Consider the following 115,343-nt stretch of genomic DNA (forward strand, 5'->3'; position numbering starts at 1 on the left):
GCTAAGAAATCGTCTTGGTCACTTCACCAGACATTGAAAATCAAAAATTGTTTTGATGTTCGATGCTGTGAGTGCCCACACAGATTGCTTGATTCAAATTGTTAAAGAGCGTCACGCTTGTCGCGTTGAGGAGGCGCATATTACACTTCTCACTTCGAAAGTCAAGCGATTTTTTTCGCTTTTTTTCGGCGCCCACTTCGCTAGGAAGCTGGCTCATCAGTTCGGCGTGTTCCGCCGTGCTGGTAGGTGCGCATTATAGGGAGCCACGCCGCGATGACAAGGGCTTTTTCAGCAAAAAAGTTCGTTCGCTCAGATATCAAGCAACCACCTATTTTTTTGCTCGAAATGGCATCAATTCTGACTATTGCCGGATTTAAATTGAACATTTGAAAAGCCAATTTTATAATTGCCATCTAAAATGTTTAATTGGAATGCCCTCATGCATCAAATCCTCGATAGCCATAAGGAAGAGCAAATCGTCCCGCTGTTCCGCCTGGGGTTCCGACCCTTCTTCTTATTCGGGGCTCTGTTTGCTGCCATCGCCATGTTGCTCTGGCTGGGGCAGCTCAACGGTTGGCTAACCTTGCCAGGGATTGCCAACCCGATCTGGTGGCATGGTCATGAGATGCTGTTTGGTTTCGGGGCTGCCATCGTTGCGGGTTTTCTGCTCACCGCGGTGCAGAACTGGACGGCCCATCCCGGTGTTCGGAGCTGGCCATTGGCAATGGTGGTGGGGTTGTGGATGTTGCCAAGGACCTTGTTACCCTGGCTGGGTGAAGAGAATACGCTTCTGATGTTGGCAGACCTGCTCTGGTTGCCGCTTTGCGCCTGGTTCCTTGCCAAGCCTATCTTGATAACCCGGCAATGGCGCAACCTCTTCTTCGTGCCCCTGTTGTTGATACTGACCCTGCTCAATGGCGCCAGCTGGTTATGGCAGGCCGATTGGACCACCGTTGAGCATCTGCTGATCACAACGGTGCTGTTGTTTACCACCCTCATAGCCGTGATGGGTGGAAGGGTGATTCCGTTCTTCACCGCCCGAGCAACCGGTCAGGAGAAAGCTGCACCTCGACTCTGGCTGGAACGGACTGCGCTCGCGACACAGTGGCTTATCTTGCTCTGCTGGCTGCTGCTCCCCACCCAATGGGTCACCAGCATATATATAGTGCCTCTCTATATAGTGGCGGCGAGTTTGCATCTGTGGCGGCAATTGCGTTGGCATCTGCCATCGACCCTTGCGCATCCCCTGCTGTGGTCACTCCATCTCGCCTATCTGTTTATCCCTCTTGGCCTACTCGCACTTGCGGCACATAGCGCGGGTCAGCCCATCACGTTGTCGATGGCCAGTCACCTGCTTAGCGCAGGCTGCATGGGGACCATGATTCTGGGTATGATTGCACGAGTCTCCCTCGGCCATAGCGGTCGAGCCTTGCAGGTAGGACGCAGGATCACTGGCGCATTCGCCCTGGTTATCGCTGCCGCCACAATGCGGGTGGCGATTCCCCTGTTCTGGCCTGCTTATACCCTGCATGGCTGGAACCTCAGCGCGCTTGCCTGGATCGCTGCCTATGGTCTGTTTGTCTGGGTCTATACCCCGATACTGATCCGCCCCAGAGCAGATGGTCGACCGGGTTGATGACTGCGGAACATGTTCAGGGTGTTGCCACCGGATAGTGGATCAAGTTGTGGAAGATCGCCGGGGCTATGCCCAGATTGCGATAACCATGGGGGCGATCGGCAGCAAAACGCACCGCCTCCCCTTGCACCAGTGAGCGCCACTCCCCTTCCACCAGCACCTCCATCATGCCGCTGATGACGATGACATGCTCGGTCACTCCCGGCTCATGGGGCTCGGACTCACGCTGGTAACCCGGCAACAGGGTCAGCTCAAGCAACTCGAAACCAAACCGGTTTTCATAAGGGAAGAGCGGTGCCACTTGCATGCCCTCTCCCGCTGGCTGCTGGCGAATGGCATCGGCGGTGCGATAGAGCACCTCTGCCTGCGCAGCGGGTGTGGGCTCAATAAAACTGGAAAATGAGACTCGAAAACCGGTGGCTATCTTCCACAGCGTCGCCACTGTCGGGCTGGACTCTCCCCGCTCAATCTGCCCCAGCATCGCCTTGCTGACGCCCGTTTCGCGCGCGGCGGCATCCAGGCTCCAGCCGCGCTCGCTGCGCAGCCCCTTCAGTCGAGCAGCCAGGTGCTGACTCATCTCTTGCATAACTGCCTCTTTATTACTCTTGCACGATGCACCTTGTGCGCTATAGCGCACAGCGATATAGTCAAAGCTGTATTGTACGTAATAACGCACAGCGCGTCACAACGCCAAGAGGAAGAGTCATGCCCTTCGCACTCCCCCATCTGGTCGCAGGCTTGATCGCCGTGATGGTCGGCTACACCAGTTCCGTCATCCTGATCATCCAGGCCGCCACGGCAGCAGGTGCTGATACTGCTCAAGTCGCCTCTTGGCTCTGGACGCTGGGGATCGGCATGGGGGTGAGCTGCATCGGCCTCTCTCTCTATTACCGCATACCCATACTAACCGCCTGGTCCACACCGGGCGCGGCACTGCTGATCACCACGCTGGGCAACTTCACTCTGGCGGAATCGATCGGCGCCTTTGTGATCTCCTCCCTGCTGATCACGCTGTGTGGCATCAGCGGCTGGTTCGACCGTTTGATGAAACATATCCCGACTCCACTGGCCGCCGCCATGCTCGCTGGCGTGCTGCTCAGATTCGGATTGGATCTGTTCAAGGTCGCCCCGCAAGATCCCTTGCTGCTTGGCACCCTGCTGCTGGCCTTCCTGCTGGGTCGTCATCTCTGGCCCCGCTATACCATGGTGCTGGTACTGGGAGTGGGAATGCTGATCTGCAGCGTGCGGGGGGATTTGCAAATGGGCACCCTTCACTGGCAACTCGCCAGCCCGGTCTGGACATGGCCAGCCTTCTCCCTTGATGCTCTGTTTGGTATCGCGCTGCCGCTGTTCATTGTCACCATGACATCGCAAAACATGCCGGGAATTGCCATCTTGCGGACCCACGGCTATCAGCCTTCCACCTCCTCGCTGATCAGCTGGACCGGCCTGACTGGCCTGCTGCTCGCCCCTTTTGGCGGCTATGCCTTCAATCTGGCCGCCATCACTGCCGCCATCTGCATGGGCAAAGAGGTCGACCCGGATACCAAGCGCCGCTGGCCTGCTGCGGTTTGGGCGGGTTGCTTTTATCTTGTGACCGGCTGCTTCGGTGCAACCGTCGCGGCCCTGTTTAGCGCCTTTCCGGCAGCTCTTGTCACCTGCGTCGCTGGTTTGGCCCTGCTAAGCACCATCGGCAGCAGCCTGCACTCAGCCTTGCAACAGGATGAAGCGCGAGAAGCTGCACTGCTCACCTTTATCATTACCGCGTCCGGGATCAGCCTGCTCGGCATCGCGGCAGCCTGCTGGGGTCTGCTGATTGGTCTGGCTATCTATCAGTTCCAATCATATCGACAAAGGAATCAATTGAACCTCAAACCGTGAACCTCTGCACACTATCCAGATAAAATGATTCACAAGTGAAACTAATTTCCTTCTAGTGGTGCCAGGGCACCAATCTTCCCGGACATGGTGCCCTGTCAGGTTCCATGCAACGGAGTATAAAAATGAAAAATCAGGCTGTCTTGTTACTACTGGCCATACTGGGTGCTGCGAGCGTCCAGGCTGCCGATACGGATCGAGAGCTGGCTCGCCAGCTCGCACTTCAGCAGAAAAACCTGCTGCCCCTGCTGAGCAACCAGCAATACCAGAGCCCGCTTCCCAACCTGCTGCAGAAGGCCAGCCCACGGCTTAAACGGCAGGCGAGCGATGCCAACCAGGCGGCCATCAGCCGGCAAGGACTGGATGGCGAGGTCAAGCAACTGATGCAATTGCGACTGGCCAACACCGATCAGGCCGCCGCACTGCAACAGGGGGTCGAACCGCTGGTCGCCTATGTTCCTAGTGGGGATGAGAAGAGCTGGAGCGCCATTGAAGCGTTCGACAGCGCTGGCAATCCCGTCTATCTGGATGTGGACAAGGCACCGGCCCGGCCGGTTCTGGTAGTCGAAGCCGATCCCGTCAAAGCCAAAAACGCAGGCTTGAAGGTAATGCGCAAAGCGCTGGCCGATGCTGATCTGCAAAGCGCTCCGCGAGTGGCGGCCAGCACGGCGCCGCTCAAGACCAGTATCCTGAAAAAGATCAGACTGAAGGATGATCAGGAGCCCTGGCTGCTCGGCGCGGCCGAAGTGTATGCGGTGGTCGCAGGGGTTAATCCCAGTCGGGATGAGCCAGTAGTCGATATTGTCGACATGCCCTACCTCGACTATGACAACACAGACTACACCCCCAACCAGATCCTGGTTTACTGGGATCGCTATCGCTGGGGTGCCGTCGATGTGGTGATGATGGAGCAGGATGACAACGTCAACTACAAGGAGCTGAGCGCCCTGCTGATTGAAGCCCTCAAACTCGGCTTTACCGCGGGTGGCGTGCCGGAAGCACTGCCCTTCCTCGATCTCGGCGGTCGCATCGTCAAGGCGCTGCCCGACTCCTGGATGACCAACAACGACGACTATCTGGATACCTTCTACACACTGGAGCAGGATCAGGTCTATCGCCAGTATCCGGGAGCTGCCGGTAATGCGGTTATCGATCTTGAGCCAAAAGAGATCGCCCCGACCAGACCTTGATAATCGGCCATAACGAAAAAGCCAATGAGCAACTCATTGGCTTTTTGCTTTTATCGCGGTGACCACCGGTCAACCCTTGGGACGAACCCCCAGAGTATGGCAGATGGCATAAGTCAGCTCGGAGCGGTTCAGGGTATAGAAGTGGAAATCCTTCACCCCTTCCTGACTCAGCACGCGCACCTGATCGATGGCGATGCTCGCCCCCACCAGATTGCGGGTCATCTGATCGTTATCCAGTCCCTCGAAACGCTGATGCATCCAGCGCGGGATCTTCACGTTGGTAAAACCGGCAAACTTGGCCAGGGTCTGATAGTTGGAAACCGGCAGGATCCCCGGCACGATTTCGGCATCAATACCAATGGCGGCGCAGCGATCCCGAAAGCGCAAGTAAGTTTCCACATCGAAGAAGAATTGGGTGATAGCACGGTTGGCACCAGCATCGATCTTGCGCTTAAGGTTGAGCAGGTCGGATTGCGCACTCTTGGCCTCCGGGTGACCTTCCGGATAGGCGGCAACCGAGATATCGAAGTCCGCCTCTGACTTGAGCAGAGCAACCAGATCGGTGGCATACATATCCGGCTTCTCCAACCCCTGCGGCAAATCACCGCGCAGAGCCACGATATGACGAATACCGCTATTCCAGTAGTCGCGGGCGATGGTGCGCAGCTCGTCGCGACTGGCATCGATACAGGTCAGGTGAGGCGCCGCAATCAGACCGGTCCGCTCCTTGATGTCCTTGATCACCTTGTGGGTGCGATCACGGGTGCCGGAGTTGGCGCCATAGGTGACGGAGACGAACTTGGGTTCCAGCACTTTCAGCCGTTCAATGGACTGCCAGAGGGTATTTTCCATCCCTTCACTATTGGGCGGAAAAAACTCGAAACTGACCGATATATCGCCATTCAAATCTGCCAAGCTCTGGTTGAGCGCCTCAACATGACGTGCACTGTGAAATCCCATCTGCTCTTCTCCCTGTCCTGCAATCCATCTGCCTACGTCAAAACGGATGTTTGGACGTCTAAACGTCTTTATATTTATGAGCAAAACGACACAAAGTCAACAGGGATTTACCTCACATCCGATCTGACGAACTTCATATTTACAAAATTAACGGTACGTAACCGAAAAGTGCCCATCCCAAAATTGCCCCAGTCGAGTTATGATGGGGCAGATCGTCCTGGACGTTCTGAATCTGCGTGTGATTGTTTGGCCGGAGGTTTCTCCGGCCCCTTTTCATCTATTTCCCACTCCTGCCGATAACAGAATGAGTCTTTGCAGGAGCACCATCATGGATACCCATCCCGGCTTTGCCACCGACTTGCTGTTCGATCGCTATCAGGGCGAGGTTGTTCAGCACGATCAGTTCTGGGCGGTTCGCACGCCGGATGCTCCCGATTACTACTTCGGCAACTACCTGCTGCTCCCCACCCCGCCGAGCGACCGTGACAAAGGCTGGCTGGAAGCCGCATTCGATCAGTTGATCGGTCAAGATCCTCGAGTGCGCCACCGCACCTTCCAATGGCCACTGGCAGCCGGGCAAAACAGCCGGATCGCCGGTTTTGTCGCAACGGGTTACCAATATATGGAGTGCGTGGTGCTGGCGCTGGATGAACAGAGTTGCCCACCCCCGCACGGCGACATGAACAAGGTTGAGGCACGTACCTTCACCATTGCTGATTGGCCTGAGTGGCTCGACTTCGAACTCCATGAGCGGGATGAGGGACACTCTGAACAGAGCTATCTCCCCTATCTGCGATCCCGCCAGGCGCTCTATCAGGCCATGATTGCCGATGGTCTCGGGGACTGGTGGGGGATCTGGCAAGAGGGGCAACTGGTCGCCAGCTGTGGTCTCTTCTTTTGCGGCACACTTGGGCGCTTCCAATTGGTACGCACGCACCATGCGTGGCGCAACCAGGGGTTATGCCGCCAGCTGCTGAGTCAAGTGGCTCGCGCAGGATTGTCTCGCGCCAAACAGCTGATCATAGTGGCTGACGAGCATTACCATGCCCAGCGCATTTACCGCTCTCTGGGGTTTGCCCCGGTTGCCCGCATCGGCAGCCTCTGCCGCTGGCCCCACGAAGCACAATAAAGCGATACCTGCTGGCCGCGAGCCATAAAAAACGGGAGGCTGATGCCTCCCGTTTTTATTGATGCCGATGACCTATTGCTGTGGCTGCTGTGGCGCCTCCAGCTCGTTGGAGAGCGCCTGCTCCACCTCATCCGACGGCGCCGGTAATGGGGCCGCTGATACGGGTTCTGCGGGAGTCACAGCAGGTGACACCACGGCCGATGTTTCACTGGTCGCGGGGGCTGCGGACACCTCAGTCGTCGGAGCAGAAACCGGAGCAGGGGCAACCGCATCACACTGACAATCCGTGCTCTTGGCCTTGTTGCCCTGATGAGGGGCATACCAGCCCCTCAAGCCACCTTCCAGTCGATCTGCGGCAGCCTTGGGCTCCATCTTGCCAAGCAACACAGCCTGACTCACCTCGGCCAGTTCATCCCCCAACTTGGGCGTACCACGGGAGAGGATCTGGGTCGCCACCCGAATGGTCGAGTCACACTGATCACGCCACTCCATCATCTCTTTGGCCGCCGGATTGGTGACATCGAAGAAGTGGTTGGAGAGGGAGAAGAATCCCGGCAACGAGTTGGTATAGAGCTCGGCAAATTGCGGCGTCGTCAGCCACTGCAGGAAAGCCATCGCCCCCTCTTTGTTCTTGCTGGCAGGGTTCATCCCCATACCGATATCGGTGTGATCGGTAAAGAAACAGCCATCACCCTGTTTGGCCACCGGCGGGCGCATGACGCCAAAATCGACCTTGCCGGTGAAGGGGGCAATCTCCCAGGAGCCCGCCACGTAGAAGGCGGCCTTGCCCGAGGTGAACAGCTCGTTGCTGGTCGCATAATCGCGGCTCTCGCCACCTTCACCGAGGTAGGAACGCCAGCGGGCCAGCTCGTCGAACACCTTCACATATTGCGGGTTGTCCAACCGCTCCTGCCCACCAATCAGTGCCAGACGGCCGTCCTCCCCCTTCCAGTAGTTGGGGCCAATGTTCTGGAACCCCAGTTCGGAGGCAACCCAGCTCTCGGAACCGCTCATGGCCAGCGGCACATAGCGACCGTCGGCCTTGATCTTGTCCAGCACAGCGAAGAACTGATCGCGGGTTTGCGGCAAGGTGAGCCCCAACTCACTGAAGATCTTCTTGTTATAGAAGAAGCCATGGATCACCGAGGCCATCGGCACGCAGAAAGTCTGGGCACCGGAATCGGTCTGCCACGGTGACTGGGCAAAACTCGGAAAGTTCTCCATCCCTGCCATTTCGGTCAGTTCTGCCAGATGGCCCGCCTTGAACAGGGCGAGCGAGTCATCAAATGGACGACAGGTAATGAGATCCCCCGCCTTGCCCCCTTTCAGGCTCTCCCACAGGGTGGGCATGTAGTTGACGTTTTGCACCGGATGAAAACTCACCTTGATGCCGGGATGCGCCGCTTCAAACGCCGGGATAATCTTCTGCTCCCACAACGCCTTGTCATCGGTTCGCCAGCTTTCAATCACCAGCTCGCTGGCCATCAGCTGGCCACACAACAGGAGACTCAGGGCTCCAATCCACTTTTTAGACATAAGCCCTCCTAGACCTTGAAATGTGCGATCAATTGCTGCTGTTTGGCGACCAGGTCGGCCAGCACTTCGCTGCTGCTGGCGGATTCGCGCGCCTCCCGCTCAGTCTCGTATGCCACATCGGCAATACCGGCGATATGACGAGCGACCCCCTGACTGACGGAGATCTGCTCCTGAGCGGCATGGGCCACCTGATCCGCCATCGACTTGATGGCCCCCATCCGATCGGCAATGGATTGCAGCGCCAAATCCATCTCGCGGGTCTGCTCGACACAGCTTTGGGTCTGCTCCTGGCTACGCCCCATCACTTCAACCACATGCTTGCTGGAGCTTTGCAGGTTCTCAATCATCCCCTGGATCTCTTCGGTCGAAGTCTGGGTGCGATTGGCCAGCGCCCGTACCTCATCGGCCACCACCGCAAAACCGCGACCAGCATCACCAGCACGGGCCGCTTCGATGGCGGCGTTCAATGCCAGCAGGTTGGTCTGCTCGGCAATACTGCGGATCACATCGAGAATGCTGCCGATGTTGTTACTGAATTCCCCAAGTTTGTAGGTGATCCCGACCGCCTCTTCCATGGCGCCAGCGAGCTGCTCGGTGATCCGGCGAGTGGTGGCCACTTTCTGGCGACCATTGCGCGCCTCTTCATCGGCCAGATCCACTTCGCGCTTGGTGCCATCGGTAGAGCGGGCCACCTCGGTGGCGCTCACTTCCAGCTCGGTAATGGCGGCGGCCACCTGATCGGTCTGGCTCTTCTGCTCCTGTACCCGGGACATGGCCCGTTCGCTGATCTCGGCGGCGCGGCTCGCCTCATCCACCAGATGGCGAGAGCCCGCATTGATTTGAGAGAGGAGTTCACCGGTCTTGCCCGCCAGCGTATCGATGGAGCGAGAGAGGCTGCCAAATTCGCAACTGCTACGGTAGTTGATGCGGCGGGTCATGTCACCGGCCGCCATGTAATCGAGCTCCTTGTTGATCATCTGCAACGGGCGCTGAATGCTGCGCGCAGTGGTATAGCCGATCACCAGCGCGGCTGCGGCCGACATCGCGGCAACCACCAGGATCCAGAAGCTGGCGCTACTGACCGCTGCATCGGCATTGATCCGGCTATCGCTGGCGATGGCTCCGGCAGACTTGCCCATCTCATCGAGCAAATTGAGGCTATTGACCAGACTGGCATCCAGCTGCTGATTTTGTGTGGCCAGCGACAGCGCCAGTTGCTGAGCCTGACGCATGGTTGCCAGCAAGCCCTGAGCGCCAAGTGCCAGCTCCTGCATCCGATCCAGATTAGAGACAAAGCGCGCTTTCACATCATCAGGCACCAGCACCCGCTCCAACCGCTTGCGGGCCATCTCGATGTCCTTGCTGAGTACCTTTTCCAGCTCGTTCAGGTCGGTTCTGGCATCGGCACGGCGGATATTCTTCAGATCGCGAGCGATACCCGAGGTAATGAGCTCCGCCTTGTTGCGCATGGAGCGCTTGCTAGCGGTCTGTTGCAGCAGCAGATCCGCCGCCCACTGGTAGGTATCCTCAAGACGGATAAATTCCATCTCCAGCTTGTGGCGCTGCTCCAGTGCACTGACCCACTGCCGATGCTGGGCTAACACCTGATCCGCCAAGCCATAAAATTGGGTGGTAGCACTCTCGACCTGCTGGAAGCGGGCACGAGCATCCGCTACGTCGGTAAATTTACCCATCTCCTGACTCAGCTGGGCGAAGCGGTTCTGTTGCTCCTTGAACTGATTGGCCAACTGCGGCAACTGGGCAGCATCTTCACTGGTGCGGTAGACCAGCACCCAGCGGTTACTATCCTGCAATGCCCCCTTGAGACCTGCGACAGCCACCACCAGCGGGGTTGCCCGGTCAGATACGGCAGAGAGGCCGTCATTTATACCCTTGATTTTAAAGGTACTGATCACACCAAGCAGGATCAGCAACAGCAGCATCAACACGAATCCGGCGATGATCCGCTGCACGATAGATAAACCCATGGAGACATCCTCACTCATTGGGGGAAGGTAAAGTGAACATAGTCACTATCGGCAGGGGTGGCGAATAACTGAAATAAAGCGGCAGGTATTTAATTGATTTGTATCGGGTTGGATCACAGTACAGACAAAATCAGCCAACCAAAAAAAGCCCGGCACAAGCCGGGCTGAAAGAGACGTACTTTGCTATCTTCCGCGGTCCGTTCAGAACCGCAGTCAGAATCATTAGAAGCGGTAGCCAACACCCACCATAAAGGCCATCGGGTCGATATGTGTTTTAAAAGTGCCAACGCCATCGACTTTGACATCAGTGTCAATGTCCATAATCCAGGCAGAACCGTTCACAAACCAGCGATCTGTAACCGCCATATCAATACCGACCTGACCTGCCAAACCCCAAGAGTCGTCAAGGCTGATATTCGCACCATCAAGTGCTCCCACCCCCTTCTCATCAAAGAAGGTGGTGTAGTTCACGCCCACACCAACATACGGGCGAACCTTGCTCTGGGCATCGCCAAAATAGTATTGGGCCATTAGTGTTGGAGGCAGATGCTTAACCTTGGCAATTTCACCAAGATCGCGAGTACTCACTCGATGGGAGAAAGGAGTTGCAGCCAGCAACTCAACCCCCCAGTTGTCGGTGATCATATAACCGAGGGTCAGGCCAAGCTGTTGGTTGCTGTTAATCTCGAACTCTCCGTGACCCGCCACGTCATCACTGCTCTCCTGAGGAGAAACGATGGCCAAACCACCACGAACCAGAATATCACCAGCCTGATGGGCCATGGCGAAAGGAGAGGTCACTGCAGCGGCAATCATCAGAGGAAGTAATTTTTTCATCACGTAATCCCTTTTTTTGTTTTCATTTGATGCTGTAAGCCCGCTGACTATATGCCCTTGTAAATGCAAAGTTATTGACTTGGAGCAAAGGTTGCACAGAAATAAATCGATTGGTGTGACATCTTTGCGCACCATCTCACTCTCGTTGAGCCCCCAGACAACAAGCTGAAATACCTGTTTCGACAGGTTGTAACTACCCGCATCCAGCGCCAAAAGGAGCAAACAAACCACATCTTATTGCGCGACAGAGTGGCTATTAATTGTTGTTAATATGGGCAAATCAGCGTATTTTTTGCGCCATACAAGTTACTGGGAAGTAATGGTTTATTTATGAAAAATGAGTCGAAATGGCAAAAGGTGGGGGCCTTTCTCGCGGCCGTGTGGGGAATCGGATCCTTTCTCTTTATCCTGCTCGGTTTTATTGTCGCCCTGGCCTATCTGGTATTGGTACGGCAGGGTTAATCCGGATTGACAGAGTGCAGCAGGGTGATATTCCCCCCTTCAGCAAGCTGTTCCGGAGTCTGGCCAATTCCCTCCGCAGAGAGGGTACCAGCATAGCCACACCACCGATTTCGCCCGCCGACTTTGGCCTGATACAGCGCCATGTCCGCCAGTTTGAAGCTATGACTCCAGAATGAATCCGGGTATTCCGGATGCAACGGATAGCGGCAGAACCCCAGCGACACCGTCAACCAGAGTGGCGCATCCTCTCTGCCAAAGCGGTGCTGAGCGACACGCTGGCGCAGATATTCGACCCGCAGCGCCAACTCTTGCTCGTCATCCACTTGTAGCAGCAACAAGAACTCCTCCCCGCCCAGCCGGATGATCGGCTCGCGCTCTCCTGTCACCACCTTGCGCAGCAGCTCCGCCAGCTGTTTCAGCACCAGATCCCCGATGTCATGGCCAAGGCGGTCATTGATCCGCTTGAAATGATCCAGATCCAGCAGCAATAACAGACAAGGTTTGGCCCAGTTGGCCTGCAACCAACCATCGAGATAGCGACGATTGAAACAACGGGTCAAGGGGTCGGTGAATGCAGCCATCTCCATCTGGCTGGATTTTTCCAACAAATCATCGTGTTGCTGACTGACCTTGCTGGCCATCTCCTTGAACTTGCCGCTCAGGGTCGCCATCTCGGCGCTGCTGTCGATATAGGGGATCAAGGTGGCATCTGGCCGATCGCCAAAGCGTTGCAGCGCCGACACCAGCTGCTGCAACGGGGTGAGCACAATGCTGTTGAGCCGGTACATGGCGATCATGACGCAGATAAAACTGATAAACAGCATGCCGATAAAGGTCCAGAGCGCTCCCTCCATGACGCCACTCAAGATCTTTCTCTCCTCCTCAATCACCAGAGTCAGTACCGGCTGGTTATCGCTGTTGAGCAGTCGCACCTCTCCCCTGAGCCGGGTGAGCCCAAGGTCGATCAGGCGATACGTTATTTGCGGTTTCAGTGGTTTGAAGGTAGCGGTGACATCCAGATTGGCGTGGGAGATCGCCAGTGGCAGCGCGGTACGCTCCGATACCTGCTCGAGATAGGCCTTGTCGAGCCAACGTACAACCAGCAAGAAACCATTGAACGGAGCCGACTCGTCACTGTTTCTGATCGGCTGCCACGAGTACATCAGCGGCCCCCACTGGGAAGCGCGGATCCCGTGCAGATTGATGCCCCCTTGCGCCACCGAGCGTTCTCTCAACTGCTTTTTCAGTTCATCAAGGAAGTAGGGAAACTGATCCGGATTGATCCCCGGCGCATCGGGTAGCAGGGTGCGCGTCCAGATTTCGTAGCCGGTGAGATCCATGAAGCTCATCAGGTTGAGACTAAAATCCCGCATCGGCATATCACTGAACAGATTGGATTCGATGTACCCCCTGCTTTTGTTGTCCATAAAACGGTGACTGTCATCCCAGATGCCCCAATCCCGACTGAATGCATCCAGAGCGGCCACATCCGCCTGAACCGCCTTGGTCACGCGCAGCAGATGCTCCTTCATTCGCTGCTCTTCAATCCGGCTGGCGGCCGGGATCTGGGCCCACGCCAGCAGGACCAGCAATAGCAGGATCGCCCCCAGCCAGATGGGGAACATGGAGTAAGCCAACTGATGATCAATCGTGCGCGGAGCCTGAGCCATAACCCGATATATCCATTACCATGATGCTGAGATGCCAAGCCTGCCCACACTTGACGAGCTTCCCCCTATGCTCCCGATTTTTATAACAAAAAGGGGCCAAAGGCCCCTCGATTATAACGGCTTATCGCGCCAATAGCGGTCGTAAAAAACGAGCTGTATGAGACTCTTTATTGGTGCAAATCTCTTCCGGCGTCCCCGTCACCAGAATACGGCCACCACCTGCCCCTCCCTCCGGACCCAAATCGACGATCCAGTCGGCAGTTTTTACCACATCCAGATTGTGCTCGATGATGACGATGGTATTGCCGCGATCCCGCAGCTGGTGCAGCACCTTGAGCAGTTGCTGGATATCGTGGAAGTGCAGCCCTGTGGTCGGCTCATCCAGAATGTATAGAGTCTGGCCGGTGTCCCGCTTGGAGAGCTCGCGCGCCAGCTTGACCCGCTGCGCCTCGCCGCCCGACAGCGTGGTGGCCGACTGGCCGAGACGGATATAGGAGAGGCCCACGTCCATCAAGGTCTGCAGCTTGCGCGCCACTGCCGGCACAGGATCGAAGAACTCGCGGGCATCTTCCACCGTCATCTCGAGGATCTCGTGGATGTTCTTGCCCTTGTACTTCACCTCCAGGGTCTCGCGGTTGTAGCGCTTGCCCTTGCAGACGTCGCACGGCACGTAGACATCGGGCAGGAAGTGCATCTCCACCTTGATGACCCCATCCCCCTGACACGCTTCGCAGCGGCCCCCCTTCACGTTGAAGGAGAAGCGGCCCGGCTGGTAGCCGCGCGAACGCGCCTCCTGGGTGCCGGAGAGCAGCTCGCGGATCGGAGTGAACAAACCGGTATAGGTGGCCGGGTTGGAGCGCGGGGTACGGCCGATGGGGCTCTGGTCGATATCCACCACCTTGTCCAGATGCTCCAGCCCTTCCACGCTGCGATAAGGCGCAGGCGTAGACTCGGTCGCCTTGTTCAGCTCACGGTGGGCGATGCGGAACAGGGTGTCGTTGATCAGGGTCGACTTGCCGGAGCCGGAGACGCCGGTGACGCAGGTCATCACGCCGATGGGCAGATCCAGGTTGACGTTGCGCAGGTTGTTGCCGCTCGCCCCCTTGAGTTTCAGCCACTTGCCGGTAAGCGGGGTGCGCTCGGCCGGAATGGCGATCTGCTTGCGGCCGGAGAGGTAGTCACCGGTCAGCGACTCCGGATTGTCGATGATCTGCTGGGGGGTGCCCTGCGCAACAATTTCGCCACCGTGCACACCCGCCCCCGGGCCGATATCGAGCACGTGGTCGGCGAGTCGAATGGCATCCTCGTCGTGCTCCACCACGATCACCGTGTTGCCGAGATCGCGCAGATGGGTGAGGGTCTTGAGCAGCCGCTCATTGTCACGCTGGTGCAGGCCGATGGAGGGCTCGTCGAGTACATACATCACCCCCACCAGACCGGCACCAATCTGGCTGGCCAGTCGAATGCGCTGCGCTTCACCACCGGATAGGGTCTCGGCGCTGCGCGACAGGCTCAGGTAGTTGAGACCGACGTTCACCAGGAAGCCGAGCCGCTCGACGATCTCTTTCAATATCTTCTCGGCAATCTGGGCACGCTGGCCGGTCAGGTTCAACCCTTCGAAGAAGGCCAGTGCATCACCGATGGACTGCTCGGCGATGGCCGGCAGGTTGCGGTTGTCGACGAAGACGTGGCGTGCCTCCTCCCGCAGTCGGCTGCCACCGCAGCTGGTACAGGATTTGTTGGCGATGTATTTGGAGAGCTCTTCACGCACCGAGTTGGACTCGGTTTCCCGGTAGCGTCGCTCCATGTTGTGCAGGATCCCCTCGAACGGGTGCTTGCGCACCACCACGTCGCCGCGGTCGTTCATGTAGCGGAACTCGATCTCGGTGCGACCGGAGCCGCGCAGGATCACCTCCTGGGTCTTGACCGGCAGATCTTCCCACGGCGTTTCCAGATCGAACTTGTAGTGCTCGGAGAGGGATTTGAGCATCTGGAAGTAGTAGAAGCTGCGCTTGTCCCAGCCACGGATGGCGCCGTTGGCCAGGCTGATGGCCGGATCGCCGATCACCTTGGCCGGATCGAAATATTGCTGCACCCCGAGGCCGTCGCAGGTCGGACAGGCACCGGCCGGATTGTTGAAGGAGAAGATGCGCGGCTCCAGCTCCGACATGGAGTAGCCGCACTCCGGGCAGGCAAAGTTGGCGGAGAAGGTCATGGGGGCAACTCCCTCATCCCCATCCATCGGCACCACCAGCACGATGCCGCCGGAGAGGGTCAGCGCCGTCTCAAACGACTCGGCCAAACGCAGCGCCAGATCCTCGCGCACCTTGAAGCGATCCACTACCACCTCGATAGTGTGCTTCTTGTGCAGCTCCAGCGTAGGAGGATCGGAGAGATCGCACACCTCGCCGTCGATACGGGCACGGATGTAGCCCTGGGCCGCCAGATTCTCCAGCAGCTTGGTGTGTTCCCCCTTGCGATCACGCACCACCGGGGCCAGCAGCATCAGCTTGCTCCCCTCCGGTTGGGCCAGCACCTGATCCACCATCTGGCTGATGGTCTGGGCGGCGAGCGGAATGGCGTGGGTCGGGCAGCGCGGCTCACCGACCCGGGCGAACAGCAGACGCAGGTAGTCGTAGATCTCGGTGATGGTGCCGACGGTCGAGCGCGGGTTGTGGGAGGTGGACTTCTGCTCGATGGAGATGGCGGGCGAGAGCCCCTCGATATGGTCGACGTCAGGCTTCTCCATCAGGGAGAGGAACTGGCGGGCATAGGCGGAGAGGGACTCCACATAGCGGCGCTGCCCCTCGGCATAGAGGGTATCGAACGCCAGAGAGGATTTGCCCGAACCGGAGAGGCCGGTGACCACGATCAGCTTGTCGCGGGGCAGGGTCAGATTGATGTTCTTGAGGTTGTGGGTGCGAGCACCCCGGACCACGATCTTTTCCATCTTGTTGCACGCTCGATACAGAAACCTGAGCGAGTCAGTATGGCATAGAGACTACTGGATGAATAGACAGTTGCGGGATGAAATGCGCCTTATCCCGGACAGGCCATCTGCTCCCTTATCTCCTGCAGCAGCCGCTCACTTTGCCAGATCTGGGCGGTCACCTCGACCCGATAGGGGCAGCGCAGACCCAAGCCGATATTACCCGCCTCCCTGAGTTCCCCCGCCCGCAGCGACAGAGTACGACTCTGCTGTTGCGTGCTGCGCCCGACCGCCCCTTCGCTGCGTACCAGCAACCTGACACTCACCGTCGCGTCGCGCTTGCTGAGCAGCGTTGGTGCAAGTGACAGCCCCTGCTCGTTCTGCGCCATATTGAGGGACAAGCAGATCGACGGATCGGGCTCCCTCTCGTTTTCCCTGGCGCTTGTTGGGGACGCGACGCGATGAACCAGCATCAACCCACAGAGCAGCACCAATAAAAGAGGGGCCCGCAGGCCCCTGAATCCGGAGATGACCATCAGTTGCTACCAGCCCCTTGATAGACATAGGCATGGTTATCGCTGCCCAATACGGTCACATTGGCAGTATTTAAGCTATCGTTTTGCACCACATCAACGGTGTTGCGCCCCCCACCAACCCCAGCATTGACGTAGACATTAGCCTCGTGCTCAGCGCCGTTCTGGGTCACGGTGAGTTTGTTCTTGCTACCCAAGTAGGACTCAACCTTGGCATTGTTCAGCTCACCATCCTGGCTCACTTTGACCACAGACTCAGAGTGAGACGCATCGGCATAGGCCCAGTTGTCAGTGCCTTTCTGAGCAACGACCAGCTCGTTGTCCGAGCCCCAGGTCCAGGCTCCTTTACCCTCCACGCCACGCGCGGCGGCAACCTGGTTGCCAGTGCCGTTCTGGTCAATATCGACCTTGTTGCGACTACCCTCCTCTTGCACTGCATTGGCATAGTTGTCATTGCCTACCTGATCAATGGTGACCACACCATCGGTACTGCTGGCTAACTGGTTGACCACAGCCTTGTTGTCATCACCGGTCTGGTTGATCAAGGCATCATTGCCAGTACCTTGCTGGTCGGTCTCAATCCGGTTGCGATTACCATCCTGTGTCAGGTCAGCAAGCTCCCCGGTTCCAGACTGTTTGGCCAGCAGGTGGTTGCCCTCCCCGGCATCAGATCCTTTTTGCAGGGTCACCACCTTACCGCCGGTTCCACTTTGCTCAACAGTCGCTACGTTGGCACTATCGTATTGAGTGACATCTGCATTGTTCAAAGAACCACTCTGAGTCACCACTGCAGATGTTCCTTCCGCCGGTGCATAGTCATAGTTACCGGTTGCCTGCAGCACCTTGGTGATATTGCTCTCTCCACGTTGTACCACTTCGGCGTTGGCTCCATCAGCCGCTGTCTGGGTCACGTCAGCCTGGTGAGCCCCACCTTCTAGCTGCTGTACACTCGCCCGAGCGAAATCGGATATCTGGTTGTCAATGACAGCCCGATTATCATCCGAGATTTGAGTGATCCTGGAGTCAGCTAAGTCACCATTATCTTGCTTGATCTTGGCGTCGTTGCGATCCCCATCCTGCACAACCCCGGCAACCGCACCGCCATTCTCAAATTGCTGAATCACATCAGCAAAGTTGTCGTTCCCCTTTGTATCGATGGAGGCTTTGGAGAGGTTAGTGTCACCTTGTTGCAAGATGTAACCCTCGTTACTGTCACCTACCTGCCGAGTATCGGCATCTGACTGGCCGGTATTCTTTTGCGTGGTAACAGCTGTGTTGTTGTTACCAGCTTGATCGATGCTCGCCTTGTTATCGACGCTTCCCACTACCTGGTTAATGGTGGCGTTATTGCCGCTCAGGGCCTGGTTCACCGTAGCCTGGTTACCAGTAGATGCCGCCCAAGCGGTGCTGGTCGCCAGAAGAACTGCCGAGGCAATGATGGTACGTTTAAACATGATTTCCCTCTCGTGCTAATGGTTGAGCCTAGGCTCAGTTGGTTTGAACGACATTTACTTGCTGATTGGCTCCCGTCTGAATAACGGTTGCCGCCAATCCATACCCGTTTTGCTCAATGCTGGCCTGATTGCCATCACCCAGCTGGATCGCCCGGGCCTGATTGTCTGCCCCTTGCTGACTGATCCAGGCTTCATTGCCGCTGCCTTGTTGCAGCAGCCAAATCCGGTTATTGATGCCCGCCTGATAGAGCTCGGCGCTATTGCCCTCGCCCAGTTGCGCACCATTGACCCAGTTCTCATCTCCCACCTGGGAGAGTGCCAACTCATTGGCCCAACCCTGTTGCAGCAGACGCGCCTGATTCAACTCCCCTTGCTGGGTGAGGTGCAGTTGCTGCTCGCTACCGAGTTGCCACAACAGCGCCTGATTCCCATCGTTCTGCAGACCGGAATCCAGCTCGCTTGCCATCGCCAGCTCGTCGAAGGCGGCAGGCTCTGCGGCGAGTTGCGGGGCGCCCGATATCAGCAGAAAAAAGAGAGCACTCAACAGGTGTTTCATCGCGCCATCGCCTTGTTGGAAAACGCCCACAGTATCCCTGTCAGACCAGAGGCGGCCTATCAGGCACTCCGCTGATTCGAGGATGAAAAGCGCCGCCCTGTCGCTGAGCAGAAAGTCTTAATTCGTATTCGATGGAGGCCAAAAAAATGCCCTCCACCAGGGAGGGCATTGCGCGAGCGGGAAAACTCAAAGCAGCGGGGCATTGTCTTGCAGGTACTCCTGCAGGATCGGATTGTCGATATCCCGCTGGTCAGCCAGTTGCCACAGATTGTCTCGCACGCCATTGGCTATTAGCCGGATCACCCCGGACTCGATAGCCGACATGACACACATCTGTACCGGTTCATTGGTACTGAAACCGGCCTCGGCCTCCAGCAGGCGCTTGTACTCGACGAAACGGAATACCCCGGCCTGCACCTGTTGCGACAATACGGTCTTGGAGGTGGTGACACTGTTCAGGATCCGGCCTGTACGGATATCGACGGCGCGCAGATTGACCGTCACCTGATCGACCCGGTACTCCCCGCTGGCACCGATGCCGAAATACTTGGCCCCCGCCCCGCCGGTTCGCACATTGCTGTCATAGGCGACGATCCCCCCCTCGATCAGGATGTTGGCGGCGACCAGCGAGGGCAATTGATTGGCATTGTTGCCGGGAACATTGGGCTTGTTCTGGGCCGCCCGTACAATCTTGCGTTCGGTCAGCAGGTTCTGCAGCCCCTCTCGCTCCAGTGGCACAAACCATTGGGAATCCCACAAGGCCGTGCTCAGCATGGCCACCCCACCCTGGGTGACCGCCGTGGAGAAGTTGGACGCCGGTGCAGGCAGGTACTGACCGGTCTGATCGCGAAAATCGTAGACGGCCGCGACAATTTTCCCTTTTGGCTTGGGCAGACTGATCAGCTCCTTGTAAGAGACGGATCGCGGCATCAGGGTTGCCTTCTCATCGGCAACGGGTGAGCCGATATGGGTCGCACAGCCAGCCAGCGCAAGCAGGGGCACTATCAATAACAGTTGTCGTTTCATCGCGCCCTCAGTCAGCAATCAGACCATTCACTTCGATCATGGTGGTCTGGTTGGTCACCCGGTCGGTGATTGAAACCACCAGAGTGCCATCTTCATCCACCACATTGATGGCAAAATCATCGGTCACCAGACTGCCGCTCTGGCTGCCATCCTTGCCGATATCGGCCAGCAGCTGGCTGATCAGGCGGGATTGCAGGTTGGAGGTCAAGCGATCCAGCGCCGAGGTGCCGCTGCTACCGCTGCCACTGGCGGGATCCTTGTAATCATTCTGCGCATTGGCGGTGCCAAGCAGATGACTGCTGTTGAGAGGGTTACCCCCAAAGCTGGGGTTGACGGGGCGATAGACAAGCTCCGACGCATGGAGCGTTGGCGCTATCAGGGCTGCAACTAGCCATAACCGGGCACGCATGAGAAATATCCTTATAGTTCATCATGTTCCAAATCGAAGGTATCCATGAACAGGGTCGCGATCTTCTGCTGTTCGAGGGTCTGCCTGACCTGTGACCAAGCCAGTTTGGCGCTCTGCTCCTGCTGATTGCGGCCGGGAGAGAGCGCGGTTTTAAAAATCACCTTCCGGTTATGGGTGATCCAGATCAGGCTGCCCCAGCGGGCTGTCGGGCGCTCATGAATCGTCAGATTTTCTCTGGCATCCGGGTCTTCATCACTGCGCAACCGGGTAAATTCGTTATAAAAGCCCTGACCGAAACGGGTAAAAGTGCGGTCCAGCACCAGACCATCCACATCCAGCCGATCACTCTCCTGCTCCGGCTGTACCGACTCCAGCGGTGCATCAGCCTCGCCCGCCACAACGCTCGTGCAGCCCCAGAGCAGCGCAAGGCAACACGCCACAGAGAGCGCTTTCATCAGTGAGAGTCCGGAGCATCGAGATACTCTTTGGCCCAGCTCACCGCCTGGATCCGGTTCTTCACATTCAGCTTTTTAAAGACGTTATAGAGGTGGGATTTGACGGTGTGTTCGCTGACAAACAGGCTGTCGGCGATCTCGACATTGGAGGCGCCCGTCATCAGATAACGGATGATCTCCTGCTCTCTGGCGGTCAGCAGAGTGTCGTTACGCAGCAGATAACTGTTGCCCTGGCGATAGTATTCGACCAGCTCGCACAGCAGGTGACGCGGCATCCAGTACTCGCCCAACAGGATTTTCTGCAACCCGGCAAGCAGTCTGTCGAGCGGATCCTGACGGAAAAACAGACCGCAGATCTGCGGCCACATCAGCAGCAGGTCGCGATCCGTCGCAGTGGGAGCATTGAGCAGCACAGTGGTCGCCATGCCAAAGCGTTCGGAGATCGCCCGGTTCCAGCCCAGTGACTGGCCAGAGCGGATATAGTCGAGATCGATGAGAAACAGCGTGCCGTCACACTGGTTATCTAGCTGATTAATCTCGTGGATTAGCTGGACGGGGCGGCTCAAATGAGAGATGAGGTATGCAGCAAATGTGCTGGCCTGCACATTATTTTCAGTGACCAGTGCGATCGGGCATGCGGCTTTCATAGTGTGCTCTTCCTTGAACCTGTAAACCACCTAATCTGGCCGACTGAGTCTACCAAGGAGGTATGGGAGCACAATATTAAAAAAGTATGAGAATGGATCTCATAAATATCGTAACCATATGTTTTTAGTCGATTTAAAAACCTATTCCAATTCGCCAATCGGCCAGCATAACAGGAATATATGGCAGAAATGTGATGCCGGACGCGCCGGAAACAGCTGCAACCCGACCATCACTACAGCAGGAGCCAACAGTTGCCTTTGGCACATCAAGCCGGTTAAGGATGCTGCCAATCCGCTTCGCAACTGTTACTATGACCGTCACATGCGTCTGCGGGGCATTGCGCCCCGCACACAGCAACTCATCAGGTATCTAGTCGTGTTGGACCAGGTTTCGACCTGGCCGGTAAATAAGGTGGAAGATAGATTATGGCCAGTCGAGGCATCAATAAAGTCATTCTGATCGGTAACCTCGGGCAAGACCCGGAAGTACGCTACATGCCGAGTGGCGGTGCTGTGACCAACATTACTCTGGCTACCTCCGAAACCTGGCGCGACAAGCAGACCGGTGAGCAGAAAGAGCGTACCGAATGGCACCGCGTCGTCTTCATGGGCAAGCTGGCCGAAGTGGCTGGCGAGTACCTGAAGAAGGGCTCCCAAGTCTATGTCGAAGGTAAACTGCAAACCCGCAAATGGCAGGATCAGAGCGGCCAGGAGCGCTACACCACTGAAGTGCTGGTCGACAGCTTCACTGGCGTGATGCAGATGCTGGGTGGCCGTCCGCAAGGCGGTCAGGGTATGGGCCAGAACATGGGTGGCCAATCCCAGGGTAACTGGGGTCAGCCGCAGCAGAGCATGCCTGCCCAGCAGCCGATGAATCAGCCGCGCCCGGCACCGGCACCACAGCAGAACATGCAGCCGCAAGGCGGTTATGGCCGTCCTGCCCAGCAGCCGCAATCTGCGCCACCGGTATATAACGAGCCGCCGATGGATTTCGACGACGATATCCCGTTCTAGATCTTGTAAAAGATGAAAGTGTAAGAATAAATCACTTTCACCATCTTGAGTGCAAAGCAACCCAGCAGAAATGCTGGGTTTTTTTTATTTTTGCATTTCACTTGCCATCGCGATTTTCAGCACTATAACTTTATGTATGAGGAAAATGTAAGATTAGGATGCACAGTGTATAAGCTAGATAGATTGATTTTTGCAAATGGTGAACGTTACCCTGTCTTAATGGGCAATGATGGTATGCCTCATTTTCTTGCCACCCTCTGGGTGACAACAAAACTTCGTAGCAGCTTGTCGGTGAATACCATTTCAAATCGCCTAGGTGCATTAAAGTGGTTTCTTCAATGGGAAGAAAATAAACACAGAGACCTGTTCTCCGAGTTTCAGAAAGGTAAGTTTCTTAGCGACACTGACATTGACAACATCAAAGAACATCTCAGTCATGATATTTCTCATGTCAAAGGCTTAGCTAAAAGTAAAAAAACCAGAGATAAGGTCATTGATTTATTTAATACCCCAAGACTAATCAGTGTCACCCCCACTGTGGGACGTAACAACATTTACAATCGAGTGACAGCTATTGCAGGTTATTTAGATTTCATTGCTAGAGTAGCTGTACAGAACTGTAATAGCACTAAACTACTCACAGAAATTAACAGTATGAATAAGCGCATACTGGATGTTCGCCCTAAAGGCAAAGGTAAGAATGTTGTAGACAAACTGGATGGTAAAGATTTGCCTGATGGATTAATTGAGGAATTTATGGCTGTGGCACAATTCGACCATCCAAAGAATCCATTCAAACATGCTTCGACAAAAAAACGAAATCATCTTATGTTTTTACTTTTAAAAGAACTAGGCATACGGAGAGGTGAGTTACTCTCACTATCTATTGAATCGAATTTTTTAATGCTTCACGGGCCAAATAAATTCATATGGGTAAAACGTCACCATGATGACATATATGATCCTCGCAAAAATCAGCCTGTAGCAAAAACGAAAGAAAGAATGTTGCGAATTAGAGATGAAACTGCGGCCCTCATTGATGACTACATCATAAATATACGAGCAAAGACTCCTAACGCGAACAAGCATCCATATTTGTTTGTTACACATAGGAAGGGAAAAACGCAAGGACTGCCAATCTCGACCAGTACATTTGATAGTATCATCGTGCCAACAATGAAATCTGTAGATGAGCGGTTCAAATCAATACACCCACATTATTTTAGGCATAACTGGAACCAGTGGTTCTCAGAAATAATTGACAAGAACAATGTTCTATCTAAAGACCCGAACAACAACCGTACGTTTATTTCACCTAGTGAAGAAGCAAAAAGCCGAATGCATCAAATGGGGCACACATCAGAAAGTTCTGCCAAACCATATGTTGAACGTCATATTCGCAAAAAAACAAACAAGCTCGTACTCGAAGAGCAAGAAGAACTACAGAGACAACTTATTGAATCTCAAAGAATAGAGGGTACAAATGAATAAATATGATTACATTGAGGAAGAAAATGACGATTTCCCATCAAGGTTTAGCTCAAAAAAATTAGTATCAAAAGATGGTTACAGCTTTGATTTTCACTCAGAGCGCTGGATGTTGAATAAAGATGTCAGCATTGCATTCATGCCGGATGTTTTATCTATGGAACCAAAACTGCTAGATGGATTTAAAAAAACACTAGCAACCTATGCTGAAGAACAATCAGCACACCATACATCCAATATGTATCTACGCTTCCAACGACTATTGCGAGACACTAGATTCAAAAAACTAGATGAGGATGTATTACTCAATTGGCGAGCAATGCTTGATAAAAGTCATGAATGGTACTTAGGTTCACTCCGTGGCTTTCTTGTTAGCTGGAATGAATATGGCTATTATGGTGTAACAACAGAGATGGTGAAAACACTAGAAATACTAACTCTATCAGGAAACAAGAAAGGAGTATCTGTTGCTAATCGTTGCCCTGAAACAGGTGCCTTTACTAACAATGAGGTACTTGCATTAAATCATGAACTTATTCGCTTATTCAGGGATAACTATATCTCATTTCAATGCTATGCATATGTGAGCTTATTGCAAGCTACAGCTAGACGCCCCACACAGTTACGACAAATAAAGGCTGCCGATTTATTTAAAGAACATGATCACAGTAAGAATGTGACAAATTTTTACCTCAATATACCGAGAGCAAAGCAGCGCGGTGGTGGGTTCCGTTTCTCTTTTAAAAAATTTCCAATTACGGAAGAGCTCTATCTAACGTTGCGTAATTTAATTAGAGATGAAACAAAGAAGTTTGAATCAAAATTCTCAATAAAATTGACTGCTTCTCAAGCAACAAAAATCCCATTATTTATTGATTGGGAAATGGTTTTTGAGTTAGCGGCGCAAAGAACATCATTGACTGATGAGTTATTAGAAACTGACATTTTCAATATGTCATCAATAGATCTAAGAAATCACCTGCTAAAAAATTTCCAAAGAAAACAAAAAGCTATTTCTGAAAGAACAGGAGACTATATTCATATAACGGCTCGGCGGTTTCGTCATACAAGAGGAACAAACCTTGGTCGAAAAGGTTTGGGGCCGTTGATCATAGCGGAGGCATTGGATCACAACGATACACAAAATGTTAAGGTCTATACAGAAAATACCGCAGATACCGTGACCTATATTGACAAGGCTATTGGTAAACAACTGGCTCCCTTTGCTAATGCATTCCTAGGTCGCATTATCGTTGACTTAGAGCAGGGTGAGCGAGGACATGACCTTGCTGCTCGCATACCAAACAAGGATAACGATATCGTAGGAGCATGCGGCACCAATGACTTTTGCATTAAGGGGTATGAAAGTTGTTACACTTGTGAAAAATTCAGACCATTATTAGATGCTCCTCACGAGAAATTCTTATCCCATCTATATGCGGAGAAAGAGGTAAGGTTGAAAACGACAAAAAGTGAAGAGTACGCGGCAACAAAAGATAGGCTAATTTTAGCAGTTGAATGGGTTGTGCAGAAATGCTTTGAACTGAAACAACAACGAGCATGAGGATAATCAGTGGACAGTAACATTTTTCATTTTAAGCCTGCGATAGAACTGAATTCAGAAGCGAACCTAGAAAAGTTCATTCAAAGTAGCAAAAACAAATTAACTGTTTTCGGTGAAGATTGCTGGGATCATAATTTATGGCACACTTTTCACAATACTCGCCGTGTTGTTGCCCGTTTCTCCACAAATTTAGAGCCATCAACTTCCTATAGTTTCTCTCCCCTAGGTGCACCATTTATTGATTTTGCAAAAGCATACATTCGCTACATTTACGCATTAAAACCCATAACAAATCTTCACAGACATTTCGAAGCTATTCGAATACTTGAAGAAGCATTGATTCAATCAAAACATAAAGCAGATATTCTGATGCTCGATGGCCTAGTTTTAGAAAGGCTAGGCGATATCTTTAATAGACGCATATCAAATCTGGCAGGTCGAAATAAAGCGGGCTATCAAATGGAGCTTCTTCTTAATTTCTGCCGTGACAATTTTATAACACCGAGTCTTCCTGGGTGGTCAAATCCATATCAAAAAGTAAAAGATTTAATTATTCAACTTGATGAGAATGGAAAAGAACATCGTAAAAATAAATTGCCCTCAGAAGAGGATATGATGTTATTTGCTAAGTTATTTCATGACGCGCCTTCATTAGGTATTGAAGCAGAATATTTTACTTCTGTAATAGCATTGCTCATGCAAGCGCCATCCCGATGCTCTGAGTTATTCTCATTGCCTATAGATTGTACTGTATGGGAGGAGAATCGCAGTGGAGAACTTAAACTTGGAATACGTTGGGTGCCTGCCAAAAATGGCAACGAAGGGATTAAATGGGTTCCTACTGTCATGCAAGATGTAGCTTTGGAAGCTATCGAACGATTGAAAAAAATTAGCATGCCTGCACGGGAGGCAGCGATGTATGCAGAAACGCATCCAGATAACAATGGGAGTATGGCGTATATCAGTAAATTGGTTAACTGGCCTTTTGTTGATAACGCAAAAAAAGTTAAGGCCTCAGAGGCTTTGTTACTATATAGAGACCGTGAGTTACATGCGGAACATGATGTTATTCAACACTCGTTTGTTTTACCTACGGTGAACATAATTAATGCAAGGATTTCTAGGTCTGAGGCCAGAAAAGGAGGCCTCCTTTGGAAGAAACATAACATATTACGAGAGGATGGCTCACAACCCGATATAACATCCCATCAAGCTAGGCATTGGCTAAGTACCAAAGCTGAACGGGGTGGGATGGATGAATTGACGCTTGCAAACTGGGCAGGGAGAGCAAGAGTTGCTGATAATGCCAGCTATGATCATCGCACAGAAGAAGAAAAGTCCAATGCAATTGCAGTTATTACTATCCCTGAAAATGCAAACACGTTGGACAAAATAAAATGTAACCTTCCAATTAGTTTCGAGGAAATCGGAAAGAACCTTACTGGTGCAGCGATAGTAACAGAGCTAGGCGTGTGTGAGCATGATTTTGCCATGATTCCATGTCAGCGAAACGGTGACTGTGAAACCTGCAAAGAATTGGTCTGTATCAAAGGCTTCCGTAGCTCATTGGAGCTGTTGAAAGTACGAGAAGTTCAAGTGGCAGCTCAACTCGAAAAAGCACAGCAAAGCCATAAAATGGGGGCCTTTGGTGCTGACCGCTGGGTTAGCTCACACGGTTGGCGACTTGCTCATATTAGAACAAAGATCCGGCTATTAGAGGATGAAAATGTTCTTGATGGCACCCCCATTCGTATTCCTGATGTATATGATCCATCGCCAGCCAAGGTTGTTCTTTTAGAGAAGGGACTTAATATTGAAGTTCAATCGCCTGACTCTATCGATTCTAAAGCTTTTAATATTATGGGTGATTTGTTATGCCTAAAATAGTTATCACAGAAAAAAATCTGCCTAATATACTAGGTCTAATTAATACTTGGGAAGGAAAGTTAACTTGGGACTTGCTCTGTAAAAAAGTTGCCATAATGATTGATGTTAAAGGTGGCGTCCAACGTCAATCATTATCCTCTTACAAAGATATTCAAGATGCATACTCGCGAAGAAAGACATTTTTAAAAGAACTTTTTTCTCAACCTGAGCCTACCAAAGAGCGTGATGTAACGCTTGAGTATCTTATAAAAAAGGTTGCTCTTTTAGAGAATGAATTGGCCAGATTAAATAGTTTGAATGATGCATACAAACAGCGTTTCATAGTATGGCAATATAATGCTTACATGCATGGTGTCAGAATGACATCAATTGATAACTTCCCAACAGATAGTGCCGATCTAAAAAAATTACAGGATATGCTTGGAAAGCCGCTTATAGAAGTTAAACGCCGAACAGGAGGTCAATGATGGGGAGCTGTGCGGAGAAAGCCAAGGAGTTCGTCAGGACGTTTGAGCTATGGACGGCAACACAAACTGACGAGAGCTACCGGCAGATAATTCACAGAGGCAATCTCAGCCGAGGTGAAATCGCCAAGGCCATTGGCTGTGGCCGCTCTGCCTTGGCCCAGAATCCTGAGCTGCGCAGACAATTACAACAATTAGAGGACGGTTTAAGAACACAAGGGGTGCTGCCACCGTTAACCGCTCAGGCCAAAGCCAGTTCCGATAACCCTAAGACTTATGACCCTACGGCTCATCGACGCCAACTCGATGCGAAACGTGTATCGACATTGGAGCAGGAAAACATTGAGCTGAAAGCGCAACTCAAAGAACTAAAAACCAAACTTGAGCGCTTTGGTGAGCTATCTGAGACATTGGCTGAAATGGGGATCTTGCCACGATGATCCAATCCCTGCATTCCGAGCAAATTCGTGTCACCAGTATCCCATATAGCTCATCCGGCTACGTGATCTTCTCTGGTATCCCACTCCATGGCGACACCAGCCAGATTAGGGACGGCAAATACTATGTGACCATTAAGGCGCGGCCTGACACCCTTCCGGCACAACCGTCACAGGGCCAGCAATGGACAGTCCATGGAAAGCCCCTCATTGAGAGGGTTGAGGTTGGTGACGTTGTTATGCGGCAACACACCTATGAATCACCTGAGCACGTAATATGCACCCTGCCAGAGACAGGTGAGCAGCTGATCCAGTTCATTGCCAAGGAGCCTGATTTCAAGGGAATTGGCCTCGGTAAAGCCAGGGCGTTATGGCAACTACTCGGTGAGCAATTTCACACCACCCTGCGCACCGACACACCAGAGTCCAGAGAGCGCCTCAAGGGTATTCTGAGTGATGTATCTATTAATGCCCTGTTCAACGGCTATGCAAAATACAAAAATCTGAGCCACTGCAATTGGATGGCAGAGTGTCGGATCCCCTCGTCCATTCAGCAGCGCCTATTGAAGTTCCATGGCGAAGGATCCGTTGAAGCAATCAAAGATAATCCCTACTTGTTGGTCGGCTTCGGAATGGAGTTTGAAGAAGTGGATACCCTTTCTCAAACGAAGTTTGAGGTAGAACTAAAAGATCCGAAGAGACTGAGTGCCGCCCTAGAGTTCGCCATCCACGCGGAAGTGGAAAAAGGCCACACCTACACCACGCAGGCCAGGCTTCGCCCCCTGCTGACCAAATTGCTTGGTGACGGCGAGTTGGCAGCACAAGCATTCAAGGCTGGTTACCACCAAGCCCAGTATGTGCTGAACCATGAAGCAGGCACCTATCACCCTACCGCACAATTGCTGATGGAGACTGTTGTTGCCAAGCGGCTGTTGAAACTTGCTAAACAGCAAAATCGTTACGATGAGTCCACCAATGCTGCGTTTCTCGCAGCGGTTAATGAGCTGCCCTATGAATTGACCGCGATGCAAAATGAAGCGGTGCTCACCGCGCTAAACAATGCGGTGAGTTGCATCACGGGGGGCGCAGGAACTGGCAAAACCACAGTGCTCAGAACGGCACTGCGGGCCTATGGCAAAATGGGCTTTGAGGTGCATGCTGTCGCCCTTTCTGGACGCGCAGCAATGCGCCTATACGAGTCGATAGGCTTTAGGACGATGACCATTTCCGCCTTGTTGCGGCAAGAGCCCATAGAACCATCTGATGGGTTTCCCAGCCATCTGCTGGTAATCGATGAAGCATCCATGATCGACCTGCCCACCATGTATCGGCTCACCAACCATCTGCACCCCACCGTGCGGATCATATTCACGGGTGACCCAAACCAGCTACCTCCGATAGGATGTGGCAAGGTGCTAGCCGATATCGTTGCATCACAGGCCATTGCGAACGTGACCCTGGACATCGTTAAACGCCAGAAGGGAGCCACAGGCATTCCTGAATACTCTATGCAGGTCAATCAAGGTCTCATACCGGAGCACTTGAGCATGGGTAACGTCTATTTCCACGAAACATCCAAAGAGAGGATCGCCCAAGTCTGTGCCGAGTTATATCAGCAATCCCCCGAGAACAGCCGAGTGGTAGGTGCGACCACCGCTATGGTGGCGGAGATCAATAATCTTATTCAGGAGGCCGTCAACCCTGATGGTGCTCGGATGATATTTGAGATGTATGGCGAAACCTACCGCCGCAACGATTTGCGCCAAGGAGATGTGATCCTCTTCACTCAGAACAATTACGAGAAAGGCATTCAAAATGGCTCGCTCGGAACGCTAACTCGCGCTGTCGGGGCTGGAGATGACTACGGAGTGGTTGAACTGGACACAGGCGAGAGCGTGTATGTCACCCAATCCCTGCTGGACTGTATGAGGCTGGGCTACTGCATCACACTCCATAAAGCTCAGGGTTCGCAGTTCCCACGCATCATCATCGCGCTGCAAAAGGGGAGGATCGTTGACAGGGCCTGGCTCTATACCGCAATAACCAGGGCCGAGCATGAGGTCCATATCGTGGGCAGCACAGCTGAGTTTGCAGCCATCACCAAAGCGCCCAGCAATGCCCATAACCGGAACAGCTATCTGCGTGATCTGTTGAAGAAATGAGAGGAGATTGATTCCCTTGGGGAGCGACTACGGGTACAAGCGGAGATAAGCGGTGCGTCAACGCGCAGCGTTGTCCACGGCTTATTCCGTGCTCTTGCGTAGCAAGATGTGCCCGTAGCTGAGCGATCGGAAGGGCTAGAACCTTAAAAATCAATACCTTACAAGGCCTTGACATAGTACCACCAGAGTCTCTTTTGTACCAAGAACGAACTCCAACGTGAGTCATCAATTGACCTTCGCTGATTACGAGTTCAACAGCAAACGCCGCCAGACCCGTAAAGAAGTTTTCCTCTCTTGAATAGAGTAACTGCTTCCCTGGCCCTGGATGCTGGTCATCATTACGCCCATCTATCCCAAGGTCGGCAATGGCCGTCACCCCTAACCACTGATGCAAATCCAGCCATAAGAACCTTCTCTAAAAAGGCTGGGTGCAAAGTAAGTGGTCAAGTCAGTGTAATTACCCACGAAAGGCCTCTCGCAATTATGATAGGCATGGCCCCGTGGGCGCGGGCATCGGACAGACTCAGGAGCAGTAACATGAAGCATCAAACCCTCACCGTGGAAAATAGCCGCATTCGCGTCACCGTCAGCCGCGAGATAGCCGATAAATTCCTGCCAACCGGAGTTATCGGTCGCGATGAGTCCCCCGGTCAGGCGCAACGTGGTCGTCTGCTTTCTGCCGCGATGGGCAAATTAGCCAGCGCAACCGAATTACGCCTTCGGCTCACTAACGATATCGAGCGGGCTGATGTCATCGCGCTGGCCCATAAGCTCCTTGTCCGTGACTATCTGGAGGAACACAGTCACTACAACGTCAACGAGGTGATCATGCGCCTCGAAGAGGGTCACCTCATGCACAAATACATGGCCCAGGAGGTCACTCTCGCCAATGAGTACGCTCGCGGTGTCTTGAAGACTATTTCGCAAGACGACGCCCGCCTTTACGTAGCGCCAAAGGTAATGGCCGGGGTACTCTCCCCCCATGAACGCAGGCAACTGGAGACCCGCGTTGAACTCCTGCTAAACCGCATTGGCATCAATGCAACTGAGGCACTAGATAAAGCCCGTCACGCCTTGCAAGCGCAGGCCAACATCGCGCACCATTATCACATGTGTCGGGCCAATATGACGGGTTGGAAGATTGAGGTCATCGGGGAACTACCGGCTCAAGTGGGCCTATCTCGGTTGCTGCCAAAGGATGATTAATGGATCGCAATCCCAGACCCACCTACCAGCTCACCTCTATCCACCGAGTAGGGCGCCAGAATTTACGGTGCTGTACAGCATTGTTGCTCAAATTCTCTGCTGTACATCGCTCTTATTTATCGGGTGGATTACCCTACCTGGATGGAAAAACCTCAGTATAATCAATGCAACTACATATAATCCGCAGCCAATTATCCATACCCATCCATTCCACGTTTCGCGGGTTGCACTATACAAAAATGCAAAAACAAGTGGACCGATTACACCTGTCAGGTGGGTCAAACTGGTCAGCACCCCTTGTAATTGTCCCTGTGCTACCTGACCGACACGAACAGATATAATTCCCTGCAAGGCGGGAAGTGTGATGCCACCACAAGCTAGTAACAGCAAAACCGGCCAAACCATCCAGCTTTGTGTAATGACCGCCAATAAAAATAGGCCACAACCGTCAGCCAAAATGCCAACCGCTATAGCTTTCCGTTCTCCCAAATGTTTAGCGATAAAACCAGCAGCAAGTCCTTGAAACAGTGCGTGTGTCAGCCCGAACACAGCCAATGAAACACCGACCATTACGCCATCCCATGCGAAGCGCTCTTCTCCGAATAAAACCCATAATGTTGCGGGGATTTGGCCAATCAATTGAATGATGAAAAAGACAACTAACAATCCCGATAATGGGGAGATCATCTCGCGTATGGAGGATGTGGTTTCATTGATTGTTTCATTCTTTAACTCGTCACTAACCTGATTAGCATTATGGGTCTCATGTAAAATGAATAGGGAGACCAGAAATGCCAGCCCGTTAATAGCAGCAGCGAACATAAACGGTGCCTGTACCGAAAGTTGACCGGCAAAACCACCAATGACTGGTCCAGCAATCATACCGCCACCAAAACAGGCACCCATCATACCAAACCAATGTGTCCTGGATTCCTCAGGTGTGACATCGGCAATTGTTGAGGCTGCAACAGCTCCAGTCGCACCGGTAATACCAGCAATTAAGCGTCCCAAATACAACACCCACACTACGCTGGCTGTTGCCATTAATGCGTAGTCCAGTGTTGCACCTAAAAGTGAAAGTAACAATACAGGGCGACGACCTATGCGATCTGACCAGCGGCCGAGAAGAGGGGCAAAAATCACTTGCATCATTGCATACAGCGCCAATAAAACACCGTAGTTCTCTGCAACATTAGCCTTTCCAACAAACTCCCGTAATAACGCCGGCAAGACAGGCATAATTATGCCAATCCCCATAGCATCTAAAAAAATGATGACCAGTGCCATCATCACAGTGCGGTTCATAGTTAACGTTCTCTATCGATGATAGGGTTTGAAAAATAACTCTATCAGTGATAGATTGTCAACAGCAAAAGGAGATAGTGATGGCACGACTAAGCTTGGACGACGTAATTTCAATGGCGCTCACCCTGCTGGACAGCGAAGGGCTAGAGGGCTTGACTACGCGTAAGCTGGCGCAGTCCCTAAAAATTGAGCAACCGACTCTGTATTGGCACGTGCGCAACAAGCAGACTCTTATGAACATGCTTTCAGAGGCAATACTGGCGAAGCATCACACCCGTTCAGCACCGTTACCGACTGAGAGTTGGCAGCAGTTTCTCCAGGAAAATGCTCTGAGTTTCCGTAAAGCATTACTGGTCCATCGTGATGGAGCCCGATTGCATATAGGGACCTCTCCTACGCCCCCCCAGTTTGAACAAGCAGAGGCGCAACTACGCTGTCTATGCGATGCAGGGTTTTCGGTCGAGGAGGCTCTTTTCATTCTGCAATCTATCAGCCATTTTACGTTGGGTGCAGTATTAGAGGAGCAAGCAACAAACCAGATAGAAAATAATCATGTGATAGACGCTGCACCACCATTATTACAAGAGGCATTTAATATTCAGGCGAGAACCTCTGCTGAAATGGCCTTCCATTTCGGGCTGAAATCATTAATATTTGGATTTTCTGCACAGTTAGATGAAAAAAAGCATACACCCATTGAGGATGGTAATAAATGATGCTATCTATGTGTCAACTCTAATTTATAGTTATGGATAGTGTTTTCAAATATATACATGTATCGTCAGTATTTTATCTATTAAATATTAAACCACTTCTGGTTAATATCATGGGTGTCACCGTCCCTCGATAAAATGGCATTGAGTCTCCCACAACTAAGCCACCCATTCGGTTTAAGGTCTTAACGATGATATCTCTTGCATCCATATGGATTTCATCTACAGATTGTGCGAAAAGTTCGTGCAGTGAAAACCGAGCCAAGCTAGAACCTATTTGATACCCTCTGAAATTTTGCATTGTTGCAAATCGCCCCCAATGAGTTTCATCGCATTATTTCCAGGCTGCAACGGCACCAACAATTGTGGAGTTCATAATTGCACACCACCATTGTGGCGATTTTTCAGCTGGAATAGGGATCAATTCGTCAGGGATCCCCTGCTCTCCCTTGAACACGGGAATTTGCAAACGCAGTATGTCGTCCATATCTTCATGCGTTGCTTTCCTCAATACAAGATTCTGCATCGGGTCATCCTTATCGTTGAGCCGTAACAGCAGGTATTTTCATTAGTAGCTCAGCACAAAATGCACATAATTTGTTCAAATCAATAAGCCGCCTAGGAACACAGTATCTATTGGCCACCGCCTTCCGTTGGCGGCATCGCTTCTTGCGCTATGGCCGACTCAGGTATGCTTCTTTTCGATAAAACGCCTCTTTCATTTATACCTTTTAATTACATCATCACCAATTGACTTACCGCTCTAATTTTCCCATTCAACCGGTAGATTTTTTCTGATGCATTTTTATGCAAACAAGTAATTTTTTGCTTCTCTTGAGGTAGTTTTTCAAGTATCTCGCGGTAGGCTTGTAACTCATAACGAGTCAACAGAAGCTCTTCTTCCAGAGACCTCAACTCACTTGCTAGATCATAATTATCGCCTTTGATTGATGCTTGTAAACTGCCCAGAAGATCATCTGAAAAAATATAATGCCGATTATTTTTTGGCCCATTAGCTTTCACTGCATCCTGTTTTTTCAAGCTATATACATGGCGGTCAACCAAGCCTGATGCCTGATACACAGCCAAGTCATTGACCTCCATAGCCAATCGTATCAGCTCTTTCCTGCTTATTTTTAGACCAGTCATTTTGAGTAAAACTTGATAAAACTTGTTACTGATTTTGTAAACATTTTTATTCTGCATAAAATTTCCACAACCACAACACTTAGGATTGCTAAGTATACAGAGACAGGTGAAACTTAGACAATCTATACATATGAGAACTTTGTGATGAACAAACATTGTACAAAAACCCATTCCCAGAGAGACTCAAGCAGGCGCGTAAAAAAGCAGGTATATCCCAAAAGGAGCTTGGGGTAAGGGCCGGTATGGATGATAGTTCTGCTAGTGGTCGCATGAATCACTATGAGAGAGGTCGCCACGTTCCAGACATTGATACAATGCGAAAACTTGCCAATGTACTGGGAAAGCCGCTGAGTTATTTTTTTTGCGAAGATGATCTTAGTGCGGAATTGGTTTGTCTATTTGAGCAACTTGATGAGGATGAAAAGTTAGATCTTCTCTTTAAGCTACGTGAAAATAAACGGTGATACCGCTAAGTAAGATACCTGCTCATGTTGCGGATTGACCACCAGAAGTTTGCAACGCATTGATAGTGGTTTGTAGCTAGGAGAGGAGGTTAACTTTCATGGTTGTGCTCATGCCTTCACCACCGGGATCCCTTTGATACTGGTGGTATAGCGGGGGCTGAGTTGTTCGCGTTTCATCATCCATTCGCTGGTATCTCGGCCTCGGGATGCAAAGTAGACCTTTCCCAACCGCCCCTGGTTAATCCTATCGATCACCTGCATGAGTGCATCGCTACGGGGATCCTGCTGTTCGCTGCCGAATAGACCCCCTTGCTGCATGCCTTTCGGGGAGAAGTCCGCCAGCATGACGCCGCCCTTCATATAGCGAACATCATCCAACCAGATCCTGCTCAGCAGCGGCTCGATCTGGGCTAGCAACTCACGGGTGTCGGCTGTGGGTATCGGCAACAGCATGGAGATCTGGTTGGCATAATGTGTTTCCCGCTCCGCAAACGGGCTCGAACGAATGAATACTGTGACATGGCGGCAGCACATGCCCTCTGTCCTGAGTTTCTCAGCTGCCCGCTCCATGTAGCCAGCGAGAGCCTCCCGCATGGGGCCGAAGGCGGTGATGCGCTCCCCAAAGGATCGGCTGCAAATTATCTGTTGCTTGGCCTGTGCCAGTTGCTCCAGCTCGGCGCAGGGGATCCCGCACAGCTCCTGCACCGTGCGCTCGACAACGACCCCGTAACGGTGCCGAAGACTCTTAGCATCAGCCGCTACCAGATCAGCCACGGTGTTGATGCCCTGAGCTGACAGCTTGGTGGTGAGTTTGCGACCAATTCCCCAGACCTCGTCTACCGGGGTGATCGCCATCAGTTTGGCGCGGCGTGTTTCATCGCGCAGATCGACCACCCCTCCGGTGGCGGGCCATTTTTTTGCGGCATAGTTGGCGAGTTTGGCTAGGGTTTTAGTGGGGCCGATACCAACACCGACCGTCAGCCCTGTCCACTGCTGTACCCGCTCCCGGATCTGGCGTCCATATGCCACTAGGTCACCCGCCCAACTCTCACTCAGCTCAGCAAAAGCTTCGTCTGTTTACCGGGACGGGTGCGAACAGCTTTGCGAGAAGGTCACTCAGCAACTCGGTGCGTGGTTCTCTCTTTTGAGCTGGTAAGGCTCATGTGGTGAGGGTTCTGGTGAGGACAACCAAAAAGTGTAAGAATAAACAGGTATGAACACGCATTTTCATACCTTTTCTTACATATCTTTAAAAAGTGTCATTTTAAGGTGAGCAACCAGAAGTGTAAGAAAAGGTGTTATGCATTGAAATATATAGTAAAAAATTCATTGCCACTCACTCAGTCACTCACTCAGCAGCGATTTTTTACATGTATTACCATCCTAAGAACAGAATATTGAAAAGGCCCTGATAACTCAGGGTCTTTTTTTATGCACTCAGCCCCGAAAGGGATAAGACGTTTTATGGCTGCCTCCCCTACAGTGATGGATATTCTCCACAGGAACGCTTTGTGAAAAGTGCAATGAAACTGCTCACCCCTTTATTGCTAATGCTGACCAGCATGCTCTCCGGCCAATTGCAGGCAAAGCCACTCAAGGTCGGGGTCAGCTTTGCCATTCCCCCTTATGTCATCGAAGGCGAGAATCGCGGCATTGAGCTGGATCTGCTGAAAGAGGCGTTCGCTGGCAGCGGCTATGAGCCCAGCTTTGAATTTCTGCCGCTGGAGCGTACCTTCCGCCTGTTCGAGTCAGGAAAGCTGGATGCCATCATCAACGTCAGACCCGGTATGGTTGATCCTCACGTTCTGACCCAGCCCGTTATCACCTTCCATAACCGGATCTTCACCCTGCGCAGCACCCACATCAGTACTCTGGACGACCTGCATTCAAAACGGGTCACAGCCTTTCAACGGGCAAGGATCATTCTGGGGGGCGCATTCGCCACCATGGTCAACCAGAATCCCCACTATGAGGAGGTAGCCAAGCAGCAGGTGCAGGTACATCAGCTGATGCGCGGCAGGGTCGATGCAGTGGTACTGGAAGAGCGGGTGTTCTACTACTACCTCGACCAGCTGATTGCCACCGCCCAGGCAGGCGAGCACTACGAGCGCAATCAGGTCAGGCAAGCAGACCTCTTCCCGCCCACTGTCTATCACTTTGCCTTCCGAACGGCCGATGCCCGCAATCTGTTTGATAAGCGCCTTGAGGCGATGCGTCAGGATGGTCGTTATCACCAGATTTTCGCGGCTTACGGCGCCACGCCGTGAGCCACAAACATAAAAGCCAGCCGGTAAGGGCTGGCTTTGTACTGGCTCCGAAGGAACAGCAGTAGGGGAGCGTTACTTCATTGCGCTGCCGTTTTTCAGTTCTGCTTTCTGACGTTTGGCTTCGCGTTTCTCTTTCAGTGACATCTGCGGTTTTTTCTTGGCATCTTTGCCGTTGTGATGTTCTTTGTTACTCATCATCAAACTCCAAAAATGTTACCCAGACAGTTGGTTCCTCATGGGAGCCAGCATGCCATCCGAATCATCAACTTCAGTACGCTTGGTGGGATGGTGCAAGACCATCACCAGACCCAGCATACCCTCCAGCGGCATCCGGATCCAGCCTCATTCTCGTCCAAAAAATGTCGCGCACAGCCCCTTGAGCGGGGAGGCCAAACAACCTCGACAGGAAAGACCAAAAAAGAGTAATTCGCATTATTAAATGCTGTCACGCTTATATTAACCCATCGTAGGCTAGATATTTTCACGGATAAATATAAATCCCTCTCATTATTTATTGCCGTTCAAGAGGCCACCATTTTAATAAGCATTCGCAATATCACCGGAAACATCAGGTTACAACACCGAATAGGTTATTTCCGGTCAGCCGGATATAATGCGCGCCGCACCGAAATATCCGTTTTATTCAGGAAGCTGTGACATGAACAGAAAAACCAGAGCCGCCATGGTGTCGGTCTGCTCCAATATCAGTCTGATCATCATGAAAATGGTGGCCGGTTTCGCCAGCGGCTCGGTCAGTATCATCTCGGAGGCGATCCACTCCGCCATGGATCTGGTGGCGGCCCTGATCGCCCTGTTCGCGGTGAAAAAGTCCGATCTCCCGCCCGATGAACGCCACCCCTATGGTCACGACAAGATTGAAAATGTCTCCGGCGTCATCGAAGCACTGCTTATCTTGCTGGCCGCGGGCTGGATCATCTTCGAAGCCGTCGACAAGCTGCTCACCCCCAGCCCGATTGAAAGCATTGGCTGGGGCGTGCTGGTGATGGTGATCTCGGCGCTGGTCAACAGCGGCGTCTCAGCCTACCTCTACAAGGTGGCCCGAGAGGAGGAGTCGGTCGCCCTGGCGGCCGATGCGCTCCATCTCAAGGCGGATGTGCTCACTTCAGCCGGGGTCGCAGTCGGTCTTGGCGGGATCTGGCTGGCCGGTCTGTTCGGCCATTCTCTCGCCATCCTCGACCCGCTGGTCGCCATTGCGGTCGCCATCTTTATTGTCAGAGAGGCGATCAGCATGCTCAACGAGGCCTTCCAGCCGCTGATCGACCAGAGCATGAGCCCGGAAGAGCTGGCGATGACCAGCCGCATCATCACCGAATGCTGCCCTGCCGCCAGCGGTTTTCACGATCTGCGCAGCCGTCGTGCCGGTCGTCGTCGCCATATCGACTTCCACCTCACCCTGCCCCCTGAGATGAGCATCGGCGAAGCCCACGATATCTGTGATCGCATCGAACACGCCATCATCGCGCAGTTGCCCCACGCCATCGTGCTGATCCACGTCGAGCCGGAGGAGCAAGAGCTGCCCTCACCGCTCGCTATAAATTGAAATGTGGCAAACAGGCGGGAAAGTGGCAGCGAAATAACGGAAAGTTGGCACAAACCCGCATTTTTACTGCCGGAAAGCCGATTGCATAAGAAGTGATCGGCACAACTGTGTTAGGGTGTCTAACCACCCTGCCGCAGGAGCGCGCCGTGAAAAAGCTGGAAATGAAAGATCTGACCGAGGCCGAAAAAGCCGAGATAGCCTTGTTATTGCAAAAGGCACAAGCCAATGCAGACCACCAGCTGACCAACGGAGAGCGGAACAAGATCCGCGAAGAGGGTCGCCTGAAAATTGTGGCCGACCGCGCCGAAGCGGCCAAGGCAGCCTCCAAGCTGGCTCGCGAGAAAGCCAAAGAGCGCGCCAAGAATCAGGTACTGCCGGAAACCTTCAGCTGGATTGATTCGGTCAGCAACAAGTTTCGCAGCAAGCGCTGATCCCTTCTTGCAAAACGCCCGCTGGCACTTGGTGCCAGCGGGCGTTTGCATGTCTGGGCGATGCTCGATGCGCCAGATTTGGCGCTGCCATTGATTTGCCGCTCAGAAGCTAATCGCAGCAGCAAAGAAGTGATTTACATTGTGAGTTAGAGAGAACGCCAACTGACAATCCCCATCTATCGCCAGCTTTTCATTTTTTCTCATATTTTTTGCCAGAACTGGCTACATAGTCAGGACAAAAAAGCCGAATCTGACTTGATACAGGGTGATATGAGTCTGCACGGATTTTTCTATGCCGTTGAAATGCATCATGTTTACTATAAAAAATGATATTTTTGGCTGTTACAAAACATTAATATCGAGATAAAGTTTGCTTTAAAAATGAGAGCGTGTTTTAATCTTTCTCGATGGTTCGGCAGTTCAGACCTGATTATGTTAGGCAGTCATTTTAGTAAAGCAGTGATTAGCATAAGCGTTATCCTCGGATAATTCTTATCAAATAATTCTCCTTCTTTAGTGCTCCCCATACGTATTGCTGACGAAAAATCAAAAATTGCCATTTAGGTGGCATTCAACACTATTTAAGGAAATTATTATGTCTAACAAAATGACTGGTACCGTTAAGTTCTTCAACGCTGAGAAAGGTTTTGGTTTCATCTCCCCGGCTGACGGCAGCAAAGACGTGTTCGTACACTTCTCCGCTATCCAGTCCACCAGCTTCAAAACCCTGGACGAAGGTCAGCGCGTTGAGTTCACCATCGAGCAAGGCCAGAAAGGCCCGGCTGCTGCCAACGTAGTTGGTCTGTAATTCAAGCCGGAGCATGCTGCTGATGGCTCATGCCAACTGCTGACCGCTCTGCAAGAATTAAAAAAACCCGCTTAGGCGGGTTTTTTGTTTTTCCCCGCTTTTCCTCACAGACCTACCCTTCCCAACCGCTTGATCCCTCCCTTACACGCTCTCACCGCTTGAGTCTTAGAATGAGCTCCGAATGGACTCAAAATGTAAAATAGTGACGAAAAAGTCCGGTTATCCGCTGTATTTGCCGCGAATTCTTGCTATTTTGCGCGCCACCAACGCAAACGATTTCCTTCACACTTTCAGGATTAGTTATGGCAAAGCAAGATATGGCCGCCCAAACAGGGACTGGCGGCTTTCTGGACTCTTATTTTTCCATTTCTGCGCGCGGCAGCAGCGTGCGTCAGGAGCTGGTCGCGGGGCTGACCACCTTCCTGGCGATGGTTTACAGCATCATAGTGGTGCCGAACATGCTGGGTGCCGCCGGCTTTGAGCAGGGCCCGGTGTTTGTTGCCACCTGTTTGATCGCCGCCTTCGGCTCCCTGCTGATGGGCCTGTGGGCAAAGCTGCCGATGGCTATCGGTTGCGCCATCTCCCTCACCGCCTTTACCGCCTTCAGTCTGGTGCTGGGTCAGGGACTGAGCATTCCGGTCGCGCTGGGCGCCATCTTCCTGATGGGTGTGCTGTTTACCCTGATCAGCGTCACTGGCGTGCGCCAGTGGATCCTGGATAACCTCCCCTCCGGCATTGCTCACGGCACCGGCATCGGTATCGGTCTGTTCCTGCTGCTGATCGCCACCAACGGCGTCGGCATGGTGATCAAGAACGAAGGGGCCGGTCTGCCGGTTCAGCTGGGTGAAGTGACCGCCTTCCCGGTCATCATGACGGTGCTGGGTCTGGCCGCCATCTTCGGTCTGGAGCGTCGCAAGGTGCCGGGCGGCATCCTGATGGTGATTATCGCCATCTCCATCCTCGGCCTTATCTTCGACCCGAAAGTGACCTGGCAGGGCTTCTTCGCCATGCCGAGCCTGACTGGCGAGAAGGGCTCGCTGGTAGGCAGCATGGATCTGCTGGGCGCCCTCAATCCGGTGGTCATTCCGACCGTACTGGCACTGGTGATGACCGCCGTGTTTGACGCCACCGGCACCATCCGTGCCGTGGCCGGTCAGGCTGGCCTCATCAACGAGCGTGGCCACATCATCAGCGGTGGCAAGGCCCTGACTGCCGACTCCGTCAGCAGCATGGTGGCAGGCGCCGTTGGTGGTGCTCCGGCTGCCGTCTACATCGAATCCGCAGCAGGTACCGCGGCCGGTGGCAAGACCGGCCTGACCGCCGCGCTGGTCGGCGTGCTGTTCCTGCTGATGATCTTCCTCTCCCCGCTCAGCTATCTGGTACCGGCTTACGCCACCGCACCGGCCCTGATGTACGTCGGTCTGCTGATGCTGGGCAACGTCACCAAGCTGGACTTCAGCGACTCGGTCGATGCCCTCTCCGGCATGCTGTGTGCCGTCTTTATCGTGCTGACCTGCAACATCGTGACCGGCATCATGCTGGGCTTCGTGGCGCTGGTCGTTGGCCGCATCTTCGCTGCCGAGTGGAAGAAGCTGAACGTCGGCACCGTCATCATCGCCCTGGCGCTGGTGGTCTTCTACGCCGGTGGCTGGGCCATCTAACCCGTCCGCATATTCCGGTTATAGCGAAGGGCCCTGCGGGGCCCTTTTTCATGGCTGTGAGTCAGCTAACAGTTTCCCGCCCGCTTGCCCTGCCCTGTTTCAGATTGAAACGCCGAACCCCCTTATGCTGTTTCAAATCCGAACCAAACAGGCCGTCATTTTTATCCCTCTTTCTGTCGTTAGACTGGCTCCATCAACCATTTGCCCACCCGTGCGGTGGCAAGCCAAGGAGTGAGCCATGAAGAAACTGATCAATGCCGTCGATGCCGTGGTCCGTGAACAACTGATGGGGATGGCAGCCGCCCACCCCGAGCTCAAGGTACGTATCGAGCCCCACTACATCACCCGCGCCGACTCCCCCGTGATGGGCAAGGTGGCGCTGGTCTCCGGCGGTGGCAGCGGCCACGAGCCGATGCACGGCGGTCTGGTGGGCAAAGGGATGCTGGATGGCGCCTGCCCCGGCGAGATTTTTACCTCTCCAACCCCGGATCAGATGTACGAGTGCGGTCAGGCCGTTGATGGTGGCGCGGGCGTGCTGTTTCTGGTGAAGAACTACACCGGTGACGTGCTCAACTTCGAGACCGCGGTCGAGCTGCTGCACGGCGACGGCGTAAAAGTGGGCTTCGCCCTGATCGATGACGACGTGGCGGTCAAAGACAGCCTCTACACCGCCGGTCGCCGTGGCGTCGCCACGACAGTGCTGTGCGAGAAGCTGGTCGGTGCCGCCGCCGAAGCGGGCTACGATCTGGCGCGCTGCGAGGCGCTGGCCCGTCGCATCAACAACCAGAGCCGCACCATAGGCGTGGCCATGCATGCCTGCACCGTGCCGGCCGCTGGCAAGCCCTCCTTCACTCTGGCGGACAACGAGCTGGAGTTCGGCGTCGGTATCCACGGCGAACCGGGCATCGAGCGTCGCCCCTTCACCGACCTCAATACCCTGGTGGACGACATGTTCAGCGAGCTGGCTGACAACACCCCCTATGGCCGCACCCTGCGCCACTGGGATCGCACCAGTGGCAGTTGGCAGGAGGAGCACACCTTTATCGAACCGCTCAACAAAGGCGATCGAGTCATCGCACTGGTCAACAGCCTGGGCGGTACCCCCATCTCCGAGCTCTATGGCGTCTATGGTCGCCTTGCCACCCTGTGCGAAGAGGCGGGCATCCATCTGGTGCGCAACCTGATCGGCCCCTACTGCACCTCCCTCGACATGACCGGCATCTCCATCACATTGCTCAAGGTGGATGACGAGCTGATGACCCTGTGGGATGCCCCCGTTCACACCCCCGCCCTGCGTCGCGGCTGCTAAGGAGTGCCGATAGCCATGCTAAGCAAACATCACATCGTCAACTGGCTGCTCGACTGCGAACACATCTTTACCGAGCAGCGTGACTACCTCACCGCGCTGGATACCGATATCGGCGACGGTGACCACGGCCTCAACATGCAACGCGGCTTCGCCAAGGTGGCCGAGAAGCTGCCCGCGGTAGCGGACAAGGATATCGGGCAGGTACTGAAAACCACCGGCATGACATTGCTCTCCTCGGTCGGCGGCGCCAGCGGCCCGCTCTACGGCACCTTCTTTATCCGGGCCGCGGCCAGCAGCGACGCCTGCCAGAGCCTCAGCCTCAGCCAACTGTGCAAAATGCTCAGTGACGGGGTCGAGGGGATCGTCTCGCGCGGCCGTGCCGAGCCGGGTGACAAGACCATGTGCGATGCCTGGTGGCCGGCACTGGCCGCCCTGCAACAGGCGCAGCAGCAAGATCTGCCCCTCAACGAAGCGCTGGACAAGGCGGTGGCAGCCGCCGCGGCAGGTACCGAGGCGACCATCCAGATGCAGGCCCGCAAGGGGCGCGCCAGCTACCTTGGCGAGCGCAGCATCGGCCATCAGGATGCAGGGGCCACCTCGACCCTGCTGCTGCTGACCGCCCTGCGTGACAGAGCGAGGTTGTAACATGATCGGAATCGTAGTTGTCTCTCACAGCGCCATGCTGGCGGCCGGCTTGAAAGCGCTGGCCGACCAGCTCGGCAGCCCGGCCCGCCTGCTGCTGGCAGCCGGGGTCGATGACCCCGACCACCCCATCGGCACCGATGCCATCGCGGTGATGAGTGCGATTGAAGAGGCGGATGACGGCAGCGGCGTGCTGGTGCTGATGGACTTGGGTAGCGCTCTGCTGAGCGCCGAGACCGCCCTCGAACTGCTGCCCCCGCAGCTGAGTGCACGGGTACGGCTCTGCCCCGCACCGCTGGTCGAAGGTACTCTGGCCGCCGTGGTGGCGGCCGGTTCCGGCCTGACGCTGGACGAGGTCGCCGCCGAGGCGCTCGGTGCCCTTGGCCCGAAACAAGCGATGCTGCCTGCCAGCGCGGCGCAGGCCGCCACAGAGACGGCCCCCGTTGCCGACGACGGATGGCTGCGCTGTGAGGTGGTGGTGGATAACCCCCACGGCCTGCATGTGCGCCCCGCCGCCCGGCTGGTGGCTGCCCTCAAGCCCTTTGCCGCCGAACTCAAGCTGCAAAAGGGGGATAAAGAGGCCAATCCCCGCAGCCTGACCCGGCTCGCCATGCTCAACGTGCGTCAGGGCGACATGCTCACCCTGCTGGCGCGCGGGGAGGATGCCACCGCCGCCTTGGCCTGTTTCCAGCAGCTGGCAGACGAGCGCTTCGGCGACTGACCGGCCAGCTTCAAAGCGCGGAAGCGGCCCCATCGGCCAGCAGCCGCGCCACTGTTGTGCAAGTAAAAGACGAAGGACTCCCCGGCACTGCCGCCCCTTCGCCCCGATTCTTAATTAGTAAAGAGAGAGGGATAGAATATGGACCGCATTATCATCAGCCCCAGCAAATACGTGCAAGGCAACGGGGCCCTCGCCAATATCGGCAACTACGTCAAGGCGCTCGGCGCCAAGCCGCTGATCCTGGCCGACGCCTTCGTCACCAAGCTGGTCGGCGATACAGTGGCCACCAGCTTCCACGGTGCCGGCATCCAGCCGGAGTTCGACTGCTTCAACGGCGAATGCTCCCGCCCCGAGATCGACCGCCTGCTGGCCCGCTGCCAGCAGACCCCGTTTGACGTCATCATCGGCATCGGCGGCGGCAAAACGCTGGATACCGCCAAGTCGGTCGCCTTCTACCAGAAAGTGCCGGTGGTCATAGTGCCGACCATCGCCTCCACTGATGCCCCCACCAGCGCGCTGGCGGTCATCTACACCCCGGAAGGGCAGTTCAGCGAATACCTGATGATCCCGACCAACCCCAATATGGTCATTATGGATACCGGTGTGGTCTCCCGTGCGCCGGTGCGGCTGTTGGTCTCCGGCATGGGGGATGCGCTCTCCACCTACTTCGAGGCGCGCGCCAACAAGGTTTCCGGTTGCCAGACCATGGCCGGTGGTGCCTCCACGCTGGCGGCGCAGGCCATCGCCGAGCTCTGCTACAAGACCCTGCTGGCCGACGGCTACAAGGCCAAGCTGGCGGTAGAGCAGGGGCTCTGCACCAAGGCGGTGGAGAACATCATCGAGGCCAACACCTATCTGAGCGGTATCGGCTTCGAGAGCAGCGGTCTGGCCGCCGCCCACGCCATCCATAACGGCCTGACCCAGCTCGCCGAGTGTCACCACCTCTACCACGGTGAGAAGGTGGCGTTCGGTACCCTGGTGCAACTGGTGCTGGAGAACGCGCCGATGGCGGAGATCGAAACCGTGCTGGGCTTCTGCCGCTCGGTGGGCCTGCCGACCAACCTGCATATGATGGGGGTCAAGGAGCTGGATATGGCGCGCCTGATGGAGGTGGCCAAAGCTTCCACCGCCGAGGGCGAGACCATCCACAATATGCCGTTCAAGGTCACTGCCGAGGATGTGCTGGCGGCTATCGTCACCGCCCACCAGCTGGGGCTGTAACCGCGCCACGACTGACCCTGCTATATAACACGACCCCGCAACTGCGGGGCCTTTTCGTTTTCTACGGGCCGGTTTGCAACGGCCTCAATAGCCATCAGCCGTGATAGTCGGCGGGATCAATTTCGAGCAGTTTGAGCCGCCGCCAGAGGGTGGTGCGACTGATGCCAAGATGCTGGGCCATCTGGCTCACCTGCCCCTTGCAGGCGTGAGCGCAGCGCGAAATGGCTTGCCGCTCCAACTCCGCCAGCGTGAGCAGCGGTTGCCCCACCACCTCGTCAGCCACCTGCTGATAACCGTGACGAATGGCAGCGGGCAGCGCCTCGGGCGGGATCGACCCCTGACCGGAATGAAGCAGCGCATGCTCGACCGCGCTGCGCAGCTCCCCCAGATTGCCAGGCCAGGGATAGGCGAGCAGGCAATCGAGGGCCGCCGGACTGAACTGGCGTACCGGCTCGCGCCCCTGCGCCCCTAGCTGCTGGCTGATAAGGCCCGGCAGATCCGCCGCGCGCTCCCGCAGCCCCGGCAGCCACAGCTCGCACGCCTGCAAGGCATAGAGCAGCTGGCGGCCAAACAGCCCCTCCTGTACCAGCTGCTCCAGCGGAGCGCTGCTGGTGGCGATGATCCGCACCTTGAGCGGCAGGATGCGGGCCGAATCGAAGCGCTGGATGCGGCCGGTCTTGAGCAGTTGCAGCAGCGCTGCCTGCATGGGGGCAGAGAGGGACTCCACCTGCTCCAGCACGAGCGTGCCGCCGTGGGCCAGCTCGAACTTGCCCGCCCGCTCCTGCCCCGCCTCGTCGGAGCCCATCAGCTCCAGCGCCATCCGCTCGCTCGGCAGCGCCTTGCAGTTGAGGGTAATGAGCGGCCCGGCGGCCCGCTCGCTGCCAAAGTGGATCGCCTCCGCCAGCTGGGCCTTGCCCACCTCCTCCTCGCCGCGCAGCAGGATCGGCCCCTGACTTTGGGCCGCCTGCCGGGCGTAGCGCAGCAGCTTGCGCATGGCGCTCGATTCGCCCACCAGCGCCGACAGCTCGGGTACCGTCTGGCGCAGCTGGTGAATGGCCCGCAGCCGATCGACCGGGTGCAGCAGGGCGATAAAGCTGACCCCCTCCGGCCCCGGCAGCGGCTTGAGGCTCACCAGCGCATTGATAAACTCCCCCTCCTGCGCGCCGAGCCGCTCCAGCGTCACCTCCACATGGCTGAGCGGCGTCTGCCCCCTGATGGCCAGTTGCAACCGCTGGGGCAACAGCAGGTGCTGCTCCAGCGGCTGGCCGAGACAGAGCGCGGGATCGAGCCGCAGCCGATGGGCTGCCAGCGCATTGAGGTAGCGCAGCCGGCCCTGCGGATCCCAGGCCAGCACGCCGTCATCCATGCCGTCGAGCAGGGCGTAGAGCTCGCTCAGGTGGTGCTGGGACTCTTGCATCAGGGTCTCCATCTGCAACAGATGGGCCAGCTCGCGTCCGGCGCTGACGGTGAGCGCCAGATCGCCAGCGCTCGCCTCCTCCACCTTGCAGATCAAAGCGATGATGGCGACCTGACGGCCATTGCTGTTGTAGACCGGGCTGGCGCAGCTGTGCCACGGGTGCAGGGTCTGGTTGAAGTGCTGGGGGCCGCTGACGCAGAGCGGTACCCCCTCCAGCGCCGCCAGATTGATGGCATTGGTGCCGATGCGCCCCTCGCTGAAAAAGGCGCCGGGGCCAAAGCCGAGCCCTGCCAGCTCGCGCAGGGTGTCGGGGTGGCCGGTCTGGGCCAGCAGGCAGCCGCTCTCGTCGGTAAGCAGCAGGGCGCAGGGGCGTCCCTCCATAAATTCGTAGAGATCTTCGAGGGCCATCTCGCCGGTGGTGAGCAGGTCGCGCTTGCGCTGGCGCAGGCTCTGCAAGGTCTGCCCCTTGGCGCTGTGGGGCGGATGCCAGAGGGTGGCACTGGTCTGGTGGGCGCAGCGCAGCCAGGATGCCTGCAGATAGTCAGGCCAAGCGAACAGCGGCTGAAGGTCAGATGGCATGGTCACAGCAATATCCGGCAAGATGTAAGCCGACCATTTAACCACGCCAGCGCCCCCGATTCAGTGACCTGCCTCAGAGGGTGGCCACCCCGCTTTGCTCTTGGTCGGGTTCGCCCCGAGTTTGGCGACAAGGCCGCCGATAGCTACTGCCACGATCTGCTGGCCAAGATCTACCCCGGTCGCCAAATCGTGCAGATCAATATTGATCCGGTCGCCGCCGGTGGCGGTGGCATTCACTGCATCACCCTCCACCAGCCCGCCTGACCCTCCCCTACCGACAGATAACCCGGGGCGTTGCCACGCCCCAGGTTATTTATCCACGTCAATTTTTGTTAACTACAAGCCCCTGACCTGCCGAAGCCTTTTATCTTGGCAAACTGAGCTAAATATTTTTCACCGAACTCATACTCCTGACTTGTTCAAGAAAATGAAGCTGAGCTAGTGAGCTCAGATCCAGATGCAGGTACCCCCCTGACTTTAAAAGTTTTTTGTGACAACCACCCTAGTAATTCAAATTTGTACGGAAGGCTCTATTAACAGATAGTATCGCCTTCCATATAATCACTGCTATCTTACTAACGAACATCTATTCTGCACTCGAGTAGTGAATGAAAGAAATAAAATTTGACGCTCTACGTATGCAGGCCTCATTTTGTGATGGGGTATATTCACTGAACATTTCAATAACAAGTGGTTTCGCTGACTTCGTGGTTACAATCCCCTTGAGCCGCCCTGACTTCGAGGTTATAGAAAAAGACATAGAGCGTGCGGCTTTCCTTCAAGCTGCACTGCATGAGCCTTTTCAGCTTAGAGCAACGGCGCTTGATGAGGTGGAACTCCGGCGATACTTAGATGTGATTCTCCACGGTTCAAAACTCTACGTAGAAGACTTTTTGACCCAAAAGGATCATGATGTCGCTAATGGTGCAATTTCGAATATGGTTCGCATAACATGTGGGAGAGAACAGTCGCTAATGCGCCAAGGAAAATGGTTCAGCGAATGATTCCGTATCGGTGAGATAATATAATACGCCAAATACATTAACTGCATTGCTCTTGCGGCTTCGTTTTAACGAAAATACTGTGTACTACGGGTGTTAGGCCCGTAGGTTAGATTAGCCGTCAGGGGTAATCGGACGTTCGCGTAAATTAATTCCCCCGCGATAACGGCCATCCATATTTCTCCTCTGCCAGATGCCGCTGATTCACGGAAACACCTGGACAGCGGTATCTCGATCGTCCGATTACGCTTCGCTAATCGAACCTACATGAGACGGTCATATGTGGGATATGGAGGTTGGCGAGGATCAACCAATCTGACTCGATCGCCATAAGCCACGATCACCACAAACAAAAGAGCCGCCCAGTTCACACCGGGCGGCTCTTGGTATCAGCGATGGATGGCTGAATCGTCTTGTTACCGAATCATCACTCGGCCTTGGGCGCTTCAACCGCAGCAGTCGCCGGTTGGTCATCTTCCTTGATCCAGGCATCCAGCAGGGTGTAGCCCACCGCCAACACTACCGGGCCGATAAAGAGACCGATGATCCCCATGGTCAGCAAGCCACCGATTACCCCCACCAGAATGAGGATGAGCGGCAGGTCGGCACCACGCTTGATCAGGAAGGGGCGCAGGAAGTTGTCCATGGTGCCCGCAATCAGTGACCACACCAGCAGGAAGGTGCCCCAGGTGGTGTCACCGCTCCAGTAGAGGTAGCCGATACAGGCCAGCAGCACCGGGAAGGGGCCGATCTGGGCGACGATCAACAGGAACATCACCACCACCAGCACCATGGCGTAAGGGATACCGGCAATCAGCAGGCCGACACCGGCCACCGAGGATTGCACCAGTGCGGTCACCACCACCCCCATGGCTACGGCACGGATCGCCTGTGAAGCCAGCACAGTGGCGTTGTCACCACGCTGACCCGCCAGCCGGTGGGCGAAGCGGCGAATGCCGGTCGCCACCACTTCCCCCGAGTGATAGAGCACCCCGCAGATACCGACCGTCAGCAGGAAGTGCACGAACAGCAAGCCAAGATTACCGGCCTGAGAGGCCAGCCAGCGGGCGGTCTGACCGAAATAGGGGGCCAGCTTGGCAAACAACACCTGACCACCACTCGCCAGAATTTGCTGCCAGAAGTCATAGAGCTTGTCGCCCACCAGCGGGATCTGTTGCAGCCAGAGCAGCTCCGGCGGCGGTGACTGGCTGATATGGGTACCCAGCTCGATCAGCATGGGCGCCTTCTCCGCCACATTGGCCAGCGTCATAAAGAGCGGGATGACAAACATCAACAGCAGCACCAGCGTCATAAAGAGGGCCGCCAGGGTACGCTTGCCCCACAACAGGCGCTGCACCATCAGCATCAGCGGCCAGGTGGCGATGGTGATCATGGTGGCCCACACCAGCGCAGGCAGGAAGGGCTGCAACACCAGGAAACAGGAGATAATCAGGATGCTGAGAAACAGCACCCCCAGGGTTATCTTGGCCAAATCCACTTTTTTCACATTCATAGAGTTCCCTTGTCAGAGCCGTTGCCCTTGGGTCGTGTGTCGCATTTCAAGAAAGAGAGTATCCACCAGAGGCCAGCGCTCAACCAGAGCCCCAGCCCGAAAAAGAGCACAAACTGACCAAGCAGGATCGCCAGCGAACTGCTGGTCAGCAGCGGCAGCGCCCAGAGCCCCGCTCCTATCACCGCGCCCCCCCCCATTGTGACCGCGCCGGTCACAATGGGGGGATAACCGCCGCGGGTCAGGGTAAGCAAACCGCCAACCCAGAGCCCGAGAGCCGCCAGCCCGATCCCGGCCAGATGGGCCGATTGGGTCAGGCCCCCGAGCGCCAGCGCAGATGCAATCAGCAGCAGCCAAGCCGCCGACTGCCTGTCGGCACGCCAGCAGGGACGAACCGCCAGCAGCAAGGCGCCGATCAGCAGCCCCGCCGCCACATCGGAGATAAAGTGCACCCCGAGCCAGACCCGCGCCAGACCTGTGGTGAGCGCCAGCAGCAAGGCCAGCGAATAGGCCAGCCCCCGCCGGGCAGGCCAGAGCCAGCCAAGCAGCGCCCCCCAGAACAGCAGGGCCGAGGCGGTATGGCCGCTCGGCATGCCAAAGCCTTGCGCGCTCTGGGTTGCCAGCAGAGGTTGCAGATGGAAGGGACGCGGCCAGCCGATCCCCTCCTTGCTTGCCTGCACCAGCAAGCCGAGCCAGAGCATGGCGAACAGCAACTGGCGCAGCCGCGGCCATCCCAGCAGCGGGAGCAGCAAAGGTATCAGGGCAAGCTGAAAGCCGCCTGAACCAAACAGATTGCTGACCGACAGCCACCAGACATCGGGCCCCAGCCACTGTTGCAGCCGCAGCATCAGCGGGATCTCGACCTGATGCAGCGCATTGCCCTGCGCCACGAAATCGGCCTGCCAGTGCACCTCGCTCTCGGGCACCTTATCCAGTCGGGATTGCAGCCAGTCGAGCTGATCCGGAAAGCGACGCTGCTCGCGGGGAAGCTGGTCGATGGCGATCAGCCGGGCGTTAAGGATCTCTCCCCCCAGATTGGGGGCCTTCAGCAGCGAGACAAAATCGGAATCTTGCTGGGCGACGATAGGCTCCAGCGTGCGACAGGCAAAGATAACCGCCCGCTGCCAGCGGCCCAACTCCTGCACCACCTCCCCCTGCAAGCCGGTCTCCTCAAAGAGTTCGCGCAGCGCCGCCTGCCCGGGGCGCTCGCCGCCATCTATATAGCCACCGCTCAGGCTGTAGCGGGAGGAGATGCGATCCTGCACCAGCAGCAGTTGATCCTGATGGCGAATGGCACAGGCCGCTGCCGTGGGAGCCGCCGGTTCGGCGCTCAGGGCTGGCAGAGCGGCAAACAGCGCCAGCAAGAGTAAAAAGAGGGTTCTCGACATCAATTTGCTTTCCCTATGCACAATGGCGACAAGCCTCCCAGAAATCAGATAGTTGGGCAACGGTAGCGGCCGGATCGCTGCCGTTCCCGCCGCGCAGGCGGTACACGGAAGATTGCGATGAAGCAGGGCACTCCCTACTATTGGCGGCTATCTTCAATTTCATGCAGCAAACGCTGGAGCCCTCCATGAGACAGTTCGGCTTTTTCCTCGGCATCGCCATCGGTGTCATTTTGATCCTGTTCGGCAGCATCGTCATCTTCCAGGCGCTTCCTGCCGCACTGGATGTGCTGGAGATGCCAAGCCGCATCCCGTTCGTGCGCGAGGTCTACACCTGGCTGATGACCAGCGCCAACGGCCTGACCGCCCAGCTGGAGCAGAACTTCCTGGAAGCCTTCCAGACCGTGCTCAAGCTGATCCTGCTCATCACCTTCATGTGGGTCTGCGTCAAACTGGTCAACATGGGGGTGCTGATTATCCGCGCCGGGGTTGATCTCATCCGCACCGCCATCGCCCACAGCGAAGGCCCCCACGACCAGAAGAAGCCGGATCAGCACGATCACTTCTGACTCTGACATGGTCGATGGATGTGAACGCTGCCGCCCCCAACCGGGGCGGCAGTGTTATATGCGCGGTATGGAGGCCCTTCCCAGCCCCCATGGATACCCGATAAAGCAGCGCTTTCCCTTGTGAATCAGCAAACTGCCCATATGTTGCATCACCTTGACATGGTTTGCGCCCCGCGCGGCGGCTGCCCGGTTTCTATCCCGACCCCGTGCTCTGGTATAATCGACCATCTCTTTTCCCCGTTATGGAGCCTGTTCATGCCCAATCATGCAGAAAGTGCCCTCGAGGTTCGTCTCGACAAGTGGTTGTGGGCGGCCCGTTTCTACAAGACCCGCTCCATTGCGCGGGATCAGATAGACGGGGGCAAGGTGCACTACAATGGTCAGCGCAGCAAACCGGGCAAACAGGTGGAAGTGGGTGCACTGATCCGCTTCTGGCAGGGGCAGGACGAACGCGAAGTGCGGGTGCTGGCCTTGAGCGAGCAGCGCAAATCGGCTCCGCTGGCCCAGCAGCTCTATGAAGAGACCGCCGAGAGCCTGAAAAAACGGGCCGAGAACAGCGAGGCGCGCCGTTTCAACAGCCAGTTTGCCCCCAGCCCCGAGCGCCGCCCCGACAAGCAGGAGCGACGCCAGTTGCTCAAGGTCAAACAGTACTGACCGACCCCGATTTGATACCGGGCTGGCTTCAAACCCAGCCCGCCCGATTTACCTCACCGAAAAGCCAGGAATACATGATGAGCAACCAAGATCTGCTGTATCGCTATCTGTTTGAAGAGTACGAAGTGCGTGGCGAGCTGGTCCAGCTGGATCACACCTACCGCCATGTGGTGGAAGCCCAGAACTACCCGGTGCAGGTGCAAAAACTGCTGGGCGAGCTGCTGGTCGCCACCAGCCTGCTGACCGCCACCCTCAAGTTTGAAGGCTCCATCACAGTGCAACTGCAGGGCGATGGCCCGGTGCGTCTGGCCGTGATCAACGGCGACAACAACCAGCAGCTGCGCGGCGTGGCCCGCTATGAAGGCGAGCTGCCGAGCGATGGCAAGCTGCAGAGCCTGATTGGCAACGGCCAGCTGATCATCACCATCACCCCGGAGCAGGGCGAGCGCTATCAGGGCATCATAGCGCTGGACGCCGATACTCTGGCGGGCTGCCTGGAGCACTACTTCGCCCGCTCCGAACAGCTGGCCACCAAGCTGTGGATCCGCACCGGTTACCACGAAGGTGCGCCGCGCGCTGCCGGCATCATGCTGCAGGAGCTGCCCGCCCAGAGCGAGGATCACAGCAACGATTTCGATCACCTGACACAGCTCACCAGCACCATCAAGGATGAAGAGCTGTTCGGCCTGCAGGCAGAAGAGATCCTCTACCGTCTCTACCATCAGGACAAGGTGCGGGTGTTCGATCCGCAGGCGGTCGAGTTCCGTTGCACCTGCTCCCGCGAGCGCTGCGAAGGAGCCCTGTTGCAGATAGAAAAGGAAGAGGTGATGGAGATGGTGCAGGAGCTCGGCAAGATCGACATGCACTGTGATTATTGCGGCGCCCAGTACCAATTTAATGGGATCGATGTCGAAACCCTGTTCAGCAGGGCTCCCGGCAATGATGCAAACCAGTTACACTAATTAAAGGCGGGCAAAACCCGCCTTTAACTTTAATAACAAAAAAATACCCTATTTTATAAAGTTTGATGGCGATCGCTAAACTCTACCACCTAAGTGATAGGATGACCGTCAGATAGAACCCTACCAACCTCTGAACCCAGGAGAATACAATGACAATCGTGGCAGAACCCACCCTGGCCCAACAATTAGGACTGGACCAGTACGGCATCAAAAACAGCCAAGAAATCGTTCGCAACCCCTCTTACGAGCAGCTTTTCGCGGAAGAGACACGCCCCGACCTGGAAGGGTTCGAGCGCGGTGTGGTGACCGAGCTGGGCGCCGTCAACGTAAACACCGGTGTCTTCACCGGTCGCTCCCCGAAAGATAAATATATCGTCAAAGATGCCACTACCCAGGATACTGTGTGGTGGTCTGACCAGGGTAAAAACGATAACAAAGCGATTACCCCGGAAGTGTGGTCACATCTGAAAGGGCTGGTCACCAAACAACTCTCCGGCAAGCGCCTGTTTGTAGTCGACGGTTTCTGCGGTGCCAACCCGGATACCCGCCTGGCCGTGCGCATCATCACCGAGGTGGCTTGGCAGGCACACTTCGTGAAAAACATGTTCATCCGCCCGAGCGATGAAGAGCTGAAAACCTTCAAGCCTGACTTCGTGGTGATGAACGGTGCCAAGTGCACCAACCCGAACTGGAAAGAGCAGGGTCTCAACTCCGAGAACTTTGTTGCCTTTAACATGACCGAGAAGATGCAGCTCATCGGTGGCACCTGGTACGGTGGCGAGATGAAGAAGGGCATGTTCTCCATGATGAACTACTTCCTGCCCCTGCGCGGCATTGCCTCCATGCACTGCTCAGCCAACGTGGGTCAGGACGGCGACGTCGCCATCTTCTTCGGCCTCTCCGGCACCGGCAAGACCACCCTATCCACCGATCCCAAGCGTCAGCTGATCGGCGATGACGAGCACGGCTGGGATGACCACGGCGTGTTCAACTTCGAAGGGGGCTGCTACGCCAAGACCATCAAGCTCTCCGAAGAGGCTGAGCCGGACATCTACCACGCCATCCGTCGCGATGCGCTGCTGGAGAACGTGACCGTTGCTGCCGATGGCACCATCGACTTCGATGATGGATCCAAGACCGAGAACACCCGCGTCTCCTACCCCATCTATCACATCGACAACATCGTCAAGCCGGTCTCCAAGGCAGGTCACGCCACCAAGGTGATCTTCCTGACTGCCGACGCCTTCGGCGTGCTGCCTCCGGTCTCCAAACTGACCAAGGAGCAGACCAAGTACCACTTCCTGTCTGGCTTCACCGCCAAACTGGCCGGTACCGAGCGCGGCATCACCGAGCCGACTCCGACCTTCTCCTCCTGCTTCGGCGCAGCCTTCCTCTCCCTGCACCCGACCAAGTACGGTCAGGAGCTGGTAAAACGGATGGAAGCGGCAGGTGCAGAGGCCTATCTGGTCAACACCGGCTGGAACGGCACCGGCAAGCGCATCTCCATCAAGGATACCCGCGCTATCATCGACGCCATCCTGGATGGCTCCATCGAGAAGGCCGAGACCAAGGTGCTGCCAATCTTCAATCTGGAGATCCCGACCGCGCTGCACGATGTGAACCCGGCGATCCTCGACCCGCGCGACACTTACGCCGACAAGGCCGAGTGGGATGCCAAGGCCGTCGATCTGGCAGGGCGCTTCATCAAGAACTTCGAGCGCTTCACCGATAACGACGAAGGCAAACGTCTGGTTGCGGCAGGCCCGCAGCTGTAACAGGCTCGCTTCGTATCAGTGACATCATGCCGGTCAGCCACGCTGACCGGCATTTTTGTTTTTGTGGAGCCCCGAACGCTGCCATCGCCCCCGTTAAAAGGGCCAAAACCTTGCCTTTGCCTGTTGTGACAGGTTAGATTCAGCCAAACTTTATACAATATACAATTCTGTAACGCCCAATCGTGACCCGACCATGACCCCACCCTACAAGACCCGAACCCAGATGGTGATGGAAAACCTCCGTGGCCGGATCCTCCGTGGGGAGTTCCCCGCTGGCGCCCCCTTGCGTCAGGATGCCATTGCCAAAGAGCTGGCCGTGAGCCGCATTCCGGTGCGCGAAGCCCTGATGCAGCTGGAAGCGCAGGGGCTGGTGAAGTTCGAAGCCCATCGCGGCGCCGTGGTCACCATGCTGGACGCCTCGGCCATTGAAGAGCTCTTTTATTTGCGAGCGCTGCTGGAAGCCGATACCCTGTTTCACGCCGTCGACAAGATGACGGAAGCCACCTTCGCACAAGCGGAGGCGATCCTCGCCCAGTTTGATCACGCCCTGGAGTCAGGCACCCAGATCGAACATTGGGCCGAGTTGAACCACAGCTTTCACGCCACCCTCTATCAGGCAGCCGGTCGCCCCCAGGCACTTGAACTGATCGCCCAGATCAATCTGAGCTGTGACCGCTATGTCCGCTTCGAGCTGCTGTTTGCCAGCGACGGCGTGGACAAGGCGGAGCGTGAACACGCCCAATTGCTGGAACTGTGCCGCGCCCGGCGCAAGCACGAGGCGGTGGTGCTGCTCAGGCAGCATATCGAAGCGGCAGGTCAGTCGATCAAGCGGATCCTGGCCAGCGGCCATAAAAACTGAACACTCATATAGCAACCATCTGGCACTAACGACATGAATAATTTCGAGATAATTGAAACCCGCGTCGCCCAAGTCAGGGCCGAGCTGGCCATGCAGGAGTTGGACGCATTTATCGTCCCCCACGATGATGAGCACCTCGGCGAGTACATCCCCGCCTATGCCGAGCGGCTTGACTGGATCACCGGTTTCAACGGCTCTGCCGGCGTCGCCATCATCATGGCCCAACGGGCAGCCCTCTTTGTCGATGGTCGCTATACGGTGCAGGCGCGGATGCAAACTCCCGCCGAACTGTTCGAATTCCTCCACCTCATTGAAAATCCCCATGTGCAGTGGCTGGCCGAACAGCTGCCGTCAGGCTCCCGGGTCGGCTTCGATGCCCGCCTGCACAGCCTGACCTGGTACAAGAATGCCAAGGCCGTGCTGGCTGATCGCGGTATAGAGCTGATCCGCGTCGAGCAGAACCCCATCGACCTGAACTGGAGCGATCGCCCGGAGCCGACCAAGAGCCCGGTCATCCTCTACAGCGAGGATCTGGCAGGCCAGTCCAGCCAGTCCAAACGTGAACAGCTGGCGGCCGACCTGCGCAAGCGCGGGCTGGATGCGGTGCTGTTGACCCAGGCCGAGCCCATCAACTGGCTGCTCAACCTGCGCGGCCGCGATATCGACCGGCTGCCGGTGGTGCTGGGCTTTGCGGTGCTCTACGCCAACACCAGCATGGATTTCTTCGTCGATACCGACAAAATTGACTGCTTCGCCTTCACCCAACACGTTGGCCAAGATGTCTCCGTCTACCCCATCGACAAGCTGGGCGACGTGCTGCAGCGCATCGGTGAAGATCAGCAGAAGGTGCTGGCCGATCCGGACAGCGCCAACGCCTGGACCCAGCTCGTCATGGAAGAGGCGGGCGCCATTCTGGTGGCAGGGCAAGACCCGACCATGCTGCCGAAAGCGTGCAAGAACGAGATCGAGCTGACCGGCATGCGTGCCGCTCACCTGCGTGATGGCGTGGCCATGACCCGCTTCCTCGCCTGGCTGGATCGGCTGGTCGCCTCCGGCGAGTTCGAGGGGGTGGATGAAGGCACCCTGGCCGATCAGGTGGAAGCGTTCCGCCGCGAGCAGGAGCACTACGTCGAGCCGAGCTTCGATACCATCTCCGCGCTAGGCCCCAACGCCGCCATGTGCCACTACCACCACACCAACGGCACCCCGCGCGCGTTTGGCCAGGACAGCCTCTATCTGCTGGACTCCGGCGCCCAGTATATGGATGGCACCACCGACATCACCCGCACCATCAAGGTGGGTGAGGTGAGCGACGAGCAGAAGGCGATGTTTACCCGGGTACTGCAGGGCCATATCGCGCTGGATCAGGCCCGCTTCCCCCGTGGCACCGCCGGTATCCAGCTCGACGTGCTGGCCCGCATGCCGCTGTGGCAGGCCGGTTACAACTATGACCATGGCACCGGTCACGGCGTCGGCCACTTCCTGAGTGTCCACGAAGGGCCCCAGCGCATCGCGCCGAAAGGGAGCATGGTCGCCCTGCAACCGGGCATGGTGCTCTCCAACGAGCCGGGCTACTACCGCGAAGATGGCTTCGGCATCCGTTGCGAAAACCTGGTAGTGGTGACCGAGCTGGAACAGGTTGGCGAGCTGCCGATGCTGGGCTTCGAGCGTCTGACCTACGTGCCGTTCGATACCCGCCTGATCGACCGCAGCCTGCTGAGCCCGGCCGAATTCCGCTGGATCAACGAATACCATGTCGAGGTGTTCCGCCGCCTGAGCCCACTGCTCGAGGGCGAGGATCTCGCCTGGCTGGAGCAGGCAACCAGCCTCATCTGATGACACAGGGCCTGCGGGCCCTGTTTTTTATCCCCCCTTTTGACCTGTATCAACACCCAAAGCGAGCAGGTCAGGAGAATGGCGGCCATGAAAAGTCATCATGCCAGCCCAGCCCGGGGCTCACACGCCGCAGCCAGCAAAAAGGCGAGTGACCATCCCAGACTCATGCGCGAGCAGCAGACGGTCAGCGCCATGATCCGCCTCTACTGCCAGCACCATCATCAGGATCCCCATTGCCGCCACTGTCGCCAGTTGCGGGATTTCGCCCATCAGCGCCTTCGTCGCTGCCGTTATGGCCACGGCCACAAACCCACCTGTGCCAACTGCAATATCCACTGCTACGCCCCGGCGATGCGCAAACAGATCCAGCAGGTGATGAAGTGGAGCGGCCCGCGCATGTTGCTGCGCCACCCCTGGCTCACCCTCCGCCATCTGCTCGACGGCTTGCGCAAAGCTCCCAAACTGCCCCAGAGCCGCCCCCTGCCGCCATAACCGCCAATCCCTTGCATCCGGCAGGGGATGACCACTACCCTATGACTCTTTTTTGCCGTTGACCCCAAGGTCAGCGGCGTTGCCGATCCGTTTGCTGCCAATGGAGTCCTGATGCACCACAACCCGCCCCTGCTACGCCCCGCCACCCACAATGACATGCACGCCATCTGGCAGATCGATGCCAAGGTGTTTGGCGAAGATGTCTATCCCGCCTTCTTCTTCCGTCAGGCGATGGATTTGTGGCCCGAGTTGTTGCTGGTGGCCGAATACGAGGGGCAGCTGGTGGGTTATGTGCTGGGGGGATTCGGTCAGGAGCGGTCGCAAGGCTGGGTGCTCTCGCTGGCGGTGCTGCCCGAGGCTCGCGGTTTTGGTCTGGCCGAGCGAATGATGCGCCAGATGGAGGCCAACCAGCAGGCGCTGCAGATCAGCGAACTGCGGCTCACGGTCGATCCGGCCAATCCGGCCCAGCGCCTCTACTACCGGCTCGGTTACACATTGCAGGCGGAAATAGCCGACTATTTCGGCCCCGGAGAAGACCGTCTGCTGCTGGTTAAAACCCTCTCCGGTACAGCTGCGATTCAAGGACAAAACCGGTTACAGAACGCATAATTGGTTACATTTTGCCGATTTCATGTGTGACGGGGTTGGAGTAAAGTTCACTCATCAACCGGATTGTTCAAATTACGTGCAGCCCAGGAGGCCCACCATGTTGAAGCGTATGACCCTTATTGCCCTGCTGGCAGCAACCACCATCACCGGATGCGCCAACAGTGACGTTTACTCTGGCGATGTTTACACCAAGGACCGCGCCAAACAGGTGCAAACCGTCAGCTACGGCACCATCATCTCCACCCGCCCGGTGAAGATCCAGGCCGATGAGAACTCCCTGATTGGCACCATTGGCGGCGCCGTAGTCGGCGGCCTGCTGGGCAGCACAGTCGGTGGCGGCACCGGACGCGACATCGCAGCCGCAGGCGGCGCCATCGCCGGTGCAGCGGCAGGTAACGCCATCGGCAACAAGATGAATCAGGTCGACGGCGTCGAGCTGGAGATCAAGAAAGAGAGCGGCGAAGCCATCGTGGTCGTGCAGAAAGCCAGCCCCACCTTCACCCCGGGCGCCCGTGTGCGCATGACCCAGGGCAATGGCAGCATCAACGTGGCCGTCGTGAATTAAGCGTGTGAATTCAGGTTTCGTCACGCTCGAGCCATAAAAAAACCGCCGATCCCGGCGGTTTTTTGTTGTCTGGCATTCGGGATTACATGCTGTAAGCCTTCTCGCCGTGGGAGGTGACATCCAGCCCTTCCCGCTCGGCATCGCCGTTCACCCGCAGACCCACCAGCATGTCGACCGCCTTGAAGGCAATCGCCGCCACGGCACCGGACCAGAGCAGAGTAACACCGACCCCGATAGCCTGGATCTTCACCTGAGTCAGGATGGAGTAGCCCTCGGCAACCTGATTGGTGACATAGTCCCACACCCCGGTGCCGCCCAGATCCGGACTGGCAAAGACGCCGGTCAGCAGGGCGCCGAGAATGCCGCACACCCCGTGCACGCCAAAGACGTCCAGACTGTCATCGGCACCCAGCAGGCGCTTGAGACCGTGGACCCCCCACAGACCCGCCACGCCACTGATAAGGCCCATCACCAGACCACCGCCCACACCGACGAAACCGGCTGCCGGGGTGATCACCACCAGACCGGACACCGCACCAGAGGCTGCCCCCAGCAGGGAGGGACGTCCCTTCATCACCCACTCGGCCAGCGTCCATGAGAGAGCTGCTGCAGCCGGTGCCACCCAGGTGTTGATAAAGGCGAGTGCGGCGATACCGTTGGCTTCCAGCGCGGAGCCCGCGTTGAAACCGAACCAGCCGAACCAGAGCAGGGAGGCACCGATCATGGTCATGGTCAGGCTGTGGGGGGTCATGGGATCACGACCGTAGCCCAGACGCTTGCCCACCAGATAGGCACCCACCAGACCCGCCACGGCGGCGTTGATGTGCACCACTGTGCCGCCTGCAAAGTCCAGCGCACCATGCTGGAACAGATAACCGGCAGTTGCAGTCGCCGTGGCCGCAGCCTCGGCGCTGGTATAGGCATCCGGACCCGCCCAGTACCACACCATATGAGCCAGCGGGATATAGGCGAAGGTGAACCAGATCACCGAGAAGAGCAGCACGGCAGCGAACTTGATGCGCTCGGCAAACGCCCCCACGATAAGGCCGCAGGTGATGGCGGCAAAGGCCCCCTGGAACACCACATAGATCAGCTCGCTGATCCCGACACCCTTGCTGAAGGTGGCGGCGATGGAGTCAGGGGTTACCCCCTTGAGCAGCACCTTGCTGAAGGAGCCGTAGAAATTTCCACCCTCGGTAAAGGCCAGCGAATAGCCGTAGATCACCCAGAGCACGCAGATGAGGCAGAACAGGGTAAAGACCTGCATCAGCACGCTCAGCATGTTTTTGGCCCGCACCAGACCACCGTAGAAGAGGGCCAGACCGGGGATCGACATCAGGATCACCAGCGCCGACGAGAGCAGCATCCAGGTGTTGTCACCCTTGTTGATTGTCATGGCGGCAACCGGTGCCACCGCCGCCTGTACCTGAGCGACCTCTTCGGCCCAACTTGGGGTAACCAGCAAGGCAGGCAACATCGTCAGACCCGCCATCATCCATTTTTTGACCATAGAGCACTCTCCTTCCCTGTCGTACCGGTACAAGACCGGCTCCGTTTCCCTGATTGAATCTGTGGCGAACCGCAAGGTGTTGCTGCAACCCGCCAGAATCACACCCGCGCCCGGCACGGGGATGCCTCTTGCCACTTCCTCATCACTGCATCTGCCGTCGATGACCGCAAGAGACCGTCTGACATCTAAAAAGCATAAAGCGGGCCACAAATTTAAATCCTTTAAAATCAAGACATTAATAGGAACGCGCATCATCAACGCACCAATTTGGCGCATGAGCTGCGCTAACCTGCCCAGGGTCGCCCTGTCGCAGGGCAGGCGATACGTCGCGCACCAGAAGTGCGCAAACCCTGAGCCAGCCCACAAGCTGACGTCATCGATATCGCGCGTTGCGGGCCCGCTCGTTTACACTGACAGACCAGCCGTTTCCTGTTATCCGACCACGGCATGCCATTACACAGCCCCTTGCTTGCAACCTGATGGCAGGCCCAATCCGAGGAACACCATGCAGTTCGATCGTCTCGACATCAGCCTCTCCCACTACCGTCACCTCGACCGGGAGCATCGCGCCCACATCGCGCTGCTGGGGATAGTGATGCTGGCCATCATGGCCCTCCATCTGTTGCTGCTGCCCCACTTCCCCTACGAGCGCTTTTACGCCGTCAGCTTTGGCTTCGAGGTGATCAACTGGCTCACCATGCTGTTCCTGTTCTGGGTGGTGCAGTGCGCCCACCTGCCCACCCACACCTACCGCATGCTCTCCTGCGGTCTGATGTTGTGGATCATGGGAGCCACCGCCGACATCATGGATGAGCTGGTGGCGCAGCCACTCTGGCTCGCCATCTATGCCGAGGATCTACTGCGCTCCAGTGGCATCCTGCTAAGCAGCATCGGCATCCTGAGCACCATGCACCACCTCTTCCACATCAATACCCAGCTCAGACAGCAGGCGCTGTTCGACGATCTGACCCGGCTGCCAAACCGGCGCTACTTTCATCAGCAGCTGTTTCTGGAGCAGGGGATTTGCCACGCCCTCATCCTGCTGGATCTGGATCACTTCAAGGGGATCAATGATAACTACGGCCACGATATCGGGGATCGGGTGTTGCAACAGTTTGGCGAGCTGTTGCAACAGCACTGCCCACCCGGTGCGCTGGCGGCCCGTGTCGGGGGTGAAGAGTTTGCCCTGCTGCTGCCCGTCGCCCACGAAGCCGAGCTGCAGCAACTGGCCAACACCCTGCTCACTGCGACCCGCACCATAGCACCCGACCCGACCCATACCATGACGGTCAGCCTGGGAGTGGGGATCCGCGAGCCCAAGGAGCCGGCAGTCTCGCTGTTCAAACGGGTGGATCAGGCGCTTTATGGCGCCAAGGAGGCGGGCAGAAACTGCGCGGTATGGGCGATGCCGACTAACAAGGAGGTATGAAGATCTGCCGGTTGATTACCGATCACGGCGAAACATTGCTGCTGAAACAGGGGCCCAATGGCCCCTGTTTCATAGGGAAAATCCCCTCACCTAAAAGCGGAAGGTAAGACCGATATTGGCCTGCCACTGGGTTACCAGCTCCCCGCGCACCTTGAACACGCACTGCTCCGGGTTGCAGAGAAACTGGTTGTTGTCGTTAACCAGCGAACCATAGCCGCGCACCTCGGCCCGCAGGGCCAGATGCTCGGCGAGGCGCGGTTGCACCCCGAGCGCCAGCGACATGGAAGGAGTCACCTCGCTGTCGTAGGCGGCAAAGCGGGTCACCCCGATCCCGGCGCCGATATAGGGCGCCATCAGGTTGTCAGAGAGAGTAAGCGCACCGGCAAAGTGCAGGATGTCCACTGTCAGGCGATCCGGCTGGTCGGGAGAGAGGGTTGTGGACTGATGGCTGTAGAGCAGCTCAATCATGCCGGGATCATCCACCTCCTTGCTGATAAAGAGGCCCCAGCTGCCGGAGCCCTGTCCCTGCAGTGAATCAAACGATGCAGAAAGCGGCACCGGCTGCACCACATCGTCACTCTTCTCGAAGTCGATGGCTGAGCTGTAGCCGAAAAATGGCGTCACCTGCCAACCGGATGTGGTCGCGGCCTCGCTACTCCAGGCCTGTCCCTGTGGCAGCAACAGCCCCATCATCACTATCCCGGCTCTCTTCATCATCATCCCCTGCTCCCTGTGTGATTGTGCAGAAAGCATACCAGAGGCGTCCTAGGCCCATCCTAAACGGCGGCTGTACCGGATCACTTTCATCGCGGGATTTCCCTCTCGCCGGAACCTCTGCCGAGCCGCCCCACTGGCACAGTTATGTGCCCCGCCACCATTCATCGACGGTTAACCTCTGCCACGTATGCTGGCGCCAAATCGGGTCATCGGGGCCCGTTATCACCACTCAAAAGGACATCAGGGAATGGTTGCCGCGCAACTCAACGACCCCAAAACTACCCTCGCGGATACCCTGCGGGCCACCGCGCATGCCATCGACGAGAGCCACATCAGCCTGCGCCAGATGCTCACGCTGGTGGGTGAACAGGGGATGCTGCTGTTTTGCGTCCTGCTCACCGTCCCCTTCCTGCTGCCGGTCTCCATTCCCGGGGTCAGCACCCCGTTTGGCCTGCTGATCCTCTTTATCGGTATCGGCATCACCCTCAATCGGGTGCCCTGGCTGCCCGCCATGCTGATGGAGCGCCGCTTCGCTGCCGACCAGCTCAAGCCGACCCTTCACAAGGGGGCGGATCTGCTGACCCGGGTCGATCGCGTTATCCGCCCGCGCCTGCTGGTGCTGACCGGCAGCAACACGGTCAACCGCTGCAACGGCCTGCTGATCATGCTGGCTGCCCTGCTGCTGATGCTGCCCCTGGGCGCCATCCCGTTCACCAACGCCATGCCTGCCTGGGCCATCCTGCTGCTTGCCACCGGCATGTTGCAGCGGGACGGTCTGTTCATCGCCAGCGGCTATCTGCTGGTAAGCGCAACCCTGGTCTGGTTCAGCGTGCTGGTCATCGGCTTGCTGATGGCGGGCCAGAGCGCCAGCGGCCTGCTCGGCTAACCCCGATGCACAGAAAAAGGGCGACCAGATGGTCGCCCTTTTTGATTTGTGCGGGATACCGCCCGGTCAAAGCAGATCGTAGATAAGGGCCGAGATGGCAAGCAGCCCCATCACCAACACAAAAAGGGTACTCGGCCCGCGATAACGCTTGAGTGCGGGCAAGCGATAGATGGAGCAGGCCGGCAGCAGAAACAGGATCACCGCGATCAGCGGGCCACTGACGCGCTCGATGATGTCGAGCACGTTGGGGTTCAGATAGGTGATGACGGCGGTCACCATAAACAGGATCACCGATGACACCCGGGCGATGGTCGACTCCTTGAGGGAGAGCCCCAGCCCCTGACAGGCACCGCTCACCATGCTCACCGTCCCCTCGCTCACCCCCATGGAGGTGCCGAGGAAGGATTTGGACATGGCCAGAATGGCGATGAGCGGCCCCACATAGGCGATCAGCGGATTGGAGAACTTGTTCGCCAGCGCCGACAGCACGGAGATATTGTCGGTGCGGGCCAGCGCCATCTCGGCCTGACTCAGACTCATCACGCAGCTCACCACGAAAAAGAGCACGCTGCCGCAAATCAGCATGCTGCTGCACTTGATGATCCGCTTGGCACGCAGGTCGGCACTCTCCTGACAACGCTTCTTCTGCGCCGCGCTGAAGGAAGAAATAATGGGCGCATGGCTGAAGGAGAAGACCATCACCGGCACGATCAGCCAGAGGGATTTCCAGAACGCCGGATCCCGCCAGTCCACCGCCTGGCTCTCGCTGAAATAGGAGAGGCTCCACTGGGGCAGCAGATAGATAGAGAGGCCAATCAGAAAGGCAACCATCGGCAGTGCCAGCACACTGATGGCCGACACCACGATCTGTTTGCCGGCCAGCAGCACCAGATGCAGACCCAGCATCACCCCCAGCACCAGCAAGCCGCGCGGCAGCTCGGCATCCCCCAGCTGGTGAACCACGAAGCTCTGAATCGCATTGGTGATGGAGATGCTGTAGACCAGAATGATGGGGTAGAAGGCCATCAGATAGACCAGCATCAGCAGTTTGCCCGCCTTGGCACCGAAGTGCTCCTCCACCACATGGGTGATATCCCCTTCCCGATGGGAGCTGGAGAGCACAAAGCGGCTCAATGCCCGGTGGGAATAATAAGAGAGCGGAAAAGCCAGCAATAAAATAAACAGCAAAATAACCGGAGAATTACTGCCAACCGTAATAGGGAGAAATAACGTACCGGCACCGACAGCAGTGGCATATAGGCCCATGGTCCATACCGAATCGCTTTTCTCCCATTTCAATTTTGAAACAGGGTTACTCTTTTCAGCAATAGAAACACTCATTGCAATATATACCTTATTAATCTGTCATCATTATTTTTATTGGCCCGAATAACAGGCTGGAGATATGTCGTTGCATATCGCCCTGCACATGAAAAAACAACGCCGCCAGCGGCCAACAGGGCCACCGGAGAGAAACGGAGCTGCCACGCTACCATCGTTGAAATCGCTATCCGGGTCAAGGTTAATAATTCATGACTGTTTGAATCGGAATGTTTCAAAAGACAACAGGATGTATCACATTCGTCACCCAAAACCAGATTCACGCCTGTTTGATAACATACCGATAAAACCTCATGCTGTTGCCCAACAACACAAATAAGACCAGCGATCAGACCGATAATATTAACACCTTAAGCTGTGGAATATGAGTTAAATAATACGGACAACTTTTCTACTAATTGACAGTGATGTCAGCCAATTTATTCAGAGTAAAAGCGCAGGCTATTTCCGACAGCGACTGAGGTGGCACTCTCAACCTGCCGGGCAGTGCGCCACCCGGTTGCGGCCTGCCCGCTTGGCCCGATAGAGCCACTCGTCGGCCCGGGCCAGCGCCTGATTGATCTCCTCCTCCGGCTGCACCAGGGTTGTGCCCAGACTGACCGTGATGGCAACCGGATCGGCAGGCAATGCTTCGACAGCGGCACGGATCTGCTCCGCCATCTGCAGTAAACCGGCTTCATCGATCCGCGGCAGCAGGATCAGAAACTCCTCGCCACCACTGCGCACAAAGAGGTCATCCGCCCGCAACAGGGCATCGATACAACTACTGAAGCGCAGCAAGGCCCGATCTCCCTGCTGATGGCCGTAGTGATCGTTGAGCTGCTTGAAGTGATCGATGTCGAGCATGATAAGACCACAGGGCACCTCCCCTGCCCGCAACGGCTGGCAGTGCTCGAAGAAGAAACGGCGGTTGTAGAGGCCAGTCAGCTGGTCGGTTTCACTCTGGCGCAGCAGTCGCTGCTGCAACTCGTACTGGCGGGTGATATTGCGGGTCACCCAGGCCACCGCCCGCTTGCCGTCATAGAGGGAGGGCAGCGGCGCAATCTTGCCCTCAAAACGCTGTATCCCTTGCGGCCCGGCGGCGGCATTAATCCCCCCCACCTCGGCGGCGGAGAGCTCATACTCCACCACTCGCACCTGACCGCTCGCCAGCGACTCTGCTACCTGCGCCTTGACCCATATGGCCATCTCGGGTGGCAGCACATCGGCCAGCTGCTTGCCCGCCAGCGGATTGCCATCGTGATAGGATTGCTGCTCCATGCCGCCGATATATTCCACGTAATAGCCATCTTCACTGAGGATAAAGACGGGATCTGGCAGCTGGGCCATCACTTCATAAAGCTGGGTTACCGAAAGCGCCACGGAGACTCCTGTACTTCAACGTCAAACAGGGGGGAGATATTCTGCCTCAAGAGGACTCACTCGCCCTCATCGTCAGCGCAGAAAAATCTGCGGCCACAGCCAACAATCCTTTACATCTAGCAGCCTGCCAGCCTCTCGGCCACCACCGGTGGCCAGCGAGTTGCTACTCCCGCCACTGCGCTCGCTCACGGCGGCGAAAGCCCCCTCACCCGGTCACGCATATCCCATTGTTTCAACTCACAAGTTCATTTACGCTGGCCGTCCTGAGTCCAGTTTTCACATCATCAGCCATCAGGAATGCCAGCCACCCGCAACCGCAGGTGCTGTACCACGGAAAAGGAATCGCCAGATGAAAAACGCCATCGTCAAAGCTCGTTTCGAGGCGGTCAGCCTCGAAGGGGAACAGCTCACCCTCAAGATCGCCATCAAGGCCCCCGAGCCGGATCCCAAGTCCGCCAGCGGTGACTGGCGCTGCAAGGTGAAGCTGGCGGGGCTGAGCGACAAGACCTTTATCTACGGCATCGACAGCCTGCAGGCCCTGAGTCTCGCCATCAAGTTTGTCGAGACTGAACTGCGCGCTTTCTCCGATGCGGGCTGGCAATTCTATCTACCCAATTGCCCCGATCACCCCATCGACATGAGCGCCTGCTACTTCCCGGCGCTCTAGCCCGAGGTCAACTCAGGGAGCATGGGGTGCAGCCCAGCTCCCACAATCTCCCTTTCATCGGCGACGAGCTCATCATAGGCAAGTGCAGCCCCACCACCCGCAATACCAAGGGCGTTTTTAGAGAATTTGGCAATAAAATCAATAACATAAACCAAAAAACAATTGACAATAATTCTCATTTAATTAATACTTGATTTCCAAATGAAGCATTCGAGAAATAATGGATGAAGCTCTGTTTGGCCACAGCATTATTGCTGTGCAGTATTTCAAGTGCCAATGCCAATACTTGCCCATTGAGTAACTGCAACACACTACACGCTGGTGAACATTACTCTATTAATGCCGATGGAAAGTATTGCATCAATTTCAACAAAGAAAACATCACGGTGTTAAACCTTTCGAGTCGATACATTGAAATAGAAGACAAAAATTCAAACCCAACTGTTATATACCCTGGTGAATTTTTTGATGTCGATACCATATCAACAATCGCAAATTCAACCAAGGTAGTTATCAGCATAGAGCACGATAGCTTTATCGTGATAAGAGATATAAATGAAAGCAAGCGTAATAAGAGAGCGGCACCCGCATTGGTATGGGCAGGCGGTGGGGCCGTTATGGGGATGATGGGCGTCATTGCCAACAATCCTGATGCAAACATGAGAGAGATTGCTGCAGGTGCATTTGGTGGTGCCGTTACCGGTAGGTTAAGCCCCATCATGGGAAGTGGTGTCGCAGGCATGATGGCTTCAGGCAGTGCTGGCCTGGCAGCAAGCGGTGGCTGTGCCTCATGTCACTAGTGATGATGATCGTCACATTGATAGCGGCCGTTGTAGCACCCTTTCTTTTAAGCAACAACCTTGCCCATCGAATTGCACTGCTACTAATTTCAAGCGGTTCAATACTATTTAATTATTTCTCGGGCACTTTCTCAGCCTGGATATATTTAACCTTTATTGTATTTACAGTTATTTTAAAGGCTAACTATCGTTCTACTCTGGTGCGTTGTGATGATGCAATACTAGGTTGCTATATAATTTTCTACATCCAGCCATTAGTTTTCAGGATGATTTAAAACTCTCTATTTAAATGAAGCTGACAAAATAAAATAGCCATAAAAAGAGCGCATATTATGCGCTCTTTTTATTTCAGACCTGTTTGGTAATATTTATCAACCCGTATTACGCATACCTGCGGCAATACCGGCGATAGTGACCATCAGCGCCTTGTCCAGCTCGGGGTGCAGGGTCTCCGGGTGGTTGCGGGAACGGTTGAGCAGCTCGGCTTGCAGCACGTTGAGCGGGTCTGTGTAGGGGTTGCGGAGCTTGATGGACTCCTTGATCCAGGGCTGATCCTCCAGCAGATCCCCGCGCGGGCTCAGTTTCAGCACCACCTCGATGGATTCGGCGAGCTCCTGACGCAGCTGTTTGCCAAGGCCCCACAGCTCCTGCGGCACCAGACGGGTGTCGTAGTACTCGGCGAGCCAGACGTCCGCCTTGAGGAACACCATCTCCAGCATCTCGAGGCGAGTGCGGAAGAAGGGCCACTGGGCGCTCATCTCTTCCAGCACCGCCAGCTTGCCGCCGTCGATGGCCTGCTGCAGCGCCTTGTGGGCACCGAGCCAGGCCGGCAGCATCAGACGGTTCTGGGTCCAGGCGAAGATCCACGGAATGGCGCGCAGGCTCTCGACGCCGCCGTTGGGCTTGCGCTTGGAAGGACGGGAGCCGAGCGGCAGCTTGCCGAGCTCCATCTCCGGGGTGGCGGCACGGAAGTAAGGGACGAAGTCCGGATGACCGCGCACGATGCTGCGGTAGTGATCGCAGGAGTCGGCGGCCAGCTGTTCCATCACCTCGCGCCAGCACTCTTTCGGCTTGGGCGGCGGCAGCAGGTTCCCTTCCAGCACGGCGCTGGTGTAGAGCTCCAGACTCTTGATCGCCACTTTCGGCAGGCCGAACTTGAAGCGGATCATCTCCCCCTGTTCGGTGGTACGCAGACCGCCGCGCAGGGATCCCGGCGGCTGGGAGAGGATCGCCTGATGGGCAGGCGCACCACCACGACCGACGGTACCGCCACGGCCATGGAACAGGGTGAGGCGGATGTTGTTGGCTTCGGCCAGCCCCACCAGGGATTCCATGGCGGCGTACTGGGCCCAACCTGCGGCCATCATGCCCGCATCCTTGGCAGAGTCGGAGTAACCGATCATCACGTACTGACGGCCTTGAATGTAGCCGCGATACCAGTCCACCGAGAGCAGGCGCTCCATCACGGCGGTGCCTGCCATCAGGTCATCCTGGGTTTCAAACAGCGGGGCGACCGGCATGCGGAACTTGCAGCCCGCCTCTTTGAGCAGCAGTTGCACCGACAGCACGTCGGACGGCGCACCGGCCATGGAGATGATGTAGATACCGAACGCATCGGGGTCGTGCTCGGCGATGACCTGACAGGTATCCAGCGTCTCGCGCACCTCGGCGCTCGGCTCCCAGTCGTGGGGAATGAGCGGGCGACGGGAGTTGAGCTCATTGAGCAGGAAGGCCTGCTTGTCATCTTCGCTCCACTCGGCGTAGTCACCCAGACCCAGATAGCGGGTCAGCTCGGAGAAGACCAGCCCGTGACGCTCGCCATCCTGACGGATATCCAGCTTGACCAGATGGATGCCGAAACAGGCGACCTTGCGCAGCACATCCAGCAGCATGCCATCGGCGATGTTGCCCATGCCGCAGGCGTGCAATGAGTGGTAGCAGAGCTCCAGCGGCTCGCGCAGCTGGGCGGTGGTCTTGACCAGATCCTGGCTCTCGCTCGCCTGGCCCTGCACCTTGGCGGTGAGGTGCTCCTTGGTTTCGCGCAGCGCTTCACGCAGCTCGCGCACCAGCGCACGGTAAGGCTCGGGGTGATCGCCAACGCGAGCGCGCACGGCATCGGTACAGTCAGACATGGAGAGCTCGGAGGTGAGCTCCTTGATGTCTTTGTAGAACAGGCTCACCGCCATCCAGCGGCCCAGCTCCAGCACTTCGGCAGTCACCTTGGCGGTAACGAAGGGGTTGCCGTCACGGTCACCGCCCATCCAGGAGGTGAACTTGACCGGCGCGGCATCCAGCGGCAGCCGCACACCCAGATGGTGTTGCAGACGCTCGTCCAGATTGCGCATGAATTCTGGGATGGCAGGCCACAGGCTGTTCTCCACCACGGCGAAGCCCCACTTGGCCTCGTCGACCGGAGTCGGGCGCTGTTCGCGGATCTCGTTGGTGTGCCACGCCTGATTGATCAGCTGCTCGATGCGATTGAGGATCTTGTCCCGCTCGCGGGGCAGCAGGTCGGAGAGCTCCAGCGCCTCGAGGCAGTCGTTGAGCTGCACGTGCTTGTGGATCAGGGTGCGGCGGGTCACCTCGGTGGGGTGAGCGGTCAGCACCAGATCGATATCCAGCTCGCGCACGGCCTGAATGATGGCCTCTTGTGACAGGTTGGATGCCTTGAGTTTGTCGAACATCTGCTCCAGCGGATCCGGGGTGCAGACCTGCTCTTCACAGCGACGGGAGATGGTGTGGAACTGTTCCGCCACGTTGGCCAGATTAAGGAACTGGCTGAAGGCGCGGGCCACCGGCAGCAGTTCATCATCGCTCAGGGTGCGCAGGGTATCGAGCAGACGTTCCCGGTCTGATTCATTGCCCTTGCGGGAGGACTTGGCCAATTGGCGAATGGTTTCGATCTTGTCGAGAAAGGCCTGACCCTGATGATCCTTGATGGATTTACCCAGCAGCTGACCCAGCATACCTACGTTGGCGCGTAGTGCGGCGTACTTTTCGTTCATTCCACATCCTTATCTTGTTGGTGCCTGACACCCATCCGGGGTGCTAGACGACCTCACTTATTGTTGTGCGATTACAACATATGCTCCGTCATCTTAGGGTGACAATCTACCCAGATTGTCTGCGCAAGGTCAAATAACAGGCCGATTCAGAACATGTATTTCCATCACCACTCCACAACCGGCTTGTTATGTAACTTACTTACAGTTTTTACGCCCCTTTCACCGCTGCCGCTACAGGCAAAAACGTCTGATCAGGTGCTGCAACACCGAGGTGGTAGGCTTGACGAACGAGAGGTCGAGATACTCATCCGGCTGGTGCGCCTGGGTGATATGACCGGGGCCCATCACTATGGTCTCGCAGCCAAGCTGCTGGATAAACGGCGCCTCGGTGCAGTAATTGACCGACTCGGCGGCGCGGCCGCTCGCCTTCTCAGCTTCGCGCACCAGCACAGAGTCGTCGGCACAGGCGTAGGCGGGAATAGGCTCGTGCAGATGTTGCAGATGCAGACAGCCCGGCTGGTGGATCTCGATGGGCGACAGCGCCTCTTTGAGCATCCCCATCAGCTCCTCCGGCCCCACCTGCGGGGTGGGTCGCAGGTCGATATGCAGCTCGCAGCAGCCGCAGATACGGTTCGGGCTGTCACCGCCCTGAATGTAACCCAGGTTCAGGGTCGGCTGCGGCACGGCAAAGCGGTGGTCGGCATAGCGATCTTTCAGATCCTGCTGCAAGCGCAGCACCTGCCCCATCGCCTTGTGCATGATCTCCATGGCGTTGACGCCGTTGGCGGGATCCGAGCTGTGGCCGCTCTTGCCGGTAATGCGGATCGCCTCCGACATGTGCCCCTTGTGGGCCACCACCGGCACCAGCCCGGTCGGCTCGCCAATCACGGCGTAGTCGGGTTTCAGCTCGGCAGCGGCGGCGATGGCACGGGCCCCCGCCATGGTGGTCTCTTCGTCGGCAGTGGCGAGAATACGCAGCGGCTTGGTCAGCTTGGTGAGGTCAATCTCTTTGAGCGCCTCGACGATAAAGGCGAAGAAGCCCTTCATGTCGATGGTGCCGAGGCCATAGAGGCGGTTGCCCTCTTCGGTCACCTTGAAGGGATCCTTGCTCCAGCCCCCCTCATCGAACGGCACAGTATCTGTGTGACCTGCCAGCAACAAGCCGCCCTCCCCCTGACCGATCGTCGCCACCAGATTGAACTTGCCCGGCAGATCTGGGAGCGCCGTCACTTCGCACTGAAAACCGAGCTGACCGAACCAGTCGGCCAGCAGCCGGATCACCGCCTCGTTGCTCTGATCCCACTTGGGATCCGTGCTGCTGATAGAGGGAATCGCAATAATATTCTTATAAAGTGAAAAAAAATCCAGATTGGCCATCAGCTCCTCCTTGCGTCCCCGGAATGTTTCTGTTAGAAAATACAAATGCAAAGCGAGTGCATGAATATTCTGTAATTTTACCTGAATATCTGGCTCATCAACAAAGGCTTCTAGTTGTAAGGGAAAGTTAATGTTCTGTCACCTGATCTATAACCGACGACACACACCCGCCTGAATTGCCCCTCCGCACTTGTGCAAAGGGGCGCTCGAACACCCTTGTGCACTGCAGCGTCATGCTGTGAATCTCGAACTCTGACTTGGAATATTCAACATGCTTAACACCGTTATCGTCGGTGCCAGTGGCTACGCGGGAGCCGAACTGGCCGCACTGGTACAGAACCATCCACAACTCAAGCTGTTCGGCCTCTATGTCTCCGCCGGCAGTCAGGATGCCCACAAGCGCTTCTCTTCCCTGCATCCCCAGTGGGTCGGCGCCCTCGATCAGCCGCTGCTGCCGCTGGACGACGACGGCATGACCCGGATCCTGACCCAGGCAGATCTGGTACTGTTGGCCACCGCCCACGAGGTGAGCGCCGAGCTGGCACCCAAGTTTCTCGCCAAGGGGCTGCCGGTGTTCGATCTCTCCGGCGCTTTCCGGGTCAAGGATCAGGGCTTTTACGACAGCTTCTACGGCTTCACCCACGACAGCGAGCAGTGGCTGGATCAGGCCGTCTATGGCCTGGCGGAGTGGAATGCCGATGCCATCGCTACCGCCCAGCTGATTGCGGTGCCGGGTTGTTACCCGACCGCATCGCTGTGCGCCCTCAAGCCACTGCAGCAGGATGGCCTGATTGCCAAGGGGTGGCAGCCCATCATCAACGCCGTCTCCGGGGTTTCCGGCGCCGGGCGCAAGGCAGCCATCAACACTAGCTTCTGCGAAGTGAGCCTCAACCCTTACGGCACCTTCAATCACAGACACCAGCCGGAGATCAGCCACCACCTCGGCAAGGAGGTGCTGTTCCAGCCCCACCTAGGCAATTATGTGCGCGGTATCCTGGCCACCATCTATGTGCAGTTGGCGGACGGCGTCACCCCCACCCAGGTGGATCAGGCCTTCCTCAAGGCTTACGAAGGCAAGCCGCTGGTGCGCCTCACCGGCCAGATGCCCTCCATCCGTGGCGTCGCGGGCACCCCTTACTGCGACATTGCCTGGCAACAGCAGGGCAACATGCTGGTGGTGGTCTCTGCCATCGACAACCTGCTCAAGGGCGCCGCCTCGCAAGCCATGCAGTGCATAAATATCAAATTTGGTTTTGAACCGGCCACCGGCCTGATTTAAGGACTTAGGAAGGATCTCGAACATGGACAAACAGACGTTGGTAATCAAGCTGGGCGGCGCCCTTATCGAGAACGACGAGGCGCTGACCGCCCTGTTCGCCACCCTCAAAACCTTTCTCGACGATCAGCACCGCCCGCTGGTGCTGGTACACGGCGGTGGCTGTCTGGTGGATGACCTGCTCAAGGGGCTGGGTCTCACCTCCACCAAGAAGAATGGCTTGCGGGTGACCCCGTTCGAGCAGATCCCCTTTATTGCCGGGGCACTGGCGGGCACAGCCAACAAGCAGATGATGGCCAAGGCGATCGCCACCGGCATTCCGGCGGTGGGGCTCTGTCTGGCAGATGGCGGCCTCTGTCAGGTCACCCAGCTCGACCCGGATCTCGGCGCCGTCGGCGAGTGCAAACCGGGTAACCCGGCGCTGGTAGCAGGCATCCTCGGTCAGGGCTTCCTGCCGGTGGTGAGCTCCATCGGCATCACAGCCGACGGGCAGCTGATGAACGTCAACGCGGATCAGGCGGCCACCGCCATTGCCGAGGTACTCGGTGCCGATCTGGTGATGCTCTCCGATGTGAGCGGCATCCTCGATGGCAAGGGCAAGCTGGTGCCCCAGCTCGACAAGCTGACCGCGCTGGATCTGATGGAGAAAGGGGTGATCCGCGATGGTATGGCGGTCAAGGTAGAAGCGGCCCTGCACGCCGCCGAGACCCTTAGCAAGCCGGTCTGTGTCGCCAGCTGGCGCTACCCGGATCAGCTGCTCAAGCTGCTGGCTGGCGGCGCGGTCGGCACTCTGGTCAAGATTGCCGATGGCAATCAGGTAGCCCTCTAATCCTCACCGGAACAAGGAATATCCGATGCAACATCTTCTGAAAGACAGTGATCTGAACAAAGCCCAGATTGAAGCGCTGATTGCGCTGGGCAAGGCAGTGAAGGCCGACCCGAAGAAGTACAGCCAGGCGCTGGCGGGCAAGAGCGTGGTCACCCTGTTCGAGAAACCCTCCCTGCGCACCCGGGTCACCTTCGACATCGGCATCGCCAAGCTGGGCGGCCACAGCGTCTATCTGGATCAGCAGAACGGCGCGCTGGGCAAGCGGGAGTCGGTGAAGGATTTCGCTGCCAACCTGTCGCGCTGGTGTGATGCCATCGTCGCCCGGGTGTTCGATCACCAGACCCTGGTCGAGCTTGCTGAACACGGCTCTGTGCCGGTGGTGAACAGCCTGTGCAACCTCTATCACCCCTGTCAGGGGCTGGCCGACTTTATGACCATTGCCGAGCACTACGACGACCTGTCGAAGGTGAAGCTTGCCTACCTCGGTGATGGCAACAACGTCAGCCACTCTCTGCTGCTGCTGGGGGCGACTCTGGGCACCGACGTCACCCTGATCTGCCCGAAAGGCCACGGCCCGGATACCCAGATCTTCCTGCAGGCGCAGGCTCTGGCGGCCAAGTCAGGGGCAACCATCCACATCAGCGATGACGTGGCGGATATCGAAGGGTTCGACGTGGCCTACACAGATACCTGGGTCTCCATGGGCGACAACACCCCGATGGAGCAGGTCAAAGACCTCTTTATGCCTTACCAGATCAACCAGGCCCTGCTCGACCGCACCGGCATCCAGCATGTGCTGCACTGCCAACCGGCCCATCGGGAGCTGGAGATCACTTCTCAGGTGATGGATGGCCCCGCCGCCCTCATCATGGACGAGGCCGAAAACCGGATGCATATCCAGAACGCCGTGTTGCTGACCCTTCTCGGCGGCAAGTAACGCGACACTCAACCTGAATCACGACCCTTTATCGAATCATCATGGAGAGAAGTAAAATGAGCGGAATCAACAAGATCGTACTGGCTTACTCGGGTGGACTGGATACCTCGGCCATCATTCCCTGGCTGAAAGAGCACTATGACGCCGAAATCATCGCCTTCGTGGCCGACGTCGGTCAGGAGCGCGACGATCTGGAAGGGATCGAGCAGAAGGCGATCGCCTCCGGCGCCACCAAGTGCATCATCAAGGATCTGCGGGAAGAGTTCGTCAAAGAGTACGTCTACCCGACCCTGAAGACCGGCGCCGTCTATGAAGGCACCTATCTGCTGGGCACCTCCATGGCCCGTCCGGTGATCGCCAAGGCGATGGTCGAAGCGGCACTGGCGGAAGGGGCTGATGCCATCTCCCACGGTTGCACCGGCAAGGGTAACGATCAGGTGCGTTTCGAAGGCGCGGTCGCCGCGCTGGCGCCCCAGCTGAAAGTGATCGCCCCGTGGCGGATCTGGGACATGCGCTCCCGGGAAGATCTGCTCTCCTATCTGGAGACCCGCAACATCCCCTGCAAGGCGACCCTGAAGAAGATCTACAGCCGCGACGCCAACGCCTGGCACATCTCCACCGAGGGTGGCGAGCTGGAGAGCACCTGGAACGAGCCGTCCGAAGCGGTCTGGCAGTGGACCGTACCGGCCGAACAGGCACCGGATCAGCCGGAGTACGTCAAGCTGACCGTGGCGCAGGGTGAAGTGGTGGCCGTTGACGATCAGCCGCTCAGCCCGCACCAGATCCTGATGACCCTGAACGAGCGTGCCGGCAAGCACGGCGTGGGCCGCATCGACATCACCGAAAACCGGATGGTAGGGATGAAGTCTCGTGGCTGCTACGAGACCCCAGGCGGTACCGTGATGGTCGCCGCGCTGCGCGCGGTGGAAGAGCTGGTACTGGATCGCCCGACCCGCGCCTGGCGGGAGAAGCTGGGTGCCGAGTTCTCCCATCTGGTCTATGACGGTCGCTGGTTCACCCCGCTGTGCAAGGCGATCCTCGCCTCTGCCAACGCCATCGCCGAAGATCTGGACGGTGAAGTGGTGCTGAAGATGTACAAGGGTCAGGTCACTGCGGTGCAGAAGAAGTCGCCGAACAGCCTCTACTCCGAAGACTTCGCCACCTTCGGCGCCGACGAAGTGTATGACCAGAGCCATGCCGAAGGCTTTATCCGTCTCTACACCCTGGCCAGCCGGATCCGCGCCATGAAGGAACAGCATCAGGCCATCGGTGGCGACCACACCCACGGCTAAGCAAGCACGATAACCCGTTGATTCCGTTGAGGGGGCATGGCCCCCTCTTCTACAGGCAGAGGGCATAGCCTCTGACCCATCATCAGCGGGTGTGACAAGAGCGGCAGCGCCTCGGCCGCTTCTGTGAGATAACAGGCTCGCAGAAAAACAGGGCACGATTTCAAGCTCGGTGGCCAGGGCGCCGCCGACAACGCATTCAAGGAGAGCAGTATGGCACTTTGGGGTGGACGCTTCAGTCAGGGAGCCGATAGCCGGTTCAAGCAGTTCAACGATTCGCTGCGGTTCGATTACCGACTGGCGGAGCAGGATATTCAGGGCTCCATGGCCTGGGCTCGCGCGCTGGTGAAAGTGGGAGTCTTGACCGCCGATGAGCAGGGCAAGCTGCAACAGGCGATGGAGGTACTGCTCGCTTCGGTGCAGCAGGATCCCCAGCAGATCCTGAGCTCGGACGCCGAAGATATCCACTCCTGGGTCGAGAGTCAGCTCATCGCCGCCGTCGGCGATCTCGGCAAGAAGCTGCACACCGGCCGCTCGCGCAACGATCAGGTCGCCACCGATTTGAAACTCTGGTGCAAGGCGCAGGGCGAGCTGCTGCTCGGCTCCATCACCGCCCTGCAGCAGGGGCTGGTCGCCTCCGCTCGCGCCAATCAGGCTGCGGTGCTGCCCGGTTACACCCACCTGCAGCGGGCACAGCCGGTCACCTTCGCCCACTGGGCGCTGGCCTATGTGGAGATGCTGGAACGGGATTACTCACGGCTGCAGGATGCCCTCAAACGTCTCGACACCAGCCCGCTCGGCTGCGGCGCGCTGGCGGGCACTGCCTACGCCATCGACCGCGAAGCGCTGGCGCTCGACATGGGCTTTGCCGGCGCCACCCGCAACAGTCTGGATTCGGTCTCCGATCGGGATCACGTAGTGGAACTGATGCACGTGGCGTCCCTCTCCATGACCCACCTGTCGCGCTTTGCCGAAGACCTTATCTTCTACAACACCGGCGAGGCGGGCTTTGTCGAGCTCTCCGATGCGGTCACTTCCGGCTCATCGCTGATGCCGCAGAAGAAGAACCCGGATGCGCTGGAGCTGATCCGCGGCAAGACCGGCCGGGTGGTCGGCGCCCAGATGGGCATGCTGATGAGCCTCAAGGCGCTGCCGCTGGCCTACAACAAGGACATGCAGGAAGACAAGGAGGGGCTGTTCGATGCCCTCGACACCTGGCACGACTGCCTCGATATGGCGGCGCTGGTGCTGATCGATCTGAAGGTGAATGGCGAGCGCACCATGGCGGCGGCGCAGGGCGGCTACGCCAACGCCACCGAGCTGGCGGACTATCTGGTGGCCAAGGGGATTCCATTCCGTGAAGCGCACCATATCGTCGGCGAAACCGTGGTCTTTGCCATCAGTGTGGGCAAACCGCTGGAGGAGCTCTCCATCGGCGAGTTCCAGCGCTTCAGCCCGGTGATCGAGTTCGACGTCTACCCCAATCTGGAACTGGAAGCGACCCTCGCCAAACGGGTCGCCAAAGGCGGCGTCGCCCGCGAGCAGGTAGAAGCGGCCCTCACTGCCGCCGAACAGTGGCTGGCCAAACGGGTGGGTTAAGCCAACCGGCTTGTCATTCGAACTAGAAAGCAAAACGGCAACCTCGGTTGCCGTTTTTTATTGCTCACCGCCGTTCACGCGCTAGCATTGAGCAGTTTGCCCACCCCCTCCCCCTTGCCATTGGGCAGGGTCTGTTTAAAGGCTCCGAGCAGCTGGTCGAGGTTGAGATTGCTGGCACCGAGGGAATCCTTGAGGGTATCGAGTTCACTTTGCAGCACATCGAGGCGGGTACTCTGGGTGCCGCTCGCCAGCTGGTTGCGGGCGCTATCGATGGCGGCTGGGAGTGACTGACCGCTATTTTCCTGCCCCAGAGTCTGCATCAGCTCACCCATAAAGTGGTTGATGGCAGCGCGATTTTGCTCGCTATTGGCATCCTTGATGCCGAGTCGCTGGAACAAACTCTGGACGGTCGGGGCGAGGTGCTCCTCCTGTACGGCAGGCTGCACGGGCTGGGGTTTGCTACTGCTGCCAAGCAGCTGGCTACCCAGCTTGAGGGCGATCGAGGCAAGGGGAAACAGGCTGCTGATCATGATATCTCTCCGCGACAACGACCCTTGATTGTGTTGCCAAGAGGAGTGCATAAGCGGGGCCAAAATTTAGTGAACAGCACAGGGCGAAACCAACCCATTGAGCCACCGAGTGATTTGAATCGCCGCCTTGTGTTAGTGGGCATTGCGGCTGAGGTCATCACAAGAGAGCCGAGCGGCCAGCGGCTGCCGCTGCAGATCGAAGCGGCAAAGGGGCATTGCCGCAGCAAACCGGAGGCGGCAGGGCTCCTCTTCGCTATATGCCGGTACATGCCCGCCATCCCCTCGATTACGTCATTTTTCATTCATGAAACTTATGGCTATTAAGATCATGTGAATTTTCTTATCTAATATGTTCGCGCAAGATGGCTCTCAAACCGGATTTGCCGTCACCGCAATGCTGGCCGGCAGCCGCCTTCTTCCTGCCTCTTTCGTTTATGGAGTCGCTATGTCCCTGATCACCCCCTATATCTCCCCCGAAGTCAGCCAGCTGGCTCCCGGCTTTCGCGCTTTGAGCATCACGGTGCAGGCCGCCGCCGTGGTCGACCCGAACGTGGGGGCGCGCGCCCTTGATGAAGCCTGCACCGCCATGCTGACCGCCGATGTGCCGTGGGCAGAGGCGCATCTCGCCGCCTGGGGCGAGCTGTTCAGAAAATTTGGCGCCAAGCCGCAGCGGACTCCCTGTTCCGCCGAGGCTCTGAGAAAGCGGGTCGCCCGCGACGGCAACCTGCCCGCCATCGATCCCGTGGTCGATCTCTACAACGCCATCAGTATCCGCTACGCCATTCCGGTGGGGGGCGAAAACCTGCTTGCTTATGAGGGACTACCGCGACTGGTGGTAGCCGATGGCAGCGAGCAGTTCGATACCATGAAGGGGGGCGAGCCCGCACACGAATCTCCGGAACCCGGCGAGGTGGTCTGGCGGGATGACAAGGGGGTCACCTGTCGGCGCTGGAACTGGCGGCAGGGTGTGCGTACCCGACTCAGTGTCGATTCGGGCCAGATGTGGTTTATTCTGGAGAGCCTGCCCGAGATGCCGCTGGCTGCGCTGCATGAGGCGGGGGAAAAACTGGTCGCCGGACTGCGGGAGATGATGCCGGAAGCGGTGATCACACAGAGCCTGTTCGGCGATGTTGAGTAAATAGAAGGACGAGCCAACTCGTCACCGATAGATACAGAGAGGGGCGCCACAGCGCCCCTCTCTCTTTTCACCCTGCTCAGCCCAGCAGTAGATAGAGCTGGTGAGCCGCCACCCCGGCGCACAAGCCGCCGACCGTGTGGGCGACAATGGCGCGGGAGGTGAGGTGGCGATAGCCGAGGGCATCGAGCATGGCGGTGTGGGTGCTCAGGAAGCCACTCCAGCACATCCCCATGGCGGTAAACACCGCGACCTCGTTACCGGTGATCCACCCTTTGGCAATAAAAGGCGGCACCAGTGACATGGCGGCACCAACCGCACCGAGGGAGGTAGCCGGGAAGGCAACCAGCTCCGGCTGCTGGAAGCCGAACAGCAGGTCAAACAGCCAGCTCACCTTGGCGGCCAGCACTGGCAGCAGGGCTACCCCCTGAAACGCTTCGCCGGTATAGCCCTTGTCGCCGGGGCCGAAGGTGAGCAGCATCACGAAGGTACTGATGATCAGCACCCCGGGGATCACCGCCATCCCCAGCTCCACGCCAGATTTGCCGCCATCGAGCAGTGAGTTGAGGATCCTCAGCCAGCCGGGAGCCACCTCTTTGGTCACCCCTACCTTGCGGCCGTCGGACGATACAGCGTCATCGTTCAGCACTTCCCCCACCAGTGGGCGGATCATCCGTTGCATCAATCGGGTAGAGACCACCGAGCCCACCAGAGCACCCAGCAGCCCGATCAGCGCCGCGCTGGCGGTGGATTCACCGCTCGGCAGCTGCAAGGTGGCCATAAAGGTCACCACGATCAGCCCCATGCCGAAGGCGGTGCCGAAGTTGGTCAGCGACACCAGTTGCCACGGAGTGAAGCCTTTGCGAAAGCGGCTGTCCTTGGCGAGGCTGATCACCGCCGGGTTGTCGGAGAAGAAAGTCATCAGGGCCGCCAGCGCGGTGCGACCGGGCAGGCGAAACACCGGCTTCATCAGGGGGGCCAGCAGCACTTCCAGCAGGCGGATCACCCCGAACTCGCTCAAGAGCTGGCTCAGGGCACCGGAGAGCACCGTAATCCCCATGATAAAGAGCACTGTATTGAGCAGCAGCTGGTGGGCGGTATTGAACAGGGTGTTGACCATGGCAGAGAGGCCCATCTGGCTGCCGAGGTAACCGAACAGGCTGCCAAGAATAAGCAGTACCAGCACGGGTTCCATCCAGTTTCGCATGGCGGCAAGTCGCCCCTTTGACTCTATAACTACATGATTTTCCATATCTATCCTGCGGTTCATCTGTGCGTGTGTGGTTGTTTTTATGGTTAAAAAATGGCTGCGCCAAATAGAAAAAAGCCCTTGTCTTGCGACAAGGGCTTTTTGAATTGGCTCCTCCTACTGGACTTGAACCAGTGACATACGGATTAACAGTCCGCCGTTCTACCGACTGAACTAAGGAGGAATTGTAATTGGTGCCCAGAGACGGAATCGAACCGCCGACACGGGGATTTTCAATCCCCTGCTCTACCGACTGAGCTATCTGGGCAAATGGTGCCGGCTACCGGAATCGAACTGGTGACCTACTGATTACAAGTCAGTTGCTCTACCTACTGAGCTAAGCCGGCACACTTTAAACCATTGTGCATGAACAAATTTTTTATTTCATGGCACCAAAATTGGTGCCCAGAGACGGAATCGAACCGCCGACACGGGGATTTTCAATCCCCTGCTCTACCGACTGAGCTATCTGGGCGTGGGCGCTATTAAACGGATTTTAAGGCGGATGGTCAACGGGAAATTTCACTTTTTGTCTCGTTCGTCTCTTTTTTGCGCAACATCGTCCATTTCTACCACTTCTTCGGCACAGGCCGCGCCTTTTCGCCCCCAGACTCTGGGTTCCTCTCCTTTGAGCAAGCGGGAGATATTCTCGTGATGGCGGATCAGGATGAGGCAGGAGAGCAGGGAGACTGGCAAGGTATATTCGGGTTTGAGCAGGTAGGTAAAGAGCGGCGTCAGCAGCACGGTAATGATGGAGGCCAGCGAGGAGTAGCCGCTCACCAGCAGCACCAGCAGCCAGGTGCCAATCACGGCGCCCCCCATGGTGAAACCGATGGGCATCATGGTGCCCAGTGCCGTGGCAACCCCTTTGCCACCACGAAAATGAAAGAAGATGGGGTACATATGGCCGAGACAGGCGGCGACCCCGATAAAGCCGAGGTAGACGGGTTTGATCTGCAGATACCAGGCGAGATAGACGGGCACAGTGCCCTTGAGCACATCGAGCAGCAGCACCACCAGCGCCGCCATACGGCCACCGAGGCGCAGCACATTGGTTGCCCCCGGATTGTGGGAGCCATGATCCCGCGGGTCGGGCAGACCGGTGCAACGGGAGACCAGCACAGCACTGGATAGTGAACCACCCAGGTAGGCCAGAATAATCATCAAAATCGTCAGGGCCGTCATCTTGGTCGTTTTTACCACGATATGAATGGGGTATGATGCGGGCCACATACGCTGGCATGGGCCCATGCCCACCCAGAGCGCCTCGGCAAGCCTGTTGCCCGGCCAGCATCCCTGCGCTGTCATCACAGCCCATCAAGAGTAAAGAAGAAGTACAGTCATGGACAAGGTGTTTATTCGCGGACTCGAAGTTTTGACCACCATCGGTGTATATGAGTGGGAGAAGGGCATTCGCCAAAAGCTCCGTTTTGACCTCGAGATGGGGTTCGACAACCGCCCCGCGGCAGCAACCGACGACATCAATCTGGCACTGGATTATGCCGACCTCTCCAACAAGATTTGCGCCCATGTCACCGGCAAGGTGGTCGAACTGGTCGAAACCATGGCCGAGCAGGTTGCCATGCTGGTTCTGACCGACGAGCGGGTACTGTGGGTCAAGGTGACCCTCACCAAGCCGGGCGCCGTACCCAATGCCGCCGGGGTCGGTGTCGAGATCCTGCGCCATCGCACCCCGGCCGCGAGCAGCAACTGATGACCACCATCTATATCAGCCTCGGCTCCAACATCGAGCGGGATCGCCATATCCGTGCCGGACTCGATGCCCTGCACGCCGAATTTGGCGAGCTGCGGGTCTCCCGGGTATTCGAGAGCGAAGCGGTCGGCTTCAACGGCCGCCCCTTCTACAACCTGGTGGCGGCTGCCAAGACCGATCTGCCGCTGACCACCGTCTGCCAGCGACTGCGGGCCATGGAGTTCGCCCACGGCCGCGAGCCGGATGCCAAGAAGTTCGCCCCGCGCACACTGGATCTCGACCTGCTGCTCTATGGCGATCTGGTCTGCGACACCCCGCTGGTGCTGCCGCGCGGTGAAGTGCTCACCAACGCCTTCGTGCTATGGCCGCTGGCCGAGCTGGCCCCCAAACTGCGCCACCCCGTCGATGGCCGCACCATGGGCGAGCTGTGGCAGGCCTATGACAAGACCTCCCAGCAGCTGTGCCCCATTCCCTTTCACTGGGAAGCGTGCGAATTGCAGCATCACTGATCCGCAAGGGCGCCTCACGGCGCCCTTGTTGTTTCCACAGACAGGGTTGCTTATCACGGATAAGAAAGTGTCATTGGGCCTGACCCTGCGAGGCTGGCAGGATAGCGCCCACTACAGGAGAACCCCATGCCACTCGATACCATTCACCACTTCAACTGCCAGCTGCTGGCCGAACTGCCCCACCAGCGCTATGAGCATGAACCCATTCTCGACTACGCCACTGATGAAAAGGTCAAAGCCCGCCTCGGCTGGCAGGCGGAGTTCAGCAAGACCCTGTTTCTCAAGTTCAAGGATGGCCGCTTCGCCCTGCTGCTGACCCACAGGGACGGACGGCTCGACAACAAGGCAGTCAAGGCCGCACTCGGTGTCAAGCCCTCCATCTGCACCGCCGAAGAGATGCAGGCGGAGATCGGCTGCCTGCCGGGGGCGGTCTGCCCCTTCCTGCCCCGCGCCGATATTCCGCTACTGGTGGATCCGCAACTGCTCAACCACACCGCCTTCACCTGGACTCCGGGCCACCCGGAGCAGACCTTTCTGCTGGCGACCGAGCATCTGGCCGAAGTGCTGGCGCAGCTCCCCTGCCAAGTCAGCTATCTGCCCGCCCCGATGGCGTAGCCCCATCGCGCGCCAGCTGGGCGAAGATCAGCGCCGCCAGCATGGAGAGCAGCCCGACACAGAGGTAGGTCAGATGGAACCCGGCCAGCCACTGGCCGTTGGCCGCTGAGGTACCCGCCGAGAAGAGCCCGAGCAGGCTGGCGGCAATCGCCACCCCCAAACTCATGGAGAGCTGCATCACCACCGAGAGCAGACCGTTGCCACTGCTGGCCAGGGTCGGGCTGAGATCTTGCAGCGTGAGAGTGTTCATGGCGGAGAACTGCAGCGAGTTGATGGCGCCGAAGATCGCCAGCCAGCCCAGCAAGACCCCGTAGGGGAGCTGGTTGTCGATAAAGTAGAAGCTGGCGATCATCGCCCCCAGCAGCAGGGTGTTGCCGATCAGAATGCGGCGATAGCCCACCTTCGGAATCAGCTTGTTCACCAGCGTCTTGGTCAGCATGGCGCCAATCACCGTGGGGATCATGGTCATCCCTGCCTTGCTCGGGGAGAAACCGAGCCCCAGTTGCAGAAACAGCGGGGTGAGGAACGGCATGGCGCCGCTGCCGAGGCGGGCAAACAGGTTGCCCCAGATGCCGATGGCAAAGGTGGTGGTCTTGAACAGGCTCAGGCTAAAGAGCGGCTGCTGTGCATTGGCGGCATAGAGCCAGTAGCTCGCCATCGCCGCCAAGCCGAAGATCAGCGCAAACAGCGCCCAACCGGTGGAGATGCTGTGCTCCCCCAGACCCTGCAAGCCCACCGACACCAGCACCATGCCGACGCTGAACATCACAAAGCCCTGCCAGTCGAACCGGGCGGTCTGCTGCCGCAGCTCCGGCATAAAGTGCCAGCTGGCGATAAAGCCGAGCAGCCCCACCGGCAGGTTGATGAGAAACACCCAGTGCCAGCTCGCCACTTCCACCAGCCAGCCACCGAGCGCCGGCCCCATCAACGGGCCGAGCAGCCCCGGAATGGTGACAAACGACATCACCCGCAGCAGCTCGTGCTTGTCATAGACCCGCAGCACCGCCAACCGTCCCACCGGCATCAGCAGGGCGCCGCCAATCCCCTGCAACACCCGGGCGGCCACCAGCATGGAGAGGGAATTGGAGGCGGCACAGGCGAGCGAGCCGAGGGTAAAGAGCGAGATGGCGGCCAGATAGATGCGACGGGTGCCGAATCTGTCAGCCAACCAGCCGGAGGCCGGGATCAGCAGCGCCACCGTCAGCATGTAGGCAATGATCACCGACTGCATCTGCAGCGGGCTCTCCCCCAACGTCTCGGCCATGCTGGGCAGGGCGGTGTTGAGAATGGTGCCATCCAGTGCCTGCATAAAGAAACCGACCGCCGCCAGCAGGGGCAGCCACTTGCGCTGGGCATCTGTCACTGTGTGGCTCATTGCCACCTCCATTATTTTTGCGGGGGAGCGGCGGCGGTCAGGAAGAGATCGACACAACTCAGGGTCCAGGCATCCTGCTCGGCAGCGCTCTGGGTCAACGGCAGACCCAGCTCACGGAGCATTCGCTCCTTGCCCTGCCACATCAGCAACAGCTGCAAGGCGGCCTGTTCGCTGTCTTGATGGCACAGCAGGCCTTGCTGCTTCTGCTGCTCCAGCCAGTTGGACAGCATCTTGGTCACATAGAGCGGGCCCGCCTCGAAAAAAAGGGTGGCCAGCTGGACATCGTTGCAGCTGATGCAGGTGCGAAAGATATTGATGGCATCATCGCTCAGGATCAACTTGCGAAAGCTGCGACCAAAGGCAATCAGGCTCTCCCGTACGTTGTTGCCACGCAGCAACACCTCCGGCATCAGCTCACTGCTGACGCACTTGCTGCCCACCGCTTCGGCAAACAGCGACTCCTTGTTGGCAAAATGGCTGTAGACCGTCTGCTTGGAGACGCCCGCTTCACTGGCCACCATGTCCATGCTGACCAGATGCAGACCGTGCTGACAGAAGAGCCGCCCGGCAGCATCGAGGATCGCAGCCCGCTTCTGCTGACTACGGGGTGAAATGTTCATTTTTCCTCCACAATCAAACTGGACAGTCTAGTTTCGAAAAACTAGACTCACCGGTGTGATTTGATGTTATGTCAACCAGAGGATGATGTCATGACACTTTGCTTAATCCTGCTGGCGCTGTTACTGAGTGGCTGCAGCCCGGTCACAGAGTCAGAAGAAACACCCACCCTGACCCGGGTGATCGCCCAGCCGCTGCAAGCCAGCGATCACTACCCGGTGCTGCACCGCTTCAATGGCCGGGTGATCGCCCCCGAGCACAGCCAGATAGGCTTCGAGCAGGCAGGGCGGATCGCCACTCTGCACAAGGGACGCGGAGAGCCGGTCGCGGCTGGCGAACTGCTGGCCACACTGGATACCCGGCTGCTGGCAGTGGAAGCCAAAGAGCTGGCCGCCCGAGCAGCCCAGAACGAGGCCGAGCTGACCCTTGCCCGACAGACGCTCGACCGGCTCACCGCCCTGCGCCAGCAGCAGTTCAGCTCCCGTCAGGCGCTGGATGAACAGCAAGGCAAAGTCCGCATGCTGGAGGCAAGCGCCAACCAGCTGGCCGCAGCCCTGGAAGCCAACCGGGTCAAACAGGAGAAATCACAGCTGCGCGCCCCCTTCAACGGAATTGTGGTCAGCCGCGAGCAGGCATTGGGGGCCGTGGTGGCCGCAGGTCAGCCTCTCTTCTCCCTGACCCGCAGCGGCCAGTGGGAGGCCGATATCGGCGTGCCGGTGAAACAGGCCGAGTCCCTGATCGTCGGCCAACGCTATCCCCTGCAAAGCGGGGCGCAATCACTGGAGGGGCGCCTGCTTAATCTGGGGGTACAAGTGGACGGGCAGACCCACACCCGCACCGCCCGCTTCCAGCTGACCCGGGGCGGCGAACAGCTGGCAGAGGGGCAACTGATCACCCTGTTGCATCAGACCCGCGAGCCCACCCGCGCCTACGAGGTGCCGCTCACCGCGCTGACCCAGGGATTGCGCGGCAGCTGGACCCTTTATCTGCTCAATGACGAAACGCCACCCCGGGTGGTCAGTCGGGACGTAACCCTGCTGCAGCAAGATGGCGAGCGGGCCTGGATCAGTGGTGCCCTGAACGGACAAGAACAGCTGGTGACCGATGGCCTGCATAAACTGGTGCCGGGCCAGCAGGTCACCCTGACAACCAGCGTGGAGCATCAGGCAGGCCATCCGGAGCCACAGTCATGATCCGCCCGTTTATCGAGAATGGCCGCCTGCTGCTGTTGACGGTCGCGCTGCTGCTGACGGCTGCCCTTGCTGCATTGCAGACCCTGCCCAGAACCGAAGATCCCCAGCTCACCAGCCGTTTTGCCAGCGTGGTTACCCACTTCCCCGGGGCCAGCGCCGAGCGGGTGGAGGCGCTGGTGAGCGAGCCTATCGAGAACCGGCTGCGGGCCCAGAGCGAGATCAAGCTGATCGAGTCGAGCTCTCGCCCCGGTCTCTCCATCATCAATCTGGAGCTCAAGGATGAGGTCAGCGATGTCGAGCCCGTCTGGTCCAGAGTCCGTGACCGGCTGGCAGATCTTGCCGCCGGACTGCCAGCCGGCGCCAGTGCCCCCAAGCTGGATGATGAGAAAGGCTATCCCTTCACCCGGCTGGTCAATGTGGTCTGGCGCGGACCGGGCCTGCCGCAGCTGGATCGCCTCGCCCGTTACAGCGCCGAGCTGGAACGCCGGGCTCGCCAGCTGCCGGGTACCGAATACGTCGAGCGGGTCGGGGCACCGCAGGAGGAGATCGAGGTGCGGTTCGATCCCCTCGCCCTCAGTGCCAGCGGCATGAGTGGCGAACAGCTTGCCCAGGCGCTGAGCGGTGCCGATGCCAAAGTGGCCGCCGGGGAGTTGCAGGGCAGCCACAATCGCTTTCAGGTGGAGATCCGCGGCGCCCTCGATACCCTGGAGCGGATCCGCCAGATCCCGCTGCGAACCGGCGAGCAGGGCCAGACCCTGCGCCTTGGCGATCTTGCCGAGGTAAGACGTACCCTGCACCAGCCGGAGAGCCAGCTGGCTTTTGCCAATGGTGAACGGGCCGTGGTGGTCGGCCTGCGCATGGCACAGGATCACCGCATCGACCTCTGGTCGGCACGGGTCGATACCATGCTGGCCCAGCTGCAACAGGACTTGCCGGATAATATCGGCCTCGTCACCAGCTTCGATCAGCAGCGTTATACCGATCAGCGGCTCGACACCCTGCTCATCAACATTGTGCAGGGCTTCCTCATCATAGTGGCCGTGCTGCTGGTGACCTTGGGAGTCAAGGCCGCCATTATCGTGGCCCTGTCGCTGCCGCTTACCGTAGCGTTCTCATTCGCCTGCATGAACCTGATCAATTTGCCCATTCACCAGATGTCGGTCACCGGTCTGGTGGTGGCGCTCGGGATCATGGTGGACAACGCCATCGTCATGGCGGATCGGGTGCAGTATCAGCGCCGTCACGGCATGGCCATGAGTGCCGCCGCACTGGAAGCCATCGGCCACCTCTGGCTGCCACTGCTGGGCTCCACCCTCACCACCATGCTCGCCTTTATGCCGATCATTCTGATGCCGGGCCCGGCGGGCGAGTTTGTCGGCGGTATCGCCTGGGCGGTGATCTGCTCGCTGCTGGGATCCTACCTCATCGCCCACACCCTGGTGGCTGGCCTCGCAGCCCGCTGGATTGGCAGTGATCAGGGGGGACGCTGGTATCAGGATGGCTTGCACCTGCCCCGGGTGAGTGCCCGTTTCCAGCAGAGCATCGCCATGGCGCTGGCTCACCCCTGGCGAACCCTGCTGTTGGTCAGTCTGCTGCCCCTGCTCGGTTTCTGGGTGGCGGGCCGCCTCACCGAACAGTTCTTTCCCCCTGCCGACCGGGACATGATCCACATCGAGGCCAGCCTCTCCCCACAGGCGAGCCTGACGCGCACCCGCGAGCTGGCACTGGGGATCTCCGCCGAGCTGGCCAGCCTCCCCGAGCTGGTTCGTCAGGATTGGGTGGTGGGCGACAACGCCCCCAGCTTCTACTACAACCTGGTGCCCAGAAAACAGGGGCGGGCCGATTACGCCCAGGGGATGATCACCCTGCAGGATGCCAATGCTGCCGAGCGGCTCATTCCACAACTGCAGCAGCGGCTCGATGCAAGATTTCCCGAAGCGCAGATCCTGGTGCGCAAGCTGGAACAGGGCCCGCCCTTCAATGCCCCGGTCGAGCTGCGGCTGTTTGGCCCCGACCTCGAACAGCTGCACCGTCTGGGAGAGGAGCTTCGCAGTCTGCTCGCCAATACCCCGGCCGTGGTGCAGACCCGCGCCACCTTGCAGGCAGGGGCCCCCAAACTCTGGTTGCAGGTCGATGAGGAGGCCGCCCGACTGGCAGGCATGAGCCTGACCGATGTTGCCTCCCGGCTGGCGGGCGCACTGGATGGCAGGTTGGGCGGCACTGTGCTGGAAGGCACCGAGTCAATCCCGGTTCGGGTGCGACTGGCCGAGCCCTTGCGTCAGGATCCGGATGCACTGCTCAATGTGCCGCTGTCGCTCACCGGCACCGGCCAGCAAGGGGCAGCCAATCTCACCTTGCGGGCGCTGGCCACTCCCGAGCTGCTGCCAAGCTGGGGGGAGATCAGCCGTCGGGATGGTGAGCGGGTCAATGTGCTGGAGGCCTATCTGGCGGTCGGCGTACTGCCGCAAACTGTGCTGGAGCAGGTCAAAGAGAGGCTGGCCACCAAGGCGCTGGCGTTGCCGCCGGGCTATCGACTGGAGTTTGGCGGGGAAGCCGCCAAGCGGGATGAATCGGTGGGCAATCTGATGGCCCATGTCAGCCTGGTCGCCGTGCTGCTGGTGGCGGTGCTGGTGCTCAGCTTCAACTCGTTCCGGCTGGCAGGCATCGTCACCCTGGTGGCGATCCAGTCGGCGGGGCTCGGGCTGCTGTGGGTCTGGCTGCTGGGGTACCCCTTCGGGTTTACGGTGATCATCGCCCTGCTGGGACTGATGGGGCTGGCCATCAACGCCGCCATCGTCATTCTGGCCGAGCTGAAGGCAGACCCGCTGGCACAACAGGGCAATCTGCCGCAGATCCGCGATCTGGTGGCCGGTTGCAGCCGCCACATCGTCTCGACCACCATCACCACTGTGGGCGGCTTCATCCCGCTATTGCTGGGGGGCGGCGGCTTCTGGCCCCCCTTTGCCATCGCCATCGCAGGTGGCACAGCGCTGGCGACCCTGCTCTCGTTCTACTTTGTGCCGGTGGCGTTTGTGCTGTTCAACCGCCGCCGTCCTGACCCGATGCAGGAGAGTTGCAACGCGCAAGATCAGTTGTCGGGCTGACCCAGCATGGCTTTGAGCCGCTCTTCCAGAGTGAGCTCGGGGGCCTTGAGGGTCGCCATAAAGAGCTGCTCGATACCGGCCTTGTCCTGACTTTTCACGATAAACACCAGTCGGGACTGGGCCTTGCCCTCCGGCCAGTCGCCCAGCGCCTGCAGCGGATAGAGCTGGCCGTGGACGCCGTGGATCACCACCGGCTGGCTCTCTCCTTCCAGCTGCAAGATCCCCTTGAGGCGCAGCAGGGCATCGCCGTATTGGGCCTGCACCGCATCGATGGCGGCCAGCAGGCGAGAGGGCTTGAGCGGCTCACCGATACGCAGGGAGAAACTCTCGATGTTGCCGTGCTCGAAGTGGGTGGGCGCAGCTGTGCCCACCTTGGCGGCGAACGGTTGCATCTTCGGCTGCATCGGTGATGCCAGCCCCTGCTTGGGGGATTCGGTGCGCAGCCAGGCCTGCAGCTGGCGCACATCGCGCCCCGCCGCTTCGTTGTAGGCGCCGAGCTTCTCCAGCACTGCTGGCGACAGTTCGCCATTGGTCACCCGCTCGATCGGGGCCGCCGGATTGAGGGCCGCCAGCTGGGCTTCGACCCGCGCCAGCTGTTCGTCCTCCACCAGATCCCCCTTGCTCACCACCAGCAGATCCGCCAGCGCCACCTGTTTCACCGCTTCATATTGAGCCGCCAGCTGCTGCTCGATATGGCCGGCATCCACCACGGTGACAGTGCCATCGAAGCGGTAGCGCTGGGCGATAAAGCCCTCTTCCCTCAACGTGAACAGCACAGGGGCCGGATCTGCCAGACCGGTGGTCTCGATAATCAGCCGCTTGAACGGTTTGATCTTGCGCTGGATGGCCTTCATAAAGAGCCCCTGCAGCGCCTCCACCAGAGAGCCCTGCACCGAGCAGCAGATGCAGCCGGAGTCGAGCAGCATCACCTGCTCATCCACCTGTTGCACCAGATGGTGATCCAGCCCCACTGAGCCGAACTCGTTGATCAGCACGGCGCACTCGCCAAGCTCCGGCTGCTTGACCCAGTGGTTGAGCAGCGTTGTCTTGCCGCTGCCGAGAAAGCCGGTCAGCAGGGTCACTGGGATACGGGTATCTTGCATATCGGTCATGTCAGATCCTTACCGGTTGGCAAACAGGTCGCTGAGCCAGCGGTTTTCAAAGCGGCCATGGGGATCGAGTTCGGCTTTCAACGCCACGAAGTCGTTCCAGCGCGGCAGCAGGGCCGGGAAGTCATAGAGATCCATCGCCAAGTGCTTGCCGAAGTGGGGAATGCCGCCAAGCGGCGACAGCAGTTGTTGCAGCTCGCGCATCTGCTCCATGGAGCCGTTGACGAAGGTGCCGTCCGCCGCCAGATAGACCAGAAAACCGATCCAGCAGACCGACTGGCCATAGGCGGCGCTGAGCCAGGCCTCGGAAGGGCCGGTGCAGCGCAGGATAAAGGGGTAGTGCAGTACGCCCGGATTGGCCTGCTGCCACGCTTGCAGAGTCTCCAGCGCCTCGTTCATGCGATGAAGCGGCACCGCCACCTCACAGTTGATCTGGGGGGCCGGGATCCCCTTGCAGAGAATTTGGTAGACGTTACCCACCAGATCGGAGGCATCCTTGAAGCGGCGCACCGTCTCGAAGTGCTCGCCAGCCAGCGCCTCATCCTTGGTGTCTTTCGCCATCTTCTGCAAGGTGGCATCAATGGTGGCATTCATGCGGGCGTCGATATCGCCATCCAGCAGCAGCGGCTCGCTACCCGCGACCCGGTAACGGGCCACCTCCTCATCAGAGGCGGGATCCACCAGCCAGATGTGGCTCTCGCCGGTCCAGGCAAACCACCAGCTCTTCACAAAGCCGTGCTCACGGTTGAGCCGCTCGTTGTGTTCCAGCAGGAAGGGGTAATCGGTGGTGAACTTGGTGCAGCGCATAATGCGGTTGGACACGGTGCGCAGGGTGACGTCGAGCAGGATGCCGAGCATCCCCATCCCCATCACGAAGGCGCCGAAGCGCGGATCGGTGCGATCCACCCGGATGATGTCGCCACTGGCCAGCATCACCGTCATCGCCTCTACCGCATCGCACAGGGCAGACTGATGCAGCCCCTGACCGTGGGTGCCGGTGCTGAGGGCACCGCCCAGGGTCTGGATGCCGATAACCCCGGGGGAAGCCGGCAGCATCCGCTCCATGGCGATCAGCTCGGCATAAACGGTATCGAGCGGCGTCCCCGCCTGATAGGTCACGGTATCGGCCGTTTTCGCCAGCTGGCCGCGCAGGTGGTGCAAGTCCACCAGCAGTGCCTGACTGCCCTCGGCATAGACGCTGTGGATGGGTTCGAAGGAGAGGCCGGAACCGATAAGGCGCAGCTTGCGCTCGGGGTATTCCCGCAGCAGCGCTTGCAGCTCGTCGCGGCTTTTCGGGCGCCACACCTGATCCAGCGCCCCGAGGGGATTGGTTCTCGACCAGTTGAACAGCACCTCCCGATTACCGATCGCCTTGATGCTGTGAAATGCCTGGAACTGAACCGTCATACCGCGCCTCATCTTTTACTGACGTCAAAATGAGCGCCGATTCTACCGAAAAGCGAGCCGCAAGGCATGGAAAACAAGCCCCTGCACTCGAGGGGGGATAGGGAGAGAGCACTTCCCTACCCTGCCAGACGGGAGCGAGGCCGCCCGTCTGTCACCGATAAATCAGGTGGCGTTCGGGATGCCTCGTACCCCATCTGGCTGCCGGGTTTGTGCCTCTTCCGGCAGCAGCTCCTCGCAGAACTGGCGCAGCGGCATGGGGCGGGCAAACAGGTATCCCTGCAGATAGTCTACCCCTTTGGCCCTGAGGTAGTCAGCCTGACGCTCACTCTCCACCCCTTCCGCCACCAGCGCCAGACCGAGCCGGGTCGCCAGATCGATCACGTTGTCCACGATATGTTCCGAGAGGGACTCGGTACCGATGCGGGCGATAAAGGATTTGTCGATCTTGAGGTAATCCACATGAAACTGCTGCAGGTAAGCCAGGCTGGAGTGGCCGGTGCCAAAGTCGTCGATGGCGAGTTTGACCCCCATCTCGTCCAGCTGGCGGAATAGGGAGAGGGTCTGGGGATCTGACATCAGCAACTCCCGCTCGGTCAGCTCCAGCACCAGTACCACCTTGCCGGGGAGGAAGTGGCCGAGGAAGGCGCGGCACTCGGCCAGCAGGGCAAAATCGTGGCAATGAGCGGCGCTGATGTTGAAACTGATATGAAACCCATCGGGCAACTGCTCCTGAGAGCGGTTCAACCGTGTCGCCACCTGCTTCATGATATGGGTGGTCATGGGGACGATCAGTCCCGACTCCTCCGCTTGCGGAATAAAGAGATCGGGCCGAATCACCCCTTCATTGACATGCTCCCAGCGCATCAGCACCTCGGCGCCCATCATCTTGCCGTCGTGGCTGGCAATCAGCGGCTGCAGATAGGGAACAAACTCCCTGGCCCGCAGGGCACGTCGCAACTCATCTGTTGGCGAGCCGGGCCGCCCCAGCACCCACCACACCAGCCAGGCCAGCAAAAGCGAGGAAACCGCCAGCCACGACAGCGCCACATGCCGCGCGGCCCACAGCGACTTCCAGTAGACCGGCATGGCATAACCGGCATGGATGGTGAAAGGATAATGGGATGAGGTGAGGGCCTGGCTGATCCCGCGATGGAGGGTGGGCGCCTCGCTCAGATAGCGGCCAGACTCATTGAGCCAGGCCGACCCCACCTGAAGATAGAGCGCACTGGATTTTCCGCTCATGGAGAGCATGAAGCTGAGCTGGGTACTGTCGATGGCGCTCAAGGCGGCATCCTTGCCCTGTTCGGTGCGCACTACCAGCAGCGGGTGATTTTGCCGCACCCGGTTGCCACTCATCAGCAGCAGCTTGCGGCCGGTGTAGATGGAGCCATCATCGGCATCATTGGCCTCACCAAACAGCGAGGTGCAATTAATGATGCCGTTTCGCACCAGATTGACCGAACGCAGGAAGGGCTCGATGGCGACCTTCTTGCGCAGCACCAGCAGATTGTCGCGACAGGGAGCATTCACCAGAGGCAGCACGGAGCGATTGGCCTGCTCCGCATGATCCAGCATCGACTCCATCAGGGTTCTTGCCTTGTGGGCCGAGGCGCTGGATTCCGCTTTCAGCTCCTGCACATAATTGCTGTGGATGAGCCAAGCTCCCACCAGCAGCGGCAGGGTAAAGACCAGCAAGGCACCGCCGAAGCGTAACCCGGTTCGGGAGAGATCGATCCTGAACAGAAACATAAAGAACCACGCCGCAATTCGTCAGGCCTGCCAACGCAAGCACCCAGTGAACAGATATCCACTTTCCCTCGATAACGATGCCTCATCATTACCGCACATAACCGAACAACATAACCCAAAGCGTTTATAAAACGAACCACCAAACAGGTGGTTGGATCTCTCTAGCAAGGATCGTGCAAACAATCTTCAAAAAATACGGTGAATAACACACAAATAAATAATGCCGCGTAAATACGCGGCATTATTGGCTTCTTATCGCACAAATCGCGCAAGAACTCCGTTAAACGGCTTGCTGCAGGATCACCGCATCGGCCTTCTTGGTGTAGGAGGCGATCTCGTTGAAGTTGAGGTAGCGGTAAGTATCTGCCGCAGTGGCATCGAGCGCCTTGGCGTATTGCAGGTACTCCGCCACGGTCGGGATCTTGCCGAGGATGGCGGCAACGGCGGCCAGCTCCGCAGAGGCCAGATAGACGTTGGCACCTTTACCCAGACGGTTCGGGAAGTTACGGGTGGAGGTGGAGACCACGGAGGCTCCTTCCGCTACCCGCGCCTGGTTGCCCATGCACAGGGAGCAGCCCGGGATCTCGATGCGGGCACCGACGCGACCAAAGATGCCGTAGTAGCCCTCTTCGGTCAGCTGATCCTTGTCCATCTTGGTGGGCGGCGCGATCCACATGCGGGTCGGCAGCTCGCCCTGATACTTCTCGAGCAGTTTGCCGGCGGCACGGAAGTGACCGATGTTGGTCATACAGGAACCAATGAACACCTCGTCGATCTTGTCGCCAGCCACGTCGCTCAGCAGACGGGCATCGTCCGGATCGTTCGGCGCACAGAGGATCGGCTCCTTGATGGTGGCCAGATCGATCTCGATGATTTCGGCATACTCGGCATCCTTGTCCGCTTCCATCAGGGTCGGGTTGGCCAGCCACTCTTCCATCCCCTTGATGCGACGGGTGATGGTGCGCACGTCACCGTAGCCTTCGGAGAGCATCCATTTCAGCATCACGATGTTGGACTTCAGGTACTCGATGATCGGCTCTTTATCCAGCTTGATGGTGCAACCGGCGGCAGAGCGCTCGGCGCTGGCGTCCGCCAGTTCGAACGCCTGCTCTACCTTCAGGGTCGGCAGACCTTCGATCTCGAGGATGCGGCCGGAGAAGATGTTCTTCTTGCCCGCTTTCTCGACGGTCAGCAGCCCTTTCTGGATGGCGGCATAGGGGATGGCATGGACCAGATCACGCAAGGTGATGCCCGGTTGCAGTTCGCCCTTGAAGCGCACCAGCACGGACTCCGGCATATCCAGCGGCATCACGCCGGTGGCGGCGGCGAAGGCCACCAGACCGGAGCCCGCCGGGAAGGAGATACCGATGGGGAAACGGGTGTGAGAGTCACCACCGGTACCCACGGTATCCGGCAGCAGCATGCGGTTCAGCCAGGAGTGGATGACGCCGTCACCCGGACGCAAGCTCACACCGCCGCGGTTCATGATGAAATCCGGCAGGGTGTGGTGGGTCTGCACGTCGATGGGCTTCGGATAGGCCGCGGTGTGGCAGAAGGACTGCATGGTCAGATCGGCGGAGAAGCCGAGACAGGCCAGATCTTTGAGCTCGTCGCGGGTCATCGGGCCCGTGGTGTCCTGAGAGCCGACCGTGGTCATCTTGGGCTCGCAGTAAGTGCCCGGGCGAATACCCTTCACGCCGCACGCCTTGCCCACCATCTTCTGGGCCAGGGTGAAGCCTTTACCGGTATCGGCCACCGGCTGCGGGCGACGGAATACGGTGGAGAACGGCAGACCCAGCGCTTCGCGGGCCTTGTCAGTCAAGCCGCGGCCGATGATCAGCGGGATACGGCCACCAGCGCGTACTTCGTCGATCAGTACGTCGGTTTTCAATTCAAACTGTGCCAGCACCTGGTCGGTGCCGTGTTTGCAGATCTTGCCGGCATAGGGGTAGATGTCGATCACATCGCCCATTTCCAGCTTGGAGACGTCCACTTCGATAGGCAGAGCGCCGGCATCTTCCATGGTGTTGAAGAAGATCGGGGCAATCTTGCCACCCAGGCAAACGCCGCCAGCGCGCTTGTTCGGCACGAACGGAATGTCGTCGCCCATAAACCAGAGCACCGAGTTGGTGGCGGATTTGCGGGAAGAGCCGGTACCGACCACGTCACCCACGTAGGCCAGCGGGAAGCCTTTCTCTTTCAGGGCATCGATGGTCTTGATGGGGCCGACGGCGCCATCCTTGTCCGGGGTAATGCCGGGACGGGCGTTTTTCAGCATCGCCAGCGCGTGCAACGGAATATCCGGGCGGGACCAGGCGTCCGGTGCCGGCGAGAGGTCGTCGGTGTTGGTTTCGCCGGTCACCTTGAACACGGTGACGGTGATCTTCTCGGCCAGCTCCGGGCGGGAGAGGAACCACTCGGCATCAGCCCAGGATTGCATCACCTGTTTGGCGTGGACATTGCCCGCCTTGGCCTTCTCTTCCACGTCGTGGAAGGAGTCAAACATCAGCAGGGTGTGGGAGAGCCCCTTGGCGGCAAGCGGCGCCAGAGTGGCGTGATCCAGCAGGTCGATCAGCGGCTGAATGTTGTAACCACCCTGCATGGTGCCCAGCAGCTCAACAGCTTCGGCGGCAGTCAGGATGGGAGAGTGGGCTTCGCCCTTGGCGACGGCGGTGAGGAAACCGGCTTTGACATAGGCCGCTTCATCAACACCGGGGGGAATACGGGAGGACAACAGCTCTTTCAGAAAGTCTTCTTCGCCAGCGGGCGGGTTTTTGAGCAGCTCAACCAGGGCGGCGACCTGCTCTGCATCCAGAGGTTTGGCAACCACGCCCTCGGCGGCACGTTCTGCGACGTGTTTACGGTATGTTTCAAGCACGACTAATTCCTCTTTGGTCTTTTTTTGGGGTTCGCCCACGCTCGCGGCGATCGTCCTTGCGGGACACCCCGTAGGGTGCTCCCCACTATATAAGTTTTAACGACTAATTAAAATCCAAACCCTGTTTACTTATTCACCACAAGGTCGTAACCAATTAAACAGACTGGTGTTTTTTGAAAATTAATTGAACGCCCTCAACCATAGTTAACAAATTGGCATCATTTCGGCATTATTCGAACGTACTGCCCAATTGCAGATAGAAGACGTCATTGCCCCCCTCCGCCATGCCGTAGCCGAGGAACACAGGGCCAAGGAAGCTCTCCACCCCGACATAAAGCGAACCGGCGGTGAAGGAGCTCTCCAGACTGATATCCTCACCCTTGTTCCAGACCCCGCCCTGCTCCAGAGATCCACCCAGATAGAGCGGCATCTTGAGGGCACCAAAGTCGTTGTCCGCCACCCGATAGATGTAGCGCAGGCCACCAAACAGGCTGTAGCGACCGCTCAGCTGGTAGCGCTGGAAACCGGAGAGGCGGAACAGCCCGCCCAGATCCTGAATATGCAGCGGCACCACCTCTTCACTGCCCGAGCCACCCCCTTCGAGGATCAGGTTGAGGCTGTGCCTGTCCCATGACCAGGGCTTGATCATCGAGAGCTGATAATTCCAGCCTTCACTGCGACCATCTGCCGACTCGAGTCCATCCACACTGACGTGGGAGTGGCCCAGTTTCATGTCCCATTTCATCCCCTGATAGGGGAAATAGCGGCTATCCAGATTGTCGTGTTCAAAGCGGACATAGGGGCCCCACGCCGTGGCATCCATCTCCAGCCCCTTGAAGTTCTTCACATCAATCGTGCCCAGTTGTCCCTCCAGTCCCATCGACAACCGGCTCCAGGGCTGGCGGTTCCAGCCCACCGCCAGATCGCCGCTGAAGAAGGAGTATTCGGAGTCGAGATAGCTTATCGAAACCATCTCGGGATCCGGATTGGGGAAAAACAGGCGGCGCAGGGTCTGGTCATAGGCCAGACTCGCCTCACCATAGAAGGTCTGGGAGGGTTCGAGCGGGGTATAGAAGTCGGTCTTGATATGTTTGGCCGTGCCCAGCGACGCCTCGGTCAGCCACTCCGCCCCCCACTCGTTGACGTTGGTGAGGGTATAGGACATGCCGACGTTGTAGTTGGAGGTGTTCTCGAAGTCATCGGTGAAACCGAACTGGAAGTTGAGGTAGCCCGGCCCCCAGTTCTTCTCGCTGGCATCCACCAGCAGTACATTCTCCCCGTCACGCTCCTCCACCTCGTAGGTGATGCGATCGAACGACTCAAGGGCATAGAGACGGCGAATGCCCGCTTCCAGACTCTCGTTGGTCTGTACCTTGTCCGGCCGCACTTTCAGCATGGCGCGCACCGTCTCGTCGGAGAGGCGCGACTTGTTGATGATCTCCACCTTGTCGATGAAGTAGGCGGGCTGACCGCTACGCTCGGCACGACGGCTCAGCTTCTGGTTGCGATAGGCGTTGTACTGCGCCTTGGTGAGCGACAGCTTATCGAGTTGCAACGACACCTTGTCAGCCGCCGTCTCACCGATCTTGATCCCCTCCGGCATCCGGGCAAAGTCGGCGATCCCCATATCGCCAAACTCGGGGGCGATCAAAATATCCTTCGGTCCCATCAGCGCCTTCTGCTTGTCGGTGCCCACCTGGGTCATGTAGGTGGTGAGCTGGTCAATCATCGCCAACCCTGACTTGAGGGACTCCCGGGTACGCAGCTTGGCACCGATATCCACCGCGATCACCACGTCGGCCCCCATCGCTTTGGCGACATCCACCGGCATGTTGTTGACGCTGCCGCCGTCCGCCAGGATGTGGCCCTCCCACTCCACCGGCTTGAGGGCGCCGGGAATGGACATAGAGGCCTGCATCGCCTTGGCCAGGCTGCCGTGATCCAGCACAAAGGGGGTGACCGTCTCCATGTCGGTCGCCATGGCGCGGTAGGGAATGGGGAGATCGTCGAAACTCGCCTGCACCGGCAGGTTGGAGGTGGCCCCCCGCAGCAGGCTGGCCATGGATTGGCCCTGGAAGAAACCGTCCGGCAGCTGGGTGGTGTCACCATTCACCCCTATGTCGGTGCGCAGCTGATACTGCTCGTTCTGCTGCTTTTTGCGCAGCGACAGCTCGTCGCGGCCCACCTTGTCCTGATAGCCCTTGTTCCAGTCGATGGCCAAGGTGGTGCGCTCCACCTCCTCGGCACTGAGCCCCATGGCGTACATCCCCGCCACATAGGAACCCATGCTGGTACCGACTATGATATCGACCGGAATCCGTTTCTGCTCCAGCACCTTGAGAATGCCGATATGGGCCGATCCCTTGGCGCCGCCGCCGCTGAGCACCACCGCAATTTTCGGGCGATCCCCCTGTGCCGCCACAGCCAGCAGCGGCATCGCCGCCAGCATCACCAAAAGCAGACGGGTCCATCCCGCACCTAAGCTGCGCATCATATTTTCCATATTATTCAGAGGGTCAGTCACCAAGGATGGCCTCTACTATAAGGGGCCCGGCAGTTAGCGCAACCGTCAATCCGCATCCCGCCTGTGCAGCATGGCAAAGGGGCAAGCCGCCGCCCCTGTGAGCGCAAACGTAATCCGCAAATAAAGGGCTGCAAGCCTCATGGGTAGCGCCGCGCTGCCGCTAATATGAGCGTCGTCAATCTCAACCTTTTGAGCACCTTTATGCTGGCAACCCTCACTCTTAAACAGAAAATACTGGCCACGGTCACCCTGGCCGTGGTCGTCTCCTGCCTGCTGGTAGGCTACTTCAGTCAACGCTCGGCCCAGCAACTGATCGAAAACCGGATGTTCGAGCAGGAGCTCCCCAACCTGACCCAGCGGATCAGCAAGGAGATTGAACAGGATCTCCACGGCATCGCCCAGGCAGCCCGCCAACTGGCCACCGACCGTTTCATCCTCGACTGGGTGGATCGGGGCATGCCCAAAGAGCAGGAGCCAATCCTCATCAACCAGCTCAAGGATGTGGCCAACCAGTATGGTCTGGTGACCGCCTCCTTCGCCGATCGCCAGACCGCAGCCTACTACAACCAGGATGGCTTTCTGCGCAACCTGACCCCCACGCAAGATGCCTGGTTCTATGACTACACCAAGAGCCAGAAGGAGATGACCCTCAGCATCTTCCGCGAGAGCAACGGCGAGGTGAAGCTGTTCGTCAACTTCCAGCAGCTCAACGGGCGCGGGCTGGCCGGCTTTGCCAAATCCCTCGACACCATGGTGACCATGGTCTCCAACTTCCGGCTGGAAGAGAGCGGCATCGTCTTTATGGTCGATGGCAGCGGCAAGGTGAAGCTGCACCCCGAGGCCAACCGCATCGAGCGTGACACGCTTGGCAACATTGCCAGCGGTGATACCGGCAGCCTGCTGGCCAAACGCCCCTTTGCCGTTATCAACGCCGAAGTCAATGGCGAGCCCATGGTACTGGCCAGCAGCTATATCCCGCTGCTCGACTGGTATCTGGTGGCCCAGGTGCCAGAAGCCGAGATCTATGCCGAGCTGGATCAGACCCGCAACGAGATCCTGATGATCTCGCTGGTGATTGCGCTGGCCATGGGGCTGATGGGGATGCTGCTGGCAGGCTCGGTCAGCCGCCCGCTCAACGAGCTGGCCCGCCTGTTCAAGGAGCTGGGCAGCGGCGATGGGGATCTCACCCAGCGCCTCAAGGTGGAAGGACGTGACGAACTGAGTCAGGTCGCCACCGGCTTCAACAACTTCGTCGCCAAGATCCACGGCTCCATCGAGCAGGTGGCGGAGAACTCCCGCCAACTCGCAGCCACAGCCAACGAGGTGGCCAACAAGGCGCAGCTGACCCAGCACAACTGTACTGCCCAGCGTGACCGCACCGTGCAGGTGGCCACCGCCATCCACGAAATGGGGGCCACGGTGAGCGAGATCGCAGGTAACGCTTCGCTGGCAGCCGAAGTAGCCAGACAAGCCAACGACCAGGCCGATGCAGGGGCAGTAGTGGTGGCGCAGGCGCGCCACGGCATCGTCGACCTCTCAGGCGAAATTGAGCAGGTGGCAGGGGTTATCGAATCGCTGGCGAGCCAGACCGACTCCATCGGTAGCATCCTCGAAACCATCCGCAGCATCTCGGAGCAGACCAACCTGCTGGCACTGAACGCCGCCATCGAGGCCGCTCGCGCCGGTGAACAGGGTCGAGGTTTCGCCGTGGTGGCAGATGAAGTGCGCAATCTGGCCAACCGCTCCGCCGCCTCGACTGCCGAGATCCAGGGGATGATCAACCGCTTGCAGGAGCAGAGTGCCCGCGCGGTCAGCGCCATGGCGCAGGGGCGTAACCAGAGTCTGGAGGTGGTGAGCCAGGCCGATGAGGCCAACGCCGCCCTCGGCCAGATCACCGCCCACATCACCCAGATCAACGACATGAATATCCAGGTCGCCACCGCCACCGAGGAGCAGTCGAGCGTGGTCGGCGAGATCAACCGCAACGTGGAAGATATCAACCAGCTCACCATGGAGACTGCCGATATCGCCCACCAGCTGACCGAGTCCAGCCGCAGCCTGCAGCAGCTCTCCGGTCAGCTGGACAAGCTGGTTGGCAACTTCCGGCTCTAACCAGCACCTTGACCTGAGTCATCAACAACAGAGAGCGCCGTGGCGCTCTCTGTTGTTTTGGTGGCGGCTAATCCTGCATAGCAGTCAGCCCTTGCCATCCCGTTTGCGCTGATACATCAGCTCATCCGCGCGGGTGAGCAGCTCGGCAAGGGAAGCACAGCCGCGCCCGTCATAACAGACAATCCCGGTGCTGCAGGTCAGCGCATAACCGCAACCACTGTGCTGATTGTGCTCGGACAACATGGCATTGAAACGCTCATAGGCTAGTTGTGCCTGCGCCTCTAGCACATTGGGCAACAGGACGGCGAACTCATCGCCGCCCATGCGGGCAAACACGTCTGCGCCCCGAAAAGCCTGCTTGAGCAGAGTGGCAAAGGCGATCAGAGCCCGATCCCCTTCTGCATGCCCCCACCGATCGTTGATCCCCTTGAAGCCATTGAGATCCAGATAGAGCAGCGCCAGCGGCATCTGCAAGCGACTGGCCAGCGAGAGGCTCTTCTCCGCCAGCATCACGAACCCGCGCCGATTGGAGATCAAGGTCAACTCATCAATGGTGGCCAGCTGCACCGCTTCGAGCTCCCGCACCACCATCGCCGCCAGATCCTTGAGCAGCCCCACATCCTCCTCACTCAATTCCCGTGGCACCGTATCGATGATGCAGAGCGTCCCCAGTTTGCAGCCGTTGGCGATCCGCAGTGGCTGTCCGGCATAGAAGCGGATGCCGGGCCCCCCCACCACCAGCGGATTGTCGGCAAAGCGGGGATCCTGCGAAGCATCCGGCACGATGAAGGTCTCATTGCCCATGATGGCGTGGCCACAGAACGAAATGTCCCGGGCGGTCTCACGGACCTCCAGTCCGATACAGGATTTGAACCACTGGCGATCTTCATCCACCAGACTCACCAGCGCGATGGGGACATTGAACACCCGTCGGGCCATGCGGGTCAGCCGGTCAAACCGCTCCTCAGCCTCGGAATCGAGCAAAGAGAGCCGCCGCAGGGTCTCCAGCCGCAATGCCTCATCGGGTGGAATGGGTGCTTCTAGCATCGTGCCTCTCTCGTCAGTGCCAAAACCTATCTTTAGCATATTGGGCTTTGTCGAAGTCGGGGCAGCAAGGAGAAAACAAAAAGCCGCTCATTCGAGCGGCTTTTTAGACAAGCGGGTAAGAAAATTACTTTTTCTTCTTGGCCTTGGCGTTCGGCAGGTCGGTGATGGAGCCTTCGAACACTTCGGCAGCCAGACCCACGGATTCGTGCAGAGTCGGGTGAGCGTGGATGGTCAGCGCGATATCTTCGGCGTCAGCACCCATTTCGATGGCCAGACCGATTTCACCCAGCAGTTCACCGCCGTTGGTACCCACGATGGCACCACCAATGACGCGGCCGCTCTCCTTGTCGAAGATCAGCTTGGTCATGCCGTCGGAGCAGTCGGACGCGATGGCGCGACCGGAAGCAGCCCACGGGAAGGTGGCGACTTCGAAGTTCAGGCCCTGTTGCTTGGCTTCCTTCTCGGTCAGACCAACCCATGCCATCTCTGGCTCGGTGTAGGCGATGGACGGGATCACTTTCGGGTCGAAGTAGTGCTTCTTGCCGGCGATAACTTCAGCGGCAACGTGACCTTCGTGAACACCTTTGTGCGCCAGCATCGGCTGACCCACGATGTCGCCGATGGCGTGGATGTGCGCCACGTTGGTACGCAGCTGCTTGTCCACCTCGATGAAACCGCGCTCGGTCACGGCAACGCCTGCCTTCTCGGCATCCAGCATCTTGCCGTTCGGCACACGACCTACTGCAACCAGCACGTTGTCGTAACGAACCGGCTCGGCCGGGGCGTGCTTGCCTTCATAGGAGACGTACAGACCGTCTTCGCGAGCTTCAACTGCGGTGACCTTGGTCTCCAGCATGATGTTGAATTTCTTGGCGACGCGCTTGGTATAGATCTTGACGATGTCTTTGTCGGCAGCCGGAACCAGCTGGTCGGCAAATTCCACCACGTCGATCTCGGAACCCAGAGAGGAGTAAACGGTACCCATCTCCAGACCGATGATGCCGCCACCGATAACCAGCAGTTTGCCGGGAACGGTTTTCAGCTCCAGCGCATCGGTAGAGTCCCATACGCGGGGGTCATCGTGGGGGATGAACGGCAGCTTCACCGGACGGGAACCGGCCGCGATGATGGCGTTGTCAAAGGTCACGGTAGTCTTGCCGTCGGCACCTTCCACTTCGAGGGTGTTCGGGCCGGTAAATTTACCCAAGCCGTTAACAACCTGAACTTTACGCATCTTGGCCATGCCAGCCAGACCGCCGGTCAGCTGGTTGATAACCTTCTCTTTCCACAGACGGATCTTGTCGATGTCGGTCTGCGGTGCACCGAAGACGATGCCGTGCTCGGCCAGCGCCTTGGCTTCTTCAATCACTTTGGCAACGTGCAGCAACGCCTTGGAGGGGATGCAGCCCACGTTCAGGCAGACGCCACCCAGGGTGGAGTAACGCTCGACGATAATAGTATCCAGACCCAGATCGGCTGCACGGAAAGCAGCGGAATAACCGGCAGGGCCAGCACCCAGTACTACGACCTGGGTTTTGATTTCTTTACTCATCATGACCTCTTTGTCGTTCTTATATCCCCGGACAGCGCAGTCTTATACCGAAACGGGTGGCTGCAGCCGTGAAAAAAACGGGGCAAGTTTACGATCATGTTAATGAAATGAGAAGTAAAAAGGGCAGGCTCTGGGCCCGCCCTCTCACTTACAGGACCAGTCGACGAATGTCGGACAGCACGCCGTTCATGGTGGTGATGAAGCGAGCCCCATCGGCACCATCGATCACGCGGTGGTCGTAGCTCAGAGCCAGCGGCAGCATCAGGCGCGGCGCGAACTCTTTACCGTTCCACTTCGGCTTCATCTCGGACTTGGAAACACCGAGGATGGCCACTTCTGGCGCGTTGACGATCGGGGTAAAGCTGGTACCGCCGATGCCACCCAGGCTGGAGATGGTGAAGCAACCGCCCTGCATGTCGGCAGCGGTCAGCTTGCCGGCACGGGCCTTCTTGGAGATCTCGGCCAGATCGCGAGACAGCTCCATGATGCCCTTCTTGTTCACATCGCGCACCACGGGCACAACCAGACCGTTGGGGGTATCTACCGCCACACCGATGTGGATGTACTTCTTCATGATCAGCTTGCTGCCATCTTCGGACAGGGAGCTGCAGAAGCGCGGGTGAGCTTCCAACGCCTTGGCGGCGGCTTTCAGGATGAACACCAGCGGGGTGATCTTCACGTCGGCCTTCTGCTTCTCGAGCATCGCGTTCTGCTCTTTGCGGAACACTTCCAGCTCGGTGGTATCGGCTTCGTCGAACTGAGTGACATGAGGGATCATGACCCAGTTACGGTGCAGGTTCGGACCGGAGATCTTCTGGATGCGGGTCAGCTCGACCTCTTCCACATCACCGAACTTGCTGAAGTCTACTTTCGGCCACGGCAGTACGCCCAGACCGTTGCCACCGGCTACGCCGGCAGAAGCAGGAGCGGACTCGGCACGCTTGATGGCATCCTTCACGTAGGCTTGTACGTCTTCTTTGACGATGCGGCCCTTGCGACCGGAGGCTTTCACCTTGGCCAGGTTGACGCCGAACTCGCGCGCCAGACGGCGTACCGCCGGAGAAGCGTGCACGTAGGCGTCGTTGGCAACGAAATCGGTCGCAGCGGCAGTGGCCTGGGCAACCGGAGCCGGAGCAGCGGCAACAGGGGCTGCAGCGACCGGAGCGGCAGCTTGAGCAACCGGCGCGGCGGCAGGAGCAGCGCCAGCTACTTCGAAGACCATGATCAGGGAACCGGTGGAGACCTTGTCACCCGCCTTCACCTTGATCTCTTTGACCACACCGGCGAACGGAGCAGGCACTTCCATGGAGGCCTTGTCACCTTCCACGGCGATCAGGGACTGGTCAGCTTCAACCTTGTCACCCACGGCAACCATGATCTCGGTGACTTCCACTTCGTCGCCACCGATATCCGGTACGTTGACCTCTTTGGCAGCAGCGGCAACCGGGGCAGCAGCCACGGGCGCGGCAGCTTGAGCCGGAGCAGCAACGGCAGCAGGCGCAGTGCCAGCCACTTCAAATACCATCACCAGAGAGCCGGTAGAGACCTTGGCACCAGCGGCAACCTTGATCTCGACTACGCGGCCTGCGAACGGTGCCGGTACTTCCATGGAGGCCTTGTCACCTTCCACGGTAATGATGGACTGGTCGGCTTCTACCATGTCACCCACGGCAACCATGATTTCAGTCACGTCCACTTCGTCGTCACCGATGTCCGGTACGTGCACATCTTTGCGCACGGCAGCGGCAGGTGCGGCGGCCGGAGCAGCAGCAACCGGTGCAGCCACTTCAGCAGGGGCTGCAGCGCCTTCGGCTTCGAAGATCATGATCTGGGAACCGGTGGCAACCTTGTCGCCCACCTTGATCAGGATCTCTTTGACGATACCGGCTGACGGGGCCGGTACTTCCATGGAGGCCTTGTCGCCTTCTACCGCGATGATGGACTGGTCCAGCTCGACCTTGTCACCCACGGCCACCATGATCTCGGTGACTTCAACTTCATCGGCGCCGATATCCGGCACCATAATCTGTTTGGACATTGTGCTTTATCCTCTTGCGTCGATCCGCGTGACTGGTTGATGCCGCCACGCACATCTCGCGTTAACCGTTTTAAATCCTGGCAAGGTCGCGCCGTATGACGGCGCGACCCTTGATCCACTTACGCGTACAGCGGGTTGACCTTGTCGGCATCGATGCCGTACTTGGCGATGGCGTCGGCCACAACCTGCTTGTCTACCTCGCCGCGCTTGGCCAGTTCGGTCAGAGCAGCAACCACCACGTAGAACTCGTTCACTTCGAAGTGACGACGCAGGTTGGCACGGCTGTCGGAACGACCGTAACCGTCGGTACCCAGCACGCGGTAGTTCTCGGTCGGAACGAAGGCGCGAACCTGATCGGCGAAGGACTTCATGTAGTCGGTCGCAGCGATGGTGGCTTCGGAACCCAGTACCTGAGCGATGTACGGTACGCGAGCTTCGGCAGTCGGGTGCAGCATGTTCCAGCGATCCGCGTCCTGACCGTCACGAGCCAGTTCGTTGAAGGAGGTGACGCTGAACACATCGGAACCGATGCCGTACTCGCTGGCCAGGATCTGGGCAGCCTTGCGCACGTGACCCAGGATGGAACCACAACCCAGCAGCTGAACTTTGGCCTTGGTACCGGCGACGGATTCCAGCTTGTAGATACCCTTGCGGATGCCTTCCTCGGCGCCTTCCGGCATGGCCGGCATGGCGTAGTTCTCGTTCAGGGTGGTGATGTAGTAGAACACGTTCTCCGGGTTCTCACCGTACATGCGGCGCAGGCCGTCCTGTACGATCACCGCCACTTCATAGGCGTAGGACGGGTCGTAGGAGATGCAGTTCGGGATGGTGTTCGCCAGGATGTGGCTGTGACCATCTTCGTGCTGCAGACCTTCGCCGTTCAGGGTAGTGCGACCGGAGGTTGCACCCAGCAGGAAGCCACGGGCTTGCTGGTCACCGGCTGCCCACGCCATGTCGCCGATCCGCTGGAAGCCGAACATGGAGTAGTAGATGTAGAACGGGATCATCGGGCAATCGTTGGTGCTGTAAGAGGTCGCAGCAGCCAGCCAGGAGGACATGGCGCCCAGCTCGTTGATACCGTCTTGCAGAACCTGACCCTGCTTGTCTTCCTTGTAGTAGGAGACGATGTCGCGGTCTTGCGGGGTGTACTGCTGACCGTGCGGGCTGTAGATACCGATCTGGCGGAACAGACCTTCCATACCGAAGGTACGGGCTTCGTCAGCGAGGATCGGAACAATGCGCTTGCCGATGGACTTGTCTTTCAGCATCACGTTCAGGGAACGCACGAATGCCATGGTGGTGGAGATTTCGCGCGCCTGCTCACCCAGCAGCGGGCCAAAGGCATCCAGTGCCGGGATTTCCAGCTTGGTGGTGCTTTCGCGCAGACGGGTCGGCACATAGCCTTTCAGGGCAGTGCGACGGTCGTGCAGGTATTTGTGCTCGGCAGAACCGGCTTCGATCTTCAGGTAAGGCAGATCGGCCAGCTGCTCGTCGGCCACCGGCAGGTTGAAGCGGTCACGCAGGTGACGCACGGAGTCCAGCTCCATCTTCTTGACCTGGTGAGCGATGTTCTTGCCTTCGGCCGCTTCACCCATACCGTAACCCTTGATGGTCTTGGCCAGAATAACGGTCGGCTTGCCCTTGGTCTGGGTCGCCTTGTTGAACGCGGCGAACAGTTTGCGAGGATCGTGACCACCGCGGTTCAGAGCGAAGATCTCCTCGTCGGTCATGTCTTTGACCAGCGCGGCAGTTTCCGGATAACGGTTGAAGAAGTGCTCACGGATGTAGCCACCGTCGCGGGACTTCATGGTCTGGTAGTCACCGTCCACGGTCTCGTTCATCAGCTGGATCAGCTTGCCGGAAGTGTCTTTCTTCAGCAGCTCATCCCACTTGCGACCCCAGATAACTTTGGTGACATCCCAACCGGCGCCGGCGAACAGGCCTTCCAGCTCGTTGATGACCTTGCCGTTACCGACAACTGGACCATCCAGACGCTGCAGGTTGCAGTTGACCACGAATACCAGGTTGTCGAGCTTTTCACGCACGGCAACGGTCAGGGCACCCTTGGCTTCCGGCTCGTCCATCTCGCCGTCACCCAGGAAGGCGTAAACGGTCTGCTCGGAGCAATCCTTGATACCACGGTCGGTCAGGTACTTCAGGAAGCGAGCCTGATAGATGGCGGCGATAGGGCCCAGACCCATGGATACGGTCGGGAACTGCCAGAAGTCCGGCATCAGTTTCGGGTGCGGATAGGAAGGGATACCCTTGCCGTCCACTTCCTGACGGAAGTTGTCCAACTGCTCTTCGGTCAGACGACCTTCAGCAAAGGCGCGAGCATAGATGCCCGGGGAGATGTGACCCTGGAAGTAAACCAGATCGCCACCATCCTTCTCGTTGCGAGCACGGAAGAAGTGGTTGAAGCAGACATCATAGATGGTCGCAGAAGAAGCGAAGGAAGACATGTGACCACCCAGGTCCAGGTCTTTCTTGGACGCGCGCAGCACGATCATCATGGCGTTCCAGCGGATGATGGCGCGAATGCGGCGTTCCATCTCCAGGTCACCCGGGTAGTCCGGCTCGTCGCTGGACGGGATGGTGTTGATGTAATCGCGATTTGCCTTGGCAGCCACGTCCACACCGCTTACGCGGGCTTTCTCGGCCAACTGTTCAAGGATGAACTGAGCGCGTTGCGGACCCTCTTCACGCAGCAGGGATTCCAGAGAGGCAAGCCACTCCAGCGTTTCTATCGGGTCCACATCGTTCTTCAGGATATCAGACATGGCTGGTTCCTATGTTGTTGTGATTGCACGGCATTGCACGGCGAAGGGCGCAAGCATTCGACAATAGAGCCTTGTGGGATTAGTTTTCCTGCTGACGGATCCGACGCATGGATCGCTGGATCCGGCTGTCTTCCCTCTGCATATCCAACAAGGTGTCCTCGATAAAGGCCAGATGCTCATGACAAGCTGTTCTGGCCCGCTCCGGAGCCCCCGAAAGAATAGCCTCGATCAGATTCGCGCGATGGCGACGTATCTTGGCTACCACTCCCGGGCGGCGATTCAAAATCTCGTTATTCTGCAGAATGTTCTGCTCGAGCATCGGGCTCATGGCCCGCAGCAGGTGCAGCAGCACCACGTTATGGGACGCCTCGGCCACCGCCAGATAGAACTGGGTGACGGCTGTCGATTCGGCCACCAGCGAGCCCAGCTGGCCCGCCTCTTCGATGGTGGTTTGCACCTGACGAATGCGCTCGAAATCAGACCCGGTTCCCCGCAAGGCCGCGTAGTAGGCACAGATGCCTTCCAGCGCGTGGCGAAACTCCAGCAGGTCATACTGGGCTTCCGGGTGGGTACTGAGCAGTTCGAACAGAGGATCGGCGATCCCCTTGCTCAGGGCATTCTGCACATAAGTGCCGCCGCCCTGACGGCGATAAAGCAATCCGCGCGCTTCCAGTCGCTGTATGGCTTCGCGCAGGGAGGGGCGCGATACCTGAAACTGGATGGCGAGTTCCCGCTCGGGAGGCAATTTCTGCCCCGGCTGCAGGCTGCCTTCCAGAATCATCTGTTCCAGCTCGGCGACAATGGAGTCGGCCAACTTGGGTTGCGTAATCTTGCGATAGGGCATGAGGCTACTTTGTTAAATTGGTATTACCAATTTTATGGATGGGGCGAAAATTAGCAGAGGCCTTTTGAAAAGTCCACTCAAAAGATGATCTGAGTCAAGAATCAGCCCCACCACTTAAGAGGTAAAGCAGGGGAAACATGATTTAGCTCATAGAAAATGGTCTGACCAATATTCTTGACCGCGCTCACAAATAACATTTGCGCAACCAGAGACAAAAATGGCCTGCCAGATAGGCAAGCCATTGATTTTAAAATCCAAACTAAATTTGAATATTTACTTTAGCTGTTTAGTAATTGCCGGTAGTAATCCCACTGGAAACAGGCTCCGGGATCCGTCTTGCGCCCTGGCGCGATATCGCAATGGCCGACAATTTTTTCGTGGGTAATCGCCGGATAACGCTCTGAGATGGCTCGGGTGAGCCCCACCAGCGCCCGGTATTGAGCCTCGGTATAGGGGATTTCGTCGGTCCCTTCCAGCTCGATGCCAATGGAGAAGTCATTGCATGCCTCCCTCCCCTGCCAGCTCGATACTCCCGCATGCCAGGCGCGCGCGCCGAACGGCACATACTGCACCAGCTCGCCATCACGGCGGATCAGGCAGTGGGCCGAAACCCGCAGCTGATGGATACTGGCAAAATAGGGGTGAGCATCGGGGTCGAGTCGCCCCATAAAGAGATCGTCGATGAAGGGACCGCCAAACTCCCCCGGCGGCAGGCTGATGCCATGCACCACCAGCAGGGAGATATCGTCCGGCGCTGCCCGCTCATTGTGGTGGGGAGAAAGAACCCGGCGAGCCTGCTGGCACCAGCCAGCGGCATCGATAGAGAAACAAGGTTGCGAAGCGAGTTGAGTCATCGGCTACTCGAGTTGGCTGATAAATGGCGAGACAACGAAGATACCTGATAGGCAACCCGACACCAACTCACTGAATCAAAGGGAAATGGTATGTTAGGCTGAGTCATCTTCCGCTCGATATGGATGGGGTATGCAGCACACGGCACGCTGGATGTGGTTACTGGCCTGGCTCTCTTTGATGGGTCTGCTGACCCTCTATTTTCACTCCCGCAACCAACCAAGCGTCACCGCCAGCGGCGAGCTGTTGCTGCGGGCCGACCAGAGCGGCCACTATCGTCTGGAGGGTGCCATCAACGGCCAGCCGGTGCAACTGCTGCTCGATACCGGCGCCACCCGTATCACCATCCCGCAGCAGGTTGCCGAGCGGCTCGGCCTGACCGCTCATGGCAGCAGCCAGGTCAATACCGCCGCGGGGCAGATCCGGGTCGGCAACGGCACCATCGAAACGCTGGCGATGGGGCCATTGACCTTGTACGATCTGGCCATCTTTATCAATCCGGCGACAGACGGTGACGAAGTGCTGGTTGGCATGAACGCCCTCGGTCGGCTGGAGTTGGTTCAAAAGGAGCGGCAGTTGCTGCTCAGACCCTTGCAGGAATAAGGCATGTTTCAACAGGATGTCAGCCGCGCCGTGCGCGCCGCACTACTCGAAGATCTGGGCGATGCCCTCACCACGCTGGACCAACCGGACGCCAGCGCCGATATCACCGCCCAGCTGATCCCGGCCGATAGGCTGGCCAGTGCCCGGGTTATCACCCGTGAAGCGGGTGTCTTCTGCGGCCAGCCCTGGGTGGATGAAGTGTTCACCCAACTGGGCGGCGACGTGATGGTGGAGTGGAAGGTGCAGGATGGCGAAGTGCTCTCCCCCAATCAGGAGCTGTTCCGCCTCCATGGCCCTGCCCGCCTGCTGCTGACCGGCGAGCGCAATGCGCTGAACTTTGTCCAGACCCTCTCCGGCGTCGCCACCCTCACCGCCCGCTATGTGGCAGAACTGGAAGGCACTGACTGCCGTCTGCTCGACACCCGCAAGACCATCCCCGGGCTGCGCACCGCCCAGAAGTACGCGGTCACCTGTGGCGGCGGCAAGAATCACCGCATCGGCCTCTACGACGCCTACCTCATCAAAGAGAACCATATCCTCGCCTGCGGCGGCATCGCCGAGGCGATTAATGAGGCTCGTCATCTCAATCCGGGCAAGCCGGTCGAGGTGGAGGTCGAATCGCTGGCCGAGCTGGAACAGGCGTTGGCGGCCAACGCCGATATCGTGATGCTGGATAACTTCGACGTGGCCATGATGCGGGAAGCCGTCGTCATCAATCAGGGCCGTGCCAAGCTGGAAGTCTCCGGCAATGTGACCCTCGATACCCTGGCGGAATTTGCCGCCACCGGCGTCGATTTTATCTCGGTCGGGGCGCTCACCAAGCATGTACGGGCACTCGATCTCTCCATGCGTTTTATCCAGCAGTGATATTCCCCCCACAGGCTTGAGCAAACACTCGATATAACAGGATAAACAACTTGCAAAAGGCGCCATGGGCGCCTTTTCTTTATGCAGGATCCCTCAGCAAAGGAGTGTAATGACGGACCCGCTTCCACCCGTAACAAAGAGTCATAAGAAGCCACTTATTTTATGACTCGCATCAAGTTTTTGGTAAATGACATGAAAGTAGTTAACAAAGGCAGCAATCTCTGTTGCCACCCCTGACAGCTCGGATAAGATACTGACGTGCGGATGATTTTCCACCGACACTTCCCAGGAACCAAGGATAAAAGGATATTTCAAATGAAGAAACAATCGGGTTTTACCCTTATTGAACTGATGATCGTGGTCGCGATCGTGGCCATTCTGGCGGCAGTCGCACTGCCGGCTTATCAGAACTACACCAAAAAGGCTAAGATGGCTGAGTTAATCTCTTTAACGGGAGGAGCCAAGACCGCAATTGAAGTCTGTGTTCAAACGAAGGGGGTTAACGACTGCAACCCCGGAGATGAAGGCATCCCAAGTGGGGCTGCTGGATTAAATGTTGCTGTTGCTAATGACATTTACACCATCACAGCAACAGCATCTGGAGCATCTCCAATTCCTGATGGTGTTGAATTGATCTTAACCAGCACCGATGCGACAACGCCTCCTATCACATGGACCCTGAGCTGCGCAGATGGCGGTACCGGTGATAACATTGCCGAATATTGCCCAGATTAATGACCTCTAGCCCAAATAGCGGCCTGGCGTTAAGCCTGGCCGCCTCTTCACTGATCAGTGAAGAGGACTCCCAGCGCTATCTGAGCCAGGCCAAGGCCCAGCGCAAACCCTTTGTGACATTTCTGATAGAGAACGAGATCCTCGACAGCAAGGCGCTCGCCGACTTTTGCGAGCTGGAGTATGGGGTACCTCTGCTGGATCTTGCCGCCTTCGATTTGGCCGAGATCCCGCAGAAGTACCTCAATCAGAAGCTGATTGAGAAACACCACGTCCTGCCCATCTATACCCAGGGCCATACCCTCTATATCGCCATGTCGGATCCGACCAATGTCTCGGCGTTGGAGGACTTTGGCTTCAGCTTCGGCCTTCATACCGAGGCGCTGCTGGTGGAGGAGAACAAACTCACCGCCGCCATCGGCAAGCTGCTGGAGAGCGAAGACGACGCCCTCGGTATGGAGGATATCGACGAGTCCGAAATTTCGGATCTCGAGGTCTCCGACGAAAACAGCCGCCTCGACGAAAGCGTTAATACCGCCGATGACGACGCTCCCATCGTCAAGTACATCAACAAGATCCTGATGGATGCCATCAAGCGCGGCGCCTCCGACCTGCACTTCGAGCCCTATGAGTTCAAGTATCGGGTGCGCTTTCGCATCGACGGCATTCTGCATGAAATCGCTACGCCGCCGGTCAACCTCTCCAACCGCTTCTCCGCCCGCCTCAAGGTCATGGCGCGGCTCGATATTGCCGAGCGGCGGCTGCCACAGGATGGCCGCATCAAGCTGAAGCTGTCGCGCAACAAGTCGATGGATATGCGGGTTAATACCCTGCCCACCATGTGGGGGGAGAAGATCGTTATCCGTCTGCTCGACTCCTCGGCGGCACGCCTTAATATCGAGCAACTCGGCTTTGATGACCGGCAGAAGGCGCAGTACCTGCGCGCCCTCTCCAAGCCACAGGGGATGATCCTGGTGACCGGCCCCACCGGCTCGGGCAAAACGGTCTCGCTCTATACCGGCCTCAATATTCTCAACACTACCGAGGTAAATATCTCTACCGCCGAAGATCCGGTGGAGATCAACTTGCCCGGCGTCAACCAGGTGCAGGTCAACCCCAAGGCGGGGCTCACCTTCGCCAGCGCCCTGCGCTCCTTCTTGCGGCAAGACCCGGATGTGGTGATGGTGGGTGAAATTCGCGA

Annotated in this window: 99 protein-coding genes, 4 tRNA genes and 3 pseudogenes (1 of these 106 running past the window's edge); 56 read left to right on the forward strand and 50 right to left on the reverse strand. The window is 57.7% G+C overall.

Annotated features, from left to right (window positions below):
- The first annotated feature begins 439 nt into the window (after nt 1-439).
- Nucleotides 440-1,636 carry an NnrS family protein gene (locus ACB040_RS03275; RefSeq protein WP_338773615.1) on the forward strand — a complete coding sequence of 399 codons (1,197 nt, stop codon included), beginning with the start codon at nt 440-442 and terminating at the stop codon, nt 1,634-1,636.
- 16 nt (nt 1,637-1,652) lie between these two features.
- Here the strand turns inward: ACB040_RS03275 and ACB040_RS03280 are convergent, their stop codons facing one another.
- Nucleotides 1,653-2,222, reverse strand: coding sequence for a helix-turn-helix domain-containing protein (locus ACB040_RS03280; protein WP_019445207.1), 570 nt, complete (start codon nt 2,220-2,222; stop codon nt 1,653-1,655).
- A gap of 119 nt (nt 2,223-2,341) precedes the next feature.
- Between ACB040_RS03280 and ACB040_RS03285 the strand changes: the two genes are divergently transcribed.
- Complete coding sequence (locus tag ACB040_RS03285) at nt 2,342-3,517, forward strand: benzoate/H(+) symporter BenE family transporter (RefSeq protein WP_335849413.1); 1,176 nt, start codon at nt 2,342-2,344, stop codon at nt 3,515-3,517.
- Between the two features lie 122 nt (nt 3,518-3,639).
- Complete coding sequence (locus ACB040_RS03290; protein WP_103251915.1) at nt 3,640-4,704, forward strand: DUF3103 family protein; 1,065 nt, start codon at nt 3,640-3,642, stop codon at nt 4,702-4,704.
- 69 nt (nt 4,705-4,773) lie between these two features.
- Here the strand turns inward: ACB040_RS03290 and metF are convergent, their stop codons facing one another.
- Nucleotides 4,774-5,664 carry a methylenetetrahydrofolate reductase gene (gene metF, locus ACB040_RS03295; RefSeq protein ID WP_338773610.1) on the reverse strand — a complete coding sequence of 297 codons (891 nt, stop codon included), beginning with the start codon at nt 5,662-5,664 and terminating at the stop codon, nt 4,774-4,776.
- A gap of 328 nt (nt 5,665-5,992) precedes the next feature.
- Between metF and ACB040_RS03300 the strand changes: the two genes are divergently transcribed.
- The gene (locus ACB040_RS03300) at nt 5,993-6,793 is read left to right on the forward strand and encodes a GNAT family N-acetyltransferase (RefSeq protein WP_338773609.1); all 801 of its coding nucleotides are present in this window, start codon (nt 5,993-5,995) and stop codon (nt 6,791-6,793) included.
- A gap of 72 nt (nt 6,794-6,865) precedes the next feature.
- Here ACB040_RS03300 and ACB040_RS03305 read toward each other — a convergent pair whose 3' ends face one another.
- The 3 genes from ACB040_RS03305 to ACB040_RS03315 form a co-directional block, all read right to left on the reverse strand.
- Complete coding sequence (locus ACB040_RS03305; protein WP_216950078.1) at nt 6,866-8,329, reverse strand: ABC transporter substrate-binding protein; 1,464 nt, start codon at nt 8,327-8,329, stop codon at nt 6,866-6,868.
- Nucleotides 8,330-8,337: 8 nt separating this feature from the next.
- On the reverse strand, nt 8,338-10,317 hold the full coding sequence (locus ACB040_RS03310) for a methyl-accepting chemotaxis protein (protein WP_236767101.1): 1,980 nt from the start codon (nt 10,315-10,317) through the stop codon (nt 8,338-8,340).
- Between the two features lie 222 nt (nt 10,318-10,539).
- Nucleotides 10,540-11,154: an OmpW family outer membrane protein gene (locus tag ACB040_RS03315; RefSeq protein WP_167570781.1), complete on the reverse strand. Its 615-nt coding sequence runs from the start codon at nt 11,152-11,154 to the stop codon at nt 10,540-10,542.
- A 330-nt stretch (nt 11,155-11,484) separates the two neighbouring features.
- On the opposite strand from ACB040_RS03315, the gene ACB040_RS03320 reads away from it, so the two are divergent.
- Nucleotides 11,485-11,616 (forward strand): hypothetical protein, encoded by a 132-nt coding sequence (locus tag ACB040_RS03320; RefSeq protein WP_019445201.1) that lies wholly within the window; start codon nt 11,485-11,487, stop codon nt 11,614-11,616.
- On the opposite strand, the gene ACB040_RS03325 is transcribed toward ACB040_RS03320, so the two are convergent.
- From ACB040_RS03325 to ACB040_RS03365, 9 genes are all read right to left on the reverse strand, one after another.
- The gene (locus ACB040_RS03325; RefSeq protein WP_338773607.1) at nt 11,613-13,286 is read right to left on the reverse strand and encodes a diguanylate cyclase; all 1,674 of its coding nucleotides are present in this window, start codon (nt 13,284-13,286) and stop codon (nt 11,613-11,615) included. The two genes, ACB040_RS03320 and ACB040_RS03325, sit on opposite strands and share 4 nt — an antisense overlap.
- 121 nt (nt 13,287-13,407) lie before the next feature.
- On the reverse strand, nt 13,408-16,236 hold the full coding sequence (gene uvrA, locus ACB040_RS03330; protein WP_108539364.1) for an excinuclease ABC subunit UvrA: 2,829 nt from the start codon (nt 16,234-16,236) through the stop codon (nt 13,408-13,410).
- Between the two features lie 89 nt (nt 16,237-16,325).
- Nucleotides 16,326-16,604, reverse strand: a complete 279-nt coding sequence (locus ACB040_RS03335; protein WP_371153231.1) for a hypothetical protein — start codon at nt 16,602-16,604, stop codon at nt 16,326-16,328.
- Between the two features lie 146 nt (nt 16,605-16,750).
- Entirely contained in the window at nt 16,751-18,202 is a 1,452-nt protein-coding gene (locus ACB040_RS03340) for a curlin (protein ID WP_042080926.1), read from the reverse strand.
- A 34-nt stretch (nt 18,203-18,236) separates the two neighbouring features.
- Nucleotides 18,237-18,758: a curlin gene (locus ACB040_RS03345; protein ID WP_338773601.1), complete on the reverse strand. Its 522-nt coding sequence runs from the start codon at nt 18,756-18,758 to the stop codon at nt 18,237-18,239.
- Between the two features lie 186 nt (nt 18,759-18,944).
- Nucleotides 18,945-19,784 (reverse strand): CsgG/HfaB family protein, encoded by an 840-nt coding sequence (locus tag ACB040_RS03350; RefSeq protein ID WP_338773599.1) that lies wholly within the window; start codon nt 19,782-19,784, stop codon nt 18,945-18,947.
- A 7-nt stretch (nt 19,785-19,791) separates the two neighbouring features.
- On the reverse strand, nt 19,792-20,193 hold the full coding sequence (locus ACB040_RS03355) for a curli assembly protein CsgF (RefSeq protein WP_019445195.1): 402 nt from the start codon (nt 20,191-20,193) through the stop codon (nt 19,792-19,794).
- Between the two features lie 11 nt (nt 20,194-20,204).
- A complete protein-coding gene (locus tag ACB040_RS03360; protein ID WP_100652617.1) occupies nt 20,205-20,648 on the reverse strand; it encodes a curli production assembly/transport protein CsgE in 444 nt (147 codons plus the stop codon).
- Nucleotides 20,648-21,295, reverse strand: coding sequence for a LuxR C-terminal-related transcriptional regulator (locus ACB040_RS03365; protein WP_337075726.1), 648 nt, complete (start codon nt 21,293-21,295; stop codon nt 20,648-20,650). Before ACB040_RS03365 ends, ACB040_RS03360 begins: the two co-directional genes overlap by 1 nt.
- 426 nt (nt 21,296-21,721) lie before the next feature.
- Here ACB040_RS03365 and ACB040_RS03370 point away from each other — a divergent pair, with 426 nt between their 5' ends.
- The 9 genes and pseudogenes from ACB040_RS03370 (at nt 21,722) to ACB040_RS03410 (ending at nt 31,517) form a co-directional block, all read left to right on the forward strand.
- A complete protein-coding gene (locus tag ACB040_RS03370) occupies nt 21,722-22,309 on the forward strand; it encodes a single-stranded DNA-binding protein (RefSeq protein WP_335812120.1) in 588 nt (195 codons plus the stop codon).
- 165 nt (nt 22,310-22,474) lie between these two features.
- Nucleotides 22,475-23,800, forward strand: a complete 1,326-nt coding sequence (locus ACB040_RS03375) for a site-specific integrase (RefSeq protein ID WP_043147737.1) — start codon at nt 22,475-22,477, stop codon at nt 23,798-23,800.
- The gene (locus tag ACB040_RS03380; protein WP_174218922.1) at nt 23,793-25,361 is read left to right on the forward strand and encodes a site-specific integrase; all 1,569 of its coding nucleotides are present in this window, start codon (nt 23,793-23,795) and stop codon (nt 25,359-25,361) included. Before ACB040_RS03375 ends, ACB040_RS03380 begins: the two co-directional genes overlap by 8 nt.
- A gap of 9 nt (nt 25,362-25,370) precedes the next feature.
- Nucleotides 25,371-27,248, forward strand: coding sequence for an integrase (locus ACB040_RS03385; protein WP_034524358.1), 1,878 nt, complete (start codon nt 25,371-25,373; stop codon nt 27,246-27,248).
- Nucleotides 27,236-27,715: a hypothetical protein gene (locus ACB040_RS03390; protein ID WP_021140823.1), complete on the forward strand. Its 480-nt coding sequence runs from the start codon at nt 27,236-27,238 to the stop codon at nt 27,713-27,715. Before ACB040_RS03385 ends, ACB040_RS03390 begins: the two co-directional genes overlap by 13 nt.
- A complete protein-coding gene (locus ACB040_RS03395; protein WP_017780892.1) occupies nt 27,712-28,152 on the forward strand; it encodes a VPA1267 family protein in 441 nt (146 codons plus the stop codon). Before ACB040_RS03390 ends, ACB040_RS03395 begins: the two co-directional genes overlap by 4 nt.
- Nucleotides 28,149-30,311, forward strand: coding sequence for an AAA family ATPase (locus ACB040_RS03400; protein WP_059169362.1), 2,163 nt, complete (start codon nt 28,149-28,151; stop codon nt 30,309-30,311). Before ACB040_RS03395 ends, ACB040_RS03400 begins: the two co-directional genes overlap by 4 nt.
- 217 nt (nt 30,312-30,528) lie before the next feature.
- Nucleotides 30,529-30,690 (forward strand): annotated as a pseudogene (locus ACB040_RS03405) (IS5/IS1182 family transposase); the annotation flags it as partial.
- Nucleotides 30,691-30,848: 158 nt separating this feature from the next.
- Nucleotides 30,849-31,517 carry a hypothetical protein gene (locus ACB040_RS03410; protein WP_017780890.1) on the forward strand — a complete coding sequence of 223 codons (669 nt, stop codon included), beginning with the start codon at nt 30,849-30,851 and terminating at the stop codon, nt 31,515-31,517.
- A gap of 87 nt (nt 31,518-31,604) precedes the next feature.
- Here the strand turns inward: ACB040_RS03410 and tet(E) are convergent, their stop codons facing one another.
- Entirely contained in the window at nt 31,605-32,822 is a 1,218-nt protein-coding gene (gene tet(E) / locus ACB040_RS03415) for a tetracycline efflux MFS transporter Tet(E) (protein ID WP_017780889.1), read from the reverse strand.
- 80 nt (nt 32,823-32,902) lie between these two features.
- On the opposite strand from tet(E), the gene tetR reads away from it, so the two are divergent.
- Nucleotides 32,903-33,538 carry a tetracycline resistance transcriptional repressor TetR gene (tetR, locus tag ACB040_RS03420; protein ID WP_017780888.1) on the forward strand — a complete coding sequence of 212 codons (636 nt, stop codon included), beginning with the start codon at nt 32,903-32,905 and terminating at the stop codon, nt 33,536-33,538.
- Nucleotides 33,539-33,869: 331 nt separating this feature from the next.
- On the opposite strand, the gene ACB040_RS03425 is transcribed toward tetR, so the two are convergent.
- Together ACB040_RS03425 and ACB040_RS03430 are read right to left on the reverse strand one after the other, a co-directional pair.
- Nucleotides 33,870-34,061 carry a hypothetical protein gene (locus ACB040_RS03425; RefSeq protein WP_017780887.1) on the reverse strand — a complete coding sequence of 64 codons (192 nt, stop codon included), beginning with the start codon at nt 34,059-34,061 and terminating at the stop codon, nt 33,870-33,872.
- 209 nt (nt 34,062-34,270) lie between these two features.
- Nucleotides 34,271-34,741: a hypothetical protein gene (locus ACB040_RS03430; RefSeq protein ID WP_017780886.1), complete on the reverse strand. Its 471-nt coding sequence runs from the start codon at nt 34,739-34,741 to the stop codon at nt 34,271-34,273.
- 98 nt (nt 34,742-34,839) lie between these two features.
- Between ACB040_RS03430 and ACB040_RS03435 the strand changes: the two genes are divergently transcribed.
- On the forward strand, nt 34,840-35,148 hold the full coding sequence (locus tag ACB040_RS03435) for a helix-turn-helix domain-containing protein (RefSeq protein ID WP_047440196.1): 309 nt from the start codon (nt 34,840-34,842) through the stop codon (nt 35,146-35,148).
- A gap of 108 nt (nt 35,149-35,256) precedes the next feature.
- Here the strand turns inward: ACB040_RS03435 and ACB040_RS03440 are convergent, their stop codons facing one another.
- The gene (locus ACB040_RS03440; protein WP_113725460.1) at nt 35,257-36,003 is read right to left on the reverse strand and encodes a DUF4113 domain-containing protein; all 747 of its coding nucleotides are present in this window, start codon (nt 36,001-36,003) and stop codon (nt 35,257-35,259) included.
- An 84-nt stretch (nt 36,004-36,087) separates the two neighbouring features.
- Nucleotides 36,088-36,210: pseudogene (locus ACB040_RS03445) on the reverse strand (hypothetical protein); the annotation flags it as partial.
- 461 nt (nt 36,211-36,671) lie between these two features.
- Between ACB040_RS03445 and ACB040_RS03450 the strand changes: the two are divergent.
- Complete coding sequence (locus ACB040_RS03450; RefSeq protein WP_371153436.1) at nt 36,672-37,415, forward strand: substrate-binding periplasmic protein; 744 nt, start codon at nt 36,672-36,674, stop codon at nt 37,413-37,415.
- Between the two features lie 72 nt (nt 37,416-37,487).
- Here ACB040_RS03450 and ACB040_RS03455 read toward each other — a convergent pair whose 3' ends face one another.
- Nucleotides 37,488-37,613 carry a hypothetical protein gene (locus ACB040_RS03455; RefSeq protein ID WP_019445191.1) on the reverse strand — a complete coding sequence of 42 codons (126 nt, stop codon included), beginning with the start codon at nt 37,611-37,613 and terminating at the stop codon, nt 37,488-37,490.
- Between the two features lie 460 nt (nt 37,614-38,073).
- Between ACB040_RS03455 and ACB040_RS03460 the strand changes: the two genes are divergently transcribed.
- The 8 genes from ACB040_RS03460 to ACB040_RS03495 all read left to right on the forward strand — a co-directional run bounded on the left by ACB040_RS03460 (nt 38,074) and on the right by ACB040_RS03495 (nt 45,769).
- A complete protein-coding gene (locus tag ACB040_RS03460; RefSeq protein WP_338773597.1) occupies nt 38,074-38,976 on the forward strand; it encodes a cation diffusion facilitator family transporter in 903 nt (300 codons plus the stop codon).
- 146 nt (nt 38,977-39,122) lie between these two features.
- A complete protein-coding gene (gene yjbD, locus ACB040_RS03465) occupies nt 39,123-39,407 on the forward strand; it encodes a DUF3811 domain-containing protein (protein WP_005340165.1) in 285 nt (94 codons plus the stop codon).
- Nucleotides 39,408-40,002: 595 nt separating this feature from the next.
- A complete protein-coding gene (cspA, locus tag ACB040_RS03470) occupies nt 40,003-40,215 on the forward strand; it encodes an RNA chaperone/antiterminator CspA (RefSeq protein ID WP_005316548.1) in 213 nt (70 codons plus the stop codon).
- Between the two features lie 302 nt (nt 40,216-40,517).
- Complete coding sequence (locus tag ACB040_RS03475) at nt 40,518-41,876, forward strand: NCS2 family permease (RefSeq protein WP_005355011.1); 1,359 nt, start codon at nt 40,518-40,520, stop codon at nt 41,874-41,876.
- A gap of 238 nt (nt 41,877-42,114) precedes the next feature.
- Nucleotides 42,115-43,185 carry a dihydroxyacetone kinase subunit DhaK gene (dhaK, locus tag ACB040_RS03480; protein ID WP_005340163.1) on the forward strand — a complete coding sequence of 357 codons (1,071 nt, stop codon included), beginning with the start codon at nt 42,115-42,117 and terminating at the stop codon, nt 43,183-43,185.
- 15 nt (nt 43,186-43,200) lie between these two features.
- A complete protein-coding gene (gene dhaL, locus ACB040_RS03485) occupies nt 43,201-43,830 on the forward strand; it encodes a dihydroxyacetone kinase subunit DhaL (RefSeq protein ID WP_047437877.1) in 630 nt (209 codons plus the stop codon).
- A 1-nt stretch (nt 43,831) separates the two neighbouring features.
- Nucleotides 43,832-44,548 (forward strand): dihydroxyacetone kinase phosphoryl donor subunit DhaM, encoded by a 717-nt coding sequence (gene dhaM / locus ACB040_RS03490; protein WP_338773594.1) that lies wholly within the window; start codon nt 43,832-43,834, stop codon nt 44,546-44,548.
- Nucleotides 44,549-44,686: 138 nt separating this feature from the next.
- A complete protein-coding gene (locus tag ACB040_RS03495) occupies nt 44,687-45,769 on the forward strand; it encodes a glycerol dehydrogenase (protein ID WP_338773592.1) in 1,083 nt (360 codons plus the stop codon).
- Nucleotides 45,770-45,863: 94 nt separating this feature from the next.
- Here ACB040_RS03495 and dhaR read toward each other — a convergent pair whose 3' ends face one another.
- Nucleotides 45,864-47,765, reverse strand: a complete 1,902-nt coding sequence (gene dhaR / locus ACB040_RS03500; RefSeq protein ID WP_371153247.1) for a dihydroxyacetone kinase operon transcriptional regulator DhaR — start codon at nt 47,763-47,765, stop codon at nt 45,864-45,866.
- Between the two features lie 108 nt (nt 47,766-47,873).
- Here dhaR and ACB040_RS03505 point away from each other — a divergent pair.
- Both ACB040_RS03505 and ACB040_RS03510 read left to right on the forward strand, forming a co-directional pair.
- A pseudogene (locus tag ACB040_RS03505) lies at nt 47,874-48,029 on the forward strand (agmatine deiminase family protein); the annotation flags it as partial.
- Nucleotides 48,030-48,373: 344 nt separating this feature from the next.
- Complete coding sequence (locus ACB040_RS03510) at nt 48,374-48,769, forward strand: hypothetical protein (RefSeq protein ID WP_236296844.1); 396 nt, start codon at nt 48,374-48,376, stop codon at nt 48,767-48,769.
- Nucleotides 48,770-49,193: 424 nt separating this feature from the next.
- On the opposite strand, the gene ydiK is transcribed toward ACB040_RS03510, so the two are convergent.
- Together ydiK and ACB040_RS03520 are read right to left on the reverse strand one after the other, a co-directional pair.
- On the reverse strand, nt 49,194-50,279 hold the full coding sequence (ydiK, locus tag ACB040_RS03515; protein ID WP_058059023.1) for an AI-2E family transporter YdiK: 1,086 nt from the start codon (nt 50,277-50,279) through the stop codon (nt 49,194-49,196).
- Nucleotides 50,276-51,664: a phosphatase PAP2 family protein gene (locus ACB040_RS03520; RefSeq protein ID WP_371153250.1), complete on the reverse strand. Its 1,389-nt coding sequence runs from the start codon at nt 51,662-51,664 to the stop codon at nt 50,276-50,278. Before ACB040_RS03520 ends, ydiK begins: the two co-directional genes overlap by 4 nt.
- A gap of 185 nt (nt 51,665-51,849) precedes the next feature.
- Between ACB040_RS03520 and ACB040_RS03525 the strand changes: the two genes are divergently transcribed.
- The 9 genes from ACB040_RS03525 (at nt 51,850) to ACB040_RS03565 (ending at nt 59,982) form a co-directional block, all read left to right on the forward strand.
- Nucleotides 51,850-52,230: a hypothetical protein gene (locus ACB040_RS03525; RefSeq protein ID WP_005340143.1), complete on the forward strand. Its 381-nt coding sequence runs from the start codon at nt 51,850-51,852 to the stop codon at nt 52,228-52,230.
- Between the two features lie 255 nt (nt 52,231-52,485).
- On the forward strand, nt 52,486-52,884 hold the full coding sequence (gene hslR / locus ACB040_RS03530; protein WP_005340141.1) for a ribosome-associated heat shock protein Hsp15: 399 nt from the start codon (nt 52,486-52,488) through the stop codon (nt 52,882-52,884).
- Nucleotides 52,885-52,961: 77 nt separating this feature from the next.
- A complete protein-coding gene (gene hslO, locus ACB040_RS03535; protein WP_005340140.1) occupies nt 52,962-53,846 on the forward strand; it encodes an Hsp33 family molecular chaperone HslO in 885 nt (294 codons plus the stop codon).
- A gap of 149 nt (nt 53,847-53,995) precedes the next feature.
- Nucleotides 53,996-55,621, forward strand: coding sequence for a phosphoenolpyruvate carboxykinase (ATP) (gene pckA, locus ACB040_RS03540; protein ID WP_371153253.1), 1,626 nt, complete (start codon nt 53,996-53,998; stop codon nt 55,619-55,621).
- A 193-nt stretch (nt 55,622-55,814) separates the two neighbouring features.
- A complete protein-coding gene (locus ACB040_RS03545; protein ID WP_005340138.1) occupies nt 55,815-56,480 on the forward strand; it encodes a GntR family transcriptional regulator in 666 nt (221 codons plus the stop codon).
- A 33-nt stretch (nt 56,481-56,513) separates the two neighbouring features.
- Nucleotides 56,514-58,316 carry an aminopeptidase P family protein gene (locus tag ACB040_RS03550; RefSeq protein WP_371153255.1) on the forward strand — a complete coding sequence of 601 codons (1,803 nt, stop codon included), beginning with the start codon at nt 56,514-56,516 and terminating at the stop codon, nt 58,314-58,316.
- 87 nt (nt 58,317-58,403) lie between these two features.
- Complete coding sequence (locus tag ACB040_RS03555) at nt 58,404-58,808, forward strand: nitrous oxide-stimulated promoter family protein (RefSeq protein WP_005356534.1); 405 nt, start codon at nt 58,404-58,406, stop codon at nt 58,806-58,808.
- Nucleotides 58,809-58,919: 111 nt separating this feature from the next.
- A complete protein-coding gene (locus ACB040_RS03560) occupies nt 58,920-59,417 on the forward strand; it encodes a GNAT family N-acetyltransferase (protein WP_043822605.1) in 498 nt (165 codons plus the stop codon).
- A gap of 97 nt (nt 59,418-59,514) precedes the next feature.
- The gene (locus tag ACB040_RS03565; protein WP_201998536.1) at nt 59,515-59,982 is read left to right on the forward strand and encodes a glycine zipper 2TM domain-containing protein; all 468 of its coding nucleotides are present in this window, start codon (nt 59,515-59,517) and stop codon (nt 59,980-59,982) included.
- A gap of 82 nt (nt 59,983-60,064) precedes the next feature.
- On the opposite strand, the gene amt is transcribed toward ACB040_RS03565, so the two are convergent.
- The gene (gene amt, locus ACB040_RS03570) at nt 60,065-61,492 is read right to left on the reverse strand and encodes an ammonium transporter (RefSeq protein WP_160881189.1); all 1,428 of its coding nucleotides are present in this window, start codon (nt 61,490-61,492) and stop codon (nt 60,065-60,067) included.
- A gap of 505 nt (nt 61,493-61,997) precedes the next feature.
- On the opposite strand from amt, the gene ACB040_RS03575 reads away from it, so the two are divergent.
- Complete coding sequence (locus ACB040_RS03575; protein WP_160881188.1) at nt 61,998-62,921, forward strand: GGDEF domain-containing protein; 924 nt, start codon at nt 61,998-62,000, stop codon at nt 62,919-62,921.
- 90 nt (nt 62,922-63,011) lie between these two features.
- On the opposite strand, the gene ACB040_RS03580 is transcribed toward ACB040_RS03575, so the two are convergent.
- Nucleotides 63,012-63,635 (reverse strand): outer membrane beta-barrel protein, encoded by a 624-nt coding sequence (locus ACB040_RS03580; protein WP_371153439.1) that lies wholly within the window; start codon nt 63,633-63,635, stop codon nt 63,012-63,014.
- Nucleotides 63,636-63,885: 250 nt separating this feature from the next.
- Here ACB040_RS03580 and ACB040_RS03585 point away from each other — a divergent pair, with 250 nt between their 5' ends.
- Complete coding sequence (locus ACB040_RS03585) at nt 63,886-64,524, forward strand: exopolysaccharide biosynthesis protein (RefSeq protein ID WP_371153259.1); 639 nt, start codon at nt 63,886-63,888, stop codon at nt 64,522-64,524.
- Nucleotides 64,525-64,590: 66 nt separating this feature from the next.
- Here ACB040_RS03585 and ACB040_RS03590 read toward each other — a convergent pair whose 3' ends face one another.
- Entirely contained in the window at nt 64,591-65,865 is a 1,275-nt protein-coding gene (locus ACB040_RS03590) for an amino acid permease (protein WP_113740579.1), read from the reverse strand.
- Between the two features lie 471 nt (nt 65,866-66,336).
- A complete protein-coding gene (locus ACB040_RS03595) occupies nt 66,337-67,227 on the reverse strand; it encodes a diguanylate cyclase (RefSeq protein ID WP_371153262.1) in 891 nt (296 codons plus the stop codon).
- A 349-nt stretch (nt 67,228-67,576) separates the two neighbouring features.
- Between ACB040_RS03595 and ACB040_RS03600 the strand changes: the two genes are divergently transcribed.
- Complete coding sequence (locus ACB040_RS03600) at nt 67,577-67,894, forward strand: hypothetical protein (RefSeq protein WP_120416042.1); 318 nt, start codon at nt 67,577-67,579, stop codon at nt 67,892-67,894.
- Here ACB040_RS03600 and ACB040_RS03605 read toward each other — a convergent pair.
- A complete protein-coding gene (locus tag ACB040_RS03605) occupies nt 67,891-68,073 on the reverse strand; it encodes a hypothetical protein (RefSeq protein ID WP_338773574.1) in 183 nt (60 codons plus the stop codon). The two genes, ACB040_RS03600 and ACB040_RS03605, sit on opposite strands and share 4 nt — an antisense overlap.
- 45 nt (nt 68,074-68,118) lie before the next feature.
- Here ACB040_RS03605 and ACB040_RS03610 point away from each other — a divergent pair, with 45 nt between their 5' ends.
- Nucleotides 68,119-68,694, forward strand: coding sequence for a hypothetical protein (locus tag ACB040_RS03610; protein WP_323918780.1), 576 nt, complete (start codon nt 68,119-68,121; stop codon nt 68,692-68,694).
- Between the two features lie 371 nt (nt 68,695-69,065).
- Here ACB040_RS03610 and ppc read toward each other — a convergent pair whose 3' ends face one another.
- Entirely contained in the window at nt 69,066-71,699 is a 2,634-nt protein-coding gene (gene ppc / locus ACB040_RS03615; protein ID WP_115522987.1) for a phosphoenolpyruvate carboxylase, read from the reverse strand.
- 231 nt (nt 71,700-71,930) lie between these two features.
- Nucleotides 71,931-73,076, reverse strand: a complete 1,146-nt coding sequence (gene argE / locus ACB040_RS03620) for an acetylornithine deacetylase (RefSeq protein WP_204419750.1) — start codon at nt 73,074-73,076, stop codon at nt 71,931-71,933.
- Nucleotides 73,077-73,347: 271 nt separating this feature from the next.
- On the opposite strand from argE, the gene argC reads away from it, so the two are divergent.
- From argC to argH, 5 genes are all read left to right on the forward strand, one after another.
- Complete coding sequence (gene argC / locus ACB040_RS03625; RefSeq protein ID WP_021231253.1) at nt 73,348-74,355, forward strand: N-acetyl-gamma-glutamyl-phosphate reductase; 1,008 nt, start codon at nt 73,348-73,350, stop codon at nt 74,353-74,355.
- Nucleotides 74,356-74,377: 22 nt separating this feature from the next.
- Nucleotides 74,378-75,181, forward strand: a complete 804-nt coding sequence (argB, locus tag ACB040_RS03630; RefSeq protein ID WP_371153266.1) for an acetylglutamate kinase — start codon at nt 74,378-74,380, stop codon at nt 75,179-75,181.
- 25 nt (nt 75,182-75,206) lie between these two features.
- Nucleotides 75,207-76,118, forward strand: a complete 912-nt coding sequence (locus tag ACB040_RS03635; RefSeq protein ID WP_371153268.1) for an ornithine carbamoyltransferase — start codon at nt 75,207-75,209, stop codon at nt 76,116-76,118.
- A gap of 56 nt (nt 76,119-76,174) precedes the next feature.
- The gene (locus tag ACB040_RS03640; protein ID WP_033115910.1) at nt 76,175-77,410 is read left to right on the forward strand and encodes an argininosuccinate synthase; all 1,236 of its coding nucleotides are present in this window, start codon (nt 76,175-76,177) and stop codon (nt 77,408-77,410) included.
- Nucleotides 77,411-77,620: 210 nt separating this feature from the next.
- Nucleotides 77,621-79,006 carry an argininosuccinate lyase gene (gene argH / locus ACB040_RS03645; RefSeq protein WP_371153270.1) on the forward strand — a complete coding sequence of 462 codons (1,386 nt, stop codon included), beginning with the start codon at nt 77,621-77,623 and terminating at the stop codon, nt 79,004-79,006.
- A gap of 74 nt (nt 79,007-79,080) precedes the next feature.
- On the opposite strand, the gene ACB040_RS03650 is transcribed toward argH, so the two are convergent.
- Nucleotides 79,081-79,536, reverse strand: a complete 456-nt coding sequence (locus tag ACB040_RS03650; RefSeq protein ID WP_371153272.1) for a hypothetical protein — start codon at nt 79,534-79,536, stop codon at nt 79,081-79,083.
- Between the two features lie 445 nt (nt 79,537-79,981).
- Between ACB040_RS03650 and ACB040_RS03655 the strand changes: the two genes are divergently transcribed.
- Nucleotides 79,982-80,674: a B3/4 domain-containing protein gene (locus ACB040_RS03655; protein ID WP_107684302.1), complete on the forward strand. Its 693-nt coding sequence runs from the start codon at nt 79,982-79,984 to the stop codon at nt 80,672-80,674.
- A 76-nt stretch (nt 80,675-80,750) separates the two neighbouring features.
- On the opposite strand, the gene ACB040_RS03660 is transcribed toward ACB040_RS03655, so the two are convergent.
- The 6 genes from ACB040_RS03660 to plsY form a co-directional block, all read right to left on the reverse strand.
- Nucleotides 80,751-81,923, reverse strand: coding sequence for a hypothetical protein (locus tag ACB040_RS03660; protein WP_371153274.1), 1,173 nt, complete (start codon nt 81,921-81,923; stop codon nt 80,751-80,753).
- A 105-nt stretch (nt 81,924-82,028) separates the two neighbouring features.
- A tRNA-Asn gene (locus ACB040_RS03665) sits at nt 82,029-82,104 on the reverse strand.
- Between the two features lie 8 nt (nt 82,105-82,112).
- Nucleotides 82,113-82,188: transfer RNA gene (locus ACB040_RS03670), tRNA-Phe, on the reverse strand.
- 3 nt (nt 82,189-82,191) lie between these two features.
- Nucleotides 82,192-82,267: transfer RNA gene (locus ACB040_RS03675), tRNA-Thr, on the reverse strand.
- Between the two features lie 52 nt (nt 82,268-82,319).
- A tRNA-Phe gene (locus tag ACB040_RS03680) sits at nt 82,320-82,395 on the reverse strand.
- A gap of 47 nt (nt 82,396-82,442) precedes the next feature.
- Nucleotides 82,443-83,105, reverse strand: coding sequence for a glycerol-3-phosphate 1-O-acyltransferase PlsY (gene plsY / locus ACB040_RS03685; protein WP_371153276.1), 663 nt, complete (start codon nt 83,103-83,105; stop codon nt 82,443-82,445).
- Nucleotides 83,106-83,262: 157 nt separating this feature from the next.
- Here plsY and folB point away from each other — a divergent pair, with 157 nt between their 5' ends.
- From folB to ACB040_RS03700, 3 genes are all read left to right on the forward strand, one after another.
- Complete coding sequence (gene folB / locus ACB040_RS03690; protein WP_371153278.1) at nt 83,263-83,634, forward strand: dihydroneopterin aldolase; 372 nt, start codon at nt 83,263-83,265, stop codon at nt 83,632-83,634.
- Complete coding sequence (gene folK / locus ACB040_RS03695) at nt 83,634-84,143, forward strand: 2-amino-4-hydroxy-6-hydroxymethyldihydropteridine diphosphokinase (protein WP_371153280.1); 510 nt, start codon at nt 83,634-83,636, stop codon at nt 84,141-84,143. The genes folB and folK overlap by 1 nt, the downstream gene beginning before the upstream one ends.
- A gap of 126 nt (nt 84,144-84,269) precedes the next feature.
- Nucleotides 84,270-84,758, forward strand: coding sequence for a YbaK/EbsC family protein (locus tag ACB040_RS03700; RefSeq protein WP_371153282.1), 489 nt, complete (start codon nt 84,270-84,272; stop codon nt 84,756-84,758).
- Here the strand turns inward: ACB040_RS03700 and mdtD are convergent.
- Nucleotides 84,730-86,133 carry a multidrug transporter subunit MdtD gene (gene mdtD / locus ACB040_RS03705; RefSeq protein WP_371153284.1) on the reverse strand — a complete coding sequence of 468 codons (1,404 nt, stop codon included), beginning with the start codon at nt 86,131-86,133 and terminating at the stop codon, nt 84,730-84,732. The two genes, ACB040_RS03700 and mdtD, sit on opposite strands and share 29 nt — an antisense overlap.
- A gap of 11 nt (nt 86,134-86,144) precedes the next feature.
- Nucleotides 86,145-86,753 carry a TetR/AcrR family transcriptional regulator gene (locus ACB040_RS03710; protein WP_371153286.1) on the reverse strand — a complete coding sequence of 203 codons (609 nt, stop codon included), beginning with the start codon at nt 86,751-86,753 and terminating at the stop codon, nt 86,145-86,147.
- Between the two features lie 90 nt (nt 86,754-86,843).
- Here ACB040_RS03710 and ACB040_RS03715 point away from each other — a divergent pair, with 90 nt between their 5' ends.
- Together ACB040_RS03715 and ACB040_RS03720 are read left to right on the forward strand one after the other, a co-directional pair.
- Nucleotides 86,844-87,944 (forward strand): efflux RND transporter periplasmic adaptor subunit, encoded by a 1,101-nt coding sequence (locus ACB040_RS03715; protein ID WP_371153288.1) that lies wholly within the window; start codon nt 86,844-86,846, stop codon nt 87,942-87,944.
- Nucleotides 87,941-91,048, forward strand: a complete 3,108-nt coding sequence (locus ACB040_RS03720; protein ID WP_371153290.1) for an efflux RND transporter permease subunit — start codon at nt 87,941-87,943, stop codon at nt 91,046-91,048. Before ACB040_RS03715 ends, ACB040_RS03720 begins: the two co-directional genes overlap by 4 nt.
- Here ACB040_RS03720 and ACB040_RS03725 read toward each other — a convergent pair.
- From ACB040_RS03725 to ACB040_RS03745, 5 genes are all read right to left on the reverse strand, one after another.
- Nucleotides 91,033-92,160 carry a GTP-binding protein gene (locus ACB040_RS03725; protein WP_371153292.1) on the reverse strand — a complete coding sequence of 376 codons (1,128 nt, stop codon included), beginning with the start codon at nt 92,158-92,160 and terminating at the stop codon, nt 91,033-91,035. The two genes, ACB040_RS03720 and ACB040_RS03725, sit on opposite strands and share 16 nt — an antisense overlap.
- A gap of 9 nt (nt 92,161-92,169) precedes the next feature.
- On the reverse strand, nt 92,170-93,564 hold the full coding sequence (locus ACB040_RS03730; protein ID WP_338773543.1) for a D-arabinono-1,4-lactone oxidase: 1,395 nt from the start codon (nt 93,562-93,564) through the stop codon (nt 92,170-92,172).
- Between the two features lie 162 nt (nt 93,565-93,726).
- Nucleotides 93,727-95,313: an EAL domain-containing protein gene (locus ACB040_RS03735; protein ID WP_005355079.1), complete on the reverse strand. Its 1,587-nt coding sequence runs from the start codon at nt 95,311-95,313 to the stop codon at nt 93,727-93,729.
- A gap of 280 nt (nt 95,314-95,593) precedes the next feature.
- Entirely contained in the window at nt 95,594-98,191 is a 2,598-nt protein-coding gene (gene acnB, locus ACB040_RS03740; RefSeq protein WP_160880585.1) for a bifunctional aconitate hydratase 2/2-methylisocitrate dehydratase, read from the reverse strand.
- Between the two features lie 229 nt (nt 98,192-98,420).
- Nucleotides 98,421-100,682 (reverse strand): patatin-like phospholipase family protein, encoded by a 2,262-nt coding sequence (locus tag ACB040_RS03745; RefSeq protein WP_338774955.1) that lies wholly within the window; start codon nt 100,680-100,682, stop codon nt 98,421-98,423.
- Nucleotides 100,683-100,916: 234 nt separating this feature from the next.
- Here ACB040_RS03745 and ACB040_RS03750 point away from each other — a divergent pair, with 234 nt between their 5' ends.
- Nucleotides 100,917-102,827, forward strand: coding sequence for a methyl-accepting chemotaxis protein (locus ACB040_RS03750; protein ID WP_110304492.1), 1,911 nt, complete (start codon nt 100,917-100,919; stop codon nt 102,825-102,827).
- A gap of 84 nt (nt 102,828-102,911) precedes the next feature.
- Here the strand turns inward: ACB040_RS03750 and ACB040_RS03755 are convergent, their stop codons facing one another.
- From ACB040_RS03755 to ampD, 6 genes are all read right to left on the reverse strand, one after another.
- Entirely contained in the window at nt 102,912-103,874 is a 963-nt protein-coding gene (locus tag ACB040_RS03755; protein ID WP_371153297.1) for a sensor domain-containing diguanylate cyclase, read from the reverse strand.
- A 124-nt stretch (nt 103,875-103,998) separates the two neighbouring features.
- Nucleotides 103,999-105,426, reverse strand: a complete 1,428-nt coding sequence (lpdA, locus tag ACB040_RS03760; RefSeq protein ID WP_005336123.1) for a dihydrolipoyl dehydrogenase — start codon at nt 105,424-105,426, stop codon at nt 103,999-104,001.
- Nucleotides 105,427-105,574: 148 nt separating this feature from the next.
- Nucleotides 105,575-107,464, reverse strand: coding sequence for a pyruvate dehydrogenase complex dihydrolipoyllysine-residue acetyltransferase (aceF, locus tag ACB040_RS03765; protein ID WP_338773537.1), 1,890 nt, complete (start codon nt 107,462-107,464; stop codon nt 105,575-105,577).
- A gap of 119 nt (nt 107,465-107,583) precedes the next feature.
- On the reverse strand, nt 107,584-110,244 hold the full coding sequence (gene aceE, locus ACB040_RS03770) for a pyruvate dehydrogenase (acetyl-transferring), homodimeric type (RefSeq protein WP_064339264.1): 2,661 nt from the start codon (nt 110,242-110,244) through the stop codon (nt 107,584-107,586).
- 79 nt (nt 110,245-110,323) lie between these two features.
- Nucleotides 110,324-111,088 carry a pyruvate dehydrogenase complex transcriptional repressor PdhR gene (gene pdhR, locus ACB040_RS03775; RefSeq protein WP_043821981.1) on the reverse strand — a complete coding sequence of 255 codons (765 nt, stop codon included), beginning with the start codon at nt 111,086-111,088 and terminating at the stop codon, nt 110,324-110,326.
- A 278-nt stretch (nt 111,089-111,366) separates the two neighbouring features.
- Nucleotides 111,367-111,942, reverse strand: coding sequence for a 1,6-anhydro-N-acetylmuramyl-L-alanine amidase AmpD (gene ampD, locus ACB040_RS03780; RefSeq protein WP_371153300.1), 576 nt, complete (start codon nt 111,940-111,942; stop codon nt 111,367-111,369).
- A gap of 130 nt (nt 111,943-112,072) precedes the next feature.
- On the opposite strand from ampD, the gene ACB040_RS03785 reads away from it, so the two are divergent.
- The 4 genes from ACB040_RS03785 to tapB form a co-directional block, all read left to right on the forward strand.
- The gene (locus ACB040_RS03785) at nt 112,073-112,543 is read left to right on the forward strand and encodes a TIGR02281 family clan AA aspartic protease (protein ID WP_371153302.1); all 471 of its coding nucleotides are present in this window, start codon (nt 112,073-112,075) and stop codon (nt 112,541-112,543) included.
- Between the two features lie 3 nt (nt 112,544-112,546).
- Complete coding sequence (nadC, locus tag ACB040_RS03790; protein ID WP_371153304.1) at nt 112,547-113,410, forward strand: carboxylating nicotinate-nucleotide diphosphorylase; 864 nt, start codon at nt 112,547-112,549, stop codon at nt 113,408-113,410.
- A gap of 315 nt (nt 113,411-113,725) precedes the next feature.
- A complete protein-coding gene (locus ACB040_RS03795) occupies nt 113,726-114,145 on the forward strand; it encodes a prepilin-type N-terminal cleavage/methylation domain-containing protein (protein WP_338774954.1) in 420 nt (139 codons plus the stop codon).
- A protein-coding gene (tapB, locus tag ACB040_RS03800; protein ID WP_139740536.1) for a PilB family type IVa pilus assembly ATPase TapB crosses the window boundary here: on the forward strand, nt 114,145-115,343 show its 5' portion. 508 nt of this gene lie beyond the right edge of the window; only the first 1,199 of its 1,707 coding nucleotides appear in the window; it begins with the start codon at nt 114,145-114,147; its stop codon lies off the right edge, out of view. Before ACB040_RS03795 ends, tapB begins: the two co-directional genes overlap by 1 nt.

Origin of the sequence: Aeromonas sp. S11(2024), from assembly GCF_041402345.1 — a bacterium.
Classification (GTDB): Bacteria; Pseudomonadota; Gammaproteobacteria; order Enterobacterales; family Aeromonadaceae; genus Aeromonas; species Aeromonas veronii.

Coding starts and splice junctions, on each gene's coding strand:
- ACB040_RS03275 (WP_338773615.1), top strand. CDS start 440: ATGCATCAAATCCTCGATAGCCATAAGGAAGAGCAAATCGTCCCGCTG.
- ACB040_RS03280 (WP_019445207.1), bottom strand. CDS start 2,222: ATGCAAGAGATGAGTCAGCACCTGGCTGCTCGACTGAAGGGGCTGCGC.
- ACB040_RS03285 (WP_335849413.1), top strand. CDS start 2,342: ATGCCCTTCGCACTCCCCCATCTGGTCGCAGGCTTGATCGCCGTGATG.
- ACB040_RS03290 (WP_103251915.1), top strand. CDS start 3,640: ATGAAAAATCAGGCTGTCTTGTTACTACTGGCCATACTGGGTGCTGCG.
- metF (WP_338773610.1), bottom strand. CDS start 5,664: ATGGGATTTCACAGTGCACGTCATGTTGAGGCGCTCAACCAGAGCTTG.
- ACB040_RS03300 (WP_338773609.1), top strand. CDS start 5,993: ATGGATACCCATCCCGGCTTTGCCACCGACTTGCTGTTCGATCGCTAT.
- ACB040_RS03305 (WP_216950078.1), bottom strand. CDS start 8,329: ATGTCTAAAAAGTGGATTGGAGCCCTGAGTCTCCTGTTGTGTGGCCAG.
- ACB040_RS03310 (WP_236767101.1), bottom strand. CDS start 10,317: ATGGGTTTATCTATCGTGCAGCGGATCATCGCCGGATTCGTGTTGATG.
- ACB040_RS03315 (WP_167570781.1), bottom strand. CDS start 11,154: ATGAAAAAATTACTTCCTCTGATGATTGCCGCTGCAGTGACCTCTCCT.
- ACB040_RS03320 (WP_019445201.1), top strand. CDS start 11,485: ATGAAAAATGAGTCGAAATGGCAAAAGGTGGGGGCCTTTCTCGCGGCC.
- ACB040_RS03325 (WP_338773607.1), bottom strand. CDS start 13,286: ATGGCTCAGGCTCCGCGCACGATTGATCATCAGTTGGCTTACTCCATG.
- uvrA (WP_108539364.1), bottom strand. CDS start 16,236: ATGGAAAAGATCGTGGTCCGGGGTGCTCGCACCCACAACCTCAAGAAC.
- ACB040_RS03335 (WP_371153231.1), bottom strand. CDS start 16,604: ATGGCGCAGAACGAGCAGGGGCTGTCACTTGCACCAACGCTGCTCAGC.
- ACB040_RS03340 (WP_042080926.1), bottom strand. CDS start 18,202: ATGTTTAAACGTACCATCATTGCCTCGGCAGTTCTTCTGGCGACCAGC.
- ACB040_RS03345 (WP_338773601.1), bottom strand. CDS start 18,758: ATGAAACACCTGTTGAGTGCTCTCTTTTTTCTGCTGATATCGGGCGCC.
- ACB040_RS03350 (WP_338773599.1), bottom strand. CDS start 19,784: ATGAAACGACAACTGTTATTGATAGTGCCCCTGCTTGCGCTGGCTGGC.
- ACB040_RS03355 (WP_019445195.1), bottom strand. CDS start 20,193: ATGCGTGCCCGGTTATGGCTAGTTGCAGCCCTGATAGCGCCAACGCTC.
- ACB040_RS03360 (WP_100652617.1), bottom strand. CDS start 20,648: ATGAAAGCGCTCTCTGTGGCGTGTTGCCTTGCGCTGCTCTGGGGCTGC.
- ACB040_RS03365 (WP_337075726.1), bottom strand. CDS start 21,295: ATGAAAGCCGCATGCCCGATCGCACTGGTCACTGAAAATAATGTGCAG.
- ACB040_RS03370 (WP_335812120.1), top strand. CDS start 21,722: ATGGCCAGTCGAGGCATCAATAAAGTCATTCTGATCGGTAACCTCGGG.
- ACB040_RS03380 (WP_174218922.1), top strand. CDS start 23,793: ATGAATAAATATGATTACATTGAGGAAGAAAATGACGATTTCCCATCA.
- ACB040_RS03390 (WP_021140823.1), top strand. CDS start 27,236: ATGCCTAAAATAGTTATCACAGAAAAAAATCTGCCTAATATACTAGGT.
- ACB040_RS03395 (WP_017780892.1), top strand. CDS start 27,712: ATGATGGGGAGCTGTGCGGAGAAAGCCAAGGAGTTCGTCAGGACGTTT.
- ACB040_RS03400 (WP_059169362.1), top strand. CDS start 28,149: ATGATCCAATCCCTGCATTCCGAGCAAATTCGTGTCACCAGTATCCCA.
- ACB040_RS03410 (WP_017780890.1), top strand. CDS start 30,849: ATGAAGCATCAAACCCTCACCGTGGAAAATAGCCGCATTCGCGTCACC.
- tetR (WP_017780888.1), top strand. CDS start 32,903: ATGGCACGACTAAGCTTGGACGACGTAATTTCAATGGCGCTCACCCTG.
- ACB040_RS03425 (WP_017780887.1), bottom strand. CDS start 34,061: ATGCAGAATCTTGTATTGAGGAAAGCAACGCATGAAGATATGGACGAC.
- ACB040_RS03430 (WP_017780886.1), bottom strand. CDS start 34,741: ATGCAGAATAAAAATGTTTACAAAATCAGTAACAAGTTTTATCAAGTT.
- ACB040_RS03440 (WP_113725460.1), bottom strand. CDS start 36,003: ATGGCGATCACCCCGGTAGACGAGGTCTGGGGAATTGGTCGCAAACTC.
- ACB040_RS03450 (WP_371153436.1), top strand. CDS start 36,672: ATGAAACTGCTCACCCCTTTATTGCTAATGCTGACCAGCATGCTCTCC.
- ACB040_RS03455 (WP_019445191.1), bottom strand. CDS start 37,613: ATGATGAGTAACAAAGAACATCACAACGGCAAAGATGCCAAGAAAAAA.
- ACB040_RS03460 (WP_338773597.1), top strand. CDS start 38,074: ATGAACAGAAAAACCAGAGCCGCCATGGTGTCGGTCTGCTCCAATATC.
- cspA (WP_005316548.1), top strand. CDS start 40,003: ATGTCTAACAAAATGACTGGTACCGTTAAGTTCTTCAACGCTGAGAAA.
- ACB040_RS03475 (WP_005355011.1), top strand. CDS start 40,518: ATGGCAAAGCAAGATATGGCCGCCCAAACAGGGACTGGCGGCTTTCTG.
- dhaK (WP_005340163.1), top strand. CDS start 42,115: ATGAAGAAACTGATCAATGCCGTCGATGCCGTGGTCCGTGAACAACTG.
- dhaL (WP_047437877.1), top strand. CDS start 43,201: ATGCTAAGCAAACATCACATCGTCAACTGGCTGCTCGACTGCGAACAC.
- dhaM (WP_338773594.1), top strand. CDS start 43,832: ATGATCGGAATCGTAGTTGTCTCTCACAGCGCCATGCTGGCGGCCGGC.
- ACB040_RS03495 (WP_338773592.1), top strand. CDS start 44,687: ATGGACCGCATTATCATCAGCCCCAGCAAATACGTGCAAGGCAACGGG.
- dhaR (WP_371153247.1), bottom strand. CDS start 47,765: ATGCCATCTGACCTTCAGCCGCTGTTCGCTTGGCCTGACTATCTGCAG.
- ACB040_RS03510 (WP_236296844.1), top strand. CDS start 48,374: ATGAAAGAAATAAAATTTGACGCTCTACGTATGCAGGCCTCATTTTGT.
- ydiK (WP_058059023.1), bottom strand. CDS start 50,279: ATGAATGTGAAAAAAGTGGATTTGGCCAAGATAACCCTGGGGGTGCTG.
- ACB040_RS03520 (WP_371153250.1), bottom strand. CDS start 51,664: ATGTCGAGAACCCTCTTTTTACTCTTGCTGGCGCTGTTTGCCGCTCTG.
- ACB040_RS03525 (WP_005340143.1), top strand. CDS start 51,850: ATGAGACAGTTCGGCTTTTTCCTCGGCATCGCCATCGGTGTCATTTTG.
- hslR (WP_005340141.1), top strand. CDS start 52,486: ATGCCCAATCATGCAGAAAGTGCCCTCGAGGTTCGTCTCGACAAGTGG.
- hslO (WP_005340140.1), top strand. CDS start 52,962: ATGAGCAACCAAGATCTGCTGTATCGCTATCTGTTTGAAGAGTACGAA.
- pckA (WP_371153253.1), top strand. CDS start 53,996: ATGACAATCGTGGCAGAACCCACCCTGGCCCAACAATTAGGACTGGAC.
- ACB040_RS03545 (WP_005340138.1), top strand. CDS start 55,815: ATGACCCCACCCTACAAGACCCGAACCCAGATGGTGATGGAAAACCTC.
- ACB040_RS03550 (WP_371153255.1), top strand. CDS start 56,514: ATGAATAATTTCGAGATAATTGAAACCCGCGTCGCCCAAGTCAGGGCC.
- ACB040_RS03555 (WP_005356534.1), top strand. CDS start 58,404: ATGAAAAGTCATCATGCCAGCCCAGCCCGGGGCTCACACGCCGCAGCC.
- ACB040_RS03560 (WP_043822605.1), top strand. CDS start 58,920: ATGCACCACAACCCGCCCCTGCTACGCCCCGCCACCCACAATGACATG.
- ACB040_RS03565 (WP_201998536.1), top strand. CDS start 59,515: ATGTTGAAGCGTATGACCCTTATTGCCCTGCTGGCAGCAACCACCATC.
- amt (WP_160881189.1), bottom strand. CDS start 61,492: ATGGTCAAAAAATGGATGATGGCGGGTCTGACGATGTTGCCTGCCTTG.
- ACB040_RS03575 (WP_160881188.1), top strand. CDS start 61,998: ATGCAGTTCGATCGTCTCGACATCAGCCTCTCCCACTACCGTCACCTC.
- ACB040_RS03580 (WP_371153439.1), bottom strand. CDS start 63,635: ATGAAGAGAGCCGGGATAGTGATGATGGGGCTGTTGCTGCCACAGGGA.
- ACB040_RS03585 (WP_371153259.1), top strand. CDS start 63,886: ATGGTTGCCGCGCAACTCAACGACCCCAAAACTACCCTCGCGGATACC.
- ACB040_RS03590 (WP_113740579.1), bottom strand. CDS start 65,865: ATGAGTGTTTCTATTGCTGAAAAGAGTAACCCTGTTTCAAAATTGAAA.
- ACB040_RS03600 (WP_120416042.1), top strand. CDS start 67,577: ATGAAAAACGCCATCGTCAAAGCTCGTTTCGAGGCGGTCAGCCTCGAA.
- ACB040_RS03605 (WP_338773574.1), bottom strand. CDS start 68,073: ATGAGAATTATTGTCAATTGTTTTTTGGTTTATGTTATTGATTTTATT.
- ACB040_RS03610 (WP_323918780.1), top strand. CDS start 68,119: ATGAAGCTCTGTTTGGCCACAGCATTATTGCTGTGCAGTATTTCAAGT.
- ppc (WP_115522987.1), bottom strand. CDS start 71,699: ATGAACGAAAAGTACGCCGCACTACGCGCCAACGTAGGTATGCTGGGT.
- argE (WP_204419750.1), bottom strand. CDS start 73,076: ATGGCCAATCTGGATTTTTTTTCACTTTATAAGAATATTATTGCGATT.
- argC (WP_021231253.1), top strand. CDS start 73,348: ATGCTTAACACCGTTATCGTCGGTGCCAGTGGCTACGCGGGAGCCGAA.
- argB (WP_371153266.1), top strand. CDS start 74,378: ATGGACAAACAGACGTTGGTAATCAAGCTGGGCGGCGCCCTTATCGAG.
- ACB040_RS03635 (WP_371153268.1), top strand. CDS start 75,207: ATGCAACATCTTCTGAAAGACAGTGATCTGAACAAAGCCCAGATTGAA.
- ACB040_RS03640 (WP_033115910.1), top strand. CDS start 76,175: ATGAGCGGAATCAACAAGATCGTACTGGCTTACTCGGGTGGACTGGAT.
- argH (WP_371153270.1), top strand. CDS start 77,621: ATGGCACTTTGGGGTGGACGCTTCAGTCAGGGAGCCGATAGCCGGTTC.
- ACB040_RS03650 (WP_371153272.1), bottom strand. CDS start 79,536: ATGATCAGCAGCCTGTTTCCCCTTGCCTCGATCGCCCTCAAGCTGGGT.
- ACB040_RS03655 (WP_107684302.1), top strand. CDS start 79,982: ATGTCCCTGATCACCCCCTATATCTCCCCCGAAGTCAGCCAGCTGGCT.
- ACB040_RS03660 (WP_371153274.1), bottom strand. CDS start 81,923: ATGGAAAATCATGTAGTTATAGAGTCAAAGGGGCGACTTGCCGCCATG.
- plsY (WP_371153276.1), bottom strand. CDS start 83,105: ATGACGGCCCTGACGATTTTGATGATTATTCTGGCCTACCTGGGTGGT.
- folB (WP_371153278.1), top strand. CDS start 83,263: ATGGACAAGGTGTTTATTCGCGGACTCGAAGTTTTGACCACCATCGGT.
- folK (WP_371153280.1), top strand. CDS start 83,634: ATGACCACCATCTATATCAGCCTCGGCTCCAACATCGAGCGGGATCGC.
- ACB040_RS03700 (WP_371153282.1), top strand. CDS start 84,270: ATGCCACTCGATACCATTCACCACTTCAACTGCCAGCTGCTGGCCGAA.
- mdtD (WP_371153284.1), bottom strand. CDS start 86,133: ATGAGCCACACAGTGACAGATGCCCAGCGCAAGTGGCTGCCCCTGCTG.
- ACB040_RS03710 (WP_371153286.1), bottom strand. CDS start 86,753: ATGAACATTTCACCCCGTAGTCAGCAGAAGCGGGCTGCGATCCTCGAT.
- ACB040_RS03715 (WP_371153288.1), top strand. CDS start 86,844: ATGACACTTTGCTTAATCCTGCTGGCGCTGTTACTGAGTGGCTGCAGC.
- ACB040_RS03720 (WP_371153290.1), top strand. CDS start 87,941: ATGATCCGCCCGTTTATCGAGAATGGCCGCCTGCTGCTGTTGACGGTC.
- ACB040_RS03725 (WP_371153292.1), bottom strand. CDS start 92,160: ATGACCGATATGCAAGATACCCGTATCCCAGTGACCCTGCTGACCGGC.
- ACB040_RS03730 (WP_338773543.1), bottom strand. CDS start 93,564: ATGACGGTTCAGTTCCAGGCATTTCACAGCATCAAGGCGATCGGTAAT.
- ACB040_RS03735 (WP_005355079.1), bottom strand. CDS start 95,313: ATGTTTCTGTTCAGGATCGATCTCTCCCGAACCGGGTTACGCTTCGGC.
- ACB040_RS03745 (WP_338774955.1), bottom strand. CDS start 100,682: ATGCGCAGCTTAGGTGCGGGATGGACCCGTCTGCTTTTGGTGATGCTG.
- ACB040_RS03750 (WP_110304492.1), top strand. CDS start 100,917: ATGCTGGCAACCCTCACTCTTAAACAGAAAATACTGGCCACGGTCACC.
- ACB040_RS03755 (WP_371153297.1), bottom strand. CDS start 103,874: ATGCTAGAAGCACCCATTCCACCCGATGAGGCATTGCGGCTGGAGACC.
- lpdA (WP_005336123.1), bottom strand. CDS start 105,426: ATGAGTAAAGAAATCAAAACCCAGGTCGTAGTACTGGGTGCTGGCCCT.
- aceF (WP_338773537.1), bottom strand. CDS start 107,464: ATGTCCAAACAGATTATGGTGCCGGATATCGGCGCCGATGAAGTTGAA.
- aceE (WP_064339264.1), bottom strand. CDS start 110,244: ATGTCTGATATCCTGAAGAACGATGTGGACCCGATAGAAACGCTGGAG.
- pdhR (WP_043821981.1), bottom strand. CDS start 111,088: ATGCCCTATCGCAAGATTACGCAACCCAAGTTGGCCGACTCCATTGTC.
- ampD (WP_371153300.1), bottom strand. CDS start 111,942: ATGACTCAACTCGCTTCGCAACCTTGTTTCTCTATCGATGCCGCTGGC.
- ACB040_RS03785 (WP_371153302.1), top strand. CDS start 112,073: ATGCAGCACACGGCACGCTGGATGTGGTTACTGGCCTGGCTCTCTTTG.
- nadC (WP_371153304.1), top strand. CDS start 112,547: ATGTTTCAACAGGATGTCAGCCGCGCCGTGCGCGCCGCACTACTCGAA.
- ACB040_RS03795 (WP_338774954.1), top strand. CDS start 113,726: ATGAAGAAACAATCGGGTTTTACCCTTATTGAACTGATGATCGTGGTC.